The sequence below is a fragment of the Enterovibrio qingdaonensis genome, assembly GCF_028683135.1.
Classification (GTDB): domain Bacteria; phylum Pseudomonadota; class Gammaproteobacteria; order Enterobacterales; family Vibrionaceae; genus Enterovibrio; species Enterovibrio qingdaonensis.
The window spans coordinates 173,015-288,357 of sequence record NZ_JAJUBB010000003.1 but is presented as its reverse complement, the minus strand read 5'-3'; the positions used below and the strand labels follow the sequence as shown (position 1 = coordinate 288,357).

General features: G+C 46.4%; 105 protein-coding genes (1 of these 105 cut by a window edge). 58 read left to right on the top strand and 47 right to left on the bottom strand.

The genetic code is table 11. The annotated features are described in order from the left end of the window. Positions 1-53: 53 nt before the first annotated feature. From LRP49_RS06165 to LRP49_RS06150, 4 genes are all read right to left on the bottom strand, one after another. Positions 54-1,091: a Tle-like phospholipase domain-containing protein gene (locus tag LRP49_RS06165; protein WP_274140957.1), complete on the bottom strand. Its 1,038-nt coding sequence runs from the start codon at positions 1,089-1,091 to the stop codon at positions 54-56. Between the two features lie 306 nt (positions 1,092-1,397). Then, on the bottom strand, positions 1,398-1,760 hold the full coding sequence (locus LRP49_RS06160; RefSeq protein ID WP_274140955.1) for a diacylglycerol kinase: 363 nt from the start codon (positions 1,758-1,760) through the stop codon (positions 1,398-1,400). Positions 1,761-1,771: 11 nt separating this feature from the next. Next, entirely contained in the window at positions 1,772-3,472 is a 1,701-nt protein-coding gene (gene eptA / locus LRP49_RS06155) for a phosphoethanolamine transferase EptA (RefSeq protein ID WP_274140953.1), read from the bottom strand. Between the two features lie 323 nt (positions 3,473-3,795). Then, positions 3,796-4,152: a YibL family ribosome-associated protein gene (locus LRP49_RS06150; protein WP_274140952.1), complete on the bottom strand. Its 357-nt coding sequence runs from the start codon at positions 4,150-4,152 to the stop codon at positions 3,796-3,798. Between the two features lie 300 nt (positions 4,153-4,452). Here LRP49_RS06150 and hrpA point away from each other — a divergent pair, with 300 nt between their 5' ends. The 4 genes from hrpA to LRP49_RS06130 all read left to right on the top strand — a co-directional run bounded on the left by hrpA (position 4,453) and on the right by LRP49_RS06130 (position 11,446). Then, entirely contained in the window at positions 4,453-8,355 is a 3,903-nt protein-coding gene (gene hrpA, locus LRP49_RS06145; protein ID WP_274141197.1) for an ATP-dependent RNA helicase HrpA, read from the top strand. A gap of 324 nt (positions 8,356-8,679) precedes the next feature. Then, entirely contained in the window at positions 8,680-9,291 is a 612-nt protein-coding gene (locus LRP49_RS06140; RefSeq protein WP_274140950.1) for a murein L,D-transpeptidase catalytic domain family protein, read from the top strand. A 172-nt stretch (positions 9,292-9,463) separates the two neighbouring features. Then, a complete protein-coding gene (locus tag LRP49_RS06135) occupies positions 9,464-10,324 on the top strand; it encodes a DNA ligase (RefSeq protein ID WP_274140948.1) in 861 nt (286 codons plus the stop codon). A gap of 99 nt (positions 10,325-10,423) precedes the next feature. Then, positions 10,424-11,446 (top strand): LacI family DNA-binding transcriptional regulator, encoded by a 1,023-nt coding sequence (locus LRP49_RS06130; protein WP_274140946.1) that lies wholly within the window; start codon positions 10,424-10,426, stop codon positions 11,444-11,446. A 15-nt stretch (positions 11,447-11,461) separates the two neighbouring features. On the opposite strand, the gene LRP49_RS06125 is transcribed toward LRP49_RS06130, so the two are convergent. The 6 genes from LRP49_RS06125 to LRP49_RS06100 form a co-directional block, all read right to left on the bottom strand. Then, a complete protein-coding gene (locus tag LRP49_RS06125; protein ID WP_274140944.1) occupies positions 11,462-12,487 on the bottom strand; it encodes a LacI family DNA-binding transcriptional regulator in 1,026 nt (341 codons plus the stop codon). A 52-nt stretch (positions 12,488-12,539) separates the two neighbouring features. Further along, on the bottom strand, positions 12,540-13,733 hold the full coding sequence (locus tag LRP49_RS06120; RefSeq protein ID WP_274140942.1) for a Gfo/Idh/MocA family protein: 1,194 nt from the start codon (positions 13,731-13,733) through the stop codon (positions 12,540-12,542). Positions 13,734-13,766: 33 nt separating this feature from the next. Beyond that, complete coding sequence (locus LRP49_RS06115) at positions 13,767-14,423, bottom strand: hypothetical protein (protein ID WP_274140940.1); 657 nt, start codon at positions 14,421-14,423, stop codon at positions 13,767-13,769. Further along, a complete protein-coding gene (locus LRP49_RS06110) occupies positions 14,420-15,601 on the bottom strand; it encodes a Gfo/Idh/MocA family protein (RefSeq protein ID WP_274140938.1) in 1,182 nt (393 codons plus the stop codon). The genes LRP49_RS06115 and LRP49_RS06110 overlap by 4 nt, the downstream gene beginning before the upstream one ends. Before the next feature lie 173 nt (positions 15,602-15,774). Further along, positions 15,775-16,779, bottom strand: a complete 1,005-nt coding sequence (locus tag LRP49_RS06105) for a sialic acid TRAP transporter substrate-binding protein SiaP (protein ID WP_274140936.1) — start codon at positions 16,777-16,779, stop codon at positions 15,775-15,777. Positions 16,780-17,099: 320 nt separating this feature from the next. Further along, a complete protein-coding gene (locus tag LRP49_RS06100) occupies positions 17,100-17,987 on the bottom strand; it encodes a helix-turn-helix domain-containing protein (protein WP_274140934.1) in 888 nt (295 codons plus the stop codon). Between the two features lie 120 nt (positions 17,988-18,107). On the opposite strand from LRP49_RS06100, the gene LRP49_RS06095 reads away from it, so the two are divergent. The 9 genes from LRP49_RS06095 (at position 18,108) to LRP49_RS06055 (ending at position 25,627) form a co-directional block, all read left to right on the top strand. Continuing rightward, positions 18,108-19,169, top strand: coding sequence for a 4-oxalomesaconate tautomerase (locus LRP49_RS06095; protein WP_274140932.1), 1,062 nt, complete (start codon positions 18,108-18,110; stop codon positions 19,167-19,169). Positions 19,170-19,189: 20 nt separating this feature from the next. After that, positions 19,190-20,062 carry an amidohydrolase family protein gene (locus LRP49_RS06090; protein WP_274140930.1) on the top strand — a complete coding sequence of 291 codons (873 nt, stop codon included), beginning with the start codon at positions 19,190-19,192 and terminating at the stop codon, positions 20,060-20,062. 18 nt (positions 20,063-20,080) lie between these two features. Further along, positions 20,081-20,791, top strand: coding sequence for a 4-carboxy-4-hydroxy-2-oxoadipate aldolase/oxaloacetate decarboxylase (locus tag LRP49_RS06085; RefSeq protein ID WP_274140928.1), 711 nt, complete (start codon positions 20,081-20,083; stop codon positions 20,789-20,791). Next, entirely contained in the window at positions 20,788-21,837 is a 1,050-nt protein-coding gene (locus LRP49_RS06080; protein ID WP_274140926.1) for an amidohydrolase family protein, read from the top strand. The genes LRP49_RS06085 and LRP49_RS06080 overlap by 4 nt, the downstream gene beginning before the upstream one ends. 13 nt (positions 21,838-21,850) lie before the next feature. Then, positions 21,851-22,288, top strand: a complete 438-nt coding sequence (gene ligA, locus LRP49_RS06075) for a protocatechuate 4,5-dioxygenase subunit alpha (RefSeq protein ID WP_274140924.1) — start codon at positions 21,851-21,853, stop codon at positions 22,286-22,288. Continuing rightward, a complete protein-coding gene (locus LRP49_RS06070) occupies positions 22,281-23,165 on the top strand; it encodes a class III extradiol dioxygenase subunit beta (protein WP_274140922.1) in 885 nt (294 codons plus the stop codon). Before ligA ends, LRP49_RS06070 begins: the two co-directional genes overlap by 8 nt. A gap of 10 nt (positions 23,166-23,175) precedes the next feature. Next, entirely contained in the window at positions 23,176-24,120 is a 945-nt protein-coding gene (locus tag LRP49_RS06065) for a Gfo/Idh/MocA family oxidoreductase (protein WP_274140919.1), read from the top strand. A 40-nt stretch (positions 24,121-24,160) separates the two neighbouring features. Next, entirely contained in the window at positions 24,161-25,171 is a 1,011-nt protein-coding gene (locus LRP49_RS06060; protein ID WP_274140917.1) for an aldo/keto reductase, read from the top strand. 147 nt (positions 25,172-25,318) lie between these two features. Beyond that, entirely contained in the window at positions 25,319-25,627 is a 309-nt protein-coding gene (locus LRP49_RS06055) for a hypothetical protein (protein WP_274140915.1), read from the top strand. A 38-nt stretch (positions 25,628-25,665) separates the two neighbouring features. On the opposite strand, the gene modF is transcribed toward LRP49_RS06055, so the two are convergent. Beyond that, a complete protein-coding gene (gene modF, locus LRP49_RS06050; RefSeq protein ID WP_274140913.1) occupies positions 25,666-27,117 on the bottom strand; it encodes a molybdate ABC transporter ATP-binding protein ModF in 1,452 nt (483 codons plus the stop codon). Between the two features lie 310 nt (positions 27,118-27,427). On the opposite strand from modF, the gene LRP49_RS06045 reads away from it, so the two are divergent. The 3 genes from LRP49_RS06045 (at position 27,428) to LRP49_RS06035 (ending at position 28,626) form a co-directional block, all read left to right on the top strand. Next, a complete protein-coding gene (locus tag LRP49_RS06045; RefSeq protein WP_274140911.1) occupies positions 27,428-27,736 on the top strand; it encodes a hypothetical protein in 309 nt (102 codons plus the stop codon). A gap of 14 nt (positions 27,737-27,750) precedes the next feature. Beyond that, a complete protein-coding gene (locus LRP49_RS06040; protein ID WP_274140909.1) occupies positions 27,751-28,314 on the top strand; it encodes a pyridoxamine 5'-phosphate oxidase family protein in 564 nt (187 codons plus the stop codon). An 81-nt stretch (positions 28,315-28,395) separates the two neighbouring features. Then, positions 28,396-28,626 carry a hypothetical protein gene (locus LRP49_RS06035; RefSeq protein WP_274140907.1) on the top strand — a complete coding sequence of 77 codons (231 nt, stop codon included), beginning with the start codon at positions 28,396-28,398 and terminating at the stop codon, positions 28,624-28,626. Between the two features lie 109 nt (positions 28,627-28,735). Here LRP49_RS06035 and LRP49_RS06030 read toward each other — a convergent pair whose 3' ends face one another. Genes LRP49_RS06030 through LRP49_RS06015 form a run of 4 tightly spaced genes read right to left on the bottom strand, consistent with a single transcriptional unit; the run spans position 28,736 to position 32,816 of the window. Further along, positions 28,736-30,589: a bifunctional sugar phosphate isomerase/epimerase/4-hydroxyphenylpyruvate dioxygenase family protein gene (locus LRP49_RS06030; protein ID WP_274140905.1), complete on the bottom strand. Its 1,854-nt coding sequence runs from the start codon at positions 30,587-30,589 to the stop codon at positions 28,736-28,738. 3 nt (positions 30,590-30,592) lie between these two features. Continuing rightward, on the bottom strand, positions 30,593-31,048 hold the full coding sequence (aroQ, locus tag LRP49_RS06025; protein WP_274140903.1) for a type II 3-dehydroquinate dehydratase: 456 nt from the start codon (positions 31,046-31,048) through the stop codon (positions 30,593-30,595). A gap of 9 nt (positions 31,049-31,057) precedes the next feature. Next, positions 31,058-32,122, bottom strand: a complete 1,065-nt coding sequence (locus LRP49_RS06020) for a Gfo/Idh/MocA family protein (protein ID WP_274140901.1) — start codon at positions 32,120-32,122, stop codon at positions 31,058-31,060. A gap of 43 nt (positions 32,123-32,165) precedes the next feature. Continuing rightward, positions 32,166-32,816 (bottom strand): GntR family transcriptional regulator, encoded by a 651-nt coding sequence (locus LRP49_RS06015; protein WP_274140899.1) that lies wholly within the window; start codon positions 32,814-32,816, stop codon positions 32,166-32,168. Between the two features lie 454 nt (positions 32,817-33,270). Between LRP49_RS06015 and LRP49_RS06010 the strand changes: the two genes are divergently transcribed. The 3 genes from LRP49_RS06010 to LRP49_RS06000 all read left to right on the top strand — a co-directional run bounded on the left by LRP49_RS06010 (position 33,271) and on the right by LRP49_RS06000 (position 35,878). Further along, complete coding sequence (locus tag LRP49_RS06010) at positions 33,271-33,774, top strand: TRAP transporter small permease (protein WP_274140897.1); 504 nt, start codon at positions 33,271-33,273, stop codon at positions 33,772-33,774. Further along, the gene (locus LRP49_RS06005) at positions 33,771-35,063 is read left to right on the top strand and encodes a TRAP transporter large permease (RefSeq protein ID WP_274140895.1); all 1,293 of its coding nucleotides are present in this window, start codon (positions 33,771-33,773) and stop codon (positions 35,061-35,063) included. Before LRP49_RS06010 ends, LRP49_RS06005 begins: the two co-directional genes overlap by 4 nt. 119 nt (positions 35,064-35,182) lie before the next feature. Then, positions 35,183-35,878: a glutathione S-transferase gene (locus LRP49_RS06000; RefSeq protein WP_274140893.1), complete on the top strand. Its 696-nt coding sequence runs from the start codon at positions 35,183-35,185 to the stop codon at positions 35,876-35,878. 96 nt (positions 35,879-35,974) lie between these two features. Here LRP49_RS06000 and LRP49_RS05995 read toward each other — a convergent pair whose 3' ends face one another. The 5 genes from LRP49_RS05995 to LRP49_RS05975 all read right to left on the bottom strand — a co-directional run bounded on the left by LRP49_RS05995 (position 35,975) and on the right by LRP49_RS05975 (position 43,057). Beyond that, a complete protein-coding gene (locus tag LRP49_RS05995) occupies positions 35,975-37,105 on the bottom strand; it encodes a DUF5666 domain-containing protein (RefSeq protein ID WP_274140890.1) in 1,131 nt (376 codons plus the stop codon). Positions 37,106-37,304: 199 nt separating this feature from the next. Beyond that, the gene (locus LRP49_RS05990; RefSeq protein WP_274140889.1) at positions 37,305-40,184 is read right to left on the bottom strand and encodes an FAD-binding and (Fe-S)-binding domain-containing protein; all 2,880 of its coding nucleotides are present in this window, start codon (positions 40,182-40,184) and stop codon (positions 37,305-37,307) included. 4 nt (positions 40,185-40,188) lie between these two features. Next, complete coding sequence (locus tag LRP49_RS05985) at positions 40,189-40,863, bottom strand: LutC/YkgG family protein (RefSeq protein WP_274140888.1); 675 nt, start codon at positions 40,861-40,863, stop codon at positions 40,189-40,191. After that, entirely contained in the window at positions 40,860-42,287 is a 1,428-nt protein-coding gene (locus LRP49_RS05980) for a LutB/LldF family L-lactate oxidation iron-sulfur protein (RefSeq protein ID WP_274140887.1), read from the bottom strand. Before LRP49_RS05980 ends, LRP49_RS05985 begins: the two co-directional genes overlap by 4 nt. Continuing rightward, the gene (locus LRP49_RS05975) at positions 42,284-43,057 is read right to left on the bottom strand and encodes a (Fe-S)-binding protein (protein ID WP_274140886.1); all 774 of its coding nucleotides are present in this window, start codon (positions 43,055-43,057) and stop codon (positions 42,284-42,286) included. The genes LRP49_RS05980 and LRP49_RS05975 overlap by 4 nt, the downstream gene beginning before the upstream one ends. A 152-nt stretch (positions 43,058-43,209) precedes the next feature. On the opposite strand from LRP49_RS05975, the gene LRP49_RS05970 reads away from it, so the two are divergent. Further along, positions 43,210-44,115 (top strand): LysR family transcriptional regulator, encoded by a 906-nt coding sequence (locus LRP49_RS05970; protein WP_274140885.1) that lies wholly within the window; start codon positions 43,210-43,212, stop codon positions 44,113-44,115. A 51-nt stretch (positions 44,116-44,166) separates the two neighbouring features. Here LRP49_RS05970 and LRP49_RS05965 read toward each other — a convergent pair whose 3' ends face one another. The 6 genes from LRP49_RS05965 to LRP49_RS05940 form a co-directional block, all read right to left on the bottom strand. Beyond that, positions 44,167-44,991 (bottom strand): HDOD domain-containing protein, encoded by an 825-nt coding sequence (locus LRP49_RS05965; protein WP_274140884.1) that lies wholly within the window; start codon positions 44,989-44,991, stop codon positions 44,167-44,169. Positions 44,992-45,126: 135 nt separating this feature from the next. After that, a complete protein-coding gene (locus LRP49_RS05960) occupies positions 45,127-45,846 on the bottom strand; it encodes a DUF3581 family protein (RefSeq protein WP_274140883.1) in 720 nt (239 codons plus the stop codon). Positions 45,847-45,940: 94 nt separating this feature from the next. Further along, entirely contained in the window at positions 45,941-46,390 is a 450-nt protein-coding gene (locus tag LRP49_RS05955; protein WP_274140882.1) for an NUDIX domain-containing protein, read from the bottom strand. Positions 46,391-46,470: 80 nt separating this feature from the next. Continuing rightward, positions 46,471-48,117 (bottom strand): sensor domain-containing diguanylate cyclase, encoded by a 1,647-nt coding sequence (locus LRP49_RS05950; protein ID WP_274140881.1) that lies wholly within the window; start codon positions 48,115-48,117, stop codon positions 46,471-46,473. Then, complete coding sequence (locus tag LRP49_RS05945) at positions 48,104-48,535, bottom strand: type 2 periplasmic-binding domain-containing protein (RefSeq protein ID WP_274140880.1); 432 nt, start codon at positions 48,533-48,535, stop codon at positions 48,104-48,106. Before LRP49_RS05945 ends, LRP49_RS05950 begins: the two co-directional genes overlap by 14 nt. 1 nt (position 48,536) lies before the next feature. After that, complete coding sequence (locus tag LRP49_RS05940) at positions 48,537-49,796, bottom strand: porin (protein WP_274140879.1); 1,260 nt, start codon at positions 49,794-49,796, stop codon at positions 48,537-48,539. 170 nt (positions 49,797-49,966) lie between these two features. Between LRP49_RS05940 and cobB the strand changes: the two genes are divergently transcribed. Then, positions 49,967-50,683, top strand: a complete 717-nt coding sequence (cobB, locus tag LRP49_RS05935) for a Sir2 family NAD+-dependent deacetylase (protein WP_274140878.1) — start codon at positions 49,967-49,969, stop codon at positions 50,681-50,683. Between the two features lie 79 nt (positions 50,684-50,762). On the opposite strand, the gene LRP49_RS05930 is transcribed toward cobB, so the two are convergent. From LRP49_RS05930 to potA, 4 genes are all read right to left on the bottom strand, one after another. Next, entirely contained in the window at positions 50,763-51,806 is a 1,044-nt protein-coding gene (locus tag LRP49_RS05930; RefSeq protein WP_274140877.1) for an extracellular solute-binding protein, read from the bottom strand. 117 nt (positions 51,807-51,923) lie between these two features. Further along, a complete protein-coding gene (gene potC / locus LRP49_RS05925; RefSeq protein ID WP_274140876.1) occupies positions 51,924-52,694 on the bottom strand; it encodes a spermidine/putrescine ABC transporter permease PotC in 771 nt (256 codons plus the stop codon). Then, a complete protein-coding gene (potB, locus tag LRP49_RS05920) occupies positions 52,691-53,548 on the bottom strand; it encodes a spermidine/putrescine ABC transporter permease PotB (RefSeq protein ID WP_274141195.1) in 858 nt (285 codons plus the stop codon). The genes potC and potB overlap by 4 nt, the downstream gene beginning before the upstream one ends. Then, positions 53,532-54,629: a spermidine/putrescine ABC transporter ATP-binding protein PotA gene (gene potA, locus LRP49_RS05915; RefSeq protein ID WP_420791527.1), complete on the bottom strand. Its 1,098-nt coding sequence runs from the start codon at positions 54,627-54,629 to the stop codon at positions 53,532-53,534. The genes potB and potA overlap by 17 nt, the downstream gene beginning before the upstream one ends. Positions 54,630-54,988: 359 nt before the next feature. Between potA and LRP49_RS05910 the strand changes: the two genes are divergently transcribed. The 4 genes from LRP49_RS05910 (at position 54,989) to ttcA (ending at position 58,287) form a co-directional block, all read left to right on the top strand. Continuing rightward, positions 54,989-55,798, top strand: a complete 810-nt coding sequence (locus LRP49_RS05910) for a DUF2189 domain-containing protein (protein ID WP_274140874.1) — start codon at positions 54,989-54,991, stop codon at positions 55,796-55,798. After that, on the top strand, positions 55,799-56,575 hold the full coding sequence (locus LRP49_RS05905) for a glucosaminidase domain-containing protein (RefSeq protein WP_274140873.1): 777 nt from the start codon (positions 55,799-55,801) through the stop codon (positions 56,573-56,575). Continuing rightward, a complete protein-coding gene (locus LRP49_RS05900) occupies positions 56,572-57,216 on the top strand; it encodes a DUF2987 domain-containing protein (RefSeq protein WP_274140872.1) in 645 nt (214 codons plus the stop codon). The genes LRP49_RS05905 and LRP49_RS05900 overlap by 4 nt, the downstream gene beginning before the upstream one ends. A gap of 177 nt (positions 57,217-57,393) precedes the next feature. Beyond that, positions 57,394-58,287 (top strand): tRNA 2-thiocytidine(32) synthetase TtcA, encoded by an 894-nt coding sequence (gene ttcA, locus LRP49_RS05895; protein ID WP_274140871.1) that lies wholly within the window; start codon positions 57,394-57,396, stop codon positions 58,285-58,287. Between the two features lie 110 nt (positions 58,288-58,397). Here ttcA and uspE read toward each other — a convergent pair whose 3' ends face one another. The 10 genes from uspE to ccoN all read right to left on the bottom strand — a co-directional run bounded on the left by uspE (position 58,398) and on the right by ccoN (position 67,330). Further along, a complete protein-coding gene (gene uspE / locus LRP49_RS05890; protein ID WP_274140870.1) occupies positions 58,398-59,348 on the bottom strand; it encodes a universal stress protein UspE in 951 nt (316 codons plus the stop codon). A 143-nt stretch (positions 59,349-59,491) separates the two neighbouring features. Further along, positions 59,492-60,238, bottom strand: coding sequence for an FNR family transcription factor (locus LRP49_RS05885; RefSeq protein WP_274140869.1), 747 nt, complete (start codon positions 60,236-60,238; stop codon positions 59,492-59,494). Positions 60,239-60,301: 63 nt separating this feature from the next. After that, positions 60,302-60,976 (bottom strand): sulfite exporter TauE/SafE family protein, encoded by a 675-nt coding sequence (locus LRP49_RS05880; protein ID WP_274140868.1) that lies wholly within the window; start codon positions 60,974-60,976, stop codon positions 60,302-60,304. 3 nt (positions 60,977-60,979) lie between these two features. Beyond that, complete coding sequence (ccoS, locus tag LRP49_RS05875; protein ID WP_274140867.1) at positions 60,980-61,165, bottom strand: cbb3-type cytochrome oxidase assembly protein CcoS; 186 nt, start codon at positions 61,163-61,165, stop codon at positions 60,980-60,982. Then, positions 61,165-63,561, bottom strand: coding sequence for a heavy metal translocating P-type ATPase (locus LRP49_RS05870; RefSeq protein WP_274140866.1), 2,397 nt, complete (start codon positions 63,559-63,561; stop codon positions 61,165-61,167). The genes ccoS and LRP49_RS05870 overlap by 1 nt, the downstream gene beginning before the upstream one ends. Next, a complete protein-coding gene (locus LRP49_RS05865; RefSeq protein WP_274140865.1) occupies positions 63,558-64,049 on the bottom strand; it encodes a FixH family protein in 492 nt (163 codons plus the stop codon). Before LRP49_RS05865 ends, LRP49_RS05870 begins: the two co-directional genes overlap by 4 nt. 74 nt (positions 64,050-64,123) lie before the next feature. Continuing rightward, positions 64,124-65,098 carry a cytochrome-c oxidase, cbb3-type subunit III gene (gene ccoP, locus LRP49_RS05860; protein WP_274140864.1) on the bottom strand — a complete coding sequence of 325 codons (975 nt, stop codon included), beginning with the start codon at positions 65,096-65,098 and terminating at the stop codon, positions 64,124-64,126. Beyond that, positions 65,095-65,268 carry a cbb3-type cytochrome oxidase subunit 3 gene (locus tag LRP49_RS05855; protein WP_274140863.1) on the bottom strand — a complete coding sequence of 58 codons (174 nt, stop codon included), beginning with the start codon at positions 65,266-65,268 and terminating at the stop codon, positions 65,095-65,097. Before LRP49_RS05855 ends, ccoP begins: the two co-directional genes overlap by 4 nt. Before the next feature lie 10 nt (positions 65,269-65,278). Continuing rightward, positions 65,279-65,890, bottom strand: a complete 612-nt coding sequence (gene ccoO, locus LRP49_RS05850) for a cytochrome-c oxidase, cbb3-type subunit II (RefSeq protein WP_274140862.1) — start codon at positions 65,888-65,890, stop codon at positions 65,279-65,281. A gap of 12 nt (positions 65,891-65,902) precedes the next feature. Then, the gene (gene ccoN, locus LRP49_RS05845; RefSeq protein WP_274140861.1) at positions 65,903-67,330 is read right to left on the bottom strand and encodes a cytochrome-c oxidase, cbb3-type subunit I; all 1,428 of its coding nucleotides are present in this window, start codon (positions 67,328-67,330) and stop codon (positions 65,903-65,905) included. Between the two features lie 272 nt (positions 67,331-67,602). On the opposite strand from ccoN, the gene LRP49_RS05840 reads away from it, so the two are divergent. Beyond that, positions 67,603-68,013, top strand: a complete 411-nt coding sequence (locus tag LRP49_RS05840; protein ID WP_274140860.1) for a hypothetical protein — start codon at positions 67,603-67,605, stop codon at positions 68,011-68,013. Positions 68,014-68,116: 103 nt separating this feature from the next. Here LRP49_RS05840 and LRP49_RS05835 read toward each other — a convergent pair whose 3' ends face one another. Next, positions 68,117-68,746 carry a hypothetical protein gene (locus LRP49_RS05835; protein WP_274140859.1) on the bottom strand — a complete coding sequence of 210 codons (630 nt, stop codon included), beginning with the start codon at positions 68,744-68,746 and terminating at the stop codon, positions 68,117-68,119. A 153-nt stretch (positions 68,747-68,899) separates the two neighbouring features. Here LRP49_RS05835 and LRP49_RS05830 point away from each other — a divergent pair, with 153 nt between their 5' ends. After that, positions 68,900-70,093 carry an FIST signal transduction protein gene (locus tag LRP49_RS05830; RefSeq protein WP_274140858.1) on the top strand — a complete coding sequence of 398 codons (1,194 nt, stop codon included), beginning with the start codon at positions 68,900-68,902 and terminating at the stop codon, positions 70,091-70,093. Then, positions 70,090-72,165 (top strand): ATP-binding protein, encoded by a 2,076-nt coding sequence (locus LRP49_RS05825; RefSeq protein ID WP_274140857.1) that lies wholly within the window; start codon positions 70,090-70,092, stop codon positions 72,163-72,165. The genes LRP49_RS05830 and LRP49_RS05825 overlap by 4 nt, the downstream gene beginning before the upstream one ends. Positions 72,166-72,182: 17 nt before the next feature. Here LRP49_RS05825 and LRP49_RS05820 read toward each other — a convergent pair whose 3' ends face one another. Both LRP49_RS05820 and LRP49_RS05815 read right to left on the bottom strand, forming a co-directional pair. After that, positions 72,183-73,073 carry a LysR family transcriptional regulator gene (locus LRP49_RS05820; protein ID WP_274140856.1) on the bottom strand — a complete coding sequence of 297 codons (891 nt, stop codon included), beginning with the start codon at positions 73,071-73,073 and terminating at the stop codon, positions 72,183-72,185. 63 nt (positions 73,074-73,136) lie between these two features. Further along, the gene (locus tag LRP49_RS05815) at positions 73,137-75,539 is read right to left on the bottom strand and encodes a nitric oxide reductase activation protein NorD (protein ID WP_274140855.1); all 2,403 of its coding nucleotides are present in this window, start codon (positions 75,537-75,539) and stop codon (positions 73,137-73,139) included. Between the two features lie 454 nt (positions 75,540-75,993). Between LRP49_RS05815 and tkt the strand changes: the two genes are divergently transcribed. The 20 genes from tkt to LRP49_RS05715 all read left to right on the top strand — a co-directional run bounded on the left by tkt (position 75,994) and on the right by LRP49_RS05715 (position 99,348). After that, positions 75,994-78,078 carry a transketolase gene (tkt, locus tag LRP49_RS05810; RefSeq protein ID WP_274140854.1) on the top strand — a complete coding sequence of 695 codons (2,085 nt, stop codon included), beginning with the start codon at positions 75,994-75,996 and terminating at the stop codon, positions 78,076-78,078. 485 nt (positions 78,079-78,563) lie between these two features. Further along, positions 78,564-80,396 (top strand): NAD(P)H-dependent oxidoreductase subunit E, encoded by a 1,833-nt coding sequence (locus LRP49_RS05805; protein WP_274140853.1) that lies wholly within the window; start codon positions 78,564-78,566, stop codon positions 80,394-80,396. Further along, positions 80,393-81,097, top strand: coding sequence for a 2Fe-2S iron-sulfur cluster-binding protein (locus tag LRP49_RS05800; protein ID WP_274140852.1), 705 nt, complete (start codon positions 80,393-80,395; stop codon positions 81,095-81,097). The genes LRP49_RS05805 and LRP49_RS05800 overlap by 4 nt, the downstream gene beginning before the upstream one ends. Then, a complete protein-coding gene (locus tag LRP49_RS05795; protein ID WP_274140851.1) occupies positions 81,094-81,726 on the top strand; it encodes an NADH-quinone oxidoreductase subunit B family protein in 633 nt (210 codons plus the stop codon). Before LRP49_RS05800 ends, LRP49_RS05795 begins: the two co-directional genes overlap by 4 nt. A 13-nt stretch (positions 81,727-81,739) precedes the next feature. Further along, complete coding sequence (locus LRP49_RS05790) at positions 81,740-83,206, top strand: Ni/Fe hydrogenase subunit alpha (protein WP_274140850.1); 1,467 nt, start codon at positions 81,740-81,742, stop codon at positions 83,204-83,206. After that, positions 83,190-83,741 carry a hydrogenase maturation protease gene (locus LRP49_RS05785; RefSeq protein WP_274140849.1) on the top strand — a complete coding sequence of 184 codons (552 nt, stop codon included), beginning with the start codon at positions 83,190-83,192 and terminating at the stop codon, positions 83,739-83,741. The genes LRP49_RS05790 and LRP49_RS05785 overlap by 17 nt, the downstream gene beginning before the upstream one ends. Further along, on the top strand, positions 83,738-84,241 hold the full coding sequence (locus tag LRP49_RS05780) for a Crp/Fnr family transcriptional regulator (RefSeq protein ID WP_274140848.1): 504 nt from the start codon (positions 83,738-83,740) through the stop codon (positions 84,239-84,241). The genes LRP49_RS05785 and LRP49_RS05780 overlap by 4 nt, the downstream gene beginning before the upstream one ends. A gap of 355 nt (positions 84,242-84,596) precedes the next feature. Beyond that, the gene (hypA, locus tag LRP49_RS05775; RefSeq protein ID WP_274140847.1) at positions 84,597-84,938 is read left to right on the top strand and encodes a hydrogenase maturation nickel metallochaperone HypA; all 342 of its coding nucleotides are present in this window, start codon (positions 84,597-84,599) and stop codon (positions 84,936-84,938) included. Continuing rightward, a complete protein-coding gene (gene hypB / locus LRP49_RS05770; RefSeq protein ID WP_274140846.1) occupies positions 84,938-85,819 on the top strand; it encodes a hydrogenase nickel incorporation protein HypB in 882 nt (293 codons plus the stop codon). The genes hypA and hypB overlap by 1 nt, the downstream gene beginning before the upstream one ends. A gap of 16 nt (positions 85,820-85,835) precedes the next feature. Then, positions 85,836-87,296, top strand: a complete 1,461-nt coding sequence (locus LRP49_RS05765; RefSeq protein ID WP_274140845.1) for a sigma-54-dependent transcriptional regulator — start codon at positions 85,836-85,838, stop codon at positions 87,294-87,296. Positions 87,297-87,307: 11 nt separating this feature from the next. Continuing rightward, positions 87,308-87,619 carry a HypC/HybG/HupF family hydrogenase formation chaperone gene (locus LRP49_RS05760; RefSeq protein ID WP_274140844.1) on the top strand — a complete coding sequence of 104 codons (312 nt, stop codon included), beginning with the start codon at positions 87,308-87,310 and terminating at the stop codon, positions 87,617-87,619. Beyond that, the gene (gene hypD / locus LRP49_RS05755) at positions 87,606-88,793 is read left to right on the top strand and encodes a hydrogenase formation protein HypD (RefSeq protein WP_274140843.1); all 1,188 of its coding nucleotides are present in this window, start codon (positions 87,606-87,608) and stop codon (positions 88,791-88,793) included. Before LRP49_RS05760 ends, hypD begins: the two co-directional genes overlap by 14 nt. Positions 88,794-88,807: 14 nt before the next feature. Then, complete coding sequence (gene hypE, locus LRP49_RS05750) at positions 88,808-89,872, top strand: hydrogenase expression/formation protein HypE (protein WP_274140842.1); 1,065 nt, start codon at positions 88,808-88,810, stop codon at positions 89,870-89,872. A 60-nt stretch (positions 89,873-89,932) separates the two neighbouring features. After that, positions 89,933-90,526, top strand: coding sequence for a HupE/UreJ family protein (locus LRP49_RS05745; RefSeq protein ID WP_274140841.1), 594 nt, complete (start codon positions 89,933-89,935; stop codon positions 90,524-90,526). A gap of 8 nt (positions 90,527-90,534) precedes the next feature. Continuing rightward, positions 90,535-92,910, top strand: a complete 2,376-nt coding sequence (gene hypF, locus LRP49_RS05740; RefSeq protein ID WP_274140840.1) for a carbamoyltransferase HypF — start codon at positions 90,535-90,537, stop codon at positions 92,908-92,910. A 48-nt stretch (positions 92,911-92,958) separates the two neighbouring features. Then, complete coding sequence (locus tag LRP49_RS05735) at positions 92,959-93,912, top strand: NADH-quinone oxidoreductase subunit B family protein (RefSeq protein WP_274140839.1); 954 nt, start codon at positions 92,959-92,961, stop codon at positions 93,910-93,912. After that, positions 93,912-95,420 carry a nickel-dependent hydrogenase large subunit gene (locus tag LRP49_RS05730; protein ID WP_274140838.1) on the top strand — a complete coding sequence of 503 codons (1,509 nt, stop codon included), beginning with the start codon at positions 93,912-93,914 and terminating at the stop codon, positions 95,418-95,420. The genes LRP49_RS05735 and LRP49_RS05730 overlap by 1 nt, the downstream gene beginning before the upstream one ends. A gap of 4 nt (positions 95,421-95,424) precedes the next feature. After that, positions 95,425-95,913 carry a hydrogenase maturation protease gene (locus LRP49_RS05725; protein ID WP_274140837.1) on the top strand — a complete coding sequence of 163 codons (489 nt, stop codon included), beginning with the start codon at positions 95,425-95,427 and terminating at the stop codon, positions 95,911-95,913. Then, on the top strand, positions 95,910-98,081 hold the full coding sequence (locus LRP49_RS05720) for a PAS domain-containing hybrid sensor histidine kinase/response regulator (protein ID WP_274140836.1): 2,172 nt from the start codon (positions 95,910-95,912) through the stop codon (positions 98,079-98,081). The genes LRP49_RS05725 and LRP49_RS05720 overlap by 4 nt, the downstream gene beginning before the upstream one ends. Before the next feature lie 19 nt (positions 98,082-98,100). Then, complete coding sequence (locus tag LRP49_RS05715; protein ID WP_274140835.1) at positions 98,101-99,348, top strand: response regulator; 1,248 nt, start codon at positions 98,101-98,103, stop codon at positions 99,346-99,348. A 48-nt stretch (positions 99,349-99,396) separates the two neighbouring features. Here LRP49_RS05715 and LRP49_RS05710 read toward each other — a convergent pair whose 3' ends face one another. The 3 genes from LRP49_RS05710 to LRP49_RS05700 all read right to left on the bottom strand — a co-directional run bounded on the left by LRP49_RS05710 (position 99,397) and on the right by LRP49_RS05700 (position 102,122). Beyond that, on the bottom strand, positions 99,397-100,218 hold the full coding sequence (locus LRP49_RS05710) for a CbbQ/NirQ/NorQ/GpvN family protein (RefSeq protein WP_274140834.1): 822 nt from the start codon (positions 100,216-100,218) through the stop codon (positions 99,397-99,399). Positions 100,219-100,319: 101 nt separating this feature from the next. Then, entirely contained in the window at positions 100,320-100,679 is a 360-nt protein-coding gene (locus tag LRP49_RS05705) for a ribulose bisphosphate carboxylase small subunit (RefSeq protein WP_274140833.1), read from the bottom strand. A gap of 24 nt (positions 100,680-100,703) precedes the next feature. Continuing rightward, positions 100,704-102,122 carry a form I ribulose bisphosphate carboxylase large subunit gene (locus tag LRP49_RS05700; RefSeq protein WP_274140832.1) on the bottom strand — a complete coding sequence of 473 codons (1,419 nt, stop codon included), beginning with the start codon at positions 102,120-102,122 and terminating at the stop codon, positions 100,704-100,706. 519 nt (positions 102,123-102,641) lie between these two features. Between LRP49_RS05700 and fba the strand changes: the two genes are divergently transcribed. From fba to LRP49_RS05675, 5 genes are read left to right on the top strand one after another with little or no spacing between them, the layout of a single operon-like run. Then, a complete protein-coding gene (gene fba, locus LRP49_RS05695) occupies positions 102,642-103,706 on the top strand; it encodes a class II fructose-bisphosphate aldolase (protein ID WP_274140831.1) in 1,065 nt (354 codons plus the stop codon). Positions 103,707-103,742: 36 nt separating this feature from the next. Further along, a complete protein-coding gene (locus tag LRP49_RS05690) occupies positions 103,743-104,672 on the top strand; it encodes a phosphoribulokinase (RefSeq protein ID WP_274140830.1) in 930 nt (309 codons plus the stop codon). 14 nt (positions 104,673-104,686) lie between these two features. Continuing rightward, entirely contained in the window at positions 104,687-105,736 is a 1,050-nt protein-coding gene (locus LRP49_RS05685) for a class 1 fructose-bisphosphatase (RefSeq protein WP_274140829.1), read from the top strand. A gap of 48 nt (positions 105,737-105,784) precedes the next feature. Further along, the gene (locus LRP49_RS05680; RefSeq protein WP_274140828.1) at positions 105,785-106,459 is read left to right on the top strand and encodes a phosphoglycolate phosphatase; all 675 of its coding nucleotides are present in this window, start codon (positions 105,785-105,787) and stop codon (positions 106,457-106,459) included. 17 nt (positions 106,460-106,476) lie between these two features. Beyond that, positions 106,477-107,355: an inositol monophosphatase family protein gene (locus LRP49_RS05675; RefSeq protein ID WP_274140827.1), complete on the top strand. Its 879-nt coding sequence runs from the start codon at positions 106,477-106,479 to the stop codon at positions 107,353-107,355. A 68-nt stretch (positions 107,356-107,423) separates the two neighbouring features. Here the strand turns inward: LRP49_RS05675 and LRP49_RS05670 are convergent, their stop codons facing one another. Continuing rightward, positions 107,424-108,956 (bottom strand): DEAD/DEAH box helicase, encoded by a 1,533-nt coding sequence (locus LRP49_RS05670; RefSeq protein WP_274140825.1) that lies wholly within the window; start codon positions 108,954-108,956, stop codon positions 107,424-107,426. Between the two features lie 272 nt (positions 108,957-109,228). Between LRP49_RS05670 and LRP49_RS05665 the strand changes: the two genes are divergently transcribed. The 5 genes from LRP49_RS05665 to LRP49_RS05645 all read left to right on the top strand — a co-directional run. Beyond that, a complete protein-coding gene (locus tag LRP49_RS05665; protein WP_274140824.1) occupies positions 109,229-110,548 on the top strand; it encodes a paraquat-inducible protein A in 1,320 nt (439 codons plus the stop codon). 8 nt (positions 110,549-110,556) lie between these two features. After that, the gene (gene pqiB / locus LRP49_RS05660; RefSeq protein WP_274140823.1) at positions 110,557-112,230 is read left to right on the top strand and encodes an intermembrane transport protein PqiB; all 1,674 of its coding nucleotides are present in this window, start codon (positions 110,557-110,559) and stop codon (positions 112,228-112,230) included. After that, complete coding sequence (locus LRP49_RS05655) at positions 112,227-112,805, top strand: PqiC family protein (RefSeq protein ID WP_274140821.1); 579 nt, start codon at positions 112,227-112,229, stop codon at positions 112,803-112,805. The genes pqiB and LRP49_RS05655 overlap by 4 nt, the downstream gene beginning before the upstream one ends. A gap of 205 nt (positions 112,806-113,010) precedes the next feature. Then, positions 113,011-114,519: a hypothetical protein gene (locus tag LRP49_RS05650; RefSeq protein WP_274140820.1), complete on the top strand. Its 1,509-nt coding sequence runs from the start codon at positions 113,011-113,013 to the stop codon at positions 114,517-114,519. A gap of 406 nt (positions 114,520-114,925) precedes the next feature. Further along, on the top strand, positions 114,926-115,343 hold the 5' end (the start) of the coding sequence (locus LRP49_RS05645) for an ISNCY family transposase (RefSeq protein WP_274141194.1). 914 nt of this gene lie beyond the right edge of the window; 418 of the gene's 1,332 nt are visible here — the first part of the coding sequence; its start codon is at positions 114,926-114,928; the stop codon falls past the right edge of the window.

Below are 115,343 nucleotides of genomic sequence, written 5' to 3'. Positions count from 1 at the left end.
CGCACGTATAGTGCGCCAAAAAGGACAAGGTAAATACTGTTGTTGTTAGCCAGTTATTTTCCCTTCAGTACATCAGCGATGAAGCTCGGGAAAGAGTTGATGGCATATTGGAGTTGCCACAGAAGGATATCCACGGTGTCATCAGTCCAATCGATGTAAAACAGCGAACGGATGCCATCAACATCGTTATCTATGCTGTTGTGATCCCATATATTACGGCGGTAGAACGGCTCAGAAAGGAATTGAAGTTCTTCTTTAAGAGGAACGGTAAAGTGAAGCGTGAGCGGATTCTTGGCGATAGGTAGGGGAAGAAAGCGCGCAGAGGACAAGTAAAAAATCGTGCCAAATTGCTGAGCGTCAACACCTGCAGTATCGGCATCTTGCTGCAAGTCCATATCAGACACAAATTCACCTTCGAGGTTGTAGTTGGTAATGCCTTTCGCGTTTTCTTTCCAGGTTCGGCGTTGGTTACCGTCAGCATAAATCGCGGATTTTATTTCCTGAAGTACAGCTTTGTTTATGCCCGTTGCATCGAAAACAATCGCAGGCTTTCCTGTTCGAATGGCCGCGGCTGTCGCTAATCCACCCCCCAAAGAATGCCCTGTAAAACTCACGTCGTAACCGTTGTACTTATTCGCTAAATAGGCTGACTCGCGAATGACGGTTTCATATTGAGGAGGCACAGCCCCAGCAGAAAGGAGCCCATCATTTACCCAGTCTGAGGTTCCAAGCTCACTGCCTCGAAAAGAGATAACGGCTGTATTTCCTTGCGTATAAACCGCGCCGTGAAAGCCAATGCTTGTATTTTGTACGGTTTCTTGTAAATGCCAACCGTTTGGCGCACCAGAGGCACGGTAGACGTACTCGGAAAGTTCTAAATAGGGAAGTGCTGCTTTGGCGAGATTAATCGAAGGAGGCTTATCGACGGAATAAATCGTACTGGAAACATTCGTCGTATATGTGTAGTTAGGTTTCAAAACAGCGTTAAGGAAGTCTCCAATACTGCCAAGTTCTTCTGCAGTCGTTGCCGACGCAAGAGGAGCGGCGATCCCTAAGTAGAGCGCGATGGTATAAGCAATACGCTTTTTCATCTCGTTAAGTCCTTTGCTCAAGTATTGATAAAATCCAAACTGACGGTTTCACGACATAGCTTTTATTGTGATGCGGAAATGTTATTGGCTGGGTGTGACCGTGGATGTCTTATCTTTGTGACATTATCCTAAAGTCGTACGAATGTCGTGTTTGTGTGTTGATAGGTAATGCTTATATAACAATGCATTAAGCGATAAATGGAGCTAATGGTAAGTTTGGAGGGCAGCAGACATCATTAAAAAGTACTGTAAGAATATGCTAACAGATGCATGGTTGGGCCATACACCTGTTAGCGTTAGTTACCACTAGAGCAATAGAATGCTTCCCCAAGTAATGACCACGAGAACAAGGGCGACGAAGACAGCCGCCGAGCCAATATCTTTCGCTCGACCGCTTAGCACGTGGTGCTCTGGGCCAATGCGATCCACAACGGCTTCAATAGCCGAGTTGAGCAGCTCTACAATGACAACTAAAAAAAGGCTGGCCACCATAACTAGCTGTTCTAAATGAGAAACAGGAAGTAAGAAAGTAACCGCAGACATGATGATCAAGAGAACGGACTCTTGTCTAAATGCCGCTTCGTTCTGCCATGCAGCTTTCAGGCCTTTCAGTGAATACTTGGACGCATTGATTATTCTGGTTAGCCCCTTAGGCTGTGTTTTCTTCATCCTAGACTCTTTCAGTTGGCAAGGTTAGACGATGGTTGTTGCTGTGCATCTGAATGCTTTTCGCAGTGATACAGCATGTCCAGAGAAGGTTGATAGACTTTTGTCGATACCGACGCCATGCCAAGAAGGGTATGGAACAGGTTATCTTGTGAATATTGGTTTTCTTTCGCGTTTTGCTCCAAACACGTAAGGTCGACTTTATGATCCTCTTTGAATAGGGGAGACATCCATAAAATCATAGGGACAGACTTTTGCTCTTTAGGGGCGATGCCATAAGGAAGACCGTGCAGATAAATACCGTCCTCGCCAAGTGATTCGCCATGATCTGATAGATACAACATTGCAGTTTGGTGTGACTGATCTGCCCCTTTTAGAATGTCGATGACCTGACTAAGAATGTAATCGGTATATACAATCGTGTTGTCGTAGGTATTCAATACTTCTTGGCGGCTACAGTTTTGAATATCCGCCGTATCACAACTAGGTGTGAAAATGCGGAACTCCGGTGGGTATCTTTCGAAATAAGTAGGGCCGTGGCTACCCATCAGGTGCAATATGATCACGGTGTCTTGCTTGGCGTTGCGCACGCGATCGGCCAAACCATTCAAGAGCACATCGTCATAACAGGTACCATTGCTACATGATTTTGGAAATGCACTGGCATCAATATTCATATGTTCTACACGGTCACAAACACCTTTGCAGCCGCCGTCATTGTCAATCCAGCTAACATCAACATTGGCGTGCTTCAAAACATCCAAAACACCTTCCTGATGTCTTGCGGTTGTTGCGTTATAACTATCGTGAGTCATGATTGAAAACATGCAGGGTACAGATACCGCGGTTGCTGTACCGCAAGAGGTAACATGCTGAAAACTCACTACGCCTTGTTTAGAAAGGTGCGGGTTTGTGTCTCTGTCATAACCATTCAATGAATAGTTCATCGCGCGAGAGGTTTCGCCTACAACGAGCACAATGACATTTGGCGCGCCGCTGGTATTCATATCTTTTGCGTCGGTACCAATTGTTTTGAACGGAATATTCTTTTCGTAAAGACGGTACTTGGCATACCTAAACGACGCACTCAGATAGTTTGTTGGATTTATCAATGCTTTGATTTCACTGTTATTTCTTACCAAAGAGGCATAATCCTTGTAGTAAACAGACGCTATGGCCCCAACGACAGCGACAGACACGATTAACATCACCAATTTTTGGGCCAACAACCCGCGAAATGTTGAAGGGAAGCGCACCTTCGTTAGCAAGACAAAGACGCTTGGAATGAAAAACAAGAACAAGAGCCACAGAAAGACAGACACAGAAAGGTAGCTGGTGGCTTCGCTGGAATTGGTCTCGAAGATATTAACGATCATGCCGTAGTTAAAGTATTGCCCGTAGGAGACCATGGCATAGGTGGCGAGCGTCGAGCATGCAAGCAAAGCAATAACAATCGGTTTATAGATAATCGGCCATACGAGCAGTGTAAAAATGGCAAAGCACAAGGCCAAGATCAGCACAGGAATTGTTGCCAAAAAAGCAATGTCAAAATGCTGAGAGGCCGTGAGAATTTGCCAAAGATGCTGCCACAATGCTGTGTTTTGCACGGAGGCAAAAAACAAGGCAATACAGAAAATGAAAAAAGCGGAAGAGAGTTGACGCTTCATAGGGGAAACCAAACCTTGGGTTACATCACAGGCGGCGTATTCTTGCATACCACCCTCAAGAATGTAACTAAATGTAAATGGGTAAAATAAGTTACCAAATTCGTCGAGGTGCTCACGGCGAGTTTCTGAGAATTACCAAGCGATGAAATGTGATTTCTTTTATAGCGTAGATGGTCTATTGGACGTGAAGGCTCTTAGTGGTTGAAAGATCCCAACTATGAGAGAAGGTGATTGTTTAAACGAGCGAGCGACGTGAAAGACAGAGCAAGGAGGATAATTTGGACTAAGTGTTTATAAACCAGAAGGAAAGAGGGCGTTTAACGCCATTCTTCATCGAAGAAAGACAAAGAATGGCGCAAGTAACGAGTCGCTTAGAATGCTTTTGGTGCGAAGCCAGTTACAACGTCTAGTTTTAGCTCTTTACCAATCTTGGTAAGCGGGTGAACAACAACCAAGCCCTTTACAGACTTCTTCAGTTTGCCCATGTCAGCTTGCTCTTGCTTGGTAATTTCGCGTGAAAATGGCATATCAAGCAGAGTTTTACGTTCTTTATTCAGCTCAAAGCTTTGCTTGTGCGTCAGTTGGCTGATTTTCTTGTTGATATCTTCGATATCGTTGGTGAATTTAGTCACCATTGCGTCGTCGCCACGAGACTTAGCGGCATCCAATTTAATTTGGCTTTTATTCAGACGGTTTTTTTGTTGTTGTAGCTCTTGTTTCATGCTCATGGCGATCGAATACTCTGATTTGTAAAGGCGGCGAGTATATCACAAGCTAGTTGTGATTATCATCACATTGAAGAGGTTGAGCCTTCAAGATGGACGTCAATGTGCTTGAGTTCTGCACTTTTTTTGGAAACACCTTCAGGGCATCGCTTTTCTCGTGAGTGAATTCACCGTCTCCCTGAATCACATACGCATTATTGTGGTAGAATCGTCGCAATTTTTCAGACGTTACTGAGCTACACCAAGGAGTGAGCACGTAACGTGAATGGATTTTCACCAATAAAAGCATTTCCGGATACAGAATTGACCGCTTCAATCCATCAAAATAACGCAAAAACACTTTTCGGTGCACTTGATGACTGCATGCTGAAAGACAAATTCCGTCTCAGCAAACGCATTAAGGGCGCGCAGCGCATTAAGAAAGACGAAGCCCGACAGGCTGTCTTTGATGAAATCGCCATGGATATTGCTAAGTCCATGCAAGTGCGTATGCAACGCCTCAGCGCAACGCCAAATATCACATACCCTGAACTTCTCCCTGTTAGTCAGAAAAAAGACGATATCGCAGAAGCGATTGCCAATAATCAGGTAGTTATTGTCGCGGGTGAAACCGGTTCGGGTAAGACGACACAGCTTCCGAAAATTTGTATGGAGCTGGGTCTTGGTGTGTCAGGCGTGATTGGCCATACTCAGCCACGCCGTTTGGCGGCACGCACTGTTGCGACACGTATTGCTGAAGAACTTGAAACCGAGCTAGGTAAAACTGTTGGTTACAAAGTTCGATTTAACGATCAGGTATCAGCGGAGTCTCGCGTTAAGCTGATGACTGACGGTATCTTGTTGGCAGAGATCCAGCATGACCGCTATTTAAATCAGTATGACTGCATCATCATCGATGAGGCACACGAACGCAGCCTGAATATCGATTTTATCCTTGGCTATTTGAAACAACTCCTGCCGAAGCGTCCTGATCTGAAATTGATCATTACGTCTGCGACCATCGATCCAGAGCGTTTTTCAAATCACTTCCGTGGTGCACCAATCATCGAAGTGTCAGGCCGCACCTATCCTGTTGAAGTGCGTTATCGTCCGCTAGTCGAAGACAGTGATGACACGGATCGTGATCAGCTACAGGCGATTTTCGATGCAGTGGATGAGCTGCACGATGAAGGTCCGGGCGACATTCTGATCTTTATGAACGGTGAGCGAGAAATTCGTGATACTGCAGATGCGCTTAATAAACGTAATTTGCGTGATACCGAGATCTTGCCGCTCTACGCGCGTCTGTCGTCTTCCGAGCAAAACCGCGTATTCCAGTCGCACACTGGTCGTCGTATTGTGTTGGCAACCAACGTGGCCGAAACCTCGTTGACCGTGCCTGGCATCAAGTATGTTATTGACCCAGGTACAGCGCGGATTTCTCGTTATAGCTACCGAACAAAAGTACAGCGACTGCCGATTGAACCTGTTTCTCAGGCGAGTGCAAATCAGCGTAAAGGTCGCTGTGGTCGTGTATCTGACGGTATCTGTATTCGCTTGTATTCGGAAGATGACTTCTTGTCTCGTCCGGAGTTTACCGACCCAGAGATCCTGCGTACCAATTTAGCCTCTGTAATTTTGCAAATGACGGCAATTGGTTTGGGCGATATCGCTGCGTTCCCATTTGTTCAGCCGCCTGATAGCCGCAACATCTCAGATGGTGTTCGCTTGCTTGAAGAGCTGGGCGCAATGAAAGAGGGCAAAGCGAAGGACGATCCTAAACATCTAACGGATGTTGGTCGTGCATTAGCGCGTCTTCCTATCGATCCTCGTCTTGCGCGTATGGTGTTGGAATCCGCCAAGCTTGGAGCGCTACACGAAGTGATGGTTATAGCCTCTGCGCTGTCAATCCAAGATCCGCGTGAGCGTCCTTCTGACAAACAACAGCAATCGGATGAGAAACATCGCCGCTTTGCGGACAAAGAGTCTGACTTCCTGTCCTATGTAAACCTGTGGGAATACATTAAAGAACAACAAAAAGAATTGTCAGGTAATCAGTTCCGTAAGCAGTGTAAAAAGGAATACCTGAACTACTTGCGTGTGCGTGAGTGGCAGGACGTTCACTTCCAAATTCGTCAGGTTGTTCACGAATTAGGCTATAAAATCAATCAGGAACCGGCGGATTACCAATCTGTCCATATGGCCTTGTTGGCGGGTTTGCTTTCTCACATTGGCCTGAAAGACCAAGAGAAAAATGAATACCAAGGTGCACGTAACGCGCGTTTTGGCATTTTCCCTGGCTCCGGCATTTTCAAGAAACAGCCTAAATGGGTAATGGTTGCAGAGCTTGTTGAAACCGCCAAACTTTGGGGGCGTGTGGCCGCCAAAATACAACCAGAGTGGGTTGAGCCGTTAGCAAAACATCTGATTAAACGTAGCTATAGCGAACCGCACTGGGAGAAGAAGCAAGCCGCTGTCTTTGCCTATGAAAAAATCATGCTTTATGGGATCCCGATTGTTCCTAAACGTAAGGTGAATTACGGTAACATCGACCCAGTCATTAGCCGTGAAATCTTCGTACGCTCTGCGCTGGTGGAAGGCGATTGGGATACCAAACACAAGTTCTATCACCAAAACCGCAAGCTATTGGCGGAAGTGGAGGAGCTTGAGAAGAAATCACGTCGCCGTGACATTCTCGTTGATGATGACACGCTCTATGAATTCTACGATCAGCGTATCGATCATACCGTTGTTTCTGGTCGTCATTTTGATACGTGGTGGAAGAAAGTAAGTCGCGAAACGCCGGATATTCTGAACTTTGAAAAAGCCATGTTGTTGGCGGGTGATGCCAGCCACGTCACAGAGTTGGATTACCCGAACTTCTGGTATCAAGGCAACCTGAAGCTCAAATTGAGCTATCAATTTGAGCCGGGCGAAGACCACGATGGCGTAACCGTGCACGTGCCATTGCCGGTGCTTAACCAAGTAGAGCCAGACGGCTTTGATTGGCAGATCCCGGGATTGCGTCATGAACTGATTGTGGCATTGATTAAATCACTGCCTAAAACGATACGACGTAACTTTGTGCCTGCGCCAAACTATGCGACCGCTTTCCTTCAACGTGTCAAACCAATGGAAATGCCATTGTTGGATGCGCTTGAGAAAGAACTTAAGCGTATGACGGGAACAACGGTGTTGCGTGAAAACTGGCAATTGGATCAGTTGCCGGAGCACTTGAAAATAACCTATCGCGCCGTCGATCATAAGAATCGTAAGCTGAATGAATGCTTCGATTTGTACGAGCTGAAAGACGGTTTGAAAGAGAAGGTGCAAGAAACGCTTTCTCAGGTGGCTGATGACGATATTGAGCAACAAGGCCTGACGACGTGGAGCTTTGGTTCATTGCCCCAAATGTATCAGCAAAAACGTGGTGGCTTTGAAGTTCGTGCTTTCCCTGCAATTATCGACAACAAAGATTCGGTAGGGATAAAGCTGTTTGAAACGGAAGAAGAGCAGCACCAAGCGATGCAGCAAGGTCAGCGCCGATTGATTTTGTTAAACGTGCCGTCTCCGATCAAATACCTGCACGACAATTTGCCGAATAAATCTAAGCTGGGCTTGTACTTCAACCCGTATGGACGCGTCCTGGATCTCATCGATGATTGTATCGCGTGTGGTGTTGATAAACTTATTGAGTCTCAAGGTGGACTGAAGTGGCAACCTGAAGAGTTTGAAGCGTTGAAAGAGTACGTTCGTGCTGAGCTTGGCGATACCGTGGTAGACATTGCTAAGCAAGTGGAACAAATTTTGACGACCGCTTTTAACATCAATAAGAAGCTGAAAGGCAAAATTGACTTCACGATGGCATTTGCGCTCTCAGACATTAAAGCGCAGGTGGAAGGGCTTATCTTTAAAGGATTTGCGACAGAGTGTGGCTACAAACGACTGCCTGATATTCAGCGTTACTTGGTGGCGGTTGAGCGTCGTTTGGAAAAACTGCCGATTGATCCAAACAAAGATCGTTTGCACATGCTGAAGATCGAATCGATCACCAATGACTATAAAGAGTTGCTGAATAAAATCCCGAAAGGGCAGAAAGTCCCTGTTTCAGTGAAAGAAATTCGCTGGATGATCGAAGAACTTCGCGTCAGCTATTTTGCTCAGCAATTGGGGACGCCATATCCGATTTCAGATAAGCGAATTAAGAACGCCATCGACGCCATTTAAGGCCTTTACAGTGGCGTTTCATAATCGATGCACATCCGATTAAAAACCTAAAGCCAGCCTCAGTGCTGGCTTTTTATTTTCTAAACCTATGGCAACATACCCCGAAAGCGGCAAATTAAAGCCGCTTATTTTGCGCTCAATCTTCGGTGAAACAGGGTTACAACTGTTAAACGTGGATTCACAAAAACCAACTTATTGAATCAGAACAACTCTTCGTGGCAGCAAGCCTACTGGCACGAATTTTGGTACACGGAACAACAAAGCGACGTTTTTATTGAGCAGTTTACCGTTTTGTTTAAATTTGTACCTTGTTAGGGGAACACCATGTTTAAGGCGTTTAAAGCCATCATTGCGCTGGTATTGCTTTGTATTTCTAGCATGGCCTTTGCTGCGGATTTGCCGAACGCACATGCCATGTATCGTGAACTTGGACTGACGCATCAGTTGGAATATAACAAGTTTGCAGAGGCCTATAACCACTTCAAATCTCACCCAACGAAAAAGCCCATTTTTACCTTGATAGACTATGGAAAACCGTCTTCCCAAAAGCGATTTTGGGTGATTGATGCGCATAAAGGCAAAGTGTTGTATTCGTCATACGTCTCACACGGTAAGAACAGTGGCAGCCTCTATGCAACGAAGTTTTCTAACCGAATCAGCTCCCACAAAACATCTGTTGGTGTGTTCCGTGCAGCGGAAACCTACTATGGGAAACATGGCTACTCGTTGCGTTTAGATGGGTTATCGAAAGGTGTGAATGATAATGCGCGTAAGCGCGCCATCGTTATCCATGGTGCATCGTATGCAAACCCAAAAGTGATTTCGAAAACAGGGCAGCTTGGCAGAAGTTGGGGTTGTCCTGCATTGCCGACATACCTTTCCAAGAAAGTGATTAATACGATAAAAGACGGTACTTATATTTACGCATTTGCTTAGTTGTCAGTAAACGTATTAGAAAAGCGCGTATCGAGAGAACGCGCTTTTTTATTGAATGTTATTTCGGTCATTTACACCTAACTTAAAAATGCTTCTTATCCTGACCTTTGAAACTAGACGAACAGAACGCTTCACGTTAACTCTCAATGTCAGTTAACGTCAGGATATAACAATGAAATCGTCAATAATCATCTCAACGACTTTGGCTTTATCGCTGCCAAATGCGATGGCTTCCCCGAGTGCAATCCCATCAACCTTTCAGCCTCAACTTGCTAAGGAGTTTCAAGAAGGTATCCATACGGATTGGAGCAACTATCTATACAGCGAAAAGCTGGATGGGATCAGAGCGATTTGGGACGGAGAAAAATTGCTGACCCGAGCAGGGAATTTGATTGCCGCGCCAACGTGGTTTACCCAACGCCTCCCAAATGTGGCTTTGGAAGGAGAGTTATGGGCAGGGCGTGGCTTGTTTGAGCACACGATGTCCGTTGTGATGGATGACTATCCGGAGGATGAAGCTTGGCGTTCTATTCGCTTTATGGTGTTTGATCTTCCTTATCATGTTGGTGAATTCGAATCTCGGTATCAGGCGTTACGCGCATTGGTGATTGATCTAAACGCAGATCAGCTTGGGTATATTCCGCATTATCCCGCTATCAGTGAAAACCGCATCTATGCTTTATTACAAGAAACCGATCGAAACGGCGGAGAAGGCCTAATGCTGCGGCATCGAAAGCAGGTTTATCTTCAGGGTCGGTCTGATGCAATGATAAAAATGAAGATATCGCAGGACGCCGAAGCCGAGGTGATTGGCTACGTAAATGGAAAAGGCAAGCACCGTGGCCGTATGGGCTCTCTCATAGTGAAATTGGCGGACGGAAAGACGTTTAAGATTGGCACTGGTTTTTCCGATCAGCAAAGAGAGAATCCACCGCCTTTAGGGGCAATGGTGACTTATCGACACAACGGATTTACAAAAAATGGCATTCCCAAATTTGCTCGGTTTGTCAGAGTGGACATTACCAAACAATAAAACCCCTATAAGCTCACACTTTGGCACTTACTGTTGGCGAAAAAGAACTTCTGTTCAGAAACTTATGTAATACCTTCTTCTTTGCCATGGTAGGTTCCAATGCAGAAACCACGTCGTCCAACATTGCAAGATGTCGCATCCCTTGTGGGCGTGACAAAAATGACAGTGAGTCGATATCTGCGTAACCGAAATCGTGTGGCAAAGGTAACGGGGGAGCGAATTCAAATTGCGTTGGATGAGTTAGGTTATATACCCAACAGAGTGCCTGATATCTTATCCAACCGCGCAAGTCGCACCCTTGGCGTCGTTTTACCTTCATTAAAGCATCCGGTTTTTCAGCAGGTTATCGAAGGTATAGAAAAGTCGGCTGCAGTGTCTGGTTATGAAGTAATGGTCGCACACAGTGGGTTTGAAGCTGAGTCAGAAGAGATGCGTATACAAACTTTGTTGTCGTTCAATGTTGATGGACTCATTCTCGCTGAAAGTGAACACTCTGAACGCACGTTAAAAATGATAGAAACGGCGGGTATCCCGTACGTGGATATCTTGGATGCGGAAGAAGGTGAGCATCGAGCAAGAGTCGGCATTGATAATGAACTGGCGGCACTGTCCATGGTTTCGTTGATGATTGAGAGGGGATATAAAAAAATCATCTGTTTAAGTGCAAAGAAAGGAATTCAAACGCAAAGTAAGGTTCAAGGCTACATTATGGCGATGGAAGAGGCGGGGTTTGAACCCAAGAGCCTTTCTGCAAAATCAGAGGTTTCCGTATCGCTAGCAAAAAAAATGACGCGAAAAGTATTGGACCGCTATCCAGAAACGGATGCCTTCTTCTGTACAGATGACGAACTCGCAGCGGGTGTTCTGCTGGAATGTCAAAACTTGAATATCTCCATACCGGACGAAATCGGTATTGCAGGTGTTCATGCGTTGGATATTGGCCAATCTCTTATGCCACGCCTTGCAAGCATCATTACTCCTGACAGAGAAACAGGCGAGAAAGCTGTGCTTTCCCTTCTGGCCATGCTTCAAGGAGAAACGTTGAAGAGTGAGCCGCTTGAATTTGAACTAGATGAGGGTGAAACGCTTCTACAGGTTAACGACGATCTATCTATGTTTTAAAGGTTACTTTTGCATTTATATATTCTCGCTGGTGTAGATATAAAACGGTAGGACCTTGTTTTTTTTCTCAGTGAATCTTTCTTGTTTCACATCAATCATCATTTGGATTGCTTCTTCTGCAATCTGTCCAAAATCGCCAGATAAAATAACGTCAATCCCCCCTTGTAATAGGTCGATGCGAGATTGTGGCGCAAGCTCTAGGGATACGTAAAAAGGAGGTTGGTCACGGCCGAACTCTTGAATGGCTTTACGTGTGCCGCTACTGCCTCCACCCGCGCTGAAAATACCGACTAAATCGGGATATTCTCGAAGTAGCTTCTTCGTTGCCTCATACGTCATCTGCTCGTCATCTAATGTGGGTATTGACTCTAGCAACCTGAACGCAGGGGCCTTTTCGCGGAAGTAACTACGAAAGCTTATCTCGCGGTCTTCTTGACTTAAATAGCGGTGGCTACCGATAAGTACCCCGATGGAACCTCTGTCACGACAAAATCTGTGCATTGCCCATGCCGCCGTGCGACCTCGCATACGGTTATTGGTGCCAACATAGCCTGCGACATTGGGAGAGGTGAGGTCAGAAAGAAGGGCAATAACAGGTACGTTGTTGCTTTTTAGTTTGTCGATGGCCGCCGAGATGAAAGGGTGGTCAACAGCCGTGACGACGATGACATCATGCTTTTTCCCCAATTTGATCATGCGGGTGGCAATGACTTCAGGGTCGAGGTCGTCAATCACATCGACCGATATACTGCTTGCCGGATCCAGAATCGACTGGGCACTGTTTTCAAAGGCTGCAGCACATAATGGGGAGATATTTTTCTGCAGCAACACAACACCGTTGATTGGGCGGATTACATTAGATTCCTGCATAGCAGCTTCAAATACTGCAGGCGGTCGCCAGCCTAGTTCTTTCGCTGACTCCATAATGCGTTTGGTTGTTGCGCTTTTTACAGGCGCACGTTGATTAATCACCCGATCAACCGTGGCAACACTGACTTTCGCTTTTTCCGCGATTTGCTTTATTGTGATTCGCTTTGCCAATCGCACCTCCCTAGGCTAAATGCTTGGCGGAAAGGTCCCGCTACTGCTTCTTTCATTGGCAATTCACCCAAGAGCCGCCTGAAGTATTTGATTCAACGGATGCTTCAATGAATATTACACCTTTTGCTCCGTCTTCAACTGTCGGATAATTGAGCCAGCCTTCTGGTGTGGGAATGCCGTCTTTTCTAGCAGCTACTGCCATGGAAAATTCGGTGTAGAGGTTTGCCCATGCTTCGATTAATCCTTCTGGGAAGCCGCGACCAGTGCGAACAAATCGTTCAACGGAAGGGTAGATACCATGTCCCTGGCCGCGGCTTAATACGCTGTCAGGCTGACCATATTTGTTGTACTTGAGCTGTTCTGCATTTTCCATATCCCACTCGATGCCCCCTTCGCTACCAAAAACACGTAAGCGCAGTCCTCCGCGGTTACCGGAAGCGATACGTGTTGCCATTAAAGTTCCCGGTACATTACCTTCGTAGCGGGTCATCATAAAAACCGTGTCTTCAAGCGGTTTTGGCGCGCCACAGACATGCATTTCTGCACGAAGGTCAGTCATATCTAGCCCTGATACGAAAGTGGCAAGTTGGGCTGCGTGAGTGCCGATATCGCCGGTACAGCTGGTGGAGCCAGATTTCTTTGGGTCTAAGCGCCATTTCACATGTGCGGCTTCACCGACATCATCGGGGATCATCCAATCCTGCATAAACTCCACGTGGATTTGCACTACCTTGCCAATTGCGCCGTTTTTCACCATTTCACGTGCCTGACGAATCATGGGGAAGCAGGACATGGCATAACAAACACCGAACACTTGTCCCGTAGACTTTGTAAGTTTGATTAAGTCGGCAGCTTCTGAATACACATTGGTGAGCGGTTTATCGCAGAGCACATCAATACCCACATTCAGAAAAGCTTCTGCTGCTTCAAAGTGAACATGGTTGGGTGTGGTTATCATCACGGCATCAATGCCATCTTCACGCTGGGATTCTTTCTCCGCCATTTCTTGATATGACGAATAACACCTGTCTTCTTGTAGAAACCATTGTGCCCCACGGGATTTTGCTTGCTCAGGGTTAGAGGACAAAGCACCAGCCACGATCTCCCAACGGTCACTTAGTCTTGCTGCCATCGCTTGTGTCACGGCGATTCTTCCGCCGCCCACGATGCCAATCCTAAGGCGACGTGATAGGGCGGGGAAAGCTCCCTCAAAATCTATGTTTTCTGGTAGTAATCGTGTTGCCATTTTGAATCCTTTATTCTGGGCTTAACGTCGGATTTACCTTGGGATGGGATTGCCGGACGTTAGAATTTCAATCGCCATAAATATGCCTGGCGTAATGGTTTCATATTGGTGCCACGGATAGCTCAGTTCAGCATCAAACATGGGCTTGTGCGTGCAACCCGGCGCCATGGTTTCTTCAAGAAACAGGGTTGATATGTCTTTCTCGCGGCACTGCTGCATTTTCCCGAACCCAACGATTTGTGTATGCACTTCCTGAGGTTCCTCACCGCCTAAATGCACATGGTTCTTGTGTAACCCTACATTCAGAGGAACGGTTGAGGCGTGATACATGCTGAATTGAACATTACCGACTGCATTTTTCGGCGACATGTAATGCCCAACGCCTTTAAGGCGTTCTTCACGACGAACTTCATAAGCCAGAGGCCAAGTGTTTCGTACTTTTTCCAACAGTGTGTTTTCATCGTCGAAATCATCGAAACGCTCAACAAGAACACATTTTTCGACGTTGTATAGCGTGACGTCGGTGGAGATGATGGACTGAAACGGTGCCAACCACATACCCGCTACATAAAGCGGAGATTCAGCGATATTCAGCACGATGGTTTTGTCTGAAATAATGATTTCAGGCTCATCAATGATGTATTTCACAGTGAAAAAGGGTTCTGCAAAATTAAGTGTTTCAAGGCTCATAATGCTCTGGCTCCATCTTCACTACCGGAGTCTGTTACCCTTGGGAAATCTTCAGGTAAAGCACTTGGCGACTCGCAACGGCTTTTAACTTGATAGTACTGGCCTGTTTTTGCGGATTCGAGAATGCCAAACATCACTTCACAGACGTGCTGTGCAAGCTTTCCATTGGCACGAGCAGGACGCTGGTTCTTCACGGCATAAGCAAGATCAAGCAACCCGAGTCCACGCGCTTCTTGATTAAAACCGTGTGTATTTTCAGCGACAGACCAAAATTCGAGATTGGGTGTCCGTGGGCGATAAACCCAACGAGCCGTTTCACGTGTTTTATAAAGCACTTGGCCGCCGAAGATGTTGAAGCCGTCAGTCGGGTCAGGGTCGTTGATGCAAAGCGTCCCGTTTTCGCCGTAAATTTCCATGCGGGGCGTTTGGGAGTCCCACACATCAAAACTTGCCATCAAGGAGCCCTGAACGCCGGATTCGAATTCAAGAAGCGCATTGATGTGAGTATCGACATTCACTGGAATTTTCTCGCCAACTCGGGGCTTGGATTCAATTAAGCGTTCATCTAGCGTCTTTTTAGCTAAACCGCATACACGGGTGATCGGGCCAAGAAGTGCAACCATTGCTGTCAGGTAATAAGGCCCCAAATCCAGCAAAGGGCCGCCACCGTTTTGGTAGTAAAAATCTGGGTTAGGGTGGTGACGTTCTACTCCGCGGGTTGGTACACAGGCCATCACACCGGTTGGCTGACCTATCACGCCCTGATCAATGAGTTTCTTGCAGGTTTGAAGTCGACCTCCAAGAAAGGTATCGGGGGCGTTACCCACATAAAGGCCTTTTGCCTTTGCAAGGGCGAGAATTTCTTCTCCATCCGCTAAGTCAGTCACGAACGGCTTTTCAGAGTAAACGTGTTTCCCTGCATTAAGTGCGGCGATGGAGATCTGCGCATGAACTTCGGGAATAGTGAGGTTCAATACACAATCAATAGAAGGGTCATTGATGATTTCATCCGGCGCACATACACGCGGGATGTTGTAGGCGTCGGCTTTTTGTTGTGATTCTTCGATATTCAGGCTGGCACAAGCGACAATATCGAGCAAGTCGAACTGTTGGCAAGTCGTTAGATACTTGTCACTGATAACGCCACATCCGATTAAGCCGATTCGAAACTTTTCCATGTTTGTACTCAGAGCTGTCTTGGGATTGCTGATTGTGTGATGTTCACTTTCCTCACGATGAGCGCACCCAAAGCACAGCCACGGCTCTCGTTTTACTTGGGTAGGGAAAGTGAAGAAGAGGCACCGCAGCGATACTGCTGCCACGATGCCAGTTGACTTAGTGTCGGTTTACATTAAAGCGCGTTGATCTTCTCCAGAAGACCGTCTGGCCATTGCTCAGAATAATCAGAGTTTAGGTAGGCACCTTGAACTGTCTCTTGGAAAGCTTCCAGATTTGGTTCGTAAACCTTTAAGCCATGATCTTTGAAGAACTGAACCAGTTCTGCTTCAAGTGCAAGCTGCTTTTGGCGAGCAGATTCTGCTGCGTCATCAGAGGCTTTTTGTAGCACCGCTTGTTGCTCTGGCGTGAACTTATCCCACACTTTTTTAGAGATAGCGATGTAGTTCAGGTCAACCAGGTGACCGGTCAGAACGATTTGTTTGGTGACTTCGTAGAACTTGGCATCTTTATCCGTTGGTAGCGGGTTGTCTTGACCGTCAACCGCGCCAGTTTGCAGCGCGGTGTAAACCTCTGCGAAAGCCATTGGCGTTGGGTTTGCACCGAGTGCTTTACCCAAAAACTGCCATGCATCGGTACCTGGCATACGCAGTTTCACGCCTTTCAGGTCTGCAGGCGTTGCTACTTCAAAATCTTCGCGAAGGTTAACGTGGCGGCGGCCGAGATACATCACGCTCAACAGTTTCACGTTGAGTAGATCTTCAGCTTCTTCTTTCAGATCGTCCATGAAGTCTGCTGCGAATACGCGCTTCTGGTGCTCTGCATCTCGGTGAACGTAACCTGCTGAGAAGATGGAGAATGCAGGAATAAACTCAGCAAGCTCCTGCGCGGATGTGATGGTCATGTCCAAGTTGCCACGTGCAATAGCTTCTAGGTCAGTACCTTGTTTGAACAGTGAGCTGTTCCAGTGTCCTTCGAACTCAGCAAAGTCGGAAACGGCTGGACCGAATACTTCGGTCATCGCAACTGCGCGTTGGTCAGTCGCCGACGCTGAAGCAGACATTCTCAGTTTGGTGTCTGCCGCGTGAGCGAACGAGGTTGCGCCCATTGCAACGACCATCGCTGCCGCTGTAAACACTTGCTTCAGTTTTGGTCGTGCCAATAGTGCTGTCGATCTCATGCTTATTACCCCTGCATTGTGTTGTTGGTTTGCATTCCATTCCACTTCATTATTGGTCTTGTTATTTTTGGTTAGCAAGATGTTAACAGTATTTTAAATGAGACAAATCAATCATCAGAAATGATGGAAAAACATCATAACTTGATGGGTGTAAGAAAAAATCGACAAGAAGCTATTCAGCTATTGGATTGATTTTTAATGAGATGAATAGAAAGTTAGGCGGTATCTGAATGATGTGAAAGTTGTCTGTGAATTCAGAAGATCTTTTTCCCGCAAAGGTTAGAAAAACCTTTTTAATGAGTTTTATCGCATAGCGAATGTTAAATTTGACGCTGACTTTCCGTTACCCGCGTTTTGAATTGCTTGGGGGCTTGTCCGGTATGTCGCTGAAAAAATCGGGAAAAGTAGCCAGGATCTTTGAATCCAAGCTGGTAGCCAATCTCTTTGGCAGACAATTGAGTGAAAACTAGCAAGCGTTTTGCCTCATCCAATAAATGCTCATGAACAATTGCCAACGCTTGTTGACCTGCCGCTCGTTGGCAGATGCGGTTGAGTTGCCCCTGACTCAATCCCAACGCCTCAGCATATTGGCTAACTTGCCAATGTTCGGTGGCATGGGTATCTACCAAACGGACGAAACGTTCAAATAATGCGGTTTTGCCATCGCTGCTTTCCTGAATGTCACCGCGCTGCCTGTGCCGCGCTAGCATCACAAACACAATCTTCAAGTAAGCGCCAATGATCGAAGCCTGGCCGATCTTAGGCGTATGAAACTCTTCGAGTAGCCGCTCGCCCATTCTTGTGATTTCTCCCTCGTCCGTTTCGTCATCCAAGTGCACGACCATTGGCTCCCGAAAAAGTTGGGCGAGGCCTTGTCTTTCTGCATCGTTAAATAGACTCATCATAAAAGGGTGGCTGACAGAAACAATAAACCCTGTCACACCTGGCTGGTGGGCAAAACCGTGGACTTCCTTGGCGGGAATGGAAAGTACACAGCGGCCATGGTGTTCGGCACTTTTATCGCGAATATGCGCATGCATGGAGCCAGATTCGAGAATCATCAGCTGGTGGAGGTTGTCATGGCGGTGTGGATGGATTTCCCAATTGTGCTTGGGCAGCGATTGCTCTAAACGCGCAATGTGCATGTAGTCCGGCGCGGTTTCAGGAAGCTCTTCACCATAGAGAAAGTAGTGGGGAATATCAGCCATTCAATACAACCTCAAGAATGTGGGATGTTAAAAATGTACAACAAAATGTAAATAAGTTGAATTTATTGCGAGCGATATCATGCCTATGCTGTTTCCTAAAGCACACAAGGAAGGTGAGAGATGCTGTCAGTTCCCTACATGCAAATGCGCGGTGGTAGTTCTAAAGGGCTATATTTTTTGGCCTCTAATCTACCGAGAAACGAAGCATTACGCGATCAGGTTATTCTCGATGCTGTTGGTCGTGATGCCCGTCAGATAGACGGTCTCGGTGGCGGTCATCCACTGACAAGTAAGGTCGCTGTCGTCTCTCCATCATCATTGCCTGATTGTGATGTCGACTATCTGTTTGTGCAGGTGGTGGTGGGCGAGAACCGCGTTGATACCTCTCCAAACTGTGGGAATATTCTCGCTGGCGTTGGCGCATTTGCAATCGAAAACGGATTGGTCGATGCCGAAGAAGGCGTGACGACTGTACACGTGAATATGCTGAACAGCGGCAACCGTTGCGACCTCGACGTACAAACGCCGAATCAAAAAGTGCAATACGAAGGTAACGCGGCTATCGATGGCGTGCCCGGAACGTCAGCACCTGTTATTTGCAACTACAAGAACATTGCGGGCTCCATAACAGGCAGCCTGCTTCCTACCGGAAATATCAAAGATACCTTCGATGGCGTTGAGGTCACCTGTATTGATAACGGTATGCCAGTTGTGTTGATGCGCGCGTCCGACCTTGGTGCTTCTGGCTATGAATCGGCCGATGAACTTAACGCTAACGAAACACTGAAAGCCAGAATTGAATCAATTCGCTTGCAGGCGGGTGAGGCAATGGGTCTGGGAGATGTGACTGACAAAGTCGTTCCTAAGATGGGCCTTATTTCGCCACCTGTAGACGGTGGGCACATCTGCTCACGCACCTTTATCCCAAGAGTCTGCCACACCGCAATCGGTGTTCTCGGTGCGGTATCTGTCGCGACCGCAGCTGCCATGCCCGGAAACGTGGCAGAAGGCATTGTCGAGATCCCCGATGGGGACGTGAAGACCATCTCTGTAGAGCACCCGTCCGGAGAGTTTTCAATGGAACTGACATTTGACGATCAAGGAAATGTCACCAAAGCCGGGCTGCTGAGAACCGCAAGACTGCTCGCCAGAGGCGAACTCTTCGTCCCAATTAATACATAAAAAACATCAGGAGTCATGGAATGACCAAACCAAGCTGTATGCCACCAGATAACAACACGCGCACGCCGCGTTTCGTGGCTCCACCTAAGTCGTGTGATGCCCACTGTCATGTGTTCGGTCCTCATGCACAGTTTCCCTATGCGGAAACCGCGACCTACTGGCCGCCAGATGCGGGTAAAGATGCGCTAAAGCGTGTTCACGATACGCTGGGTATTGAGCGGGCAGTGCTGGTACAGGCGAGCTGCCATGGTCGAGATAACCGCGCCATGATGGATGCGATTGCTTCGAGTAATGGGGCTTACCGCGGTGTTTGTATGGCGGATGACACCTTTACCGACAACGATTTTCAAGATCTGCATGAAGGTGGCGTTCGCGGTATTCGCTTTAACTTTGTTACCCATCTTGGCGGTGCGCCAAACCTGGAAATGATGGCCAGAGTGCTCGAGCGTGTGAAGCAATACGGCTGGCACTTGGTCATTCACGTGAATGCGGAAGACATCATTAAGTATGAAGACTTCTTTAACCGTATCGACATGACCATTGTGGTTGACCATATGGGGCGTGTACCGACTTCCGAAGGTGTCGGTCAACAGGCATATCAGATCCTGCTGGAGTTTATGCGCCGCGAAAGCTGGTGGGTAAAAGTGTGTGGTTCTGAGCGTATCGCGCTTGCTCCTCCTTTCTACGATGCAGTGCCTTACGCACAAGGTTTGGTGGAAGTGGCACCAGAGCGAGTGCTTTGGGGCACTGACTATCCGCATCCTAATATCAAAAAACACATGCCTAACGATGCGGATTTGTTGGATCTCGTGCCTTTGATTGCACGTGATGAGACCACCCAGAAAAAGATTCTGGTGGATAACCCAGCAAGACTTTACGGATTTGATGACTAAAGACGCAAGGACAGAAGTATGTCTATGAGAACCATTCAAGGCGTAGCGGTAAAACACATAGAACGCGCCGACGCTCAAGTGATTGAAGGCCTCGCTGCTTGTGGCAGTGCGACCGTGCATGAAGCACAACAACGCACGGGTAACCTTAACCACGAACTGCGCCCGATTTACAAAGGCGCGCAAATCGCGGGCAGTGCAGTCACTGTATTAGCGCAGCCGGGTGATAACTGGATGGTGCATGTCGCTATCGAGCTTTGCCAGCCAGGTGATGTACTGGTGATTGCGACCACATCGCCATGTACCGATGGCTATTTCGGGGATTTGCTAGCGACCTCAGCACAAGCAAGAGGCGTGCAAGGACTGATCATTGATGCCGGCGTGCGTGATACCAAAGATCTGACGGAAATGAAATTCCCGGTGTGGTCTAAAGCTGTGTCCATCAAGGGGACGGTGAAAGCCACATTGGGCTCGGTTAATGTCCCTGTGATTTGTGGCGACCAGCCTATCTATGCTGGAGATGTGATTGTCGCAGATGATGATGGTGTGTGTGTTGTGCCTCGCGCAACGGCAGAACCCGTGTTGGCTTCTGCGCAAATGCGAATGGAAAACGAAGAAACAAAACGCGGCATGCTGGCACAAGGCATTCTTGGTCTGGATATGTACAACATGCGCCCGAAATTGGAGCAAGCAGGATTTCTCTACGTGGATAAGCTGGAGGATTTGGAATGAGCACGGAACCGTTAATCATTGATTGTCACGGACACTACACCACAGCACCGGATGAGTTAGGTGAGTACCGCGAGCAGCAAAAGAAAGAACTGGCGATTGATCCTTTATTCGACCATGTCAAAGGAATAGTAAATATATCGGATGACCAAATCCGCGACAGTCTGGAAGGCGCGCAACTGAAGCTTCAAAATGAACGCGGCACAGATGTCACCATATTCTCGCCACGTGCAAGCTGGATGGGGCACCATATCGGTAATCAAACCACCAGTAAGTATTGGACAGAACACTGTAACGAGCTTATCTACCGCATTACTGAACTGTATCCACAAAACTTTATTGGCGCGGCGCAATTGCCGCAGTCGCCAAATGCAGATATGGCTGCAAGTGCTGCGGAGCTAGAGCGCACCGTCAAAGAACTCGGCTTTGTCGGCTGTAATCTGAGCCCAGACCCTTCGGGGGGCTACTGGACGGCACCACCATTGGACGACAAGTTCTATTACCCAATCTATGAAAAAATGTGTGAGTTAAACGTGCCCGCGATGATACACGTGAGTGGCTGTTGTCATCGCTGTTTCCACACCACGGGCTCACATTACTTGGGGGCAGACACCACGGCATTCCAACAGTTGATGATGTCGAAAACCTTGTTTAAAGACTTCCCTGACCTGAAATTCATCATTCCACATGGCGGCGGCGCAGTGCCTTACCACTGGGGGCGTTTCCGCGGTTTGTGTGACATGTTCAATCTGTCATCGCTAACAGAGATCATTGAGAACAACATCTACTTTGATACCTGTGTTTACCATCAGGAAGGTATTGATTTGCTGCTGGAAGTGGTGCCGATTGAAAACATCCTGTTTGCCTCTGAAATGATTGGTGCGGTTCGTGGCATTGACCCAATGACTGGGCATTACTTTGACGATACCAAACGTTACATCGATGGTTCTAAGCTTAACGTTGAAGACAAAGCGAAAGTCTTCAACGGCAACACCCGAGATGTGTTTGCTCGCATGGATGCCAGATTGAAAAAAGTAGGGTTGATCTGAGAAGGAAGCAGTAATGCGTGAGCGCAGAGATTATGACGATATTCCCGGTACTTATGTTTTCGATGGTGAGAAATCGAGGGCAGGGTATCACCTCAACATGTTTTGTATGTCGCTAAATAAATCGGAAAACCGAGATCAATTCCGCGAAAGTGAAGAAGCTTATATCGACAAGTTTCCCATGACGAAAGAGCAGCGCGATGCAGTATTAAAACGCGATTGGTTAGGCATGCTCCGTTTAGGCGGCAACATCTACTACACCTTCAAGATCGCTATATTCGACGGCATGACCATGCAACACGCAGGTGCTGCCATGTCAGGTAATGGCATGACGTTCGAAGACTTCAAGCAAATGATGCTGAACGGTGGTCGCCCGATTGAAGGCAACCGCAGCAAAGCGGAATGGGCAGAGTATTACGCCAAACCTGAGAACAAGGAGCAGTACGATGGGTAAGATTGTTGGCGGAATAGGGACGTCGCATATCCCATCGATAGGTGCTGCGATGGATAATGGCACCATGGTAGGCGAATACTGGCAGCGTTTCGTGAACGGGATTCAGCCAGTGCGTGATTGGATGGAAGCGGTGAAGCCAGACGTATGCTTGATTGTTTACAACGATCACGCGTCGGCATTTTCGCTGGAATCCATTGCGACTTTCTCCATCGGCGTTGCACCGCAGTTTAACCCTGCAGATGAAGGCTATGGTCCCCGTCAGGTACCTGCTTGTGAGGGAAATAGTCAACTGGCATGGCACATAGCGGAATCCCTGATTCTGGATGAGTTCGACATGACCATTGTGAATGAAATGGATGTCGACCATGGCCTGACCGTCCCACTTTCCGTTGTTTACGGTCAACCGAAGGCGTGGCCTTGTCAGGTGATCCCTCTGGCTGTCAACGTGGTTCAGTACCCCCAGCCAACCGGAAACCGTTGCTACAACCTGGGCAAAGCCATTCGCAAAGCGGTCGATAGTTTCCCCGACGACACCAAAGTGGCCATCTTTGGCACAGGTGGTTTATCTCACCAATTACAGGGTGAGCGTGCAGGGCTAATTAACGTCGAGTATGACTGTAACTGGCTCGATCTTATGGTCAATGATCCTGATGCCGCGAAGAAAGTTTCCCACACTGAATACCTGCGTGAAACGGGTTCAGAAGGCATTGAAGCGATTATGTGGTTGGTGATGCGCGGGGCGCTTGATGACAAGGTGGATGAAGTATACCGATTCACCCATGCTCCGGTGTCAAACTCGCATTATGGCTTGACGATTTTAGAGAATGCGAGTGACAGGGTCACGGAAGGTGCTATATCAAAAGAGCCAAACAGTTAAGGAATAGACAATGAAAATCATTATGGTGGGTGAAGGGGCTTTCGGTCACAAGCACCTGGATGCGCTGAAGAATATCGATGATGTGGAGGTGGTGTCGGTTGCAGGAGGTGTCGAAGACAGCACCAAGGCAACGGCTGAAAAATATGGGATCGCGCATTGGACACTGGACTTACAGGAAGCGTTGGCTCAACCGGGCGTTGAAGCGGCAATTATTACGTCGCCGACACCTATTCACGCCAAACAAGCCATTGAAGTGATGAAAGCGGGCAAGCATGTCATGGTAGAAATCCCGATGGCGGATTCTCTGGCAGATGCACAAGCTGTGTGTGATGCCCAGGAAGAAACCGGATTGGTTGCCATGGCAGGGCATACCCGCCGTTTCAACCCAAGCCACCAGTACTTGAACAAGAAGTTCCGCGCGGGTGAACTGAACATTCAACAAATGGATGTTCAGACCTACTTCTTCCGTCGGAAAAACCTCAATGCTTTAGGTCAGCCACGCAGCTGGACTGATCATCTGTTGTGGCACCACGCATGCCACACGGTAGACCTGTTTGCTTATCAAACGGGCGAAGAGATTGTCGATGTAATGGCGATGCAAGGACCAAAACACCCAGAACTGGGTATTGCGATGGACATGAGTATCGGCATGAAAACCACCTCTGGCGCGCTGTGTACCTTGTCGTTGTCGTTCAATAATGATGGCCCGCTAGGTACTTTCTTCCGTTATATCTGCGACAATGGCACTTACATCGCGAGATACGACGACTTGGTTGACGGTAAAGAAAACCCGATTGATGTCAGCAAGGTCGATGTATCCATGAACGGTATCGAACTTCAAGATCGCGAGTTTATCGCTGCTATCCGCGAAGGAAGGGAGCCAAATGCCAGTGTCAATCAAGCGTTGATTGCCATGAAGGTATTGGATCGCATCGAGAAAGCATTGGGTGAGTAACTCACGCAAAGAATAAGAAAAAGCAGAAGGAATGACACCTATGGAAAAACGCAACATTGGATCACTGGTGGTATCACCGATTGGACTTGGTTGTATGAGCATGTCTCACGGCTATGGCCCAAGTGATGAACCGACCTCCATCCAGTTACTCAATGAAGCACTCGACGTGGGTTATGATTTCCTCGATACCGCCACCATGTATGGCGGCGGTAAAAACGAAGAGCTGATCGCGAAGGCGGTGAAACACCGCCGAAGTGAGTATGTTCTTGCCAGCAAATGCGCGCTTTTCTCCAAAGACGGAAAACCGACCATAGATGGCAGACCGGAAACCATTCGCTTGCAATGTGAGGCCAGCCTAAAGCGACTGGAAACCGATGTCATCGACCTGTACTACCTGCACCGACTCGATCCTAATGTGCCTATCGAGGAGAGCGTTGGTGCATTGGCAGATTTGGTCAAGGAAGGGAAAATCCGCGAAATCGGCTTGTCTGAAGTCTCCAGCGATACATTACGACGCGCAAATTCGGTTCACCGAATAGCGGCCGTGCAGTCGGAGTATTCGCTTTGGACTCGATTGCCTGAATTGAAAATGCTCGATGTTTGCGAAGAGCTGGGCACAACGTTTGTGCCATTCTCGCCGTTAGGACGCCAGTTCCTGACGGGGAAAGCCCAAGAAGCTTCACGTCTCACTGACGGCGACATTCGTACGTCAAATGCGAGACCAAGATTTGAATCCGACGCTTTTGCAAGAAACAGCGAACTACTAAAGCCATTGGAAGAAGTCGCGAGAGAACTGAACTGTTCATTGGCGCAACTCGCGCTGGCATGGATAGTCAACCAACCAAACCACCAGGGCTTGAAAACCTTGGTGCCGATTCCTGGTACTAAGCATATTGATTACATGCGTGAAAATGCCGGTGCGATTGGCGTGACAATGTCACCTGAGCTATTGGCACATCTTTCTTCTCTTATGCATGATGATCTTGTCATTGGTGAGCGATACAGTGAAGGTCAGATGAAAGTGATGGACTCGGAAAGAGATAGACACTAAAAACCGCCCTGAAAATTCATCAATTAGTGCCCAGAGTGTTTCGTCATGATGCTCTGGGCGTTTTTGTTTTGGTTGCACTACGCTAAATGTTAAATATATAAATATGAGTGCATATAGATGGGAAGTGCGGCAATAGTACCAGAGGGCATGAAACTGAATGTTATTTGTAGGCTCGAACCAGGGTGTCTTGGTCCTCAGGGGAGCAGCAAAATTGACGATTTTTGCCAGTACATACTGGAAGAGATGAACGCGTTAAATACGGCATTTATTTCACTGGTTGTCGTTCCACGAAATGACAAGACACTGCCTGAAATGCAGTTTAATGTGCTCGGAAAAAAGATGAACCGAGATCAGGCAGGTAAGTACCTTCAAAAGTTTGATAAGAATCTTGACGACTTTGAAGGCGAACTGGAAGGTAAGCTGGAAATCTTGATTGATAAGTTTATGGGCTATTGAATGTCACAATAGACAAAGGCCGCTGGTGCGGCCTTGTTTTATCCTTTTTCTAATTGGGTTCGATAACACTGACGACACTCGTCGTACACAAACGTCAACGAATTTCGAATACTTTCCAATTCATCATCTTGATAGTGTGAAACATAAAGAAGCTGACTCAGATTCTCCCGCGCGATCAACTCTAAGGTATTTTTCATCAACCTACGCCCCAAGTAATCCAATCCCTGATAAGGCTCATCCAGAATCAAAAGCGTTGGTTGCTTTACAATCGCACGGGCAATGAGCAGTAGTCGTTGTTGTCCGTATTCTAGCTTTCTGAAAGGTGTTTTCACATATTGGCTCATGTGAAGGATATCCAACCATTCGCGTGCAATGGTTTGCTCTTGAATGCTTGGCTGGGAATACAAGCCGATCGAGTCGTAAAAGCCTGAGAGAATCACATCAAGTGCGGTGCAATTAACTCGATATTGTAAATGAAGCGCAGAGGACACCATGCCTATGTGCTTTTTAATCTCCCACACTGTTTCGCCAGAGCCGCGCTTTTTACCAAAGATGTGAATGTCATTACTGTAGCACTGGGGATGATCGCCGAAGATCATCCCGAGAATGGTGCTTTTCCCGCACCCATTCGGGCCTTTGACTTGCCAATGCTCGCCTTTATCAATTCGCCAGTTTACGTCGGTAAAAATGGTCTTTTCCGTGTATTCAACTTTGCCGTTTTTCAACTCAAAAATCGGGTTTTCAAACAGCGTATTGTGTTGATAGCGACGAATTAGCGCCATCATCTCTTCACTTTGTTGCTCAGACTGCGACGCGATTTGTTGAATAATAGGGTGGTTATCCCATCCAGCTTTGTCTATCAACTCAACCAATTTTCCACGTTCGAACATCGCCACATGATCAACCCAATTAGGTAAGTCTTCTTCCCGTGCGAAGACCACCAACATTTGAACGGATTCAGATAGCTTTTCAAGATAGTCAGCGAGCGATTGACGGTGGGCAATGTCCAAACCGGCGAAAGGGTTATCCAACACCAAAAAGTCAGGCTTTTCAGCCAACGCACGCGCTAACATTACGCGACGGGTTTCGCCGGTAGAAAGCACGCGAAAGCCGCTCTCTTCAAGGTCACGTAGATCAAGATCTTCAATCAACTGCTGTGTCAGTGCGGCGTCTTCGCATTGCTCAAAAACAAGATCGTAAACACGGGTGCCTGTATCAATGCGATCGAGGAAATCGGTGTCATCTTTTTCACGCTCTTGTTCAAGGAGTTTTTGCTGCTCAACTAACGACACTTGTGAGATTTTTAGGTCGCCTTTTACTAACTCGCCTTGAAACGTGATAGTGCCGCCGAAAACCCCACCAAGTAGAGAGCCAATGTCTCCCTCAGTGCTAAATACCGCCCAAGATTCAGCATGGGCAATGGTCCAGCTTTCTATGCTAAGCGTTGACGTTGCGCCTTCCGCGGCGAACCGATTGAAGTTGATATCCATATCTTTTGTTTGTTTTGTCAGCAAGTAAGTTGGTTATAGCAAGTTTGAAGGTAGGAGTCAGTAATTGGTTTTAGCTGTGAGTTACATCGCGATAAAACTTGGCTGGACATATTGATCTCAATGACATCCATTCTCATTAAATTATGCGTGTGAACGCACGTTGGACAATCTATCGCTCAGTGGTGAAGTTTTGCTAATGTCATTTTTATGTATCTAAGATGTTTTGGATGTGATGTGTTTTCTAGTGGTATACCGCTGAAAAGTAACGCTGAATTTTAGTTGTCACCCATAGCTAACCAAAGGATTGGTCATGAAAAAAGATGAGGACTTCTACGCCTGGAAGACTCGCAGGGCGAAGGGGCAATTTGATTATATCGTGGGTGATATTGTTAAAGACGCCATAATCTTGTCTATCATCCTGTCAGGCATATCTGTTTTCTTTGGTGTTGATGTCATCGTTTCATTGTTGATGGATAGCTACTATTGGATTGCCATTCTGCTCCTCGCGTATCCGATGTCTTTGCTAACGTGGCACTACAAGGAACATCAATTTAGAAAAGAGTGTGTGCGTAGAAACTTCGAATTTACGCCATCAACATTTTTTAAGGTAAAAGGATAAGGACGTATCCAGTTATGGGGAAACAGTTTTCAGCGTTATCCGAAAAGCACATCGCGTTTATTCAAAATCAAAAGATCTTCTTCGTTGGTTCTGCGGCTGATACGGGATGTGTCAATATTTCTCCCAAAGGTGGAGAGTCGTTAAGCGTTATTAGCCCTACGCAAATAGCGTGGCTAAATCTGACGGGAAGTGGGAACGAGTCGGCATCACATGTCATACGAGATCCTCGTATGACTATTATGTTCTGTGCCTTTGAAGGTGCACCATTGATACTTCGCGCCTATGGAAAAGCCAAAGTACTACATAACAAAGATGCAGAGTGGGACGAGTACTCTCGCCTGTTTCCCCAAAGTGTCGCCGCTCGCCAAATATTCTTACTTGATATCACTATGGTGCAAGCATCGTGTGGCATGTCTGTCCCTTATTTTTCTTATGAGGCAGACCGTGATGATCTGGCCAAATGGTCAGAGAAGCAAGGGCAAGAAGGGATTGAAAAGTATTGGTTGAAAAAGAACCAGACAAGTCTAGACGGCTTTGAAACTGAGATCGCAAAGCGTACGGGGTTGGACGAATCTTAGTTTTGTGAATAGGGCATTTGAACCTCAAACAGTGCTACTGATTTTTCGATGTACATTTTTAACCACTGATAGGGAATGCAAATGCTAGAAAGTAATTACATTAAACATCCGTTAAATTGTGAAAAATGTAATGCGCTGACACCTCATATCGAACTGCCACAAGAAGAATCGGCAAGCGTTGATGGTGATAAAAACAAGACGCAGTATATCATGTCTTTCTTTTCTTCCGACGAGACGTCACCCATCGCGAGTTATGACGACGATGTAGCGAAATACAAATGCGAGAAGTGCGGAACTGTTTCGCAGCAGTAGATTAAATCACACGGGAGCAGAAGGGCATTCCTCCATTGAGGTGTAAATCGGCCAGTAACTACGTGGCCGCATTTTCGATTCTTGGTTGATGCAAGAATCGAAATTGCTTTCACCCCACCAACTCCCTTGCCTGCATGGTCAATCTTATCTGGCTGTTCGCAGCACCAAATCCTTGATAACCATTTCGCTGTACGATTTCAAAGCAGAACCTACCTGCAAACATCGATGTGTACAGTTGATAGAAACTGCCGTTGTCGTCTTCATCGTAAAGGATGTTGTATCGCTTTAGCTTGTCGATCGTTTCATCGGAAAGGGCAAAGCGTGCGGCCAAATCATCATAATAGTTTGCGGTTACGGGCATGGTCGTTGTTTGTTGTTTCTCCATAAACTCAGCGGTGGCGAATATATCTTTCGTAGACAGCGCGATGTGGTTTACTCCCGTCCCCGCGTATTGGTCGAGAATTCTACTGGAAACGGTTCTGGAGGCTTGGCTGGAATTCAGTGTAAAACTGACACCTTTGTCCGGCGTTTGAAGAGCCTGGCTTTTTATAAGACCGCCGGGATCCGACACATCAACGGTTGGCATGGTTGTCATGTTAAACATAGAACGGTAAAGCAGCACAGAGTGAAGCATTTCTTCATAGCTCATTGTTATCGCGACGTGATCGACACCCTCCAAAAACGCGAATGTCATGGCGTCGTCATTCCAAACAAACTCGCGTTCCCAATGAGGTGGCTGTTCGGCATCATCGACCATGTAAAGCAGGCTTTCTCCAGGGCCATAAATGGCGGGAATACCATGAGTATCCGTCTCTGAGTTACCACAAACAGGACGAAATTCGAGTTTTTTAGCTCGCTCGATCATGTCACTGACTTTGTGACAAGTTAGCCCTACGGCACACACGGAAACGCCGTGTTGTTGGTGGAACTTCTGAGCGAAACTGTCAGGTTCCATGTTCATCACAAGGTTTATATTGCCTTGTCGCCAAAGCTCTACTTCCTTGCGTTTGTGCGTTGCGGCATGACTGAAACCAAGCTGTGAAAGTAACTTCGTTAGGGATAGTTTTTCATTCTCACTAACGGCGAACTCAATAAATTGTACTTCACTAGGTGCCGATACCTCAGGGATCTTGGCATTTTCTACGTCGTTACTTTTCTCTGCTGCTTGGTTTGCATAAACCAATGAGCGGTAGCCATCCCGTGCGGTCTTCTCTGTTGAGCCAGCGCGGAACTGGTCGTTGAAAATCTCTAATGAGAACGGGCCGTCATAGCCTGTAGCATGAAGGTTTTGCACAAATTGATTGAGTGGGAGATCACCTTGTCCCGGGAAGCAGCGATAATGCCTGCTCCAACTTAGATGGTCCATGGAAAGGCTAGGGGCATCAGCGACTTGTACTAGAAAAATTCTGTCTCCGGGAATATTGAGCATGGTGTCCAGCTCGGTTTGCCTTGAGAAAATATGGAAAGTATCCAAGCACAAACCGACATTCTGGTGGTTAGCGCGACGTACGATTTCCCACGAATCACGGTAATCATAAACGTATTTACCCCATCCCAACGCTTCGTAGGCAATCCGCATATTACGCTTTGCCGCGCGTTCGCCAAGCTCATGAAAATCATCTGCTGCGCGTTGAATGCCGCCTAACGCATTTGGCGATACGCTGCTGCATACCATCAGCAAATCCGTGCCTAACTGTTCCATCAAATCAAATTTACGCTCTGCGCGGTCAAACGCCTTTTGACGGTAAGGAGCCGGAAGGCCTTCAAAATCGCGAAATGGCTGGTAGGTCACGACTTCAAGGCCGTGGTCATCCAGCATACTGCGGATTTCATGCACGGAGCCATTGTGGGTGATTAAGTCATTTTCAAAGATTTCGATACCACGGAAGCCTGCTTTGGCAATCGCCTCAATTTTTTGTCTCAAAGTGCCTGAAAGACAAACCGTTGCGATGGAGTAAATCATAATTTATTGGCTCCCTAGTTTGGCAACCAATCCATCGATTGCAAGGGCATAGCCTTCGACACCAAAGCCCACGATTATGCCTTCGGCGACTGGCGAGAGGTAAGAATGATGACGGAAAGATTCGCGAGCATGAACATTAGAAATGTGCACTTCAATAACCGGGACTTCTGCGGCTTTAATGGCATCATAGATGGCAATTGACGTGTGGGTATAAGCACCAGCGTTGAACACAACGCCAATCATCTTGCCTTCTTTTACTGCTCGACCAGCACGGTGCAGCGCATCTATCAATTCGCCTTCATGGTTGCTTTGGAAGCATTCAACCGCGATGCCATGTTTATCACCTGTATCACGACAAAGTTGTTCGACATCTGCCAAAGTACTGTGACCATATAGCGCAGGCTCACGTTGCCCTAACATGTTCAGGTTTGGGCCGTTCATAACCAAAATAGATTTCATTTCGTCCCCTTAAGCGATGTCGTCTATGTATACAGTGCGACCAGTCTTAACCGCTTCAACCACGGCTTCGGTAACGCGGAGGTTTTGCAGACCGTCTCTTACCGTAACTAGCGGCTTTTCTTCTTTACGAATGACACGACAAAAATGATTTAACTGTTCAACCAGCGGGTCTTTGCGCGTTAGCGAAACATCCTCGCACTCGAAAGGCTTCCACCACGATCGGTCTTCTTCGTTTCTGTAAGTTTTAAGGCGCATTGTTGGCACAGAGATCGAGCCGTTTGTACCTGCAATGTGGTAGCAATCTTCATCGGGATAGCTTGCATAGGCTTTGTTTTCCTGTGACGTTTGTTCCCAGCTACGCCCCGACCCAGCAGTATCTGAGAGAAGGAAAGTGCCTAATGCACCGTTGGCAAAGCTCAAGCTAATCGCGACGGTATCTTCGACCTCAAATTGTCGTCGACGGTTAGACGCCATGGATTGAACGGCAACAATTTCACCGCAGAGATAGCGTAAGTTACCGATGTCGTGAATAAGGTTTATAAGAATAGGGCCGCCGCCTGTTTTAGTGCGCCAAGGCGCTGCGACGAAGTAATCCTCAGGCTTGTAGAACATAGCACTACCATGGGTTGCCACGATCTGGCCAATGGCTCCCGAATCTATGATTTCACGAGTGCGTTTAATAATAGGGCTATGCATACGGTGGTGACCGACCAGCAAGGTGTCCCAAATCCCTGGCTCTTTTGTGGCAATTTCCAGCAATGCGTTGCCTTCCGCAACGGTATGAGAAACTGGCTTTTCAATAAGCGCGGGAATACGGTACTCGACACAGAGTTTGGCCTGTTGAACATGCAAGTTGTTTGGTGTCGCGAGAATCACACCATCTGCCAATCCCGAATCCAATAGCTCTAATAGTGTTTCGAAATGTGGCACGCCATATTCTTTTGCTAGCGAGATGCTCGCTTCAAACGGATCGACAATCGCGGCTAAGTCGCACACTTTGCTCTCCGAGACGAGTCGAATATGATTTTTGCCGATCAATCCTGCGCCGACGACGGCAATTCTTGGTTTCTCCATTTACTGCAGACTTCCTTGTTATGGTTATGGTTCGGCAGATTTTTTACTGCCGTTTTTGGGTGCTGTTTTCTCTCATCCGCTTCAAGAATCCACCAAGGTGGGCCTCGAGTGCGTTGTTACACGCTGGGAGGTCACGGTTTAACGCAGCTTCCAGAACGCTATGGTGTTCATCGACAACGTATTTGCCGCGAAAACCTTCGGTACGTAGTTCCATCACGACAAACTGGCGGAACTGATCATAGACTTGTCGGTGATAGTGCATATGCAGCTCTGACTGGCAGGCCCCAATCAATGCAGCATGAAATTCGTAATCACATCGGTGCCACATCATGAAATATTCATCAACGTTCTCGCGCATTTTGCTCTCAACATGCTCGAGTTTGTGGTGTGCGGCGACGAGGTTGCTTTCCCATTCCATATCGCCGTTTTCAAAAGAAGCGCGAGCACCATCCATTTCGAGAAGGATGCGAAGGCGAGTGAGTTCTTCCATTTTCTGAATAGAAAAACTCGCGACGTGGAAGCCCTTCTGGCCTTCTGCGTTCACCAATCCTTCAGAAGAAAGCCTCGTTAGGCTTTCGCGTAAAAGGTTCACGCCACTGCCATAGCGTTCTTTGAGCGATTCCATTCTGAGCCGGCTCCCCGGCTCAAACTCACCTTTTAACAGATCCGTGCGAAGTGTTTCGTACAGCGTCATTTATCCATGCCTCAAAGAAACTGAGCGTGAAGAGAGAAATCCGCGTCGTGTAAATCACGGCACCTTTTTCAGTTTTACTCCCTAAATTTGCCCGCATCTGTCTCGTTTCTGTGAATGGGCTATAAATCTAAAAATATCCCCTTATTTGAAAAATAGGTGACGTTTTAACAAATGAGACACATTCGAGTAACAATCGATCAATCAGTTCGTCTAGGCTAGTTACAGGTCAACAAGCGCGAACTCAGCGAGATTTCGCCTAACAATTTCGTCTAACAGCAAAGGGGCAGTAAGTCTCTGACAAAAAGGAGTGATGTATGGAAGGACTCTGTGGCAGGGAAGACTGCTATCACGGAAAAAGAAAGGGAAGCGTTAGGGGAGTTCCCGCGTTTTCGGCACCATGCTTGGACAGCATTCATTTGAATGCCTGCGTGCACAACAACTATGGAGTCACGTTGTGAAAACGATTCTGCACTGGTTACAGCGAATAGCAGACGGCGTTGCAGTCACCATGTTGGCCGTAATGTTCCTTCTCTTTTGCGCGCAAATCTTTTCCCGCTATGTCTTGAATGATCCTATCGGTTGGTCGTCAGAAGTGCTTCTGACGCTTTGGTTGTGGGTGATTTTCTGGGCTGGCGCGTTTTGTCTGCGCCATAAAGATCATATTCGCTTTGATCTTCTCTTTTTAAGTGTGCCTGGGAAGGTACAACGTATATTTCTGATCTTGTCAGCATTGGGCATCATCATCGGTTTTGGTATTAGCTTTTTGCCGACGTGGGACTACATCACGTTCTACAAAATCAAGAAAAGCGCGATTTTGAAATGGCGCCTCGATTATGTATTCAGTATTTACGGGATTTTCCTTGGCGCGATTATTCTCCGCTACAGTCTTGCACTGATTCAGTTTCTGAATCCGAATTACAAAGTGCAAGAAGACAAGGATGAGCAGGTGGAAGAATGAGTTTAGCATTAACACTATGTTTGGTAACAGTGCTGTTGCTGGCGGCGTTTGGTACACCAGTATCTTTCTCCATGATTATTGGTGCCATTGTTTATTTGGCAGTCAGTGGTCAAGATTTAGCACTGGCAGGCGAGCAGATTATTCAGGGGTTCTATAACAGCTTTATTTTGCTGGCTGTGCCTCTTTTCATTGCTGCGGCGAACATTATGAACGCAGGCAGTATCACAGACAGACTACTCCAGTTTTGTGTCGCAATGGTCGGCCACTTCCGTGGCGGTTTAGGGCACGTTAACATCGTTTCCAGTCTGATCTTCTCCGGTATGTCGGGCTCAGCAGTGGCTGATGCAGCTGGTGTGGGCCGCGTTATCATCAATATGATGACCAAAGATGGTCGGTATCCACCGTCTTATGCGGCAGCGATTACAGCAGCATCGGCAACCATTGGTCCCATCATTCCGCCTTCAATACCCATGGTTATCTACGCATTGGTATCGGATACGTCGGTCGGTTATCTCTTCATTGCAGGCTTGGTGCCGGGTGTACTCATGGGTGTCGTTCTGATGGGTTTGAATGCCTACATGGCAACCAAGATGGATATCCCGAAAGAACCTAAAACCCCAATGAAGGATATTCCGCGCATCACTTTCCGTGCATTGCCAACGCTGATGATGCCAGGAATCCTGCTATTTGGTATTTATGGCGGTATCACTACACCAACTGAAGCGGCAGCCGTTGCAGCTGCGTATGCCTTAATTCTTGCTGTAGCTTATCGCTCAATTAGCTTTAAGCAGCTTTATCATGCATTGAAAGAAAGTGCGTACTCGTCAGCATCTGTCGGTTTGGTTATCGGTTCTGCACTGATCTTCAACTACATTGTGGCGACGGAAAATGTACCGACCGCGATTGCAGAAATGATCACGGCAGCAGACCTGTCACCATTACAGTTCTTGTTGATTGTTAACCTGATTTATCTCGGCCTTGGCTTCTTGCTGGATGCAACGACCGTGATTCTGGTAATCGTCCCGCTGTTTGTACCAGCCTGTCGTGAGCTGGGAATTGACCTTGTCCATTTTGGGGTCGTTACCATCGTAAACTTGATGATAGGGTTAATCACACCACCTTATGGAGTCCTTTTGTTCGTGATCAACGGAACGACCAAAATACCTCTTGCGGGTATTATCAAGCAGGTTATCCCGTTTATTGCGGTGCTTTTAATCGCACTCCTTATCATGATTCTGTTCCCAGACTTGATCTTGTCAATGCCAAGGTTCATGGGATATCAGGGATAGTCCTCGTTGGCACAGAAACAGTATTAATAAAGGCCGTTAAGGCCTTTTTTATTACAGTGCGAATGTCGTTTTCTGTCTATGGTTAGTATCTAGTGGTTTCTACTAAAGGGGAGAGGGAAATGTCTCAGCCTAAATTTAAACTCTACTATTGGCCTTTGCCATTTCGAGGAAGTTTCATTAGCTATCAGTTTGCATACAAGAGCGAACCATTAATGATGGAAACTGATCATTCGGAAATTCGGGCAATGATTTCAATGCCACCGGAACAACAAAGCATGACGCCTTTTACTGGGCCTCCATTGCTGGTGGAGCTCAATACCGGACGTTCAATAAGCCAAATGCCTGCCATAGTATTGTATGTTTCCGAGTTTTTAGGTTTGAACCCCAAGGACCCATTTGAGGCCGCAATGTGCATGAAGATCCTTATGGATTGTAATGACGTGCTGATGGAGTTTTGCCGCTACAACGGCGAAATGATGTGGGACCGTGACAGTTGGACATCATTCAGAATGGCGCGATTACCACGTTGGATGAAGATATTTGATGAGATGTTTGCTCGTGGATACTTAGGCAAAGAGCAAGTGAGCTACGCGGACATTTCGGTATATGCGCTATTTGGCAATATGGTGCGTTGCTTTCCCGAGTTAGAACCGGATCTTCAGAAATATGCTCCTAACGTTTATACCCATTGCAAGACGATCAGCAGGGAGCCTTCACTTGCGTCATTGGTCGATGAGCAAGAGCGAATGTATGGAAAGTTATATTGCGGTGGACAAATTGAAAATTCAATCCGCGATATGCTGGCTTTAGACTAAGCAGAATTGATAAATGCCCAATAGATTATTGGGCATTTTGGTATGGAAATGGGATAAAGGAAACTCGAGTTTCGAATTAAAGTCCGCTAGTTCCTATCACTCTTTTGAGATTTTTCGAGCGACATGCTTGTCACCAATGATGATACCCTCGGCTTCAATAGTCGACCCGATAAGAGCATCTAGGCTGAGGTTATCTTCGTATTCTGTATTAACATCAGTGAAGATTGTTTTGCCTTTTATTTGGAAAGATTTGGTGTCGTAATCAACATCACCGACATAACCTTCGATATCGAACTCGTAGTCATCCCAGTCAAAGTCGAAATCAAAATCATCTTCAAACTCGACTTCTTTCGCGATGGTGCGCTTGCTGTTTCCTGTGTATTCAACTTCAACATTGACGCCTGGACGCAGCTGCGACTTGTTACCATCTTCAAACTCAGTAGAAGGCAGCACGTTGAATAGTCCGCGGTAGTTCACTTCAAAGCTACTAAGGTCATTTGCAACCCAAGTCACAACACCTTCGATTTCACCTCTGCCATGGATGACGTTGAATGTTTTAAGTTTGATGGTTTCAGCCACCAATTGACCGGTAAATTCATTGTAGCTACCAAGAACTTCTGCCCACGCTCCGTTGCGAAGTTTCTTAATATTATTAATGAGTCTATCGTCGAAGAGAACGGTAAGCGAGTTTCCGATCTTAAATGTGTTGTTTTCAAGGTTGATGTTTGAAACACGACCTTCAGCTTCTGCCATGCCATTTGCGTCATATTCAAAATTAACGACCGAAAGCACTTTATAGCCCATATTCGCAGTAGGTAGTGCTGACACCATTACCCAGTCACCGTTTTGGATTTTTGGCGACAAGTTAAGGAATTTCAACGCAACGCCGCTAACCTTAAATGTGCCTTGAAGACGGTCAATATCAGTGATTTTTCCCGTAAAGGTAGGATCCAGTTCGACGGTTGCATTGTTGTTCATACGTGTGTTGGTGTTAAGCGCAACCATCATATTGGGAGCCAGCATGTCATGGGTTAATTGCTGCCCTTGATACGCAAGCGAAGCCACGCCGTAAGATTGCGTGTTTACAGTAATGCTTGAACCAGTTACTTGTTCAATTTTACCTTCTACAGACATCGCTGCAGTTGGTGAGGTAGTGCTGCTATCGCTGCCGCCGCCGCACGCTGTTAGAGCAAGTGTTAAAAATGGGAAAAGCGCGTAACGTTTCATTCAAAAGCCTTATAGAAATGGGGTGCAAAAAACGCGCGCGGAATGTAGCACGGGAATTGTCTGGAGATTTACGAGGAAATGTCAGCGTTCTGTAAACTTGATTATGTTGTGTGGATATATGAACCAATATCACATTTTACTGGTGTGAAACGCAGAGCAAAAAGAAAGCAAAGGTGCTGTAACCTTTGCTTTCAGTGGATTAACTGACGACTTCTTTGTTTGTATCTCTGGCATTTGGGGTCGCTTTTGAAGGCTTAGCCATGGAGACCTCGTCGAGTAAATACAAGATAGAGCGATAGGGGATGCCACTATGATGCGTTAAGCCAATTTCGCACGTCCGACTGTTGCTAAATCCTCTCGTGCAGTCCTGCGGTATTTGCTGTTTGAGTGGTGCGGTAGCCGCTGCATTTAGCTCGGGCGTGAAAAAGCCTTTGTCACCTGCAAAACCACAGCAGTCGATATGTTCAGGTACGACGACGCGTTTTGCGCATGCCTTTGTTAAGTTAAGTAAAGAATCAGCCAGACCCATCCGTCGTGTGCTGCAAGTAATATGCAACATCACTGTTTCGTCGACTTGCTGAATATCGAGATCATTCCACAGATACTTAATGACAAACTCTGAAGGTTCGTAGATACCTAGCGGAAAGGTAAACTGCTCTTTACTTATTTTCACGCAGGGACTGGTATCCATCAGTACGGGGAGTTTTCCAAGTTCGCTGGCTTGCCATAATGTAGCCTCCAGACGATAGCTTTTTTCTTTGCTAAGTTTTTTCATACCCTTACTGTCATAGGGCATACCGCAGCATTGTTCTTCAAGTTTTTTAGGGATGATGACCTGATAGCCCGCACGCTCTAGCAGTGACATTGTCACTTCTGTTAGTGTTTTAGTGTCTTCACTGTTCACCTCGTTACCCATATTTCGGCTGGCACAGGATGGATAATAAACAACACGTTTGGGCTTTCTGTTTTCTCCGGTTTTTGGCACGTGTTTATTTGCTTGAGGGAAGTCAGGGTGCCATTCCGGTGTCTTACCTTTAGAGAGGTTCCTAAGTCCATTCACGGTTTTACTCAGGGCCTTTTCGCCAAGCGTTTTTTGCATGGCTGCATTGGTTTTTAGTCCAAGTCTCGTTAGGGCTGTTGTTGCACCAAAATGGTTTGCACTCCATGTGGCAATTGGCGTAAACCGTTTGTATTTCTCTGTTCTAACCTGCTTGATCAGATCGCCAGTATTGATACCAACAGGGCACCGGTCTGCACACAGTCCTGTTGCAGCACAAGTGTCTACGCCTAAATAGTTAAATGTCTTTTCAAGCTCAGCGTATTTGTCACTTTCATTGTTGTGTTTAAGCCGCTGCATTTCACGGTACAGCACGATGCGTTGACGAGGAGAAAGCGACAGGGTTCTTGAAGGGCACACCGCTTCACAGAACCCGCACTCAATGCAGCGATCAATAATATCATCCGCTTTAGGCATGGGTTTTAAGTCGGTGATATGGGCGTCTGGATCGTCGTTAATAATAACGCCGGGGTTGAGTAAGCCATTTGGGTCAAACAAGGTTTTAATTTGACGCATCAACCTATAGGCATCGGAACCCCATTCAAGTTCGACGTAGGGTGCCATGTTTCGACCCGTTCCGTGTTCTGCCTTGAGAGAACCTTGATATTTTACAGCGACGAGATGTGCGACAGCGTCCATAAATGCGCCATAGCGTTTTACTTCTATCTGAGAGTCAAAGCCTTGCGTAAACACGAAGTGGAGATTGCCTTCCAACGCATGGCCGAAAATGATTGCTTCGTGATAGGCAAATTCGTCAAACAACGCTTGGAGCTCTCGAACGCCGGCTGCAAGCCTATCAACTGGAAAGGCAACATCTTCAATAATGACAGTGGTGCCCGCTTCACGAACTGCGCCTACAGCGGGGAACATACCTTTTCTGATACTCCAAAGTGTGTTTACCGTTGACGGGTCAGAGGTAAACATTACCTGGTGTGGGATATCAAAAGCAGAAATGGACGCCATAATCGTGCGACATTGATGATACAGCTCATCTTCACTCGCAGCGCGGCTTTCAACGAGCAATGCGCAATGCTCAAGAGTCAATGTGGGCATAAACTCGGGCATGCCAGCTTTTTCCGCTACCGAACGCAAGGCGCGGCCGTCCATCATTTCAACTGCCGAAACAGGCGTGTTTGCGAGGATAGAAACGGCGTTTGATGCGCTTTCAATGTCACTAAACACTAAAAGTGCAGAAGACTTATTCGGGTGCTCAATGACCGTGTTGTAAGTAATTTCTGCAATAAACCCCAGCGTACCTTCAGATCCGACCATTAAATGGGTAAGAACATCGATGGGATCGTCGAAATCAATTAAGGCATTTAGTGCATACCCAGTGGTGTTTTTGAGGCGATACTTATGTTGAATTCTCTCGAAAAGAACAGCATCGTTTTTTACTTCACTACAGAGCTGAAATATTCCCGCCAAAAGGGAATCATGAGAAACACGAAATTGCGCGACTGATTCGGGTTCAGCGGTATTGAGGATCGTCCCATCGTGAAGGACTAAGGTCATGGCGTCGACTGTCTTGTACGTGTTCTGAGCCGTTCCACAACACATTCCACTGGCGTTGTTCGCTGCTATACCACCGATTTTACAACTGTTAATTGATGCGGGATCCGGTCCAATTTTACGTTGATAGGGGGAGAGGTATTTGTTGGCATCAGCACCAATAACGCCGGGTTGGAGACGAATTTTAAGACCATCGCTGATGATTTCGTGGTCTCGCCAGTTGTCCGTCAGCGTAATAAGAACTGAGTCGGACACTGCTTGACCAGACAAGCTAGTACCCGCTGCTCGGAACGTAAAAGGGATGTTTTTATGTGAGCATGACTGGATGATGAATACCATTTCTTCCAAAGAATTGGCTTGAACGATCAACTTGGGAATCATCCGGTAGAAACTGGCGTCAGTGCCATAAGCCATGAGTTTTGCATCGTCACTGATTAATCGAGAGGCCGGAATCTGAACACTCAGTGTGTTAATCAGTTCCAAATAAATGTCGTTGCTTGGCATCCCTGCCATCAGTCTACTCCTTCACCAAAAATACGATAAGACGTTTGGGACCATGTGCGCCATAAGCCAAAGTCTGTTGAATATCTGCGGTTTTGGATGGGCCTGAAATAAGAAGAAGGTTGGTAGGTGGCGTGGTTCCCCAACCTGCGTTTGTCCAAAACGGCGTTGTCATTAACTCGCTGAAATTCGATACAATGTCAGATTCCCGTATGATAGCAATGTGAGTGGGTGGCACGAGTGATAAGGCTCGAGGTTCTGAACCTCCAGGAATGGTTGCAAGTGTTCCTGTATCCGCTATACCAGCTTGTGAGAAGGTAATGCCGACATCAATTTCATTAAACAGTGATGTTTTGAATGTTTCGATTGCTTGATCATAAATAGCAAAGTGTGACTGCTCACAGCCTGCGATGAGATCAGGCATCAGTGGGTTGTTATCGCCCACAAGTACGCGTTTAAACCCTTCTTGATTGATGAGGTCAGTTAAACAGTGAATAAGCGTCTCTTTACTTGTGCACTTAATCTCTGCATGACATGCAGACATTTTTTCTATAAACCGAGTAGTACGCTCATTTTGATCATCTGAGTGCCACGCCTGCCATTCAGGTAAGGGCTTAGCATCCGTGAGAGTTGGTGCCGATTTCAGTTTGGCAAAGATGGCAGCGCGGGCGTTTTGATTTTGAGTGTTCATTTACTGTCTCCACGGTTTGCCAATTTTTGCTTCAACGACGTTTTTGCCAGTTTTGGTTTAACGCGGCATTGAGTCCACCCACCGAGATTGTTAGGTATAACACCGTTCATCTTACGCGCTGTGTCGAGCGCGGTATGGTAGAAAGAAGGGTGAGTTGCGGCATACGCGAAACCTTTCATTGCAGCTTTTTCGAGAACACTGTTTGCTGCGTCTTGCCCGTTTATAGGTGCGTGTTCTTGTTGCGCTTTGTTCTTGGACTCTTGGCGCAATCGTTGAAGAAGGGAGGGAATTGGGATTCTGACTGGGCAGACTTCTTCACACGCACCACATAGGCTGGACGCGGTAATGAGATCTTTGGTTTTGTCTAGGCCCATCAAATGAGGGGAAATTATTTTGCCTATTGGACCAGGGTAAACTGTACCATAAGCATGCCCCCCGATTCGGGTATAAACCGGGCAATGGTTCATGCATGCACCGCAACGGATGCATTGTAGTGTTTTACGAAGTTCGCTGTCGTGGTAAGCCTGAGAGCGTCCATTATCAAGCAAGATTATGTGAACTTCTTTAGGGCCATCAAGCTCACTTTCTTTTCTGGGACCCGAAATCATATTGAAGTAGGTAGTGATCAATTGCCCAGTGGCCGAACGGGTTAGTGCACTGAATAGCGGTGGCACGTCAGTGAGAAACTCAACCACTTTTTCAATGCCAGTGATGGCGATGTGTGTGTCAGGGATAGTGGTGCACATTCGCCCATTCCCTTCGTTTTCGACAAGACAAAGCGTGCCTGTTTCTGCAACGGCAAAGTTGACGCCGGATACACCAATTTGAGCGTCTTGATAGGCTTGTCGTAGCATTCGGCGGCCCGTTTGAATGAGTTCATCTACATCAGTGGTAGGAACAAACCCTTGGATATTGTGTTCAAAGGTGTCTGACACTTGCTGCTTATTTTTGTGAATCGCAGGCATGATGATGTGAGAGGGTGTGTCGCCGTCTAGCTGAACGATATATTCGCCCATATCGCTTTCCAGACAACGAATACCGCGCTTTTCCATATGGTGATTGAGTTCAATTTCTTCACTCACCATAGACTTACCTTTCACCATTAGCGTGGTTTGTTTGTCTGCTGCTAACTTAGAAAATATGGCATTTGCGTCTTCTGCGTGCTGTGCCCAGTGAACTTGGATGCCGTTCCTTAGACACTGAGTTTCAAATTTTTCCAACAACTCTGGTAGTTTACTCAAGCAACGTTGGCGGATGGCTTCCGCGCGATCACGAACCGCCTTTTCTTCATCTTTATCGGGGAATGCCTCTTTTCGTTTGGTTCTGAGGTAATCCATGGCACCGCGAAAATTTTGGCGAAGCTCTTTATCGGCAAGGGCTTCTTTGGCCTGTTGGTGTATATGCTCAGGGGAGTTATGGTTCATTGGTTTCCTCCTGATAAGCCTGTACGTTGCGCAATAAATCTCGCGATATGTCGTCCTTTAAAAGGCTGGCCTTTGTATTCTAGCGCGCCATTAATATTCAACATGCACCCCCAATCGGCACTGACATATTCCATTGCGCCAGTTTCTTGTAAATTCCGAGATTTATCATCAACCATTGCTTCACTGATATTAGGGTGTCTGACGGAGAAGGTTCCGCCAAATCCACAACATTCTTCTTCATACGCTGCGGGCCGAACTTCAACGGAAGAAAGCTGATTGAGTAGGTGTGCGCTGTGGGCGTGAACATTCATTTCTCGCCTTGCTGCACAGGAAGTGTGAAGAGCGATTTGTGTAGGTTCACCTGTGTCATTTAATGTTGCGTGACAAACGCAACTTAGAAACTCAGTAAACTCAAAAACGCGGGCTGCGAATGAAAGGGCTTGATTTTCTAATGTATGACCATGAAACATTTTGGGGTAATGGTGCACCATCATGCCACCGCAGGACCCAGAGAGAATCACGATAGGGTACGATTCTGGGAATAAGGCCATTTGAGATTCAGCGACCTGAATGGCTTCAATCGTGTAGCCAGATGAATAGGCAGGCTGTCCGCAGCATGTCTGCTTGGGAATGTATATAACTTCAATCCCTTGGTTCTCTAGAACGGCTATTGCGTCCACACCAGTATCTGGGTCAAATGCGTCGACCAAGCAAGTCGCATAAAGATAAACCTTGTCTGGTTTTGCCGGATAGATTCGAGGAGATGGCATACGGTGTCCTTGCTTAATGCGTGTGATAGTTCACACGCTTCAATCTATGTGCTTCTACCTAGGGTATAGCGTCTAAGAAAGAGCATAGGAGGTTGAGATTTGAGAATAAATAGCATTAAATGAAATGATTATTTCCAAAAAAGAGATAATGAATGAAATCAGATGACGCGATACTCTTTGCAGAAGTGGCTGAATTGGGATCGTTTAAGTTAGCAGCAGATAAACTAGGCTTAGCGAACTCAGTCGTGAGCAAGCGTATTCAGAGGCTTGAGAAAGATTTGAATGTGCAGCTATTGCATCGTACGACACGAAAGCTATCCCTAACAGAAGCGGGTATCTCGTTGTTACCTACAGCTAAACGGTTGGCTCAACTTAGTTTAGACGCTATCGAATCTGTGAATCAGCTCTCTTGTGAAATGAAAGGGCGGTTGTCAGTCTCTGTTCCCACAATTTCCGGTGACTTGCTACTTGCCGAGACAATCGCGGAATTTGCGAGTCGCTACGACGGTCTTCGCATTGATGTCACGCTTAGCAATCGCTTTGTGGATTTGATTGATGAGGGCTATGACCTTGCTATTCGCACAGGATACCTAGAGGACTCCAGTTTAGTTGCTCGCCATATCATCGACTCTCAATGGATTGTCTGTGCGTCGCCAGAATATGTTGCGAGGAATGGACGCCCTGATTCTCCGGATGCGCTCAAAAACCATAACTGTCTGCATTATACCTACCAAAGTACTGGTGCTGCTGATTGGGAGTTTTTTGCCACGAGAACGGAAGATAAGCGTATCGTCAAAGTAACGGGTAACTTTTCAACAAACAACGCTGCCGCTCTCCGTAAAGCGGCGTTGGCCGGGCACGGAATTGTCTATGTGCCTAGGTGTTTGGTATATCACGACTTGCAAGAAGGTAAATTGATGGATCTCTTGCCCAAACAGGTCGCTAAGAAGCTCGGCATTTACGCGGTTTATCCTTATACCAAACATCCATCAAAGAAGGTGAAAGCACTGATTGAGCATATTCGTGAACGCTATTTAGACATGGATTACTACTTTTAACGAAAAAACCGCCTCCACTTATAGAGACGGTCTGCTTCGATGTTTTTCCTGTTAAACGAGCTGTCTGGCCATTTCGCGTCCGTTGCCGCGATTAACTTCCAGTATGGTCAACAGATCTTCGTCTAAGCCAAGCATGCTGTACTCTAACTGATGGTTAAGCCATGTTTGCCTTGCTTCATCATTTGCCAATGTATCCCAGTTTTCATCAATCTTACGCGATAGGTTGATGATGGCTGCAAGCTGGGAAAATTCATCACCTTGTACTGCGGCGTATTGGTTTGCTATGGCATCAATTAGCTTGTCTGCAAACTTCCAATTTTTTGCCAAGGCTCCCCCGAGTTGCGCACAATCGGTATCAAGCACAATACGTTGGGCTTCATCTTTGGTTTTGCCCGTTTCTACATGCAATTCAATTTTCTGCGCTTTATCGGGATAGACGGTGTAGATCAGCAAATCTCCAATGTTGTGAAGCATGCCTGCGGTAAATGCTTCATTTGGATCTGCTTTTACTTCTTTGGCGATCACCTTACACAAGGTCGCAACCTCGAAGGTCGTCCCCCAAAACTCATTGAGATCGAACCCTTCAATTTCGGGAAATGAACTCATGAGTGCGGAAGCTGTTACCAGCGTCCTGATTGGGCCTAACCCTAATCGAATTACGGCTTCGTCGACAGATGCGACACTTCTGCCTCGTCCAAAGTGTGCAGAATTAGAAAGTCGAAGGACCCGAGCACTAATAACCTGATCTAAGCCAATCTTGTCAGAGATTTGGGTCATATCTGAGTGTTCGCTGTTAACCAAGTCCATCAATTCTTGAACGACTTTGGGTATTTTGGGGAGCTTGTCTACGTGAGAGAGTAATGCGTCAGTGGCCATATGCGACTCCAATGTGTATCCATAAATTAAATATAGAACAGAGTCTCAAATATGCGCTGGGATTTTCTTATGTAAGACATTGACGGGTATAAAAAACCCCGATGAAATCGGGGCTGTTATCACATTCATTTTTAGCTAAACGGCTTGCGCAGATAAAAACTCGGACTTTCTAGAATTAAATTTATCTACAAGTGCTTCTACCGCAGTCTGCTCGTATTCACGCAGTCCACTGCACACCATCGTTTTCTTGCCTTCACCAATCACTTCACCGTCTTCTTTGAAGCAGAAAGCGAGTGTTACGGTTCCGCGCTTACCTGATACATCCATGATGGAGTCAGTGAGTTCGACAGTCGGGCAGGTGAAATTTAGATGATGGAAATTGAGTTCCATGCTTTCGTAAATAACCAGTGGTCTTTCTGGGTTAATCATCATGCCGCTTTGTTCCATAAGAGGAACCATGATGTGAGGGAAGTTCATACCCGAAAATTTCACATAGTTTTCGGCTACGCAAGCGGCGAGACTTTCATTTACGAGATTCTTACCTTCTCGTTGCATCGTCAGATACAGCTTGCCATTGTTATCCGTTACTTCTAACGCACCGCCATCACAGTCACGAAGCTCTAGGCTAACGTTATCTGAAATCATGCCAGCAAAAGAAACGCACATTTTTTCGCTGATACCTGCTTTAGCAAGTAAGACAGAGAAGAGTAAATCACCCGGCACACAGAATCTTTTTGAGTCTTCATCGTGAATAGGGTTGAAATCGCCGGCGACTAACTTCGCAAAGTGGCTTGCTTGTTTACGCGTAAAAACTAACTGACCGTTGCTCTGATTGAAGTAATTGTTTAGCTGCATGTTCTTTTTCTGGTGGTTGGACACAGTTTAACTTGGCTCGCATTGTAACTGACTAAGTCGATTTTAATGGTCTAGCCAGTTAGGTCAGACAAAACTAGAGGATATGCCCTTGATAAATCCTATCAAATACCTTGTTTTGGAGACTAGGAACCATCGTTTTTGGGAAAAAGAGAAGGTTAGGTAGATGATGTAAGGGCATCCACACCATACCAATCTGATCTTTATCAGGTGCCATAGGCTGGGTAACCTGCTCGAAGTGTTTTGCTTCAACAAAGAGTTCGATTTGATGCAGATGTTCAGGAAGGTACGTCGTATCTAGGAGATCTGCGATGACTTCTCGCACAAACAGCACGTCTCCCATAACGGCTTTACCGCCAGTTTCTTCAAGTAGTTCACGGTCAAATGCCTGAGCCATCGTCTCGTTATGCTGAATGCCACCACCGGGCAATATATACCACAACCCGCGATCGTCCCGGTGCTCGGCGAGTAAAATCGCGTTATCTTTATAGCAAACAGCGCGGACAGATACTCGTAATGGGTGCATAGTGACTCCAATGTCCTTATGAATATTTGTCTATAGTACAAAGCTTGCTGTGCGGTGGGAACCCAGTCTAATTCAACTGACTATTTGTGCGTAGAAAGACTTTTGTTATCGATGGGTTTAGCCACATTTGCGTCATAAAACTTAAAGAAGTTCTTACCATTATTTTTGACGAAATACATGGCTTCATCGGCTTTTTCAATGAGAGAGCTGATGGAGTTGTCGTTGTCTGGATACAGACTAATACCTATGCTTGAGCCTACTGTTGCAGTCTGCTCGTGACCAATTTTAACAGGGAGAGAGATTTGATGCTGAAGGTCTGCGGCAATGTCAGTAACAGCGGTTTCATAGCTAGGGTTAAAAGAGAAACCAATTAAAAACTCATCGCCGCCCCAACGCGCAACCACATCTGAACCTCGAAAAAATTGCTTGATACGGTTTGCTACTTCAATAATGACCTTATCACCCGCATCATGACCATAAGTATCATTGACGTGCTTAAACCCATCGAGGTCTATCATTAAAATGGCAAAATTACGCTGCTTCTTTTCTGCATCAATGACAGAGTTTTCTAACTTACTCATGCCAGCTCTTCGATTTAAGAGCATAGTAATCGCATCATGTTCGGCTTCATAAATAATGTTTTGCTCGCGCTCAGCGCGCTCTGTAATGTCATAAACAACGACTTCTAGAAGGCTGTCATCTGGGTTGTTAATGTCTTCTACTTTAGAAAATAGACAGTGTACCCAGCGGTCTGCAGCCCTAACTTTGTGACGAAGTTGAACGTCCATTGAGCTGAACTGATTCCCGGGCTTTGCCCAGAAATCCTCGATAAATTCTTTAATTACAGAAGGATCAAAAAAGTATCCAGTAAAGTCCGTTTTAGTAAACCGCTCAGTATCCAAAATAAACGTTTGGCCAAGAAGACGAAGAAGAGCAGGGTTGGCAACGATAAGCTGATTGCTTGCATCCAACAAGCCAATACCCGCACTGGCGCGTTCAAAAATTAGACGGAATTTTTTGGAGAGGTTTTCTGTTTCAGCACGAAGCTCTCGCTCGTTATCTATCTGATTATTAACCGCACTTAAAAGACCATTGATATCCTTCACGAGTGCGCCAATTTCGTTATTTTGGTGGGCTAAGGGAACATCAATGCGCGTTGAATCGCCTGGCGCAATTAAATGAAATCGATTGGCGATATTTTTCATCGGTTCAGTCAGAATTTTATTCACGATAAACAGAGTCAGTAGTGCGATGGTGATCGAGTAGGTCACCAAGACAATGGCCTGCATCTTCGCTAACGAAACTGCATTGTTTTCAATGTATTGTTGGTTAGGGTAAACCAACAAGTCACCAACATATTCTGATTTATCGAACGGAGACAGGATCGGAAAAACGACCGCGGTTTCAGATTGATTAATCACATCACGATTTTCGAATGAAGCTGTCAACCCGTTTTGGCTGGTGAGTCGGGCTGCTGAAATGATGTCATTTGCTTCTAATCCACTCAGTACTTCTTCGGCCAACTCCTTATTACCTAAGTAAAGAGCGATGGACGCTGTTTGTTCGACGGTGGTGATAATCTGCTTAATCTGACTGCGTGAGCGGTCGACTTCTTGATGGTACGAAATATAGAACCATATTAACGAAGCGATGATAGAAAAGATGACCGCTCCGCCGGCAACACCACCGGCAACGCGAATATGGATTTTCTTATTAAGGATCTTCAAATCTAAATACCACTTTCAATCCGTCAGCGAGGTCTGACTCTCTGATGTATGCGATGGCGTGACGATTTTCGAGAACATAGTTCACGACTGCCTGCTCTGAAGGTTTTGCTTCGGGGGGCTCTGCTTTTCCTGTGAATAACAGCCTTGCCCAATACGCATTAATCTGCGCAACGGATTTTCCGACTAGCCTATTATAAAAATCTTCCCTTATCGGGCTGTTGTCAGGCAGATCAGTTGTATCGGCGGACGTACCATCTGGGTAAGCGGTAAAGCGTCCCATGTAGATATCCATAACCTGACGAGAGGAAAGAGACTCAACGGGGTTAGCTTGATTGACAACCACAACGAGCCCCGCTTGAGCCAATGAGGCCCAAGACAAGGTGATCGATGTGAGTAGTGCCAATACTATTCTTTTCATATCAGAACACGAAACTCAAGCTAACTGAGTAGGTATCAATATAACTGGGTACAGCTGCGCTCAAGCCGTTTATGCTTGTCAGCCAACCACCAATATGGTCATTCTTTAACCATGTTCGTTCAATTTGTCCTTTCAAAGAGATTTGAGGTGAAATATCTAACCTAACGCCCATCCCGAATGTTTCCTGATCAACAAATCGGGCGTTCAGATTACTACCGATCAACTGATAGGCATCAGCAATTTGTGATACTGATTGCCCCAATGCGCTGGGGGCAGAAAGCGCGTAGAGTGAACCGATAGTTTTAGATTTCGATGCGAAGCCATAAAAGGTATTGGAATTTAAGGTACGTCCGACACTTAGGTAGCCCGCTGCCAAATCAGTGAAAAATGGCCATTCGGCATCGGTGTAACTTAGTTCTGATTGTACGTTCCAATCCCCCGTTTCGTAGAGAGCCCCAAGCGAGTAATAAGAGATTCGTGTATCACTCAATTTGAAATCGTTAGAGAAACGAGAAGCACCAGGCCAAAGTAGCTCGAGGTTGGGTACTCCGGACAAACTTGAGGTTAGGCTCGCCGCAGGCTCGCCTTCTTTTGCCTTAGTGGTCGCGGCGACTGAAGAAAAAAGCCATTGTTCGAGTGAATAGGTCAACTTACCACCAATAATGGGTGACAGTGTAACATTGTGGGGTTCAAAGATGGTTTCTATCGTAACTTCTGAACTACCACCAAATAGTCTTGCTTCAAAAATACCATCACCAAGAGGTGCACTGTATGCAATGTCACCACCATCTATGTAGGTCACCGGAATCGCAGAGTAAAAATCGGTTATAGGTTTGGTCCAGAGGTACGCAAACCCAACGTCCCTGTATTCGGAAAGCATATAAATGGGGGTCGCTATTCGACCAGCGCGAACCGTGATGTTTTGAGTGGGTCTATAACGAAGAAAAGCCCAGGTAATTGTTTTATTGAGGTTATTATCGAGCCTGTCTTGAAGAACACCTTGGATGACCGCATCGAACTGGTCGTTGATATTGGCATTTAGTTGAAGGCCAAACGAAGAACCTGGCTTTAAACTCCATTCATCAAAAAGTGCTTCTTTAGAGAGGTCGTATTTGAATCCTAAATTTTCCGTTCCCGACTTAATGACGCTAACATTGCCAAAACCACTAACGCGCAGGTTATCGCTCGCTGAGGCAAAACTGCTCGCGAGTAAAGTAAGACAAACCGTTCCCATCACGCTAAGTCGTCGAGGCAATAGCATCTCTAAGTATCAAAGTTGGTACGTTAATTAAATATAAGACATTTTTTAGATTTCATTGGGTTATTCGTGTTGCAAGTACGAATTCGACCATGGTCTAGCATTGCTGGCCTGTCATGGACTTTCCAACAATGTTATAAAGGTTATTAAATTAACGAGATAGGACGCTCTAAATGCAATTTCCCCACCAAAATATCGTGATTCTTACTGGCGCAGGCATTTCCGCTGAATCAGGAATTAGAACATTTCGCGCTCAAGATGGTTTGTGGGAAGAGCACCATATCGAAGATGTCGCCACCCCAGAAGGTTTTGCGAGAAACCCTGCACTCGTCCAAACCTTTTACAATGCGCGTCGAAGACAGCTTCAATCGGGAGTAGAGCCAAACGCAGCACATGAAGCACTCGCAAAACTCGAAAAGGAGCTAGACGGTAAGGTCACAATCGTGACGCAAAATATTGATAATCTGCATGAACGAGCGGGCAGCGAAAACGTCATTCATATGCATGGGGAACTGCTAAAAGCCCGCTGCAGCACATCTAATCAGGTATTGGATTGGACGGATGACATCATGGTAGATGACCAGTGTCATTGTTGTCAGATCCCATCGCCGATGCGCCCACATGTGGTCTGGTTCGGTGAGATGCCCATAGCAATGGATAAAATCCACGATGCATTGATGGAAGCCGACTTATTTATTTCGATTGGTACCTCTGGTGCGGTTTACCCTGCAGCGGGATTTGTTCATGAAGCTTCCATAGGCGGAGCAAGAACGATTGAAGTAAATTTGGAGCCAAGTGCAGTCGAAAGTGAGTTCGATGAAAAGCGGTATGGGAAAGCAACCGTGCTGGTTCCGGAACTGGTCGAAGAATTGCTAAATATGGGTAAGTAGGACGGTTTGGCGAGACATAAAAAAAGCGGCACTGAATGCCGCTTTTTTGTATTTAAGGCGAGTTATTAACGCTTAACGATTATTGACCCGCTTTCAGCTTCTGGAAGTACTCTTCGTAAAGCACGTTTGCTTCACCGACAGAGCCTTGCCATTCGCCATTTTCCATCACATCTTGTGGTGGATAAACACTAGGATCATCTTTAAACGCTTTAGGCAGCAGCGGGTAGGCTGCTTTCACTGGCGTTGGGTAACCAATTTCAATGGCCAATTTCGCTGCATTTTCTGGACGAAGCAGGAAATCGATCATTTTATGCGCGGCATCGACGTTTTTCGCTGTTGCAGGGATAGCCAAGCTGTCCATCCAGAAAATCGCACCTTCTTTAGGCCATACGATGTCTACAGGTGCACCTTCGCTACGTGCGATGTATGCAGAGCCATTCCAAAGCATGCCTAGCGCAACTTCGCCAGCCATGTAAGGGTTTGCCGGGAAGTCTGAGTTGAATACCAGCACGTTTGGCATGATTTTCTTCAGTTCTTCATAAGCTGCTTTGATTTCGTCTGGATTTTGCGTGTTTGCAGAGTAACCCAGTTTGCGCAGTGCGATATGGAAGAACTCACGCGCATCATCCATCATCAGCAATTGACCTTCGTATTCTGGATTCCAAAGGTCGGCCCAAGAATGCACGCTGTCTTTTTCGATGATGTCAGTATTAACACCAATACCTGTCGCACCCCAAATGTAGGGTACAGAGTATTCATTGTTTGGGTCGAACGGCTTGTTAAGCTGATTCGGATCCAGGCCATCAAAATGGGTCAGCTTCGATTTGTCGAGCTTTTGCAGCATGCCTTCGTCACGCATCTTTTGAACGTAGTACGTCGAAGGAACAACCAAGTCATAACCTTCTGGATGCGTCTTCAGTTTCGCATACATACTTTCGTTAGATTCGTACGTTGAGTAGATAACCTTGATGCCGGTTTCTTCAGTAAACTCTTCCAGTACTTCCGTAGGGATGTACTCAGACCAGTTATAGAAATAAAGCTCATTATCAGCAGCAAGTGCTGTGTTTGAGAAAAGAGAGACGGCCAGAGAACTGCCTAGCACAAACTTAGACCAGGGTTTCATCGACAACTCCTGCAGTTTTATATTGGTATTGATAGGTTAGGATAACGGCTACACAACGCTAGCCGTGACTGAATAATGCGAAATTAGAAAAGGGCAGGCGAGGCCTGCCCTAAACAGTTATCGCACCTTATCGCGCGCCAGTAATTGAGAGCAAATTACCAGTACGAGAGAGACGATAAGCATTAGCGTTGCTAGTGCGTTTACTTCCGGTGATACGCCAACTTTAACCATTGAATAAATCTTCAAAGGTAAGATTTCGTAGCTTGGGCCTGTCACAAAGGAACTGACGATTACATCATCCAGCGACAGCGTAAAGCTGAGCAACCAGCCAGCAGCGACAGCAGGTGCTGCCAGCGGAAGAATAATCTTGGTTAGGATTACCCATTCACTTGCTGCTAAATCTTTCGCCGCTTCAAGCATGCGAAGATCGAAACCATTTAAGCGGCTGTAAACCGTCACGACCACAAACGGCAAACAGAAGGTAATGTGAGACAATAACAAGGTTAGGAAACCAAGTTGCGCGCCTAACAATACAAACAATGCCAGAAGTGATATCGCCATCACGATATCTGGCGACATCATGACCACGAACAGCATGCCGTTGACAAAGTTCTTTCCACGGAAGCGGTAACGGTAAAGTGCAACCGCTGTCAAACTACCGATAATTGCTGCTGCTGACGCAGACAAAACTGCGATTGTCAGCGAGTTACCAGCCGCTTGTACCAAGCTGTCATTGTTCAGAAGTTGGGTATACCACTTGGTGGTAAAACCCTTCCAATCCATCCCGAACTTACTTTCGTTAAACGAGTTAACGATAAGAATGATGATAGGGATGTAAAGAAACGCATAGACCAGCGACATAAAACTGGTTTTGAAAAAACGACTCATTCCAGCTCTACCTTCTTGTTCATTAGCTTGCCAACACGCCAGTAGGCGAGAAGCATCAGACCCATCAAGACAGTCAACGAGATACTTGCAGCTGAACCAAACGGCCAGTCACGTACGTTGAGAATTTGGCTCTTGATGACGTTACCAATCAACAGGTTCTTCGCGCCACCCAGCAGGTCAGACACATAGAACATGCCGAGCGCAGGGAGCAGAACCAGAAGACAGCCTGCAATAATGCCTGGCATTGTCAAAGGCAGGATAACCTTGATGAATGCCTGCAATTTACTTGCGCCTAGATCTTTCGCCGCTTCAAGATAGCTGTTGTCCAACTTCTCAATACTTGAGTAAAGCGGCAGAATCATAAACGGCAGCAGGATATAGACTAAACCAATCATTACGGCATATTCGGTGTACATAATACGCAATGGCTTGTCGATCAAACCAAGCGTTAGCAAACCTTCGTTAAGCAGGCCGCGGGTACCCAGAAATATTTTCAGGCCGTAAGTACGGATCAAGGAATTGGTCCAAAAAGGAACAATGACCATGAACAGCATGATTGGTCGCCATTTTTGCGGCATGCGCGCGATGACATAGGCAAACGGATAGCCGATCATCAAACACAACATGGTAGCAATGGCAGCCATATAGAAAGAATGCCAGACAACCTTTGCGTAAAGAGGATCCATCAACTTGGCATAATTGCTCAAGGTGAAAGTCATCTCGATCAGGTTTGCGTCGTCGCGGGTCAGGAAACTGGTGATGATAATCATCATGTTCGGAATAAATACGAACAGCAGTAACCAACCTACAATTACACCGATAATGGCGTTCTGGAGATTAATCTTCTTCATCAGGCAGTACCACTTCCCAGCTTTCAACCCAGGTAATTGCAACTTTCTGATCCAATGAGTGGTCAACATCTGGATCGTCTTCGTTGAAGAACTCGCTAACCATCACCGACATGCCTGATTCCAGTTCAAGAACCGAATCCAGCGTCATACCTTTGTAGTTACGTTCACGAACGTAGCCGACGATACCGTTACCTGATTCAGTTGCGCTGATTTCTTCAATGCGCAAATCTTCAGGACGCAGCAGTACCTTCACTTTATCGCCAACCGAAACGTCCAGCTTACAATAAACCTGACATTCACGGCCTTCGACAGTTGCGGTGATACGCTCTTCGTCAATACGTGCAATTACATGTGCGTCAAATACGTTGATCTCACCGATAAAGCGCGCGACAAACAAGTTTGCTGGCTCTTCGTAGATCTCACGTGGTGTACCATCCTGAACAACCTTACCGGCTTTCATTACGATGATACGATCTGACATTGAAAGGGCTTCTTCTTGATCGTGCGTGACGAAAATGAAGGTGATACCCAGCTTACGCTGAAGTTGCTTGAGTTCCATTTGCATCTGCTTACGCAGTTTGTAGTCCAACGCAGACAGGGATTCATCAAGCAGGAGTACTTTTGGCTTGTTAACAACCGCGCGTGCAATCGCAACACGTTGTTGTTGACCGCCAGAAAGCTGATGAGGTTTGCGAGGCGCAAATTTCTCAAGCTGAACCATGCGAAGAGCTTCCATTACACGCGGTTCGATTTCACGTTCGGCAACTTTCTGCATGCGCAGACCGAAAGCGACGTTTTCGAACACAGTCATGTGTGGGAAAAGCGCATAGCTCTGAAAGACGGTATTGACGTGGCGTTGTTCCGCGGGGATAGCGGTTACGTCTTGTTCGTCAAGGATAATGTGGCCATCGTCTGCATCTTCAAGACCTGCAATCAAACGAAGAACTGTGGTCTTGCCACAACCTGACGGACCTAGGATTGTCAAAAACTCGCCGTTGTTAATCTCGAGATCAAAAGATGAAATGATCTCCTTGCCATCAAAACTCTTACAAAGCCCTTTAAGCTGAACAACGGGTTTTTTCATTGGTTGTGTTGCGTTCAATTCTACTCTCTCTCCTTACACCACGGGCGATTAGCTAGTAAAAATTCCCCTAAAAAGTAGACGGCGCATGATAGACGTGCAAACCATGAAGTTAAAGCGTTTTTTTTTGTTTTAACAGTAAAACTTTGCCCAAAAAATCCAATGCCGCAATGATGTGGAGAAACATCGACCAATTCGGCGCGTTGTGAAGCATATCTCAAATTGCGGCGCGTAAGCGTCGATTAGTATAGCCGCAATACTGTCTGGCTAAAAATGCACCTGCGTGAGACGCGTTTAAAAAAATCACCTATAACTTTATAAGTGGGGAACTTTCTTAGGCTAAAGACAAAAGTTACTTTGCTATGAATAAACAACAATTGAGCAACGCATTACATGTTGGTGGCACGCTTGAAAATGCTTTGACGGGTAATTACAAACTTAGTGCGTCGAGTGTGGTTCAAGAAGCCGTTAAGCTGACACAAAAACACTTCTGGCGATTTTTACCTGCAACTGTTGTATTGGCAGGTGCGAATCTCGCCATTTTTCTTGTCGTCCTTTCTTTGATGGTTGATTCACCAATGCACGTGGTTACCGCGTTCATCGGTCAACGTCAAATGACACCGGATATGCTAGCGGCAGGTAGGATTGCGCTATTTGCATCGACAGTGTTTAGTGCGCCACTTTATGCTGGGGCGAGTTTGATGGGACTCAGTCACGCGATTGGGTTTAGAACAAAACCTCGTCATATCGTAAAAGGGTTGGCGTATGCCGTGGCCGTGATTCTCGCTATGGGATTTATTTCCGCGCTACAGAGTTTTGGTAATCAAATTTTACCCTTGTTAGGCATATTTCTAGGAATTGCCTTCTCCATGACAATCCTTCTTATCTGTGAGAAGCGATTACGTCCTGTTGAGGCAATGATCGTTTCTTTTAGAGCGATCACAAAAAAAATGATACCATTGACACTTGTTTACATCGTCATCGCTGTGCTTTTTCTATTTTCCTATGCCACAGCAGGTATAGCTCTCGTCTGGGCATTGCCATTCATGTTCAATGTTAAAGGCGTACTATATCGCGAGATGTTCGGTGTTGGTATAGAAGTGACCGTGTCACAAGAGGGTGATGATGATTCATCTTCTGGGGACGGTAATAAAGAGGTTTTCAACGCTTAAATGAAGCTTTCGTTTGCTGTTTTGGCTTCGGCTCTACTGCTGTCTGCGTGTAGCGAAGCACCACATACCCCCGTTACTAATATCAACCAACTTCAACCGGCTTCACCTCCACCAGAAATGGTGCAGAAGCCGGATTTCGCGTCATACAAAATAGTGACGGAAAAGAAACAAGCTTTTGCAGATTTTCTTAAGCCGGGTGTTAACTATATTAACGGGCTGATTGAAAACGCACGCACTAGGCTTACTACCTTGTCGACGGCGAAGAGCCTGTCAACAAGCGACAATGAGTTTCTTAGCAATGTTGCAGAACTCTTCAGCCTACCTTTACCAGAGACTGGTGCTGATCAAGCATGGTTTAAAGAAGCCCTGAAACGGGTCGATGTTATTCCTATGGATTTGGTATTGAGTCAGGCGGCGATCGAATCAGGGTGGGGTACATCACGATTCGCTCGAGAAGGTAACAATTACTTCGGTCAGTGGTGTTACACTCAGGGTTGTGGCATGGTGCCAAGTGCACGTAGCTCGGGCAAATTTCACGAAGTCGCTACATATAAAGACCCACTCCAATCTATTCGCGCCTATTTTTTAAACGTGAACCGCAACCGTGCATATTCGCAGTTGCGTGATATTCGCGCTGAACTTAGAAAAGAGCATGAACCTATTTCAGGTACAGCACTTGCGAATGGATTGTTGAGTTACTCCTCGCGTGGTCAGGCTTATGTGAACGAAGTTCAAGGCATGATAAGCCATAATCAGCAGTATTGGAGCCAAGGATGATTAAAGGACTTACGGCTGCCTTAGTGGCAGCTGTAATTTCAGTACCTGTTGCCGCAGCACAGGTTGAATTGAGATACAGCAAGTTATACTCCCAACTAAAACATAATTATGGTGAAAACCATCCTGATGTAAAAATTGGTTACTTTCTCATTTCCCCAGAAACAGGGAACGTATGTGAAATAACGAAAGCATGGATGATTAAAAAAGAACATTCTGAAGTTTTTACCATTCCGCCTTCTCAAGAATTACCACTTCCTATCGATAATCACCTACGGCAGGTTAACCCTGATGTGTTTATTGAAACTGCAGGGGATGGTGTATGCGATGTGTCATATCAAGTCATGGCGAACACAGCGTTTGACGAGGCAATAAGTGCAGAAGACATTCAGAGCCTTGTTCCCCAAATGACCGCGATGATGAAAGATTTGGGCGGTATGTTTGCTTCTTGGTTTATGCCTGATGTCGAAGGGGTAATGGTGCACTTTGCTGAACCTGTTTCTTCGCTCTCGACATCTAACGGACGAAGCATTGAGGTTAACGGCAAGGTAGCGGTAATCCGCCTTGACGAGCTTAAGCAAGGTGAGACAATCGCATTTTCTCAGCCTCCGCTGAAAGTTACGCCGTGGATTCCACAGACCTAAACTCTCCTTCGCCGCCTCAGCGTAAGATTTTTTGCTGGGGCGGCGCATCTTCGGCAGCACTTCTTTTATAACTGCATTGATTTTTCATCAAAGCATTTCAACGACTCCAAAAGATACGTATAATCGCCCGCCTGTTAAAATCTACCGTCGGTTCAATCGACAATTTGAGAACAACAAATGAATCAGAAAGATACAAGAAAAGAGACACTTGAATTCAACAAACTCCAAAAACGCTTAAGGAGAAATGTTGGTAGTGCTATCGCTGACTACAATATGATCGAAGAGAATGATGTCGTCATGGCGTGTATCAGTGGTGGTAAAGATTCATTTGCGATGCTTGATATCTTGCTGAACCTGCAGGCTGCGGCACCGATCAAGTTCGATGTTGTTGCTGTAAATCTAGATCAAAAACAGCCGGGTTTTCCTGAGCATATTTTGCCAGAGTACTTCGAAAGCCTGAACATCCCGTATTACATCGTTGATAAAGATACTTACTCGGTAGTAAAAGAGAAAGTCCCAGAAGGTAAAACAACCTGTGGTTTGTGTTCGCGTCTTCGTCGCGGCACCCTTTACTCTTTTGCAGAGAAGATTGGTGCAACTAAGTTAGCGTTAGGCCACCACATGGACGATATCGTTGAAACCATGTTCTTGAACATGTTCCACGGGTCACGCTTGAAAGCCATGCCGCCTAAGCTTCGTTCAGATGATGGACGTAATGTTGTGATTCGTCCTCTTACATACTGCCGTGAGAAAGATCTGATCAAATATGCTGAGCATAAAGACTTCCCGATTATTCCTTGTAACCTTTGTGGTTCACAGGAAAATCTGCAACGCCAATCGATTAAGGCGATGCTTACTGAGTGGGATAAAAAGACACCAGGTCGCGTCGAAAGCATTTTCAAGTCGATTCAGAACGTAAGCCCAAGTCAGTTGGCGGATCGTGAATTGTTTGATTTTGTGAATTTGCCACTAGACCGTGAAGGTGACCGTGGTGAATACGAATTTAGTGAAGCGGTCGTTTCTTCGTCAAACATTGATGAGTCACTGTTCATCGATGTCACTAACGTATAATCCAACGTACGTTTATTGAACATAAGAAAGGGGGAACAACACGTTGTTCCCCCTTTTTGTTTGTCTGTAGCGTTTATTTATCGTGATATTTTCTCGTTATGTTTTCGTTTTCATCCCAAGCTTACATTTGGTGCGAGCGGGCTGACATAACCGTCCGGCTTAATCGCGAGAACATCACAGTCTAATTGGTCAATAGTGTGCTCTGCTGTGTTTCCGATAAAAATGGCAGAGAGACCAATGCGTCCGGTTGTACCTAATATGACGAGTTCTGCATCCAATTCTTTGGCGACGGCAGGAATAACATCTTCAGGTAGACCTTCTTGGCAATGTGTTTGTGCTTCATCAATGCAGTGCTTTTGGCGTAACGCTTTCATTTGTAGTAGATGATGACCGCGAACCGCATCGGTATATGACGCAGGATCAAATTCCGGCAGTTCGATGGTGACGTTGACGGGCGTTGCCGGATACGCATTGACGAGATTTACTTCAGCTTCAAGCAATTTACTCATTGCATTAGCTTCATTAATCAGCTTGTCATTAAGTGGAATGTGCGCTTCATTTTCAGAGGCTACATTGACGGCGGCGAGAACTTTTCCGTTAGCTGGCCAGCCATGTTCTTTTACAAGCAGTACGGGGCAGGGGCATTTGCGCAGTAAGTGCCAATCGGTTGGTGTAAAGATAACCGAACCGAGTTTGTCATGCTTGTGAGTTGCTTTCACTAAAAGATCGTGTTCGCCATCAAAGACCTGCGCAATCATGCTTTCGTAGGGGCGATTATGCCAAACAACATGGTTTACAACGGACACGTCAGACGTATCGTGTTGTTCAACGAGAGATGTCACCCATTCTTCACGCTGACGCAGAACACCAGCACGCATCGCTTGGCGCTCCTCTGCGGAGAGCATGGATGTCATTTCATATGAAAAATCGTAGATAGCAAGGAAAAGCGTCAGTTTAACTGGCGCAGATGATTTGTTTGCTATGTCCAGAGCGCGCGAAAGGGCGGGTTGTTCTTCGTGGTCGGGATCGATAGCGACAAGCAAGTTGGTATATCTGTTCATAACAACCTCCAGCTGTGTGATGCCGATACTTTAATGTAACGCAAACTCAGCCAATGTTGCGACAAATTCAGATAAATATAAGTTAAAAAAGAGAAATGGCACCAAAAGTGCCATTTCTAAAAGTTACGATGATGAGTGAAGAGTTAGCCGCGAGTAATGCCTGCGAGGCGGCTCAGTTCATCGTGGTCAAGAATGGTGATGTACTTGCCTTTAACGCTTAGCATGCCACTTTTTTGGAATCGACCCAGAAGGCGGCTGATGGTCTCAACAGTCAAACCGAGATAGTTACCAATATCACCACGCGTCATGGTTAAACGGAACTCTTTCGCAGAAAAACCGCGCTGAGAGAAACGCGTTGATAGGCTATGTAAGAATGCCGCTAAACGTTCTTCTGCATTCTTTTTAGAAAGAAGCAGAATCATTTCCTGATCACCTTTAATTTCGCTACTCATAAGACGCATGATTTGTTGGCGAAGCTTAGGCATTTTGCCAGACAGGTCATCAAGAATTTCGAATGGGATCTCACAGACCATTGATGTTTCTAAAGCTTGCGCAAAGCTTGGGTGAGACATGTGGTTGATTGCGTCAAATCCGACTAAATCACCGGCGAGGTGGAACGCTGTAATTTGTTCGTCACCTTGCTCAGTTATGGTGTAGCTTTTGATTGTGCCAGAGCGGATAGCATAGAGAGAGCGCAGTTGGTCACCTGCTTGGAAAAGCGGCTGTCCTTTCTGAATTGGCTTTTTGCGTTCAATGATTTGGTCAAGCTGATTTAGCTCACTTTCGCTTAATGTAAATGGAATACAAAGCTGACTGATACTGCAGTCTTGGCAGTGAATTGCGCATCCGCCAGATTGAACACGTTTGGTGATGATTTTTTCTTGAATCATGAGCCTGCTTAGCCAAATTGATTTGAGTCAATATTTTACCATTTCTACGTGCAAAAGCGAGAGCTACTGAAACTGATTGTACACATTATGAGCGGTAATTATTCCGTACATTAGGAGTATCAAAGATGAGAAACGTCGAAATATCAAATTATTAAGTAGTCCCTTCATGTATTCAGCCGCACTTCCAACTAAAATCATTGCGGGTAGAGTTCCGATCCCAAATGCGAGCATTATCAATAATCCGTGAGTTGCATTTCCTGCGACAGCCGCCCAACTGAGAGCCGAATAGACTAAACCACAAGGCAGCCAGCCCCAGACCATCCCAAAGGGTAGAGCGGAAACGGAATGCTTCAATGGCAACAATTTTGACGCGAGCGGTGATATTCGCTTCCAAAGATGCTGGCCTAACTTTTCGATATGGGAAAGGCCATTCCAAAATCTTCCGATATACAATGCCAATAAAATTAACATGATTGCGGCGAGAAGACGCAACCATAGAAGGCCTTGTGAAAACGAAGAAACGCCGACAACCCCAGATACAATGCCTCCTGCAATCGCGCCAATCGCGCAGTAGGAAATCAATCGACCAGAGTTGTAGTAAAGAAGGTAAGGTAATTTGCTCTTGTTGTTTGGTGTCCCAATGGTCACTGCGGCTGCAACGCCCCCGCACATACCTAGGCAATGACCCGCACCGAGTAACCCGACCATGAAGGCTGCTAAAAAATCGGATACTGGCATGCGTTATTTTTCCTGATGTTCCGTTGATACCTTATCAGTAGGGCGTTTATCGTCATCGTCCAGCAATATATTCATTCCCTGACGTTCTAGATCTTCAAATTGCTCGGATTTAACCGCCCAAATAAAAACACCGACTGCGACGCAAACGAGCAGGATGGCTATGGGTATGAGAATGTACAAGCTTTCCATTACGGGGCATCCTTGAGCTTTTCAATGATATCTTTTTTAAATAGTCGCAGTGAGTTAGTAACAACAATGACCGAACTAGCGGACATGCCCGCAACGGCAACGTAAGGTGCGACAAAGCCTGCCATTGCAAGAGGAAGGATCACTACGTTGTATCCTAAAGCCCATGCAAGGTTCTGACGAATGATTTTTTGCGTAAACGCGGCGAGTTTACGTGCGTCGAGCAGCTTAGTGAGATCGTCACCGAGCAAAACCATGTCAGCGGACGCCTTGGCGACATCAGTCCCGCCCCCCATAGCGACAGATAAATGCGCCCCAGCGAGAACAGGAGCATCATTCACGCCATCTCCAATCATCATCGTTATTTGGTTATTGGGTAATGACTGCAGGTATTCGAGTTTTCCTTGTGGAGAGACATCAGCAACCACTTCATCAATGCCGAGTGCGTTTGCTACGGTGGTTGCGGTTTGGACGTTATCGCCCGTAAGCATGGTGACGCGGATGCCGGCATTATGGAATTGTTCAATCAGTGCCTTGCTGCTAGCGCGGACAGGATCAACAAGCTTAAACGATGCGATTGGTTGACCGTCACATGATAACCAAACTTGAGATGGACTATTTAGGGCAACCTCTGGTGCATTTAGTGCAAACGCGGGTTTACCGATTCGCCACTCTTGTCCGTCCAAATAACCTTTAAGTCCTTCGCCAATGACATTTTCTACGTCGGTGACACCTTCGGCTTGTGGATATCGATGAAAAGCAACAGCGATAGGGTGGTTAGCATAACTTTCTAACGCAGAAGCGATTGATAGTGCGGTGTCTTTGGTTACGTCGCTAAAAACGTCCGTTTCTGAAATGGAAATATTACCTTCAGTTAACGTGCCCGTTTTATCGATCACGACCCGATTAATCTTGGTTAGCGTTTCAAATACATGCCCGCGACGTAGCAAAATACCTAGCTTACCAAACGTTGAGGTTGAGCATGTGAGTGCTGTGGGCGTTGCCAACGAAAGGGCGCATGGGCATGTCGCAACGAGAACCGAAAGCATAATCCAAAATGCGTCATCTGGGCGATGGCCTTGCCAATACCACCAAGTACTCGCTGATATAATGAGAATCACAGCGACAAAATAGCGTGCGACGATATCAGCGATTTCGGCAAGCCTCGGTTTGGCAAGCTGTGCTTCGTCTTGCAACTGGACAATGTGTGCAATAAGGGAGTCTTTTTTCTCCGCCGTTACTTCAACATCGACATTGCCATCAATGTTCATTGTTCCTGCAAAAACAACATCTCCAAGATGTTTTGACTGAGGCAAGGATTCTCCGGTTAACATTGCTTCGTCCACCGTTGTTACACCACTTACGATGGTGCCATCAGCGGGGTAAGGTTCACCAGGAAGAACGCGTACAATATGCCCAAGTTTTAATGATTTAGCGGGAATTTGCTCACCAGATTGGAGCAAAGCAAGCTTGGGTACTAATTTGAGCAGGTTTGCACTGGCAGCTGCCGCTGTTCGTCTTGCACGCATTTCCAAAAATCTTCCTATCAAAAGGAAGAAAGTAAACATAGCGATAGATTCAAAAAAGACTTCGCCTTTCTCGGTGACAGTTGCATAGAGGCTGGCAAAATACGCAAATAACAATGCTATGGATACAGGTACATCCATCCCGAGTGTTCGCGCTTTAAGATTTCGCCATGCATTGACATAAAACGGCATCGCTGAGTAGAGCAGGACAGGGGTGGCAAAAATCAGGCTGACCCATCGAAAGTAGTTTCTGAATGTTTCATCCATGTCACCAAACACTTCGAAATACATGGCGACCGCCAGCATCATTACTTGCATGGTGGCCAAGCCAGCAACACCTAAGCGGTAAAGATACTGTTTCATTGTGTGGTGATATTGCGCTTCCTGATTATCTGCTTCGAACGGCGCAGCCTTGTATCCTAGCGCATGTATTTTTGCTAAAAGATCACTGAGTTTTGTTTTGGTAGGGTCCCAGCGTAAGGTTGCGCGATGTGTGGTTGTATTAACTTGAATACGTGACACACCGATCTGAGAGCTGAGCTGCTTTTCAATTAGCCATGCGCAGGCAGCACAAGACACACCATCTACAGACAGAACAACTTCGTCAATGCCGTTTTCGTGACGTACAAACTCTTGTTGGACATCTTCATTATCGTAAAGGCTGAGAGATTGTAATTCTTGAGGAACTAAATTGGCTTTTTCTGCCGGTTCTGTTCTGTATTCGTAATATGAAGTTAATCCGCTGGCAACAATGGTGGTTGCAACTGCTTGACAGCCAGGGCAACACATAATTTGCTTAATGCCGAGGATCTCGACTTGATAGGAGTCGCCAGTAAGCACCGGCTCTCCACAGTGGTAACAGTCTTTCGTCATTCCTTGCTCGAACCATACAACTTAATTGGGTCTGATGAAGGGAAGTTGGCGCGTCCATTGAGTGCCCAAGTTCCATCAAATGCATTAAGTTCAATATACCATGGTCCTTGGAGCGGTTCGTTGAGCGCGATTCGATAATTGCCAGTCGCGTCTGCATTTACCATTTGTTCAATGTCTTTGTTTGCCAATGTACGATGCTGAAACGTAACGCGAAGCGTTGGATACTGAGTTAGCTCGCCTTTGTCTAAAGCAAAGATTACTCTTTCTTGTTCGGTGGACAGAAATGCAGAGATATTGAGCTCATCGGCTTTGCGCAAACGAGTGAGATCCTGATTAATCCCTTTCCCTTCTTTATAGTAATCTTCTGCGACGAGAGAAACCTGATTTTTACTAAATAACGTAAACGTGAAGAGGCTGGCAACGACTACTGTGCCGGGAAGGGCAATCAGGAACCAAGGCCAAAACTGCTTATACCAAGGTTTGTTCATAACGCTTTCCTGTTTTTACACTGATCTTGGGTAAAAAGCCCCTGCAAGCAGGGGCTTAAAGGTGTTGCTGTTACTTATTTTTTGTTGTCAGCATTGCTGACGTCCCAAACATAGGCAGAGAGCAGTTGGATCTTATCTTCGTCCAAAATATTCTCCCATGCTGGCATTACACCTTGGCGGCCATAACGAATAGTTTCTTCAACGGCTTTGCGAGAGCCGCCGAATAGCCATACATTGTCCGTCAAATCAGGTGCACCAAATGCTGGGTTACCTTTACCATCAGTACCGTGACAAGCTGCACACACAACAAAACGTGTCTTACCTTTTGCTGCTTCTTGTGCATCAACTTTACGTCCTGAGAGGCTAAGGGTGTACGCTGCAACTTCTTTAACGCCGTCTGGGCCTAACGCATCCAGCCAAGCTGGCATGTTGCCGATACGGCCTTGTTGAATCGTTGCTTTAATGGTTTGAGGTTCACCACCATACAACCAAGCGTGGTCGGTAAGGTTAGGGAAGCCTGCTTGACCACGCGCATCCGAACCATGGCACTGCGCACAGTTTTGGATGAATAGGCGTTGGCCTACCTTAATTGCCTCTGGATTTTCTGCAATTTTGGTAATGTCTTGAAGCTCATCTGAACCTGGCTTGTATGCCAATTTCCGATACGTTTCACCAAAGATCGCATTCGCGGTAGACAATTCACGAGCGTATTGGTCAATACCTTCGCTGTTTGCCATCAACTGACGAGACTCTTCAATATTGTTTACGTCTTGTGCAGAGCTTTGCCAGTTAAACAACCCTTTGAAATTTCCCAACCCTGGGTAAAGTGCAAAATACACGATGCCAAAGACTAAGGTCGCCCAGAACATATAGGACCACCACTTCGGGAGTGGGTTGTTAAGCTCACGAATACCATCGTATTCATGGCCCATATCTTCACCTTCGGCGATACCGTCTAGGTCTTTGCTACACCAAATGATCAGTGCTGCACACCCAGCGATAGTGCCAAGGGTAATGACAGTGATAAATAGACTCCAAAATGTCGTCATTTGTTATCTTCTCCTGTCTTTTTGGGGCTCTCTTCCTCGTCAGCGAAGACAAGGTTTGCAGCTTCGTCAAATTCCTTTTTACGACGGCTGCTGTAAGCCCAGAGTACAATCCCAACAAATGCCAAAAAGATGACCAGTGTCCAGATACTATGGAATGATGCAATTTCCATAAAAGACCCCTTATTTCATCGCGTGGCCGAGAGATTGAAGGTAAGCAATGATTGCATCCATTTCTGTTTTGCCTTCGACATCCGCTTTCGCGTTAGCAATTTGCTCGTCGGTGTAAGGAACACCAAACATGTCTTTGAAAACAGTAAGCTTCTCTTGGGTATGTTCGCCGGTCAATACATTCTCAGCTAACCAAGGGAAGCCAGGCATGTTTGATTCAGGAACAACAGCCCTTGGATCAATCAGGTGAACACGGTGCCACTCGTCAGAGTAACGACCGCCAACACGTGCTAAGTCTGGGCCAGTACGTTTAGAACCCCATAAGAAAGGGTGTTCCCATACACTTTCGCCCGCGACAGAGTAGTGACCATAACGCTCAGTTTCTGCACGGAAAGGTCGGATCATTTGGCTATGACAAACGTTACAACCTTCACGGATGTAAATATCTCGTCCTTCCATTTCAAGCGCAGTATAAGGGCGTAGATTATCAACAGGCTCTGTCGTTTGTTTCTGGAACAAAAGAGGCGTGATCTCTACCAACGCACCAAAACTGATTGCAATGATGGTGAGAATGGCAAAAAGACCAACGTTCTTTTCAACTAATTCATGACGGCTAGAACTCATTCGTCAGTCTCCTTATGCTGCTTGCTCGACGGCTTTCAGACTGGCTTTTGGTGCGTTGATGGTTTTGTACGTGTTGTACGCCATCAAGAACATGCCAGACAAGAAGATCGCTCCGCCAACGAAACGTACGAAGTAGAACGGATAAGACGCTTCCAGTGACTCAACGAAACTGTAAGTCAGGGTGCCGTCAGTGTTTACTGCACGCCACATCAGGCCTTGCATTACACCAGAAATCCACATAGCTACGATGTAAAGTACGGTACCTACGGTTGCTAACCAGAAGTGAACGTTGATTAGGCTCAGAGAGTACATGCGTTCTTGACCAAACAGTTTTGGTATCAAGTGATAAACCGCACCAATGGAAACCATTGCTACCCAACCTAGCGCACCCGAGTGAACGTGGCCTATGGTCCAGTCCGTGTAATGGGAGAGAGCATTAACCGTCTTAATTGCCATCATCGGACCTTCAAACGTGGACATGCCGTAGAAAGACAGAGAAACAATCAGGAAGCGGAGTATTGGGTCATAGCGCAGTTTATGCCAAGCACCTGATAGCGTCATGATACCGTTGATCATTCCCCCCCAAGACGGTGCAAATAGGATCACTGACATCACCATACCCAGAGACTGTGTCCAGTCAGGGAGTGCAGTGTAGTGCAGGTGGTGAGGGCCAGCCCAAATGTAAAGAGAAACCAGTGCCCAGAAGTGGACAATGGACAAACGGTAGGAATAAACCGGACGACCCGCTTGTTTCGGTACGAAGTAATACATCATACCCAAGAAACCTGCGGTCAAAAGGAAGCCTACAGCATTGTGACCATACCACCATTGGATCATTGCATCGATTGCACCAGCGTAGATTGAATATGACTTCATTCCCGAGACCGGGATAGCCATACTGTTCACGATATGCAACACAGCAACGGTTAAAATAAATGCGCCAAAGAACCAGTTCGCAACGTAAATATGGGATGTTTTACGTTTAATCATGGTTCCAAAGAACACGACGGCATACGATACCCACACGACGGCGATAGCGATATCGATTGGCCACTCCAGCTCAGCGTACTCTTTACCGCTGGTATAACCCAGGGGTAGAGTGATCGCCGCAGACAGGATAATTGCTTGCCAACCCCAGAAGGTAAATTCAGCTAGCTTTCCTCCGAACAGGCGTGTCTGACAGGTGCGTTGAACAACATAATAGGATGTTGCAAATAGCGCACTGGTGCCGAATGCAAAGATAACTGCATTAGTATGCAGAGGTCTTAAACGGCTATAGGTCAGATACGGTACGTCGAAGTTTAGCGCAGGCCATACCAACTGAGCGGCAATAAGAACACCAACACCCATGCCCACAATGCCCCACAAAATCGTTACGAGGGTAAATTGACGGACAACGCGGTAGTTGTATTCCAGTTCAAGCTGCTTTTCTTGGCTCATATTGCATGCTTCCACTTTTTGATTACTACACTCACGTATACAAGTGACTCTATGGTCACAATGCCACCCAGAAGCAATGCAATGCGAATAGTGATTGAATTATGTCCACTTAATGCATTCCATTGCTATTTTGTTGTAAAAGTGGCATTTTCGGCAAAGATGATACTTCACTTAAGCAGTTAAATACAGGGTCATGCCCACACTTGGTTTACTCTTGGGTAACATTTCTATTAAAACTTTGAGCTCTGTAACACGGGAATAGCATAAATCTTATGGCAGCAGAAAAATTAACCACAGCTAGGCTTGTCCAAATATTGGTCGTTTTAAGCATATTGATCGGTGCTTTTGTTTGGCGAACTATCGAATATTCACCACAAACCAATAAGTTGGCATGTGAATTGGTTGCTCAAACTTGTTCTGTGTCTGTTAATGGCGAAACGGTAATAATAGTTGTTAATAAACAGGGTGATAGCTTGAGTGGGCTAGAGATCACGGCAAATAGAAAACCGACGTCATTAACATTGACGAATGCCGGTAAGAAAATTGAACTGAGTGACATTACGTCGGACGAAAATTCAGCAAACTCACATTATATTTACGCGGTGAATAATTCGAATGACAGCCCGTTAAGCGCAAACCTCATTTTAATCATTGATCAGGATCAAATTGAAATTAACTTTTAACCGCAAATTAATATATATGCGAATTGTATTAACAATTGCACGTTAGCCTTCAAAAAAATCTTGAAATGCCTAATAACTAAAAAGAATGGCTTGGAGCCTGCATTTATATTGGTGTCTGGTTTCGATTATTTCCAAAATAGAACGCTTGGCTTTGCAAGGATTGTGAGGTCGTCGAAGTAAGGTAGTGTATTAGTTCGGATGTCTCATTAGCTAAGTCAGCGTCACTTTCCGTATCACCCGCAGCGATATCAGACAATATAACGTGGTTAACTCTAGGCGTATCAGCTCGCTTATCAGCATTATGCGCGCGTTTACAAAGCTCTAAGTGAAGCGATTTTAACGTCAAACTCTCATCGTCTTGTTCAGGGAAAACAACGTAAGTAATGGACAGCGATGAATCTCGGTTCGTCGACTGATATCCGCAATCTGAGAGAAGAGCCTGGCAATAATCGTCATCAAGAAGGAGGGATTCTTTGATCGGCACCATAATGACTATGCCATGAACAGCCGAAATACAACGTTCTGACCAGTGATACTCAGCCGCCACTTCTTTGCTATTTAGTGATGTACAACGGCGAAACCTTACTCTGGGTTCTTCCGCCGCTAAAGCATACCCTAACTGCTCGTCATTGCTTAAAAAAACAACGTTGTTGCCGCGTTGCGCCAAACGCATGCTTAGCGATTGGCCGAGAGTTTGCTTTGCGTTAATTACGATATAGAGCTTGCTTTCCATAGCGGGCTATAAAATTCCGGACTGATTCGCTTATTCTATCGTCTATTGTCCGCATTTTCAGTGATTAAACGTAAAGAATGGTGTCTAACACTGGAGTTATCAGAACGAGGAGCGTTATTATTACCGCATTGATTAAAGCCAAAATCTGACCTTATGAGAATTGCCACATCTTCATCTTCACATGCGAATGCTGATATAGCTGTGCAGGAGATTTCGGAAGAGATCTTTCGCTCATTCGCTGCGCCGGACTTGGTGCTAGCGTATTACACCGAAACCCAAGATGTTAATACACTCATGTCAGCGTTGACGTCGACATTTCCTCACGCGCAAATAGTTGGCTGTTCATCCTGCCAAGGAACGATGACAGATAAAGGCTACCTCAGTGGGCACACCTTATCTGTGTTGGCAATTAAAGATCCACAAGGGACATACGGTTCCGCTGTCGTAGAGTTGGATGCGTCTATTGATGTCCACACTCAAGCACAAGAAGTCTTGAGAACAGCATTGGATAACAGTGGCAGACCCGGCGAGCTCCCAGCACTCATTACACTGCACACGACGCCTGGCCTTGAAGAGGTAGTGTTGCATGCGATTCGAAGCGAGTTAGGTGTCAACATACCTATCATTGGTGGCACAGCAGCAGACAACGCAATAGCAGGTTCTTGGTCACTTTTCGACAACGACACCATCACTGACAATGGCATATCGATGACCGTGTTTTTCCCTACTGCGCGCATTAGCTATGCGTTTCACAGTGGCTATGCGGCAACAGGAAAAAGTGCAGTTGCTACGCGCGTTGCGGGTAGAACATTACTAGAACTTGATGGTAAGCCCGCAGCATTGGTATATGCAGATTGGTATCGAGAAGAGACAGGACTTGTTATCGACAACAACGCGCTGTTTGCGGAATCAACCCTTTTTCCTCTTGGGCGGCAGACGGGTGAAATTCACAGTATGCCTTATTATACTTTGTCCCATCCTGCCGTAGTGTCAAAGGACAACGGAATAGAGATGTTCAGTACTATCCAAGAAGGGGAAACGGTTCATCTTATGTCTGGAACCACCGAAATGTTGGTGTCACGGGCAGGCAGGGTGGTGGACTCCGCAAATGAACATGATAGTCTCAAAAGAACGCCTATTGGCGGTATCGCAATATACTGCGCAGGCTGCATGCTACATGTAAAAGATGCTTTGCATGATGTTGCGGCTAATATGAGTCTGTCTATGCACGAAGCTCCCTTTATTTGCCCATTTACGTTTGGTGAGCAAGGGCAATTTCTAGGGGGTGAAATTGCGCATGGCAACTTAATGATTTCTGCGGTTTTATTTCATAAGGACGAGCTATGACAGGCGCCGTTTCAGAGAAGCTTCAGGAAACCTTGTTCGAGCTTAACCGAGTAGAAGAGCGCGAGCAGAAATTTCGAGAAGAAAACCGCGCGATTTTGTCTGCAATTTCAGCGATGTCAGGCGCAAGTAACAAAATTGAAGTCTTCAATACACTGCTTAAAGTGATTGAGCGTTACGTCGCGTTCGATAACGCACTGGTGCTGACAAGAAATAAAGATACTGAAGACCAATATTCCTGCTTAGTATCAACCTCTCCAGATGTCGAACGATTTTCATGGTGGGACGGCAATACATTTGCTCGTTGTGTAAATGGTCAAACCGTCATCCTCTACGCACCCGAACGTGTTAACGAGTTTTGTGTACTTTCTGACAGCGATTTTAAGCTATGCCGTTCAGCCCTAATTACGGGGATGGCAGTTAATGCTAGTGAATCGATCCTTTTGCTGTTTTCTTCAGAGCGGGGAGGTTTCGATCCGAAAGCCCAACAAGTTATTGAACGTTTTCGACCGCTTATTGAAAGGACGATAATCGATATTGATTATCGCGAACGTTTGCAGTGCTTGGTTTCAGTAAAGACGCAAGAACTGACTGCCAGTCGACAGCGCTTTAGAGATTTTGCAAAAACGGCAGGTGATTGGTTTTGGGAGATCAATAATAACCTTCAATTTACCTATTTATCTTCTCCGTCAAATGAGTCGTATACTGCCGAGCCACAAACCATCATGGCGCAGCTTAACCGCCAGCCAGAAGTAAAGCACAAATTACTTGATTTGATCCGTATGGAAAAACCTTTCTCTGAAGTTGAGTGGATGGTCTCTCAGCACAACAAAGAGCAATGGATAAGTCTTTCTGGTCGCCCATATTATGATAATCGAGGGCAGTGTCTCGGATTTCGTGGCACAGCGAAAGATATTACCGCCCGCAAGCAGCGGTTGCAGGAGTTACAACTTGCGCGCCGCCAAGCAGAATCTGCGAATGCCGCAAAATCCCAATTTCTTGCCATGATGAGCCATGAAATACGAACGCCTCTTAATGCGGTAATGGGATTACTTGATGCGTTAGAGCAATCGCCATTGCAAGAAGATCAAATCACGTGGATTAAACAAATGGACAGATCAGCGCAACTGCTGCTGACCATTATCAACGATGTACTCGATCTTTCGCGCATAGAGTCAGAACGCTTTTCCCTTCATCCGGAAAATATAAACCCACGTGACAGTGTCACCGTTGTATTTAGTCAATTGCAAGATAGCTGTGATGCAAAAGGTATATCGTTGGAGTCTTCCATCGATAACTCAGTACCCAAAACCATCTTCCAAGATGGCAATCGTTTCGCACAGATATTACTTAACCTTGTCGGAAATGCTGTTAAGTTTACCGATGAAGGTAAGGTGAAAGTGATGATGCGTTCCGATAATGACCGTTTGATTTTGTCCGTTGAAGACACGGGTATTGGCATATCTTCAGACAGAAAAAATGCGATATTTCAGCCATTTATTCAAGCAGATGGCAGTATTACCCGTAAGTACGGTGGCACAGGATTAGGGCTTTCCATCTGTAAAAAGCTTGTAGCTATGATGAACGGAAGTATCGAATTTGAGAGTGAACCTGGGGTCGGAACAACGTTTAATATAAATATCCCTTTGGTTAAACCTTCTCAGGTTGAGCAAATGAAAAATGAATCTCACAAAGAAGAGGCGATGGATTCTCTAAATATACTGGTCGCTGAAGACAGTAAAGCGAACCAAATGGTTGTAAAATTAATGCTTGAAAAGGCAGGACATAAGGTTGTTGTAGCCAATAACGGCCAAGAAGCCATTGATATTTTAGAAAACCAAGCGGCACATTTCGATATGGTGTTGATGGACATGTCTATGCCTGTGCTTTGTGGGATCCAAGCAACCAAGCAACTTCGTGAGCGTGGCTATCAACTGCCAATTATTGCGCTTACCGCTAACGCTATGAATGAAGATAAAGAAAAATGCTTGGGGGCAGGAATGGATGATTTTATTACAAAACCCATACGCTCCGTGGTATTAAAGCAAGCACTTCAGCGTAATATCATTCGATAAGTGACAATGTAACATTTCTATTTGTGCTTGTTTCCTAACAGAAAAGTTTGGAACGCCTCAGCAATTGGCGATAGGCGTTTCTCTTTTCTGTGTACCAAATACCAATGCCGTAAAATAGGGAAATGTTCCACGTCTAAAATGCACAAGCGATTCGATTCAATTTCTAAGTCGATTGTGTGCCTCGAAACAATGCCCAAGCTCAATCCCGCAGATACTGCTTGTTTGATCGCCTCACTGGCTGTCATTTCCGCCGCGATGTTCAGTGAAAGACCTTGGTTGTGGAAAAACTTCTCTATTGAAAAACGGGTGCCCGATCCTTGTTCTCTGACAACCATTGGCTCTTTTGCTATGGCCTCAAGGGGGATTTTTGATGCGTTACAAAAAGGGTGATTAATCGGGGCAATAACGACAAGCGGATTTTCCATAAATACCGTGGTAACGAGATCTAGCTCTGCTGGCGGTTTGCCCATGATGGCTAAGTCACAATGGTTGAACTTGAGATCCTTAAGAAGGTTCTCTCTATTCGTGACGTTGAGTCTTATTGTAATGTCAGGATGTTGTTGCGAAAACATGGCGAGAAGATTTGCAGCAAAGTAATTGGCTGTACTTGCGACAGTGATACTGAGCTTACCGCTTGATAATGATTTCATGTTTTCAAACGCATCTTCCGCATCTCTAAGTTGTTGAGATATGCGTTCGCAGTAACCTATCAATTCTTCTCCTGCGGCTGTCAAAAACAGTGTCTTACCCAATTGCTCAAATAATGGCAGCCCAATGTTGTCTTCAAGTTGTTTTATTTGCATCGAGACAGCAGGTTGCGTGAGGTGAAGCTCTTCAGCCGCTCTTGTGTAGCTGGAATGAGTAGCAACCGCCTGAAAAATATTTAGCTGTCTTAATGTCAAATGCATAGCATGTCCTTAACCAAAATCGAGATGAGTGAAGCAAGAGTTTCGCTGCTTCAAAAAGCACCATTAGTGCGCACCTCTAGTTAGAGAAGCAAAGAGCGATGGTAATATTTCCGGTAGTCGCTCGACACTTTCTAAAACAGAAAAGTGTCCTTTACCAAAGACTTGGGATACATAGGCATCCGCATCTGGGTCAATCGTCAAACAAAATGGAATGATGCCTTCGGTATTTAATTCGTCCACCGCCTTTTTAGTATCAGCATGAAGATATTGCGGATCCCTGACATCTACATCAGACGGTTCTCCATCACTTACTAGCAACAGTAGCTTTTTGCGTTGAGGTTGTTGAGACAAAAATGTTTTTGCATGTCGCAACGCCGGCCCCATTCGTGTCGATAAACCGGCCTTTAATCCGATCAATCTTGCTTTCGCGTCGTTGTCATAGTCATCCTCAAAATCTTTGACTCTGTGATATTGGACATCACTCCTGCCATTTGACGAAAACCCATGTATCGCGAAAGGGTCTCCGATTTCATCGACGGCACCTGCCAGTATCGCTGTTGCTTCTTTTGCGACGTCCAAGATAGAAAGATCATCGTCTCGACCGGAAATGGTGTCCAATGTTGATTGTGATAAATCGAGTAAAACGAGGACAGACAAGCTTCTGTCTTGACGAATTAGGCGTTGGTCAATGTTCATATCGGGAAGGGCACCACGCCGAATTTCCTTTATCGCATCTATCGCAGCATCCAAATCCAAGCTGTCACCTTCGTATTGTTTTCGTAGGCGAATCAGTCCTTTTGGTTGCAGGGCTTCAATCATTGCACGTAGTTTTCGTTGAAGCGTTTTTCGTTTGGCAATCAGAGATTCAAGATCATGGTGACTGGATTTTGTCACGGAGCGTTCAGTGAGTGTCACCCAGTTCGGTTTATAACTGTTTGCTGTGTAATCCCATTCAGAATAGTAAAAGGGGGCAGAGATCTGATGACGTCCCTCCAGTGTGTTTAAACTGATGTTTTCCGGATCGCCATCTCTGAAAAATTCTGATTCTAGTCGCCAAATCTCCTGGGCATCATCATCTGCAAGTTCACAGTCAATTTCATTCACCATCTCCATAACATTAACCGTACGCAGTGTTTGTTCATCCATGGTGGAAATCCATTCATCAAACTCGTCCACTTCATCAACCCACATAAACTGATTGTCGTCTCGATACGTAAATATATCAGTAATTTGAAGTGTTACAGTGTCACCTATTTCGAAGTTGTTTTTTATGCTGGTGGCCAACCAGCACCCTAGGGATTCGACCGATCTTTTTTGTTCAAATGACTTCGGCAATAAGATGAGTTGGCTAAAGCGATTTTGGCATTCCACGATAATCGGATTATCAGTACAACGTGTTTCCGGCTTTAAGAGCGTTATTGCAAGTTTTTGCAAAAAGCACTCAAAAGAAGAAGATGCCAGTTTTCCTTGGTTGGATAACAGGGGCAGCCATAAGTTTTGTAATCCCTTGAAATCTGCCACTGCTAAGAATTCAATTCGAGCATCTTCGATCAATTCAACACAGAATCGTTGAAAATCTGTGAAGCCTGATGGAGAACGACGGTGCCCAAATTTTAATTGCGCCGCGCAATGCGCTGCAGCAGCCCGATAACACGTTTTCGCATCAATGGTTTTATGCCCTGTTTGCAGGTGATCCAGTGCATCGGGTAGGAAAATTGTCATCCCTTTTATCGTTGGGGATTGCATGAATTGATGGGCCTCAGCGTCCTCTTTCTCTCCATGGGCGTGAGTAAGACGGGGACGAATGAAGAAATCCTGATCCCAAATAGCGCGCAAATAAAATTGAAGATGTCGTTGAACATCTATCAACAGGACACCGGGTCGTTGGTGCTGAAAAATGGTTTGGCTTTCTGTAGAGGCGAGAGAAAAGTACGCATTGAGGGCAGCATTATCATGGGCATGTGACTTTGCGCCAATAAAGGCCCAATATCTCAAGCCTCTAATATTCACAGAGGCCAGGCATTTATCAGCACGTAAGAAAAACAGATTTAAACATCGTGGCGCTGTAGAGGCCAAAAACTCGACTGTTTCCAAATAGATGATTAAAGACTCACGTGTTCGTAATCGCTCCGCAACCATTGGAAGCGAGTTAAGGAATTGGCATAGACGCTCAGTTCCCATCCATTCTAGGAGGTTCTTTATACTACTTGTTATTAATCGTGTTACGTCATCATATATATGAATGTGGACAGCTGGCACCATCAATATAAATGCGGCGAGTGATTTATCTGATTGCTTTGAACTTAATGACTCTGAAATATATGATAAATAGTCATCTAATTCTTGGCCTTGCATCAAAGGCTCAGATTCAAGAAGCCCAACTTGTACTGCATGCTTTAGTTCATCGCTTCGTAATGCTACTTGATGCTCAATTCTTTTTAGTTGGGTTCTTTGTTTTGTATCCATTATATTCGCCTCTGTATTTTTACCACTCCATAATAACGTCATATTTTTACAGTATTTTCTTTGGTTTTTGGCGTTGAGGGATGTTCTTAATATCTAGCACAAGGCTTATACCATCTCAGCAAGTTGCTCTAAATACAACTGTGTTTTCTTATGGCAATAATAAGCAAAAATATTGAAGCACGCTCCGGAGATAAGTGTACATCGAAGCCGGAGTGTCTAAATCCTCAATAAAACATGATGATAAGTTCAATTTTTTGGTGATCGCTGAGCGTCGGATAAGAATGATTGATTAGATCGTAAAGGAAAACTGATTGGCTTGTTCTAAGCGTGGTGATTAGCGTGTTGCTATTCAATTATCTATTAAAAATATATCAATAACGAACTATCAATGACTGAATACGAATTTAACTTCATATTTATTAGCGTTTTAGATGCTTAAAAAGGATATTTATACATGAATAGTAATACGCATGTCGCTCACGAACTTTTACCTCAGGAAGAAACTCATCGTTTAAATGAATCATCAAATGAAATTCACAATGATTGTTCAAATGCATTAAGAATTCTTGCCGTTGATATGGTACAGAACGCCAATTCTGGTCATCCCGGTGCGCCAATGGGAATGGCTGATATTGCGACTGTACTTTGGCGTGAGTTTTTAAAACACAATCCATCAAATCCATCTTGGGCCAACAGAGACCGATTTGTACTTTCGAATGGCCATGCTTCTTGTTTGTTATATAGCTTGTTACACCTGACCGGTTACGAGGTGTCGGTTGATGATTTAAAACGTTTTAGACAATTGGGCGCGAACACGCCGGGCCATCCCGAAGTAGGAGTAACGCCGGGCGTTGAAACAACAACAGGCCCATTGGGACAAGGGTTAGCGAATGCGGTTGGCATGGCATTGGCTGAAAAAACGCTGGCTGCGCAATTCAATCGACCAGGTTTTGATATTGTCGATCACTACACCTACGTCTTCTTTGGTGACGGATGCTTGATGGAAGGGATATCCCATGAAGTATGCTCTTTAGCAGGGACGTGGAAGCTATCAAAGCTCATTGCTTTTTATGACGATAACGGTATTTCGATAGATGGCAATGTTGAGGGATGGCTAACGGACAACACGCCAGAGCGTTTCCGGTCATACGGCTGGAATGTTATTGAAGAGGTCGATGGGCACGATCATCACGCTATCAGAGAAGCCATTCGGAATGCGCAGGCTGAAGCCGATAAGCCAACATTAATCTGTTGTAAAACCGTTATAGGAAAAGGCTCACCAACCAAAGAAGGCACACATGGGATCCATGGTTCTCCGCTAGGAGAAGTGGACATTAGAGAAACAAGAAATGCGTTGCGTTGGCGTGACGGTCCATTTGAAATTCCATTGAAAACAAAAACATATTGGGATGATAAAGAGCAGGGGGAGCTTAGGGAAAATCTTTGGCATTCAACATTTTCTACCTATAGCGAACAGCATCCCGAGCTTGCCAACGAGTTTCTTCGTCGGCTCGACTCACAATTACCAGCGTCGTGGTCTGCGAATACTGAGTCTCTGATTACAGACACTGCGCTTGCTGCAGAAAGTCTGGCAACCCGACAATCTTCACAACAGGTTTTGAACGCTATCGGCCCTCCGTTACCTGAAATTATTGGCGGTTCTGCTGATTTAAGCCCCTCTAACAATACCTTTTGGCAGGGCGCATTGGATAACACTCCACTCACTCCTGAAGGAAACTACATTCGCTTTGGTGTCAGAGAGTTTGGGATGGGGGCAATTGCCAATGGCCTCGCACTTCATGGCGGGTTTATCCCTTACTGCGCAACGTTTTTGGTTTTTTCTGACTATATGCGGAACGCGATTCGGATTGCGGCACTATCAAAAATTCACGCTGTATTCGTGTTTACACATGATTCGATAGGACTCGGTGAAGATGGACCAACCCACCAGCCAATTGAGCACCTTACTAGCTTTAGGGCAATGCCAAGCGTTAAGGTTTGGCGTCCATGCGATAGTGTAGAAACCGCGGTGGCATGGAAGGCGTCAATAGAAGATAACAGTGGTCCTCATATCCTCGTTTTGTCTCGCCAAAGTTTGCCATATCAATTACGACGTGCAGATCAATTGCCTTTGATTCATCGAGGTGGATACATTTTGAGGGAACATGAAGGAGCGTTACATGAAGATCCTGACGTCATTCTTCTCGCCACCGGTTCAGAAGTTACTTTAGCGGTTGAAGCGGCCATATTACTAAACAGAAAGTCCATCCGAGCCAGAGTCGTGTCTTTCATCTGTAATGACGTGTTTGATTGCCAGGATGACCAGTACAAAGAAGAAGTCCTTCCATCACATGTCGATTGCCGGGTGTCAATCGAAGCGGGATCGACTTTATGCTGGCACAAATACCTCGGTAACAAAGGTGTAGCTATTGGTATTGACTCATTTGGTGAGTCGGCCCCCGCCGATCAGCTTTACGCACACTTTGGACTAACGATTGAAAACATTGTTAATAAAGCCGAACAGCGTTTCAATTCATAGTGTAACGCGAAGGTATCTTTCAATGGGGGGGAGAGCGAAACGTCCGCGTTTCTGCTCTCCGCTTGTTTCCTCTGTCTATTAAATTTCTCCTCGGTTTACCAAATTTCTCTCCATCGAGATCAATCCCTCTTCCCCTTAAAGACTTTTGCCGTGAGCTTCATTTAACAGCCAAGTTGCTGGAAAACAACTAACCACTCTTAGTGATAACTGGAAACTTACTTAAGATCAGTCGCAATAACTTTTTTTACGCCACATATGTAATTTATTGTATTTTAAAGCAAAAAAAATCACTCACAGTTGGCATCATCATTGCTGTTACAAAAAAGCACGATTCAAATCCAAAAAGTACGCACACAAAACAATAAATATAAATCTATCCAGAAAAGCCTCCCATTACGGGGAAGGCGCAGCTTTACCAAAATCCGCTCACGCTGACGTTGTATACCTTACGCACAGCATCAGGAAGAAGCAGAAAGGAGTAAGCAATGAGCAATAACGTAGAAGCACTCTTGTCGCGCTATTTATACCGCCGAGAAAGGCTAATAGACATGCTAATAGCGATACAAGAGACGGAAGGATTTATCTCAGATAGCTCGGTGAATGCACTGGCGTCGGGGTTAAATCTTTCTCCTTTAGACGTAAGAGAAACACTTTCTTTTTATCACTTCCTGCACGACTCGCCAGCTGGGAAAAACACGATTTATCTGGCTGATACGGTCATCGCGAGGATGAAAGGCTATGACGATGTCAAAGCGGCACTGGAAGACGCGACGGGATGTCAGTTTGGCGAAGTGAGTGAAGATGGTGCGTTTGGGCTTTACGATACGCAATGCATCGGATTGTCTGACCAAGAGCCTGCTATGTTGGTTAACGGCATACCTTTTACCGATTTAACACCGGACAAAATTAAAATGCTCATTGCGGCGTTTAAATCTGGCGTTTCCCCTGAAGCGTTAGCCAATCCTGATGACCATCCAGAACATTCTCTAGCGTATATAGATGGTCTGATTGATGCGAATATTCGCCAATCCGGCCCCATATTTTTCGGCGAACCGTTAGACATAGATAGCGTGATACGTGACGCTGTCACACTATTGCCCATGGAAGTCATTGACGCCACAAGCACGTCCAAGCTTAGAGGCCGAGGCGGGGCGGGGTTTTCTGCGGGGCTAAAATGGCGACTTTGCCATGACGCTGTAGGAGAAACGAAATACGTTATCTGTAACGCCGATGAAGGTGAACCAGGCACATTTAAAGATCGCGTGATATTGACGAAGTGTCCTGAACAAGTATTTGCCGGAATGATCATCGCAGGGCATGCCATCGGCGCACGAGAAGGTATTCTCTACCTTCGCTATGAATATCGCTATCTCGTGCCTTATCTCGAAACCACCTTATTGTCTCTTAGAGAGCGTGGCCTTCTTGGCACTGGGGTCGGTGGAAATCCGAATTACCACTTCGATATCAGAATCCAGCTAGGCGCAGGTGCGTACATCTGCGGCGATGAATCTGCCTTGATCGAATCGTGTGAAGGAAAGCGCGGAACGCCTCGCGTGAAACCTCCGTTTCCCGTTCATCAAGGATTTAAAGGATGCCCAACGGCTGTCAATAATGTGGAAACACTGGCCAATGTCGCGCGCATATTTGAGCAAGGTGCTCGATGGTATGAAGCGATGGGAACCGCAGAATCAGCAGGTACGCGATTAATCAGTGTTTCAGGTGATGTGGAGAAACCCGGCGTCTATGAAATCGAGTGGGGAGTCACGCTAAAAGATGTCTTGGAGTTGGTCGGCGCAAAAAATCCGCGTGTTGCGCAGATTAGTGGTCCTTCAGGTGAGTGCGTCTCGGTAGCGAAAGATGAAAACCGCGTCTTTTCTTACAACGACCTTTCCTGTAACGGTTCTCTTATGGTGTTTAGTTATGAGCGAAACCTTCTCGATATTGTCAGGCAGTTTATCCATTTCTTTGTCGAAGAGTCGTGCGGTATATGTACGCCTTGTCGAGCAGGTAATGTTGAACTCTATAACAAAGTCTCACTGATCATCGAGGGTCGGGCCGTTGAACAGGATCTTGATGAGATCTTTGAATGGTCAAAGATCATTCGTGGCGCAAGCCGCTGTGGTCTGGGAACGACCTCGCCCAAGCCAATTCTTACCTCGCTGCAGGCCTTCCCTGAAGAATATAAGCAAAAACTGGTTGAGCAGAATGGGCCGCTTTTAGCCTCTTTCGACCTCAATGCTGCGTTACATGAATTTACCGTGGCGACAGACACGCTTCAGGGAACTGAAACCACCCAGACTGTGGAGGTATCGAAATGAAGATCACGTTAACGATCGACGGAAAAAGCATCACCGCAGAAGAGAATCAAATGCTGGTCGATGTGGCGGCTGACAACGACGTTTATATCCCAACTCTATGCTATCAACGCGGTAAACCTTGTCTCGGTACCTGTCGAGTGTGCACCTGCAAAGTCAACGGCAATAACGCCGCCTCATGCACAGTCCCGGTAACTGATGGGATGGTGGCGGAAGTGAATGAACCTGAAACACGGGATATTCGCAAGGCTCTGATAGAAATGTTGTTTGTTGAAGGTAAGCACAACTGCCCAAGTTGTGAAAAAAGCGGGCGTTGCGATTTACAAGCGGTCGGGTATGAGACTGGCATGATGGTGTCTCGATTTCCTTACCGTTTTCCTGTCACACAAGCTGATTTTCAATCGAAAAAAATATGGCTTGAGCGTGACAGGTGCATTTTTTGCCAGCGATGTGTTGAGTTTGTTCGCGATAGAGAAAGCGGGCAGAAAATATTCAATATTCATGGGCGAGGAGCAGATGCGCGGATTGATATCGACATCATGCTGGCTGACAAAATGCCAGATGAACAAGTGGTTGAGGCAATGGAGCTCTGCCCAGTTGGTTGCATTTTGAAGAAAGGCGTGGGTTTTGACGCCCCAATTGGTAGACGCAAATTTGAAATTGCATCTGTACGTGACCGTGTAACAGGGAGTGATGGAAAATGAGCATGGAACAAACTGATTCAAATACAATCTTTTCTCATGAATTGCCTTGCACCCCGTTAGATAAAGAAAGTGAGCAACTTCGTGAAGGAAAAATCAAGGTCGCGATGATAGGGCTCTGCGGCTGTTGGGGCTGCACGCTTTCTTTTCTGGATATGGACGAACGTATCCTAGGACTACTCGATAAAGTGACCATCACCCGTTCATCAATTACAGACGTGAAGCGGATTCCCGAACGTTGCACGATCGGATTCATTGAAGGCGGTGTCGCGAACGACGAGAACATCGAAACGCTCGAACATTTTCGTGAAAATTGCGACATCCTGATTTCCGTCGGTGCTTGTGCCGTGTGGGGGGGCGTACCCGCTATGCGCAATCAGGTATCGCTGACGGAATGTTTGGATGAAGCTTATATTTCCTCCCCGACACGGGTAGTTGGTTCAGAGAATGTGATTCCCCATGTCGACGTGCCGAAAATCACCACCAAAGTATATCCCGCCCATGAAGTTGTGAAGATGGACTACTTCATTCCAGGGTGCCCGCCAGACGGCGATGCAATCTACAAAGTGCTGGATGATTTGGTCAATGGACGTGAGGTGGATTTGCCTACCTCAGTGAATCGATACGATTAAAGGGAGAAAGGACATGAGCAAAACATTGGTCATTGACCCAGTCACACGAATAGAAGGGCACGGCAAAGTCACCCTGCAGTTGGATGACAACAACCAAGTGACGGATGCTCGACTACAAGTGATCGAGTTTCGTGGTTTTGAAAAATTCATTCAGGGCCATCCGTATTGGGAAGCCCCAATGCTGTTGCAACGCATCTGTGGCATTTGCTTCGTTAGTCACCATCTGTGTGGTGCTAAAGCGTTAGATGACATGGTCGGTGTGGGATTGAAAGATGGCATATCTATGTTGCCAACACCTGAAAAGGTGCGACGACTGGGTCACTATGCACAGCAGTTGCAGTCTCACGTTACCGCCTATTTCTATCTAATAGCACCAGAGATGGTATTTGGTATTGAATCGGCACCCGAGAAACGAAATGTTTTGGGCTTGGCAGAGGCCAATCCTGAGCTGGTGAAGCGAGTCATTCAATTGCGAAAATGGGGACAAGAACTGATTGTGTCTGTTCTCGGTAAGCGCATGCACGGAATCAGTTCAATTCCGGGAGGTGTGAACAGTAACCTTAGCATTGAAGAGCGAGACAAGTTCCTGAAGGGGAATGACGACTTGCTTTCTATCGATGAAGTGATTGATTACGCCCAAGATGCCTTAAGGCTGTTTTATCAGTACCACGAAAGTCATCGAGAAGAGATCGATAATTTCGGTGTGGTGAAAGCCTTGGACATGTGCCTTGTCGATGACAACGGTGACGTGGACTACTATCACGGCAAAATGCGGGTGGTCGATGAGAACAAACAAGTTGTCCTTGAGATAGATTATCACGACTATCTCGATCACTTTGCTGAAGCCACAGAGTCTTGGAGCTACATGAAATTCCCTTACCTCAAAGCGTTGGGGAGAGAGGCAGGCTCAGTCCGAGTAGGTCCGTTGGCCAGATTGAACGTGACGCGCCGCTACAACACGCCGTTGGCACAGGAAGCTCTGGAGCGTTTTCACGCTTACACCAACGGCAAGTCCAACAATATGACCTTGCACACCAATTGGGCGCGAGCCATTGAAATTCTCCATTCTGCCGAATTAATAAAAGAATTGCTGAACGACCCAGAGTTGCAAGGTGACGATTTAATTATCACGCCTCCTCAGGGCGGTTGGACTGGTGAAGGCGTGGGCGTCGTAGAAGCACCTCGCGGCACTTTACTTCACCATTATCGGGCTGATGAAGCGGGCAACATGACCTTTGCGAACCTGATTGTTTCGACGACGCAAAACAACAAGGTTATCAATCGAACCGTACAATCTGTCGCGCAAGACTGGATTTCAGGAAAGCCTGAAATTACCGAAGGAATGATGAACGCGATTGAAGTAGGGATTCGAGCATACGATCCCTGCCTTAGCTGCGCTACGCATGCCATGGGGCAGATGCCGCTTCATATTTCGCTTGTCGATGCAGAAGGATGCCTACTTGATGAAAAGTTCAGATAACGTGATTAACGTGAACGATTTCGACGTGATCTACGGCATTGGAAATATTGGTCGACAAGACGATGGGCTAGGCTGGGCCTTTATCGATGCTATTGAGCCAGATGCCGCCTCTCATCAGAAATTGGTGCGTCACTATCAGCTGTTTTTTGAAGACGTAGACTTGATTCGTCGCCATAAGCGTATCTTGTTTGTCGATGCCACCAAGGATGTGACAACGTCACAGTATAGAATGGAACGTGTTCTACCCAAGCTTGATGATAGCTTTACGTCCCACGCAATCTCTGTTCAGTCAATTCTTGCGATGTGCCATCAGTGCTATCAAGCACATCCTGACGTGTGGCTATTAACCATCCGAGGTAATAGCTGGGAATTGTCCCTCGGTTTAACCCCAATGGCGACTCAAAACCTGGCTTTAGCATTGGAAGCGGTGAGATCTCATGGCGTTTACGACACAGAAAGTGCAGCCGAAGCTCTCCACAAACGACCAAATCAAATCAGAACTCAACATATCGATTGCACAAGGATTTCAACATGAATATACCCAATGAAACGAATGTAGTTCGCCTTATTTTGGATGCACCGATTGGGCGATATATCGGCGAGGACGGTGCAAAAGTGTTGGCTCAGCAAGCAGCAACCGAGATAAGTTTGACCGATGGCGACTTCCTCTATCGCGCTGGCGATGTGGCAAATAGCTTTTACATCGTTACCTCTGGTCGCTTGGCGTTTTGTCGGGAAAACAAAAGCACCGGAAAAGTCAGTTTACTTCACACCTTGAACCAAGGTGACCTGATTGGCGAGTTGAGCTTTATCGATGGCGAACCAAGAACGATTTCCGTTCAGGCGTTAGGTGAGGCGAGCGTGCTTTGTTTTAATCGCGAAGACATCGATCCGCTGATCACAACACACCCTAAATTGGTCTTTGATTTTATGCGAGCGGTCGTCAAACGTGTCCACCATACCGTGGCGGCGATAGGTCAGCAGCAAGCAGAACTGGCAGACTACATCGCCACTGGCGGTAAAGGGCGGTACTGACGAGTTAGTAACAAAGATTTTTGAGTTAAAAACCCCATAAATCCACCTTTCCGGTTTTCCCCTCTAAGAGCAATCGACGAGGGGATTTTTTTAACCATTCGCTGGCTGCTAAGTTTCCAATTATCGAGAAAACTGGAAAGTAATCTTCCATTCAGTAAGCGTTCTGTTAAATCCTCCCTTATACCTAAAATTGTTGTGGGTATTGCGAAGCCCTTATATATAGATGCTTTTCATGAAATACCGAACGTCATTCCTAACTTGGCACGTAACGTGCTGAAGACTACAGAGCATAACGTACACACCGTCATAAGGCTGAGTTTGACATGAAAGTCTGACGGAAAGAGGGAGTTGCCGTATGCACGAGTTATCAATCTGCCAAAGCATAGTGAACACACTGAAGTCCCATGCTGAAGATCATCAGTTTTCACGGGTTTTGTGTCTGCGCTTGGACATCGGGCAGTTTGCTGGAGTTGAAGTGGAGGCGTTGCGGTTTTGTTTCCCTGTCGTTGCGTTAGGTACCTTGGCTGAAGAAGCGGAATTAAAAATTAACATCGTACCGGCTCAGGGTTGGTGTGATAACTGTCAACGCACAATGACTATGCAAGCGCGCTATTCCCCCTGTATGAACTGCGGAAGTCACGGACTGACGTTATCAGCAGGAGAGGATATGCGAATCGCGGAAGTGGAGGTTGAGTAATGTGTACCGTCTGTGGCTGTAACGACAGCAGTATTGAAAATCATCACCATCATCACCATCATCACGATGATCACGCTCGTCACGACCACCATTATGGTGAAGGTATTGCTGGGGCCCATGTACCTGGGCTCAGTCAGTCTCGTATGGTGAGTATTGAACAGAACATTTTGGCTCACAATGATCAATATGCTGCTGAAAATAGGGAACTATTTATCGCCAATGGGCAATTGGTTCTTAACCTTGTTTCAAGTCCGGGCTCTGGTAAAACCACGTTACTGGTTAATACCCTCACCATACTTAAAACCACCCAGTCAGTTGCAGTCATAGAGGGGGACCAACAAACCACGAATGATGCCGAGCGCATTCGAGCGACTGGGGTTCCCGCCATTCAAGTCAATACAGGGAAAGGTTGTCATCTGGATGCACACATGGTCGGTCATGCCGCTCATGATCTCCAATTAAAAGCGAATACCTTACTGTTTATAGAGAACGTTGGAAATCTAGTCTGTCCCGCGGCGTTTGATCTCGGAGAGTACTGCAAAGTAGCAATTCTTTCGGTGACGGAAGGCGAAGACAAACCGCTCAAATACCCCAACATGTTTGCTGCTTCTGATCTGGTGATCTTGAACAAGATCGACCTACTGCCTTATGTGTCATTTGATATGGCTGCGTGTCGGGAAAACATCCTTCAGGTTAATCCTAACGCCGTGATTATTGAGCTGTCATCGACGACAGGTGAGGGTATGGCAGTTTGGCTTGATTGGCTAAAAGAGCAGCATGTAATCGCGTTAGAACGCCAGAACAAAGCTTCTGACATGGATGTGGTCCAATTCTTTGATCCACGCGAAAACTCGAAAAACAGCGACCCACGTTGTCTTTAAAAGAAGTGGTGCAATTATGCAACGCACGCGATTACCGATAGTACTGATCGTAGATGACGAACCCATGTCACTACAGGCATTGCGACGTGTTTTGGAGGAGGACTTTAGTGTTCTTACCGCTGACAATGTTGCAGATGCACAAAAGGTGCTGTCGGAGATCCCCGTCCAAGTTGTGGTATCAGACCAGAAAATGCCGGACATGAGCGGCACTGATTTTCTCGCCAATGTGCGCAAGCAGTGGCCTGATGTGATACGCATTATCCTCTCTGCATACACGGATCCAAACGATCTGATTCACGGGATTAATGAAGCTGGGATCTATAACTTTATTCCCAAGCCATGGCAGCCGGAACACCTCACTCTTACGTTAAAAAATGCCGTTCGTCTCCATACACTTCAGCAAGAAAATGAACAGCTTAATATCGAACTAAAGCTCACTGCACCTTCGTGGGACAGCAAACTTCAGCAAAAACGTGCTGAGCTCAAACATCGTCACCATTTCGACAACATTATTTGTGCTGACGATAGTCCAATGACAGCACTGTGCCAACAGGTTGCGCGAATTGCGCCTTATGACATTCCTGTATTGGTCACTGGCGATTCAGGAACGGGGAAAGAACTAATTACCCGAGCAATCCATTACAGCAGCCATCGCGCAGATAAGCCATTTGTCACCGAAAACTGTGGAGCGATGCCAGTTCAGCTGTTGGAAAGCGAGCTATTTGGCCATGCGAGAGGTGCTTTTACGGGGGCGACAACAGAACGGATAGGCCTTCTTGAGCAAGCCGACGGTGGGACGGTGTTTCTCGACGAAATTGGCGATACATCTCTGGAGTTTCAGGTAAAGCTACTGCGATTCCTCCAAGAAGGGGAAATGCGTCCTCTTGGTAGTAATCGAAGTCGGAAGGTCAATGTTCGGATTATCTCCGCCACGAATCGAAACTTAGAGAAGGAAGTGCTGGCGGGGCGGTTTCGTGAAGATCTTTACTATCGTCTCGCTGCTGTGCCTATTCATGTGCCGCCGCTTAGGGAGCGCAGCATGGATATTGCCGTTATCGCGGAAAGTATCCTGAAACATCATGTTCTTGCATACAGCAAGCCCGTTGAAGGGTTTAGCGATGAAGCTCTTGAGTGCATGTCAGCCTATCACTGGCCAGGGAATGTCAGAGAGTTAGAAAACGAAGTTAGGCGAATGCTCGTTATGACGGATTCAACTGTGCTCGGTGCGGATTTACTTTCCGCCAAAGTGTTGCAAGAAACGTGTGGCGAACTCCCTGCTTTAGACCAAGAGAAAACGGATGAAGGAAGCCTTAAGGATCGCGTGGAACGATTGGAAGCACGAATACTCAAGCAGACGCTCATTCGTCAAAAGTGGAATAAAAGCAAAGCCGCACTAGAGCTTGGACTATCCAGAGTGGGGTTAAGAGCGAAGCTCGAACGTTACGGGCTCGAGCAAGACAAAGTGAAAAACGAATAAGGAAGCGATCCATGTGCCTAGGAATACCCGGAACAATAATTGGCATTGAAGATGAAGCAAACTGCATTGCAATGGTTGAAATATCTGGTGTTCGCCGTCCTGTGAACATTGCATGTGTGTTGAATGGTGAGTCACCGCATCAATGCGTTGGCGAGTGGGTACTCGTACATGTCGGCTTCGCCATGAGCCGAATAGACAGTGAAGAAGCCCATAAAACGCTGACGTTATTAGCCGAAATTGGTGAGTTACAGGAAGAGCTAGATGCGATGGAATCGATATCTCGCTCTCCAAACAGTGAGGACCGAAGCAATGAAGTACGTTGATGAATTTCGTAATCCTGACGTTGTTAAAGCGGTTTTAGACGCTATAAATCACAAACTGGATGTGATTGAGAAAAAACGCGAAGACGACACAAACACCCCGATGAGACCTTTGCAATTGATGGAGTTTTGCGGCGGTCACACGCATACATTGTTTAAATATGGCATTGAAAATCTGCTGCCAGATCGCATTGAAATGGTGCATGGCCCGGGTTGTCCGGTTTGTGTTCTTCCCATGGGAAGGGTGGACGATTGTATTGAAATTGCCTCTAAACCGAATGTGATACTGACGACATTTGGCGATGCCATGCGTGTGCCGGGAAAACATGGCAGTTTGCTTGACGCCAAAGCTGGTGGTTGCGATATCCGCATGGTCTATTCTCCGTTAGATGCATTGGAGCTGGCGCGAAGACACCCGGATAAAGAAATTGTTTTCTTTGCGCTGGGTTTTGAAACCACCATGCCGAGCACGGCATTGACCGTCCTTCAAGCTGAGAAAGAACAACGCAATAACTTCTCATTGTTCTGTAATCACATAACAACAGCACCCACCATCGAAGCCATTCTGAATGAACCTGATTTGAAGCTTGATGGATTTCTCGCTCCCGGCCACGTAAGCATGGTCATTGGGTTGGGCCCATTTCAGTTTATTGCTAAGGATTATCACAAACCGATTGTGATTACGGGCTTTGAACCTCTCGATATTCTTCAATCCATTTTGATGCTGGTGACACAAATTGCTGACGAGCGCAGTGAGGTCGAAAATCAATATCGACGCGTTGTAGAAAAAGAAGGCAACGATCCTGGGCTCACTGCTATCCAGCGCGTGTATCAGACGTATCCTGTGACCGAACTAAGAGGGTTTGGCGAAATTGGTGATGCAGGTGTGAGGCTTCGCCCTGAATATGCGGCTTGGGACGCCGAGGCAAAATTCAGCATATCTCGTCACGCTACCCAAGAGCCAGACACCTGCCAATGTGGTGAGGTATTGAAAGGGCTGATTAAGCCTTGGCAATGCGCAAGATATGGCAAAGATTGCACGCCACAAGATCCACTCGGTGCTTTGATGGTGTCTTCTGAGGGGGCGTGTGCTGCCTATTACAATCATGGATATCGCTCGCCAGAAAAGGGGCGCGGTCGAATTGCGGTGATTGATACGTCTTCTCAATCGGTTTAACAAGGAATGCAGTTATGTCCTTACAGCAGAAAGTCGATATCTCCAGAGAAATCCAACGTATTACTTTGGCACATGGTAGCGGAGGTGTCGCTATGCGGGATCTCGTTGAAAATGAGATCGTTACCGCCTTTTCCAATCCACACCTCGATGCTTTGGAAGATCAAGCTCGCATTGATTTACGCGAACTGACTGCATTTGGTGATCAGCTTGCGATGACAACAGATTCGTTTGTTGTTGATCCACTTGAATTTCCCGGTGGTGATATCGGTACGTTGGCCGTCAATGGAACCGTCAATGACCTTGCGATGTGCGGTGCGAAACCTCGTCATCTCACCTGCGGGTTGATCATTGAAGAAGGGCTTTCACTCGATACGCTTCGTCGCATTCTTTCAAGCATGAAAAAAGCCGCTGACATTGCGGGTGTCACTATCGTGTCAGGGGATACCAAGGTGGTTCATAAGGGCGCGGCAGATAAGCTATTTATCAACACATCTGGCATTGGCGTTATTCCGGAGCAAACTGATATCAGTGCAAGTGGTGCACAAGTCGGTGACGTCGTCATTGTAAATGGATGGGTGGGGGATCACGGTGCAACGATCATGGCATCAAGAGAAGATTTGTCACTGGATACTCAACTCCAATCGGACTGCAGGCCTTTGTATTCAGAAGTTAACGCCTTGCTAAAAAGCAGTGCGGTTCATTGTCTTCGTGATGCGACGCGCGGCGGAATAGCAACGGTTCTCAATGAATTTGCTGATAGCAGCGATGTGAGGATCGTATTGGATCAATCCGCGATACCTGTCAGAGACGAAGTGCGCGGAGTATGCGAATTATTAGGCTTAGATCCGCTTTATCTCGCGAATGAAGGCAAGTTTGTTGCCGTTGTTCCGGCAAGTGATGCTGAAAATGCGTTGCGGGCTCTGAAGCAATGCCCAGGAGCAGAAAACGCCTGTGTAATAGGTCGCGTAGAGGCTGTGACCGAGTTGAGATCCTACGCCGGTGTTTCAATGAAAACAACATTTGGCAGTGAGCGAATGATAGACATGCTGACGGGTGATCAGCTACCTCGCATTTGCTAAACGCCCTCAAATTAACCGAAATGAGCAGCCTATTGGCTGATAGAAATAGGAAGGATGAAGATGAAACGTAAAGGACTTCAATTCGCAACGATCTTGTTATCTTCGATGCCGCTTGCCGCATTCGCGCATACTGGTCATGGGGAGAGTGGACTTCTCGCTGGCCTCTTGCACCCAATCACAGGTCTTGATCATTTTCTCGCGCTCCTAGCGATAGGCATATGGGCGGTATTGCTCAAAAATGGTGGCAGAAAAAACGCGGCACTTCAGGTTCCCGTCGCCTTTTTACTCGCGCTATTGTTCGGTGCCTCAATGGCGTTGTGGGGGGCAAGCATACCGATGGTCGAAACTGGCATCGCCACGTCCGTGCTATTGCTCGGGCTCTTGCTGGTGGCCGGTAAATCTCTCCCCTTATTAGCAACGCTGCCAATCACGGTATCTTTCGCCTTGGTACATGGCTTTGCGCACGGTACGGAAATGCCGCTTTCCGTCAACATCGCGGCCTATCTGTTCGGTTTTCTCCTCTCGTCAGCCATGCTGATTTTATGTGGAAGCGTGTTTGCCACTGTAATGCTGAAGGCAAAGCAAACAAAAGCCGTCGTTCCGATTTCTGGTGGTGCAATAGCACTTAGCGGAATGATGCTGTTAGTTGTGTAACACTCCATATGATTGGATTTAGGTATCGAATCCGCGGTGTCGTTCAGGGGGTAGGTTTTCGGCCTACCGTCTGGCGAGTCGCGCAACAACTAGAACTGAAGGGACACGTTTTTAATGATGGCGAAGGCGTCATTGTTGAACTTTGGTGCGACTTGCCTCTTGCAACACGGTTTATCGATACGATCCATCAGGAATGTCCACCGCTGGCCTCGATCTCGGCGGTTGAGACAAAAACCCTAGACTTAGGTCCCTGTCCAGACGGATTTACCATCGCTGAAAGTGATGAAACTGAGGCGATCAATGCCGGCATTCCCGTTGATGCTGTGGTGTGTTCTGAGTGTGCAGAAGAGACGCTGGATCCAAACAGCCGTCGATATCGCTATCCCTTCACAAACTGCACGCACTGTGGGCCAAGGCTGACTATTATCAGCGCACTGCCATACGACCGACCAAAAACCAGTATGGCGACGTTTCCACTTTGTGAGCAATGCGAGCGCGAATACCTCAATCCTGCAAATCGCCGTTTTCATGCGCAACCCATCGCTTGCCCTGAATGTGGACCTCGTGTTTGGCTCAGTAATGCCGATGGCGATGAGGTCACGTCTAACGGAGTCGATTCTCTTGACGTAATTCAACGTGCAGCACGCTATATCCAGCAAGGTAAAATTGTTGCAGTAAAAGGGCTGGGTGGCTTCCATTTGGTTTGTGATGCGACAAACGAACATGCAGTGACGACCCTGAGAAATCGGAAATTACGACCACATAAGCCTTTCGCAGTGATGATGAAAGATTCGGAACAGGTTCTCCGTTACTGTGAACCGTCGCAAATGGCAATTGATGCACTCAAAAAAGCCAGCAGCCCAGTAGTTATCATGCCTCAAAGGGATGTGACGGTGTCACATTGTGGTATTGGTTTACGTGAGATAGTGCCTTCGGTAGCACCTAATCTCAGAGAGCTTGGCGTTATGTTACCCACGACACCGCTGCACCTTTTGCTGTGTCGAGATGTTGATGTGCCACTAGTCATGACCTCGGCAAATCGTAGCGGGAATCCCCAGTGTTTTGACAATCAAGAAGCCATTAATGAACTCTCTGGTATTGCTGATATTTGGCTTCTTCATGATCGTGATATCGTGATTCGTGCCGATGATTCGGTGCTCAAACAGACAGCGTTAGGCATGCAGGTTTTGCGAAGGGCAAGGGGATTAGCCCCATCGCCAATCTCTTTGCCGAAAGGGTTTGAGCAAACAACTCAGGTGCTGGCATTAGGCGGAGAAGTAAAAAACGCATTCTGTTTGCTGTCAAAACATGGCGCAATCTTGAGTCAGTATATCGGCGACTTGGAAAGCCTAAGGGTGTGGGAAGATTTTCAACGAATACTGCACCATTACCAATCCTTGTATCGCTTTACACCCGAACGGGTTGCCGTCGATTGTCATCCCGAATACATAGCGACAAAGTTTGCAAAGAATACCTATCCCAGTGAAACCCAAATAAACGTTCAACACCATCACGCGCACGTTGCAGCGTGTATGGGGGATAATCAATTGCCCATTGATCATGATGCAGTGCTTGGTGTCGTGCTGGATGGCTTAGGTTTCGGCGTGGATGGTTCACTTTGGGGCGGCGAGTTTCTTCTAGCAGATTATCGCGGGTTTACGCGCGTTGGCCATTTCTCTGAGGCGGCATTACCGGGTGGCTCTAAAGCCATTACACAACCTTGGCGAAACCTGATTGCGCGATTGAAAAGCATAACGTTGGAACCGCATGAAAAAGAAGCATTGTTTACTGCGCTAGGCCTAGATAGAGACGCAATAAAAACAATCGATTCTATGATTGTTCACAACACTAATTCTCCTTTGTCGTCATCAGCTGGGCGATTGTTTGATGCAGTATCCGCGTTACTGTCAGTGTGTGTTTATGAGCAAAGCTACGAAGGGCAAGCGGCGATTGAATTGGAAGCTCTGGCGAATCTTGGCATGTCAGACCCGACGGACCGATACCCATTTTTTATTGAAGATGGCGAGCCCGCCAAACTGAACCCATCGCCCATGTGGCCACGTTTAATGGCGGACATGCAAAACGGCGTCGAAGCGAGCACGATCGCACGCAAGTTTCACTTGAGTGTTGCTGATGCAATTTGCCAAATGGTTTTACACCTTTTCGATACTCATACTATTTGGCCCAAAGTCGCGCTGAGTGGTGGTGTATTTCAAAACCGGATCTTATTGGAAGCGACCGTTCAACGTCTGAAACAACACCGAATCGAGGTTATCATCCATCAACAGATTCCCGCCAACGATGGCGGGTTGGCTTTCGGACAAGCTCTCGTTGCCGCTGCTGTTTCTTTATCTGGAAACACGCAAGTTGTACGTGGGCCATAATTAACCCTAACTCTTATAAAAACCCCGTTTTTTGCAGGGAAAGCAGTCATGGCAAAAGACAAAATGACATTGCTCTGGTTTCAGACAGGAAGTTGTGGTGGTGACACCATGGCACTGCTGAGTGCTGATCGACCTTCACTTTCTGATCTATTGAACGATTATCCCATCTCCTTGCTTTGGCAGCCCTCGCTGTCGGTTCAGAGCACATATGATCTTCATGACTTGATGATGCAGATTATCGAAGGGTCACTCTCTCTCGATATCCTTTGTGTTGAAGGAAGCATTATCACCGCGCCCAATGGATCGGGGATGTTTGATACCTATAGAAAAACCGCAAAAAAAGATTGGGTGCTCAAACTGTCGGAAAAAGCACGGTACGTGCTCGCGATGGGTACTTGCGCTGCATTTGGTGGCGTGCACGCTGCACCACCCAATCCTTCAGACTGTGTCGGATTGCAAATGGAAGGAGAGCAACCTGGCGGATTGTTAGACCCAGAGTGGCGCAGCGCAGCAGGGTATCCCGTCATCAATATCGCGGGTTGTCCGGCGCACCCCAATACCATGACGAAAACCCTCGCCATGATCGCCAGCGGTATCATTTTGCAATTGGATGGGCTCAATCGTCCCAAAGAGTTTTTCAGCACGCTGGTTCACCAGGGCTGCACCCGAAACGAGTATCACGAGTATGACGTGGAAGAGTCTGAATTTGCTACCAACGGGTGCATGTTCTTTAACCTTGGGTGTAAAGGGCCATATACCCAAGCAACATGCAACACCGACCTATGGAATGGACGAAGCAGCAAGACCCGCGCGGGCGTTCCTTGCTTTGGATGTACATCGCCAAGCTTTCCCCAAGACGAAGATCTATTCAAAACAGAAAAACTTGGTCCGATACCGTCGAAACTGCCGGTAGGTGTCGAGAGGGCCAATTACATCGCGTATAAAAACCTGGCGAAAGCGGCTGCACCGGAACGCGTTAAAAAGCGCAAAATGGAGCCTTGATGGTTAAGAAAACGCTGAACATCGATCTTAACCGCGTCGAAGGTGATCTCGAGTTCGAGTTGGACGTGGAGGACGGTGTTGTGGTCGACGCGCGCTGCATCGGAGTGATGTATCGCGGTTTTGAACAGATAATGATAGGGCGTACGCCAAGGGATGCTGCGGTGATCACGCCTCGAGTTTGCGGCATTTGTGGCACTGCACATCTTTATGCTGCCACCTTAGCGTTAGAACAGATCTGGGGCGTAGAGCCACCGCCCAATGCCACAACAATCCGAAACCTTTGTTTACTCACAGAAAGCATACAAAACGACATTCGACAGAGCTTTTTAATGTTTTTGGTCGATTTCTGTCATCCGGCTTATCGTGCGCATCCACTCTATAACGAGATCATGGCGGCATTTGAACCCTTCAAAGGGCGACATCATTTAGGTGCCTTAGAACAAAGCTCGGATGCCGTCGGTATTGTGGCCTTGTTTGGCGGTCAATGGCCGCACTCGTCTTACATGCTACCTGGTGGCGTGGTTGGGAAGCCCAGTATTCGCAAGATTATCGAAACCAACAGCATAATCAGCAAGCTTACGCGATGGTACGAAAGCGCGGTGATTGGGGATTCACTCGATAACTGGCTTTCACAGAGTCAGTGCGATGGTTTTTTCAACGATTTACAACGAGACAGTGCAAAAGCCAATAGTGCACTGGGCCTTTTTACCCGATTTTCTCGTTCGATTGGTCTGCATGAGATAGGGTTCGGAACCGAAAATATGTTGAGTTTCGGAGCGCATGGCGAAGGCCAAGACCTTATTCCGTCTGGCGTTTATGACGCCGACACTTGCACTATTAATACACTGGATCAGTCACAGATTGTCGAGCATGTGAGGTACTCCTACTTTCGGCAATATCAAGGGGGGCGTCATCCTTATCAGGGCGAAACCATTCCTGACTATCAATCAGAGTCAGATCGCTATACATGGGCAAAAGCACCTCGTTATGGTGGCAAGGTAATGCAAACGGGGCCCATGGCCGAATTGATCATTGGGGGAGACCCCTTGGTGACACAGTTTCACAGAAAAGAAGGCCCTTCCACATGGCTACGTCAATTCTCACGACTTCGTCGAATTGGTTTTAGCTTACATCTGATGAAGCACGCAGTGCAGGCTCTGAGCAACAATCTTGATGGGGAGATATTCTTGCCGCCTAAGCCACAAGATGAATGTGATGGCAAAGGTATGGGGTTGGTGCAGGCCGCAAGAGGAGGACTCGGGCATTGGGTGAGCATCAAAGATGGTGTGATAGATAAATACCAAATCATAACCCCAACGGCATGGAATGCTTCCCCCAGAGATTCAGACGGACAGCATGGCCATTGGGAACAAAGTGTTATCGGCTTGCCGGTGGAGGATTTAGATAACCCTTTGATGCTCGGTCATGTTATTCGCTCTCACGATCCGTGTCTGGTATGCACGGTTCATATGCTGCCCACCGGAAAGAAACTGCGCTATGGGATTTGATTGAATGATCGGACTCAGGATCCTTTGCTTTGGTAACACCCTCCACAGTGATGACGGCATTGGAGCTGCTGTTGCACTCAGGCTTCGAGAGCAAATGTTACCCAAAGAGGTCGAGGTGCATGACGTGGGTCTGTTAGGTCTCAACGCATTGCCATTGTTTAAACAAACAATGTCGGTACTGGTTGTCGATGCCGCAGACGTGGGTTTGTCACCTGGCCATTTTAAGTTCTTGTCACCCGAGCAGCTAAATCACGTTGATGTCGCGGATCATATGGGGGGCGTGGGCTATCTACTGCAAGCGGTGAATGCGTTAATTACACCTTTACCGCAACTTGATGTATTCGCCATTCAACCCGCAGTTTGTAAAAGCTTTTCACCGGTATTGTCAAAAGAGGCTGAATCGTCATTAGATGCAGTGGTTGAGGCGATCATTGACTATGCAAACAACAAAATTCTTCGGCAAAATGTGTCGACGCATAGGCAGGTGTTATGACGACATCTTCCAGAAAGCTCAGTCCTGCTTTGCATTCCACTGAGCAAGAAAACGCTCAGCTTCGTAAGGAAATCGATGCCCTCTATGCTGCTGCTGAAGCAAGAGAGCAACAGCTTCTTGCAGCCACCCATGCAATGGATGACATCCTGCTTGAGGTGGAATCGCAGCGTAATGCGCTTAAAAAGAAAAATAAGCAGCTACTCGAACTGAATGCCTACATTCGAAGTATAAATGATGCAATGAACAGTATTCTGATCGTTGTGGGTATTGATGGACAAATTGCACAGGCGAATCGGGTATTTTCTGAAGACCTGAATTGGACAGAAGAAGAGCTGCCGCACATTCACGTCGATTCTTTATTTCCCAAAGAACTGCTTTCAAGTCTACAAGCTCTGACCAAACCGACGTCAAGTTCGCGGGTTGTTTCTTATATTACTCAGCATGGCCATCTTGAACGAGAAATGCCTTTGCATCAGAGCGATGGTTTATTCACAGACGCTGTCTATCTGGTAAAAGGTGAGCAATTCTACAGTCACCAAGGAAAGTTGCAGGGAATATTGCTGACAGCGACGGATATTTCGGAACTTCGACAACGGGAAACGGCGTTGAAGCAAAGCGAGATTGCCCTGCAGAAAGCCAAGGCGGAAGCAGAAGCAGCGAATCAAGCAAAAGGCGATTTTCTGGCTAACATGAGCCATGAAATTCGAACACCACTTAATGCCATTATTGGGTTTACTAAGCTATGTTTGCAGTCTGATTTGACACTCAAGCAACGCGATTACCTCAACAACGTCGATGTCGCCTCACACTCACTTTCTCACCTGATCAATGATGTGTTGGATCTGTCAAAGATCGAAGCAGGTAAGTTAGAAATGGAGTGCGTTCCGTTCAATCTTAATCAAGTGCTTAGCAACGTTCGCCATGTGGTGTGGTTGGACGTCGCCAAGCGAGGATTATCGTTATCCATTCACATTGAACCTACGCTTCCCGTCAACCTGAAAGGGGATCCTCAGCGTCTGCAGCAGGTATTAGTCAATCTGGTCGGCAACGCGATTAAGTTTACTGAGAAAGGGAGCGTGTCTATCTCCGTCACACCTAAACGCTCTCGAGCGAAAAAGAGCACTACGCTGATATTCCGGGTGACGGATACGGGTATAGGCATGACAGACGCACAGTTAAATGGCCTTTTTCATCAGTATCATCAAGCAGACCCATCCACGAGTCGTCGATTTGGTGGTACAGGGCTGGGACTTACCATCAGCCAAAAGCTCGTCAATCTCATGCAGGGTGATATTCAAATTCGAAGCGACTATGGGAAGGGAACGGAGTGTGAATTCTTCGCGAAGTTTACGCTTCTTGAAAAGGCAGAGCAGAGTCGTTCAATGCACGCCGAAACCCATGAAGAATTCAGCTTCCCACAAGTTCCAATACTAAAAGACCATCACGTGTTAGTGGTTGATGACAACACGATAAATCGAGAAATGATTCGTGAATTGCTGTCTTCTTTTGAAATGAGCGTGGAGCAAGTTAGCTCGGGTGAGGATGCGGTTGAAGCCGTCAAACGCGGGCATTTTTCGATAATTCTTATGGATTTACGGATGACAGGCATAGATGGTATTGAAGCAACAAAAGTGATTAGAACCCTACCAAACGGTGGCGATGTTCCAATTATTGCACTGTCTGCCAATACGTCGGCCAGCATGGCAGAAACGTGTATCTATGCTGGCATGAATGACTATCTGCCCAAGCCAATAGACTTAAAGCGTTTGATTCAGGTAATTGCACACCATTTGATAACGGCACCTACACCGAATGTCCAAAAAATCGAAGAGTCAGTGCTATTTTGCCCCGATAGCGCGTTACTTCGATTGGGCTCAAACAAAAACGTTTACCTGAAAATGCTGACAAATTTCCTCGCTGAGCCTGAATCGCGCATGGAGGAACTTCAACGCCTCTACCAAGCTAAAGATAGAGACGCACAAAAACACGCTTTTCACGAATTGAAAGGCATTGCATCAACGTTGGGGGCAGAGCGGCTCAGTGTATTGTGCGACAAGCTCGAAAGGCAATGCAGTGAGAAGGCAATAGACCATGAGAGCCTGACTTCGGTCTCATTGGAGTTTACTAAACTGACGAGTGCAATAACGCGCTACTTAGCAGACAGTTAACAAGCATCTAGGACATGAAATGACACAAGCAGATCGCACTAATCAAGCTGTCACCGGATCGGTTATCGCTGTTGTCGATGACTCTGCGACGCTGTGCGAAATGTTGTGCGATCTTCTCAATGATGAAGGCTATATTACGCAACCTTATTTATGCGGTGAAGACGCATTGAACGGGATGGCAATGACGCCGCCTGATTTGATCCTGCTAGATATTGATATGCCAGGAATGGACGGATATGAGGTCTGTGCGAAGATAAAGTCCCACGCAATCTTGTCAGCAACGCCCGTTCTTTTTATCAGTAGTTACAGTGCGCTGGATGACAAGTTAAAAGCTTTTGATTTCGGTGCGTTAGACTATGTCACGAAGCCAATTCACTTTGCTGAAGTTAAAGCTCGGATAAAAACACATCTTTCACTGCGTTACTACCAACAAGCTCTGCAGTCTCAAAACGATACCCTAGAAGCGACATTAACCGCGCTGAAAGCCACGCAACAGCAATTGGTTCAGGCTGAAAAGCTGGCGTCATTAGGTCAACTAGTAGCGGGTGTTGCGCATGAAATTAATAATCCCATCAGTTTTATTGTCGGCAACGGTCATGCCTTGAAAAAAAATGTTGAGCGATTGGAAAAATATCTAGATTGCGTTCATGCACATGCACAGGAAAACGAGATTAACGCACTCCGAGAAACGTTGCGTATCGATGCAATCACCCAAGAGCTTGGCCCTATGGTTGGAGATATTTTGGAGTCGGCGGGGCGCGTAACATCTATTGTGGATGATTTAAGTCACTCGTCTGCTCAGCAGCAGGCAGAAAAGGAACCTATTGATTTGAAAGATGCCGTGTCACTTGCCGTTAAATGGGTAACGACACATCGGCATCCTTCACCCATCATTCAAACCGAAAATGTCGTGAGTACGCCGGTTATTGCGCATAAAGGTCAATTGATTCAGGTGATGGTTAACGTGTTGAATAATGCTATGGATGCGCTCAAAGGAACCAATACACCGGTTATTTCTATTGAGTCGCATGTACTTGATGCCTTTGTATGGGTAAGCATCAGCGACAATGGTGCTGGTATTGATGAAAACAAATTTAGCCAACTCTTTGATCCTTTTTTTACCACGAAGAAAGTGGGAGAAGGCAGCGGCTTGGGGCTCGCTATCAGTTACCGACTTATCACCGAACATGGCGGAGAATTCAAAGCGGAAAACCGTCCTGAAGGAGGGGCACGATTTTCCTTTTCAATTCCGCTTTCTACGACTTAACCTGAACCTAAGCCTTAATCCACGCTAAGCCTCGTTTTGAGGGACAGATTAAAAACTGCCGAGCACCGTCGCTTCTAATGTTTCTCTGATATCCATGTCGTCGCTTAAAGGACGAACCAACGCCATTTGGCAAGCGGTCACCGCAGGGATACCTTTTTGAATCAGTTGGGCGGTATAGACTAATAAGCGCGTCGAAATACCTTCATTTAATCCATGACCCACAAGATTCCTTGCGTGTTTCGCTACTTGGATCAGTCTGTCAGCCGTTTCCCGAGGCAAGCCTGTCTCGTGGCATACAATGGTTGCTTCGGTTTCTGCGTCCGGGTATGAGAACTCCAATGCCGCAAACCGTTGTTTGGTCGATGTTTTAAGATCTTTCATTAAGGTTTGATAGCCAGGGTTATAGGAAATAACCAATTGGAAGTCTTCATGTGCATGCAGCAATTCGCCTTTCTTTTCTAAAGATAGCGTTCGTCGGTAGTCAGTGAGAGAGTGTATCGCCACGGTGGTATCCTGACGGGCTTCAACGACTTCGTCGAGATAACAAATCGCGCCAATTCTGGCTGCTGTCGTCAATGGTCCGTCTTGCCAATAGGTACCATTGGCATCGAGAAGGTAGCGGCCAATCAAATCTGACGCTGTCATGTCTTCGTGGCACGAAATGGTAATCAGTGGGCGGGCAAGTCGCCAAGCCATGTGCTCAATGAATCGCGTTTTACCACAACCGGTCGGTCCCTTGAGCATCATAGGAATGCGCGAGTCATACGCCGCCTTGTACAGGGATATTTCATCGCCTGCTTCTTGATAATACGGCTCGTTAATAATCAGATACTGACTATCTGGGTTTTCGGTCTTTACTGCTTGAGACATAGGATCCTCCTTGTGTCCGAACACGTTTGAAAAAAGACTGGGGGAGCTAGGACTTACGGTGCAACCCCCAGTCAAAGCCCTACCGTGATAAGACAGAGAGGTTATTCGAAGCCAGGAGCACGGTAGATCACCATGGACGCGCCTTGGCTTTGCTTAAAGTTGTCATATCCGACCAAACGCACGTGGTGATTTTGGTTTTGGTTATGACAAAGCTGTGCTTCTGACAAAATGGTGTCGACATCGGTCTCACCAAACATGGGCAGTTTCCACATGTACCAGAAAGAGCCACTGGCTTCTTCTGGCTCAGAGTGTTCAATCGCCGGGTTCCATCCCTTGCTGACGATGTACTCCACCTGACGGCGAATTTGTTCGGCCGTCATCCTTGGGAGATAAGAAAAGGTTTCAAATTTTCGGCTATGTTTGTCGGTTAAACGCGACGCATAATCCATCACTTCACTCATGGTGTTTCTCCTTAATTCCCTAGGTTAGGCGTGTACTACGTCAAGCTTGTCGACAGTATCAAATTCAAATTTGACCTCTTTCCATGTTTCCATTGCCGCTTTCAGTTCAGGACTGTGCTTCGCGGCAGCGGTGAGAATGTCTTTGCCTTCACGTTCGAGGTTTCGACCTTCATTTCGCGCTTGTGTACATGCTTCGAGAGCGACGCGGTTCGCGGCTGCACCTGCAGCGTTGCCCCATGGGTGTCCCAAGGTACCGCCACCGAATTGGAAGATGGCGTCATCGCCAAAGATTGAGACGAGTGCAGGCATGTGCCATACGTGAATACCACCAGACGCAACAGGGAGTACGCCAGGCATAGAGCCAAAGTCTTGTTCAAAGAATATGCCGCGAGACCTGTCTTCTTTAATTACTCGGTCACGCATGATATCGATCCAACCAAGCGTGGCTTCTCTGTCACCTTCTAGCTTCCCAACAACGGTGCCTGAATGCAGGTGGTCACCACCGGAAAGACGTAGGCACTTAGCAAGCACGCGGAAGTGAATACCATGACGAGGATTTCGATCGAGAACTGCGTGCATTGCACGGTGAATATGAAGCAGCATGCCATTTTCTCGGCACCAATTAGCAAGACCTGTGTTTGCGGTAAAACCTGCTGTCAGGAAGTCATGCATGATGATTGGCATATCGAGTTCTTTAGCAAATTCCGCACGGCGGTACATTTCTTCCGGGGTAGGAGCTGTCACATTGAGATAGTGTCCTTTGCGTTCACCCGTTTCACGCTCGGCACGATGAATAGCTTCGGCAACATACTCGAAGCGATCACGCCAGCGCATGAAAGGTTGAGAATTCACATTCTCATCATCTTTAGTGAAGTCCAACCCGCCACGAAGACCTTCATAACACGCGCGGCCGTAGTTCTTCGCTGAAAGTCCGAGCTTCGGCTTGATCGTACAGCCCAGCAGCGCGCGGCCGTATTTGTTCATTTTGTCGCGTTCAACCTGAATACCGTTTGGCGGTCCGCCACAGGTTTTTACGTACGCAATTGGGAAACGGACATCTTCGAGTCGAAGACCGCGAATTGCTTTGAAGCCGAATACATTACCGACCAAAGACGTCAATACGTTTACCACAGAGCCTTCTTCAAATAGGTCGATGGGATAGGCAACAAAGGCATAGAACGTGGAGTCATCACCCGGGACGTCTTCAATCGCATAGGCTCTGCCTTTGTAGTAATCAAGATCTGTTAGGAGATCTGTCCATACCGTGGTCCAGGTACCTGTTGATGATTCAGCGGCGACTGCAGCTGCTGCTTCTTCCCGAGGTACGCCGGGTTGAGGTTCTATTTTGAAACACGCGAGAATATCAGTATCTGCGGGAATATAGTCAGGCTCCCAGTAAGTATCACGATACTCCTTAACACCTGCTTGATAACTCTTGGCCATAGTCTTGTCCTTTTGATTCGAGGAATGCTTGTCGTCAGCCATCCTGTTGTTGGCTTAGACACAGTGTTAAGGGGAATAGGGAATAAGTGAAATTGCTTATATTTATGCTGATGATAAGAAATCATTTTTGATTGGTTATTTTTACGAGAAATACGTTATTAATGAGATTTAAGAATTTGAATAATAGACAAATATAAACATTATTAGTTATAGGGGTAATAAAATTAAGAAAATCATCAATTTATTCTATCTAATTGTTTTTAAACAACATGGTTATTAAAGGCTTACGAATATAAGTTTTACTTATGCTTTCTCTTTCTTTTCCTGATTGGTGACACCTTCACTTTGCCCGTAATGTGAATCGAAAGGGCTGCGGTGATGCGCCTTGTAAATCGTTGACTTTTAATTCGCCGTAGCAAGCCCGCTGATTATTTATCTCATTGATGCTCGTGAACATTTAATAACGGCAGCAGTGAGAGCTTGGATTTGAAAATACAGCGATTGCAAGGAGAAAGCGTTATGGCTTTGATAAGTTTACGGCAATTACTCGATCACGCAGCCGAACACAGTTACGGCGTTCCCGCTTTTAACGTGAATAACATGGAGCAAGTGCAAGCCATCATGGGGGCGGCAAGTGCGACCGATAGCCCGGTGATCCTTCAAGCCTCCGCAGGGGCGAGAACATACGCCGGAGCGGGCTTTCTTCGTCACTTAATGATTGCGTCTGTCGAAGAATGGCCAGATATTCCGGTGGTGGTGCATCAAGACCATGGAGCATCACCGGGAATATGTCTTCAATCTATTCAACAGGGTTTTACGTCCGTTATGATGGATGGCTCTTTGTTAGAAGACATGAAGACACCTTCGAGCTATGAATACAACACTAACGTCACTCGACAAGTTGTTGAAATGGCGCATGCTGGTGGTGTATCCGTTGAAGGTGAACTTGGGTGTCTGGGTTCATTAGAAACGGGAACCGCAGGTGAAGAAGATGGCTCGGGTGCGGAAGGTATACTGAGCCATGATCAACTGCTTACCGACCCTGAAGAAGCCGCTGATTTTGTTCGTAGGACAGGGGTTGATGCGCTTGCAATTGCTATTGGAACGAGTCACGGTGCCTACAAATTCACGCGTCCTCCTACAGGCGACATTCTCGCTATCGACCGCATTAAAGCGATTCATGCAAGGATCCCTGATACTCACCTTGTAATGCACGGTTCCTCTTCCGTACCCCAAGATTGGCTACAAATTATCAATGAATATGGCGGTGACATGGGAGAAACCTATGGCGTGCCTGTTTCAGAAATTGTTGAAGGCATTAAACACGGGGTAAGAAAAGTAAATATTGATACCGATTTACGGATGGCTAGTACTGGTGCTGTTCGTCGTTTCCTTGCTGAAAACCCCAGTAACTTTGATCCTCGAAAATTCCTTATCGCAGCGACAAACGCAATGAAAGACCTTTGTACGGAAAGGTATGAAGCCTTTGGTTGTGCTGGAAACGCTTCAAAAATCAAATCTCTTAACCTTGAAGTCATGTCTGCCAGATATGCCCGTGGAGAACTGGACCCTTCGGTTCGTTGAAATGGATTCGAAAAGTGATTATCGAAGGAGAAAACTATGTCAATTAAACATCCCATCGTGGCTGTAACGGGTTCATCTGGAGCTGGCACGTCGACCGTAAAAAATGCCATGGAGCAAATTTTCCGTCGTAGCCAGTTTAATGCTGCTGTGATTGAAGGCGACAGTTACCACAAATACGATCGTGTAGAAATGCGCGAACGTTTAAGACGCGCTTATGAGAAAGGGAAGAATCTCAGTCATTTTGGTCCAGAAGGAAACGACTTCGCAGAGCTGGAAAAAACGTTTTCAGCCTATGCAGAAACGGGAACCGCACTTAGACGTTATTACATTCATAATGAGGAAGAAGCGGCTCTACACGGAGCTAAAACCGGCACATTTACTGATTGGAAGCCTATTCCCGAAGGGTCAGACCTTCTATTTTACGAGGGTTTACACGGCGGCGTAGTTACCCCGCAAAGTAACGTTGCGAAATTCGTGGATTTACTGATAGGCGTTGTGCCCATTGTAAATTTAGAGTGGATCCAAAAAATCCATCGCGATACCCATGTTCGAGGCTATAGTCGTGACGCAGTAACGGATACGATTCTACGAAGAATGCATGATTACGTGCATTTCATTACGCCACAGTTTTCTCTCACCGACGTTAACTTTCAACGCGTTCCCATGGTTGATACGTCTAATCCCTTTATCGCCCGAGATATTCCGACGCTGGATGAAAGTATGGTGGTGATTCGATTCCGAGATCCCAAAAAGACCGGTGTCGACTTCCAATACCTTCTTAACATGATTGATGGTTCGTTCATGTCTCGTCGAAACAATATCGTTGTTCCCGGCGGGAAAATGGGGCTGGCGATGGAGCTGATCATGCAACCTCTTATTGAAGAGTTGGTATTCAACGGGTCGAATCGCGTGAGTGTTGCGACCACACATGACAGATTCGCCAAAAAGCGTGAAATGCCAGTATAAGGAGGTTTAGCATCATGAGAAAGGGAACCACATTTACACGATTTATCATCGAAGAGCAGCGACGTATTCCTGAATCAACCGGAGAATTTACCTTGTTGCTAAGTTCCATTGTTACTGCCTGTAAAGAGATTTCGGACGATGTGAATCGCGGGCAACTTATCAATGTTCTCGGCAGTGCCGAAACGGAGAATGTACAAGGCGAAACCCAGAAGAAACTCGATATCATTTCCAACGAGGTCATGATACGTGCGATGGAGTGGTCCGGACATTTGGCAGGAATGGCGTCTGAAGAAATGGAAAACATGTATTCCATACCTAGCCGATTTCCTAAAGGAAAGTACTTATTGGTCTTTGATCCGCTCGATGGCTCTTCTAATACGGAAGTTAACGTGTCTATTGGCACCATATTTTCCATTCTTCGCTGCCCAGATGGCATTGCCGAACCGACAGAAGATGACTTCTACCAACCCGGAACGCGTCAGGTTTGTGCTGGGTATGTCCTATATGGACCGGCAACAAACCTTGTATTGACGACGGGTCAAGGGGTCAATGGATTTACGCTTGATCAGGATATCGGCGAATTCATTTTGACCCATCCAAAGCTCACCATTCCAGAGCGAACCAATGAATTTGCTATCAATATGTCGAACCAGAGACACTGGGAACCCGCAATAAGACGCTACATTGATGAGGTAGTCGCAGGAGAAGACGGCGTAAGAGGGAGAAATTTCAATACGCGCTGGGTCGCATCCATGGTTGCTGAAGTGCATAGGATATTGATGCGTGGAGGAATATTTCTCTATCCACGAGATAATCGTGACAACGTCACAGAAGGTAGATTGCGATTACTCTATGAGGCCAACCCAATGAGTTTCATCATCGAGCAGGCTGGTGGATCGGCATCAACAGGAAGAGAGCGGATCCTCTCTGTACAGCCTGAACATCTGCATCAACGAATCCCCGTGGTAATTGGCGCGAAGGAAGAAGTAGAGCGAGTCCATCGCTATCACATCGAAATGGACAAGGAGCTGACAGGCTCGCCGCCGCACCGACAAGTTAATTAGTTGTTCTCGTCTGTGTTGTTTTCATCCCACATGGAGAAGGAGCAACCCATGCTGAAACTCGAAAATATTCACGCAATTTGTTTTGACCTCGACGGTACGCTGGTGGATACAGCGAATGACTTGGCATTTGCTGCCGAGGAAATGATGGAAGAGCTTGGGCTTCCTTTTGGTGGAGTTGATGAAATTCGGAGCTGGGTGGGTGATGGTCACGAACGATTGATCCACAGGATCATCACTCGTCATCTCGATGGTGAAGTATCAGAAAACGTCTACAACATCGCGAATCCGATTTTCCATCGAGCATTAAGGAGTCGCCAGTATAGAAGCACACAGCTTTATCCTGATGCTGCAGATTGTCTAAGAAAGCTCGAAAGCATGGCCATTCCAAGGGCGTGTGTGACGAACAAGAATACAGCGCAAGCTTACGAGGTTCTCGACCACCTTGGTATTCGTCACTATTTTACCGTTGTGCTGGGGCAAGACTCAGTCGCTGAACCGAAACCATCACCAGATGGCATCTTTGAAGCAGCTGAGCATATGCGGGTTGATGCGATAAACGTGCTGATGGTAGGAGATTCGGTCAACGATGTGAGAGCGGCCAGAGCCGCAGGCAGCGCCGTTGTTGCCGTTTCTTACGGATATAACTACGGCATCGACATTAGCAGTGCAAATCCAGACTCTGTGATAAATAACTTGAATGCAATTCCAAAGATGATTGCGTAGCATCCAAGGTGAGCCTTATGTTGATGAAAAATGGAAATCAAGAGCTTGTCTCGATTTTATCAATGCCTGTCGAGTTGTGTGCGTTATACGTTGAAAATGTCATTCGTGATACGGCTAAGACGTGTATTTTGAACCGCTTTATGTCGAAGAGTGAAGGGGCATTACATGTACAACACAAAGAAGACTTGTCGGTTGTCACGTTAGCGGATAAGGAAGCCGAAACAGAAATTACCAATAAGTTGCTAGATCGCTGGCCTGATATTCCGGTATTAAGTGAAGAGCTCACCCTTGAAGAGCAGCAAGCGGTTTTAAACGACCATTCGGATACAATGTGGGTTCTCGATCCGCTCGATGGAACCAGTAATTTTGCCGCAGGCATTCCGTATTTTTGTACCTCTCTGGCCCTTATTCTTAACGGTCAGGTTGTGCTGGGGCTTGTTTATGATCCTTGTCGTGACGAAGCCTTTTTTGCCGCAAAAGGCAGTGGGGCTTTCCTTAATAACGAAGTGATTGATGAGTGGCAGGACAAAAACGCGTTGAGTCAGACCATGGCGTTGATCGACTTTAAGCGCTTGTCCTCGCCCTTGGCGATGGCCATTGCCGAAGCTCCGCCTTATCGTTCACAGCGGAGTTTTGGTGCAAGCGCGCTAGATTGGTGTTGGATCGCTGCAAATCGTTGTCAAATCTATCTTCATGGCAGTCAAAAACTGTGGGACTATGCGGCTGGGTCTTTGATTCTATCCGAAGCAGGCGGCGTGTCTTCGACGTTTCAAGGCGAAGCTGTGCTTGATTGCAGTCTGACACCTCGAAGTGTGATGGCAGGGGCGACGCCTCACTACTTTGAGGTATGGGATGAATGGTTAGAAAACAAGATTCCTGACACAGCGGACACCTGAACGCGTGCAAATGTCAGAGACAAAAAAGCCAGCAATATGCTGGCTTTCTTTTTTATCTATGCGTGGGATCAGTAATTGCCCCAGCTCACTTTTGCGTTGTCACCAGAAGGGCGCTTAGCCGCAGGCTTGCGTGACTGTCCATTTTTCGCTTGGTTAGGACGGTTACCTTGTGGCTTACGCGCAGGCTGTGCACCTGATTTATCACCTTGAGCTGGCTTATTTGTTTGCTCGCGGCGCGGTTTGTTTTCTGCCTGGTTACCGTCTTTCTGCTCAAAACGGTTTGGATTACGTGGCTTACCCTTTGCAAAGTTTGGCTTACGCTTTGGTGCGCCAGACTTATTACCTTCTTTCCCGTCACCAGAACGAGACTGCGAATTTGAGTTACCGTTTGCAGAATAAGGCTTCTTCGGTTTTTTTGGTTTCTTTGGCTTGATAGGGCGCGTATCCAGCCTTGACTCTGGAAGAGTGTTAGTCGCTTTAAAGCCTTCTAGTTCAAGACGTGGCAACACTTGTTGAATCAAACGCTCAATACCGAACAAGTCGTCGACTTCATCCGCACAAACCAGTGAAATTGCTTTACCTGCCTCACCTGCGCGGCCAGTACGACCGATGCGGTGCACGTAGTCTTCTGAAACATGCGGAATTTCGAAGTTAACCACTTGCGGCAATTGTGGAATATCGATACCACGCGCTGCAATGTCGGTTGCTACCAGTACACGCACATCGCCGGTTTTGAAATCAGCCAGTGCTTTAGTACGTGCGCTTTGGCTCTTGTTTCCATGGATTGGCGCGGCGGTAATACCTTCGTCATTCAGGAAATGCGATAGCTTATTTGCGCCATGTTTGGTGCGAGTAAATACCAGTACCTGTTTCCAGTTGCCATCTTTGATCAACTTAGAAAGCATCTCAGGTTTCTTTTTCTTGTCAGCAGGGTAAATACACTGCTCAACAGTACGCGCCGTTGAGTTAGCTGGCGTCACTGAAATTTCAACTGGGTTGTTAACCAAGCCTTTCGCTAATGCACGAATTTCGTCAGAGAAGGTTGCTGAGAACAGCAGGTTTTGACGGCTTTTTGGCAGCAGGTCTAGGATCTTTTTAATGTCGCGGAAGAAACCCATGTCCAGCATGCGGTCAGCTTCATCCAGTACAAGCACTTCTAACTGAGAAAACTTCACCGCATTTTGTTGATACAAATCCAACAAACGTCCCGGTGTGGCTACCAAAATGTCAGTGCCTTTACGAAGATTCATAAGCTGAGGATTAATTTTAACGCCCCCGAATACAACGCTAGAGCGCAAACGAAGGTGGCTGCTGTAACCAATCGCATTTTCATGGATTTGAGCCGCCAGTTCGCGAGTCGGCGTTAGGATCAACGCACGCACGTGGTTGCCTTTAACGCGAGGGCCATTACTCAAACGCTCGAGAATTGGCAGGACAAAGCCTGCTGTTTTACCTGTACCCGTCTGTGCTGCGGCCATCACGTCTTTGCCTTCCAGCACCGCGGGGATCGCTTGCGCCTGAATAGGAGACGGCGTGTCGTAACCTTTTTCTTGAATGGCACGAAGAATTGGAGCAGAGAGACCGAGTGAGGTAAAACTCATATATTTATTTCTCAACAAGATGACGCTCTTTTGTGAGCGTTGGCCGATGATTCGGCGCGTTTAGGAACAAAGGGGCGCTATTCTGCGCTTTTAGATCCACTAGAGCAATGAATATCTGGCGTTGAAGGCCGAAAACACGGGCTGAAAGGGGGCTAGGTGACATTTGATAGTGATGAAACGGTCTATTTTGTTAAGACTGATTCAGGGATAAGACGCATCAATAGGTTGTGCTTCATATAATTACCTGAGCTGATACCGTCACGAGTGTCCCTATGACGAAAGTGGAACCCTCCTTAATTGCTTGCCATGAATGTGGACTTGTTTCCGTGCTTCCAGCTTTGGAAAACGGCACAAAGGCGTCATGTCCGCGTTGTGGCCATACACTTGTCAGGCGAGTGGGGAATTGCACGGCGAAGGTTTCGGCATTCGGAATATCTTGTCTTGTGATGTTAGTGCTGAGTTGCGCATTTCCCTTTATGTCTTTTAGCGCAGGCGGGATCAGCCACCAGATTTCATTGATTGACGCACTTCAAGTGTTTCGCCATTTCGATAACAACACGCTCGCGGCGTTGCTGCTCTCAACGGTTATTTTCTTGCCGGCACTTTATATCATCATTGTGATTTACTTATTTGTGCTCGCCGAAAAGCAATCGCAGGGAAAGAAAACGTTCACTTCAGCGACTTGGGCAAAGCGACTTTGTCGCTTGGTCTTTCGCGTGGAGATTTGGCTGCTAGTCGATATTTTTCTTATTGGCGTTATTGTCAGTCTGGTAAAAATTGCAGCACTGGCAGATGTGAAGCTGGGCAGCGCATTTTGGAGTTATACTGCGTACAGCGCATTGGTCGTCTTGTTCTCTCGCGCCATAGATAAAGCATGGCTGTGGGACAACCTGTTTCCGTCATACTCGACAGGCAGTGTGAAATCAGGTGACACGCACTTATCTTTGAACCATACAGCATGCAGCCTGTGCCATCAGATCAACCCACATGATTCAGATGTCATTCCAACCCATTGTGGTCGTTGTAGTACCAAGCTCCATCATTTCGACCCCAATGTTAATGACAGTTGGGGTTGGTCGTTTCTGATCAGTGCCATCATTTTTTATATTCCCGCCAATTTGTACCCGATGATGTATACCGTCAGCTTTGGCAGTACAGAACGGTCGACCATTATGGATGGGGTTATTCTGCTGTGGCAGTTAGGCTCTTACCCCGTTGCCTCGATCATTTTTATCGCCAGTGTTTTCGTACCTATGACGAAGATGTTCATTATGATTTGGCTTCTTCGATCTTCACGAGCAAATATCTATGAAGACGACGCCAGCGCACTTAAAAAACTCAAATATTACCGATTTACCGAGTTAGTAGGGCGCTGGTCAATGATCGACGTCTTTGTGGTCGCTTTGCTGTCTGCATTGGTCAATTTGAAAGGGCTAATGAGCATTAGCCCTGGGCCAGCTGCCTTATATTTTGCCTTGGTGGTCTTTTTTACTATGTGCGCAGCGTTGGTGTTCGACCCACGCACATTCTGGGGGCCGTATCAAAAAGCAATGCCAAATAATGATCAGCGTTTGATTGTTCAACCTACGTGAGTTGATAGATGAGTGAACAAGAAGAAATAACAGCGAAAATCAAAAAAGGGCATTCATTTTCTGCCGTATGGATCTTGCCTATCGTATCGTTAGCGATTGGTATTTGGATGTTTTATCAATACCAAAGCAACCAAGGAACACTGATTACCTTGTATGTAAAAACGGCGGAAGGTATCGAAGCGGGCAAAACAGAGATCCGGGCCCTGAGCGTGAAGGTTGGTGAAGTCACAGAGGTGTCCCTTAACGACGACTATTCAGCGATCGTGCTAAAAGCAAGGATGGATAAAGATGCGAACCGAATGCTGTTGCAAGATTCAACCTTTTGGGTCGTTAAACCTCGTATTGGTAAAGAAGGCGTGTCCGGCCTACAAACTTTACTTTCAGGCGCATATATCGCATTGCGGCCGGGTCAGTCTGAGGAAACGGAAGATACGTTCACCGTTTTAGAAGTGCCTCCTGTGGCTCCTCCTGATGCCAAAGGGTTGAGAGTGGTATTGTCAGCACAAAAGGCGGGCAAGCTTTCCGTTGGCGACCCGGTGTTGTTTGACGGTTTCACGGTTGGCCGTGTGGAAAACGTCAGTTTTGATATCGAAAAACAAAAAGCGGCTTACCAACTGTTTGTGTTCGAACCTTATGATTCGCTGATACGAAGCGAAACACGGTTTTGGTTAACGTCAGGCTTAAACATTAAGCTTAATGCGCAAGGATTTGACGTTGAAGTCGCCTCATTGGAATCGCTCATCAGTGGCGGAGTGACATTCGCTGTGCCTAACGGTCAACCTTCTGGCCATCCTGTTACAGAACAGATGACAAGCTTCAGGCTGTTTGATGACATCAAGCAAGTTCAAGAACAGATGTACGATAACTATTTAGAGTACGCGCTCTTGTTTGGAGAATCTGTTAGGGGGTTGAACCATGGCGCACCCGTAGAGTATCGAGGCATACGAATAGGGACCGTTGAGAAAGTGCCGCTGCATTTGAACGATAAAAAGCATGGATTCGCATCAAAACAGATCCCCGTGCTTATTCATATCGAAATAGAGCGAATATTGGAGCCGACACTGACCATTACCGCAGAAGAGTTGATTGAGGATTTTGACAACGAGTTTAAGAATGGCCTTCGTGCGACATTAAAAACAGGGAACTTACTCACCGGTGCGCTATATATTGACACCGACTTCTATAAAGATGAAGTCGACAAAAACTATGAAAAAAGCTATCGCGGCTATCGGAATTTCCCAACGGTTTCAGGCGATTTTGTGCAATTCCAACGTCAAATAGGCAGCATTCTTAATAAGCTGAATAACCTACCTGTAGAAAACGTGCTGACATCTTTGGACGGCACGCTAAAAACGACACAGCAAACAATAGGTACGGTCAATGACGCAGCAAAAGAGCTCGATTCGCTGCTAAAACGTCTTGATAACTTAGCCAAAAAAGACGAAACGCAGAAGTTACCCAAAGAAATACGCGAAACGCTTCAGCAACTACAAATAACGTTGAAAGGGTTTAGTCCTGATTCGGCTTCTTATCAACAACTTCAAGACACCATGAAGAGCTTCAATGACGCGATGGATGAATTCGGACCATTAATGAAAAAACTCAACCAAAAACCTGATGCATTGATCTTTGGTGAAAATCCGGAAGGGGATCCGGTTCCAGTAAAAGGGAGTCACAAATGAAGCGTATCGCCGCACTGAGTCTTTTGGCCATGCTTACTGTCGCTTGCAGCAGCACAGATGTACCTAAGACTACCAATTACCTGTTGCCAGCAGTGGATACAACCACCATTAAATACAATAAAGACATGCCCATCTTAATTGTTCAGCCAGTCAACGTCGCCGAATACCTCACATCAAGCAATGGCATCGCGTATCGTACCGCTAAAAATGAAGTGGTGATTGGGCAATACAACCTATGGGGTGAAGACATTGCCAATCAGATTTCGGAACGACTAACAGCAGAATTAAAAAAGCAGCACTTAGACAAGTGGCCAGCACTCCCAACACCGGCATTGAATGGGTTAGGCCGAATGACATTAGAGGTGAATGTGAGTCGGTTCGATGGTAATTATGAAGGTGACGCAACCTTTGCCGGAGATTGGTCTATTCTCAATAATGAAGGTGACATTGTCACTTCTCAAGGGTTTGAAATTAATGAACCTTTATCTCAGGAAGGATATCCTGCGCTGGTCGCTGCGTTGGGGCGAGCGTTAACGGGTTTGTCGGTTGAAATAGCCGATGTTTTAAGAAAATAAGCGTAGGCCTTAGTGAGCTAGCCGAATGTTGTAGCTTCATTCATTAGTGACGGATTTCAAAGCGGCCTGAATACACATTCAGGCCGCTTTTTTTTGAATTAAATTTGAAATTAATTTGCGTAATTTGAACGTCGAAGCGTCAATTAAAATCAATAGGGGAGTCAGCCATAATCCGCTCGCATTAACAAATCCAAGAGTGGTAAAAATGGAATTCAAGAAAACGATGATGATTGCTAAGTCAACAATTGCAGCGGGCTTTGCACTTGCTTTAACAGGCTGTGGTTCAGATACGAAAGTGAATTTGGGTAAAGATTTTGACTATGAAGATTCAACGCTTTATGTATTTTCCAACGCAAAAGACACCATGTTCGACCCAGAGCATTTCCAAAAAGTCGCGCAAACGTTAACAACGAAGAAAGACTTTATGCTGTCACACAGTGTCGAAGAGTCACAGAAAGCGATTGAGCAGTTGAACGCAATGAAAGCGGGCATCGAAACACTCGCTCTTACCAGTGAAGAAAAATCATCGTATTTGACTGCAATTGAAGACGCCACGAAAACACACAATCAGTTCATTGGGTTTTATACATCGCTCTATGACACGAAATTAGACCAATACGCAGCAGAGAAATACCCTGAAGTTATCAAAGGGATCAGTGAGGCGGAGTCACAGTTACAACAATATAAAGACGCCGTTGCGCCGTCGAAAACTAAACTAGTTAACGCAAACAAGCACGTGACTAAGAGTGTCGAGAATTTCCGAACTCAGTACGCCATTTTGGAAGCGGAAGCTAAGCAGTTTGTCATCGACAATGAAATTGTATTGCCACTAAAAGAAGTGCGCTTCTTTACATCTTACAGAGAAAGCGAACCGGAAAAGGATGGTTCTTGTGAAAAAATCGAGGGTTCAAAGTACGCTGACTACGGTGTTTACTTCGAAAGCACAAAACAGTGTCACTACGTAAAAACAAACAACAGTACTGATGACATGTATCGTTTCTCTGAGTCGCAGGCTTCTGCATATGAGGCTATTCTAACTAAACACCAGAAAGCGATGGACGACGTAGCACTTAAACTAAGCGAAGCGCGCGAACTGGTCACCATTGCGAAGCGTGAACTAAAGAAATCTGAGCTTCTTGCTTCAAACAAGTACGGTGGAAATGAGCGTAAATTGACGTCAGCGGTATATAACGCACACAACAGACTAGACCATCAAACAAACGGCGCGTATGACGCTAGCGACAAAGAGTGGCAGCCTATTAGGAGCAACATTCTCAGCCGAGCTCAATCCAAGCTTTACGATATTATCAACGAGCTAAAGGAGAAAGACGGTTTACCGCAGTTCTCATTTGAAAAAGAATACCATGTCTTTAGCGCAGAAAAGGCGTTGCCAGTACTAGCGAATCTCGCGCGTAAAGACCTTGAGAAGGCAACGCAGTTCAGCGATATCGATGACGAAGGGAATCTAAGCACAGATGGAATGATCACTGACGATACACTGCAAATCGTTGTCCTTGATACAAAAGATGCCAAACTCGTGGCAAATCTATCTAACTTTCTGAATAAAGATGATATTCAAATGCTGACGCAGCGCGAGTCGTTCGATGAGACGGCAGAGCCGATCACCGTGGCCACGAAGATTGCCGAGGAAAAATACTACAACCATTTCAACGAGATCAAACAAGCTCTCGCAGAAAAGTTTAATTACTACTGATTGCCCGCATAAAACCAAAAGCCTCGGAAGTCCGGGGCTTTTTTCAAATCACGCAAAACACGCCAAGTGCTAAGTCGCCGCCAATCCAAATAATTGTCAGTAGATAAATAAGCAGACAGGAAACCATGTTTAGTGGCTGCTTATTGATAAGCTGGTAATTATATACTTTATGGTAAATAGAAATTACGTTTAATAGACTGATTTTAAAGAAGAAAGAAGGGTCATCGCAGGCAGTAGAGAGCCACATTTCACGTACCGGCATATCCCATTTAACATAAGATAGATAATGCGCACTGAGAGTGTAATCCCAAAGCGATAACGTCCTAATTTTCCCAAGTAAAAATGTCCTTGTTGCCTACAGTTTGTAGACACCATTTTTCTTGGAGATGTTGGGATGTTTATCACTATGAGTCGTCTCGAACTTGATCGATTAGCCATTGTGCGTGACGCCAGCGAAAAACGATTAAGACGTCAAGACGCCGCCGAGATGCTTTCCTTAAGTTATCGCCAGCTACAACGCCTAATAACTGCCTATCGGCAGCACGGTCCTTCAGCTTTAGCTCACGGTAATCGTGGCAAGCCATCATCAAATCGTATTGATGATAACGTTCGTGTTCGCGCACTTTCTCTAATACGTCGCTTATACCCAGATTTTGGCCCAAGCCTGGCACATGAAAAACTGTTAGAGAAGCATCAGTTATCGGTATCTTTAGAGACGCTTAGGCAATGGATGATTTCTGACGGCCTTTGGGTGCCGCATGCTCAGCGACAACCTAGAGTTTACCAGCCCCGCCAACGTCGTGATTGCCTTGGCGAATTAGTCC

Excerpts from the sequence above, each read along its gene's own strand:
- LRP49_RS05960 (WP_274140883.1), bottom strand. The coding sequence starts at position 45,846 with ATGCAGCTAAACAATTACTTCAATCAGAGCAACGGTCAGTTAGTTTTT.
- aroQ (WP_274140903.1), bottom strand. The coding sequence starts at position 31,048 with ATGAAATCTATTTTGGTTATGAACGGCCCAAACCTGAACATGTTAGGG.
- modF (WP_274140913.1), bottom strand. The coding sequence starts at position 27,117 with ATGGATATCAACTTCAATCGGTTCGCCGCGGAAGGCGCAACGTCAACG.
- ttcA (WP_274140871.1), top strand. The coding sequence starts at position 57,394 with ATGAATCAGAAAGATACAAGAAAAGAGACACTTGAATTCAACAAACTC.
- cobB (WP_274140878.1), top strand. The coding sequence starts at position 49,967 with ATGCAATTTCCCCACCAAAATATCGTGATTCTTACTGGCGCAGGCATT.
- LRP49_RS05680 (WP_274140828.1), top strand. The coding sequence starts at position 105,785 with ATGCTGAAACTCGAAAATATTCACGCAATTTGTTTTGACCTCGACGGT.
- LRP49_RS05940 (WP_274140879.1), bottom strand. The coding sequence starts at position 49,796 with ATGCTATTGCCTCGACGACTTAGCGTGATGGGAACGGTTTGTCTTACT.
- LRP49_RS05930 (WP_274140877.1), bottom strand. The coding sequence starts at position 51,806 with ATGAAACCCTGGTCTAAGTTTGTGCTAGGCAGTTCTCTGGCCGTCTCT.
- LRP49_RS05700 (WP_274140832.1), bottom strand. The coding sequence starts at position 102,122 with ATGGCCAAGAGTTATCAAGCAGGTGTTAAGGAGTATCGTGATACTTAC.
- LRP49_RS05745 (WP_274140841.1), top strand. The coding sequence starts at position 89,933 with ATGAAACGTAAAGGACTTCAATTCGCAACGATCTTGTTATCTTCGATG.
- LRP49_RS05710 (WP_274140834.1), bottom strand. The coding sequence starts at position 100,218 with ATGTCTCAAGCAGTAAAGACCGAAAACCCAGATAGTCAGTATCTGATT.
- LRP49_RS05715 (WP_274140835.1), top strand. The coding sequence starts at position 98,101 with ATGACACAAGCAGATCGCACTAATCAAGCTGTCACCGGATCGGTTATC.
- LRP49_RS06095 (WP_274140932.1), top strand. The coding sequence starts at position 18,108 with ATGCTGTCAGTTCCCTACATGCAAATGCGCGGTGGTAGTTCTAAAGGG.
- ccoP (WP_274140864.1), bottom strand. The coding sequence starts at position 65,098 with ATGACGACATTTTGGAGTCTATTTATCACTGTCATTACCCTTGGCACT.
- LRP49_RS05780 (WP_274140848.1), top strand. The coding sequence starts at position 83,738 with ATGAATATACCCAATGAAACGAATGTAGTTCGCCTTATTTTGGATGCA.
- ccoS (WP_274140867.1), bottom strand. The coding sequence starts at position 61,165 with ATGGAAAGCTTGTACATTCTCATACCCATAGCCATCCTGCTCGTTTGC.
- LRP49_RS05840 (WP_274140860.1), top strand. The coding sequence starts at position 67,603 with ATGGCAGCAGAAAAATTAACCACAGCTAGGCTTGTCCAAATATTGGTC.
- LRP49_RS06020 (WP_274140901.1), bottom strand. The coding sequence starts at position 32,122 with ATGGAGAAACCAAGAATTGCCGTCGTCGGCGCAGGATTGATCGGCAAA.
- eptA (WP_274140953.1), bottom strand. The coding sequence starts at position 3,472 with ATGCAAGAATACGCCGCCTGTGATGTAACCCAAGGTTTGGTTTCCCCT.
- LRP49_RS05805 (WP_274140853.1), top strand. The coding sequence starts at position 78,564 with ATGAGCAATAACGTAGAAGCACTCTTGTCGCGCTATTTATACCGCCGA.
- LRP49_RS05790 (WP_274140850.1), top strand. The coding sequence starts at position 81,740 with ATGAGCAAAACATTGGTCATTGACCCAGTCACACGAATAGAAGGGCAC.
- LRP49_RS05985 (WP_274140888.1), bottom strand. The coding sequence starts at position 40,863 with ATGAACACTCAAAATCAAAACGCCCGCGCTGCCATCTTTGCCAAACTG.
- LRP49_RS05830 (WP_274140858.1), top strand. The coding sequence starts at position 68,900 with ATGAGAATTGCCACATCTTCATCTTCACATGCGAATGCTGATATAGCT.
- tkt (WP_274140854.1), top strand. The coding sequence starts at position 75,994 with ATGAATAGTAATACGCATGTCGCTCACGAACTTTTACCTCAGGAAGAA.
- LRP49_RS05955 (WP_274140882.1), bottom strand. The coding sequence starts at position 46,390 with ATGCACCCATTACGAGTATCTGTCCGCGCTGTTTGCTATAAAGATAAC.
- LRP49_RS05900 (WP_274140872.1), top strand. The coding sequence starts at position 56,572 with ATGATTAAAGGACTTACGGCTGCCTTAGTGGCAGCTGTAATTTCAGTA.
- LRP49_RS05990 (WP_274140889.1), bottom strand. The coding sequence starts at position 40,184 with ATGGCAGGGATGCCAAGCAACGACATTTATTTGGAACTGATTAACACA.
- LRP49_RS05725 (WP_274140837.1), top strand. The coding sequence starts at position 95,425 with ATGATCGGACTCAGGATCCTTTGCTTTGGTAACACCCTCCACAGTGAT.
- LRP49_RS05675 (WP_274140827.1), top strand. The coding sequence starts at position 106,477 with ATGTTGATGAAAAATGGAAATCAAGAGCTTGTCTCGATTTTATCAATG.
- LRP49_RS06060 (WP_274140917.1), top strand. The coding sequence starts at position 24,161 with ATGGAAAAACGCAACATTGGATCACTGGTGGTATCACCGATTGGACTT.
- LRP49_RS05820 (WP_274140856.1), bottom strand. The coding sequence starts at position 73,073 with ATGCATTTGACATTAAGACAGCTAAATATTTTTCAGGCGGTTGCTACT.
- LRP49_RS05945 (WP_274140880.1), bottom strand. The coding sequence starts at position 48,535 with ATGAAAAGAATAGTATTGGCACTACTCACATCGATCACCTTGTCTTGG.
- LRP49_RS05655 (WP_274140821.1), top strand. The coding sequence starts at position 112,227 with ATGAAGCGTATCGCCGCACTGAGTCTTTTGGCCATGCTTACTGTCGCT.
- LRP49_RS06135 (WP_274140948.1), top strand. The coding sequence starts at position 9,464 with ATGAAATCGTCAATAATCATCTCAACGACTTTGGCTTTATCGCTGCCA.
- hypD (WP_274140843.1), top strand. The coding sequence starts at position 87,606 with ATGAAGTACGTTGATGAATTTCGTAATCCTGACGTTGTTAAAGCGGTT.
- LRP49_RS05720 (WP_274140836.1), top strand. The coding sequence starts at position 95,910 with ATGACGACATCTTCCAGAAAGCTCAGTCCTGCTTTGCATTCCACTGAG.
- LRP49_RS05835 (WP_274140859.1), bottom strand. The coding sequence starts at position 68,746 with ATGGAAAGCAAGCTCTATATCGTAATTAACGCAAAGCAAACTCTCGGC.
- LRP49_RS06100 (WP_274140934.1), bottom strand. The coding sequence starts at position 17,987 with ATGGCTGATATTCCCCACTACTTTCTCTATGGTGAAGAGCTTCCTGAA.
- hypE (WP_274140842.1), top strand. The coding sequence starts at position 88,808 with ATGTCCTTACAGCAGAAAGTCGATATCTCCAGAGAAATCCAACGTATT.
- potA (WP_420791527.1), bottom strand. The coding sequence starts at position 54,629 with ATGAAAAAACCCGTTGTTCAGCTTAAAGGGCTTTGTAAGAGTTTTGAT.
- LRP49_RS05735 (WP_274140839.1), top strand. The coding sequence starts at position 92,959 with ATGGCAAAAGACAAAATGACATTGCTCTGGTTTCAGACAGGAAGTTGT.
- LRP49_RS06015 (WP_274140899.1), bottom strand. The coding sequence starts at position 32,816 with ATGACGCTGTACGAAACACTTCGCACGGATCTGTTAAAAGGTGAGTTT.
- hypB (WP_274140846.1), top strand. The coding sequence starts at position 84,938 with ATGTGTACCGTCTGTGGCTGTAACGACAGCAGTATTGAAAATCATCAC.
- LRP49_RS06035 (WP_274140907.1), top strand. The coding sequence starts at position 28,396 with ATGCTAGAAAGTAATTACATTAAACATCCGTTAAATTGTGAAAAATGT.
- ccoN (WP_274140861.1), bottom strand. The coding sequence starts at position 67,330 with ATGAGCCAAGAAAAGCAGCTTGAACTGGAATACAACTACCGCGTTGTC.
- LRP49_RS05905 (WP_274140873.1), top strand. The coding sequence starts at position 55,799 with ATGAAGCTTTCGTTTGCTGTTTTGGCTTCGGCTCTACTGCTGTCTGCG.
- LRP49_RS06070 (WP_274140922.1), top strand. The coding sequence starts at position 22,281 with ATGGGTAAGATTGTTGGCGGAATAGGGACGTCGCATATCCCATCGATA.
- LRP49_RS05995 (WP_274140890.1), bottom strand. The coding sequence starts at position 37,105 with ATGAAACGTTACGCGCTTTTCCCATTTTTAACACTTGCTCTAACAGCG.
- LRP49_RS05880 (WP_274140868.1), bottom strand. The coding sequence starts at position 60,976 with ATGCCAGTATCCGATTTTTTAGCAGCCTTCATGGTCGGGTTACTCGGT.
- LRP49_RS06115 (WP_274140940.1), bottom strand. The coding sequence starts at position 14,423 with ATGAGCCTTGAAACACTTAATTTTGCAGAACCCTTTTTCACTGTGAAA.
- LRP49_RS05785 (WP_274140849.1), top strand. The coding sequence starts at position 83,190 with ATGAAAAGTTCAGATAACGTGATTAACGTGAACGATTTCGACGTGATC.
- LRP49_RS06120 (WP_274140942.1), bottom strand. The coding sequence starts at position 13,733 with ATGGCAACACGATTACTACCAGAAAACATAGATTTTGAGGGAGCTTTC.
- LRP49_RS05765 (WP_274140845.1), top strand. The coding sequence starts at position 85,836 with ATGCAACGCACGCGATTACCGATAGTACTGATCGTAGATGACGAACCC.
- LRP49_RS05975 (WP_274140886.1), bottom strand. The coding sequence starts at position 43,057 with ATGCCATCTCCTCGAATCTATCCGGCAAAACCAGACAAGGTTTATCTT.
- LRP49_RS05760 (WP_274140844.1), top strand. The coding sequence starts at position 87,308 with ATGTGCCTAGGAATACCCGGAACAATAATTGGCATTGAAGATGAAGCA.
- LRP49_RS06085 (WP_274140928.1), top strand. The coding sequence starts at position 20,081 with ATGTCTATGAGAACCATTCAAGGCGTAGCGGTAAAACACATAGAACGC.
- potC (WP_274140876.1), bottom strand. The coding sequence starts at position 52,694 with ATGAGTCGTTTTTTCAAAACCAGTTTTATGTCGCTGGTCTATGCGTTT.
- LRP49_RS06030 (WP_274140905.1), bottom strand. The coding sequence starts at position 30,589 with ATGATTTACTCCATCGCAACGGTTTGTCTTTCAGGCACTTTGAGACAA.
- LRP49_RS05815 (WP_274140855.1), bottom strand. The coding sequence starts at position 75,539 with ATGGATACAAAACAAAGAACCCAACTAAAAAGAATTGAGCATCAAGTA.
- LRP49_RS05855 (WP_274140863.1), bottom strand. The coding sequence starts at position 65,268 with ATGGAAATTGCATCATTCCATAGTATCTGGACACTGGTCATCTTTTTG.
- LRP49_RS06055 (WP_274140915.1), top strand. The coding sequence starts at position 25,319 with ATGAAACTGAATGTTATTTGTAGGCTCGAACCAGGGTGTCTTGGTCCT.
- LRP49_RS05650 (WP_274140820.1), top strand. The coding sequence starts at position 113,011 with ATGGAATTCAAGAAAACGATGATGATTGCTAAGTCAACAATTGCAGCG.
- LRP49_RS06040 (WP_274140909.1), top strand. The coding sequence starts at position 27,751 with ATGGGGAAACAGTTTTCAGCGTTATCCGAAAAGCACATCGCGTTTATT.
- LRP49_RS05885 (WP_274140869.1), bottom strand. The coding sequence starts at position 60,238 with ATGATTCAAGAAAAAATCATCACCAAACGTGTTCAATCTGGCGGATGC.
- LRP49_RS06130 (WP_274140946.1), top strand. The coding sequence starts at position 10,424 with ATGCAGAAACCACGTCGTCCAACATTGCAAGATGTCGCATCCCTTGTG.
- LRP49_RS05690 (WP_274140830.1), top strand. The coding sequence starts at position 103,743 with ATGTCAATTAAACATCCCATCGTGGCTGTAACGGGTTCATCTGGAGCT.
- ccoO (WP_274140862.1), bottom strand. The coding sequence starts at position 65,890 with ATGAGTTCTAGCCGTCATGAATTAGTTGAAAAGAACGTTGGTCTTTTT.
- LRP49_RS05970 (WP_274140885.1), top strand. The coding sequence starts at position 43,210 with ATGAAATCAGATGACGCGATACTCTTTGCAGAAGTGGCTGAATTGGGA.
- LRP49_RS06150 (WP_274140952.1), bottom strand. The coding sequence starts at position 4,152 with ATGAGCATGAAACAAGAGCTACAACAACAAAAAAACCGTCTGAATAAA.
- LRP49_RS05965 (WP_274140884.1), bottom strand. The coding sequence starts at position 44,991 with ATGGCCACTGACGCATTACTCTCTCACGTAGACAAGCTCCCCAAAATA.
- LRP49_RS05825 (WP_274140857.1), top strand. The coding sequence starts at position 70,090 with ATGACAGGCGCCGTTTCAGAGAAGCTTCAGGAAACCTTGTTCGAGCTT.
- LRP49_RS05800 (WP_274140852.1), top strand. The coding sequence starts at position 80,393 with ATGAAGATCACGTTAACGATCGACGGAAAAAGCATCACCGCAGAAGAG.
- hypF (WP_274140840.1), top strand. The coding sequence starts at position 90,535 with ATGATTGGATTTAGGTATCGAATCCGCGGTGTCGTTCAGGGGGTAGGT.
- LRP49_RS05685 (WP_274140829.1), top strand. The coding sequence starts at position 104,687 with ATGAGAAAGGGAACCACATTTACACGATTTATCATCGAAGAGCAGCGA.
- LRP49_RS06005 (WP_274140895.1), top strand. The coding sequence starts at position 33,771 with ATGAGTTTAGCATTAACACTATGTTTGGTAACAGTGCTGTTGCTGGCG.
- LRP49_RS05705 (WP_274140833.1), bottom strand. The coding sequence starts at position 100,679 with ATGAGTGAAGTGATGGATTATGCGTCGCGTTTAACCGACAAACATAGC.
- LRP49_RS06045 (WP_274140911.1), top strand. The coding sequence starts at position 27,428 with ATGAAAAAAGATGAGGACTTCTACGCCTGGAAGACTCGCAGGGCGAAG.
- LRP49_RS06065 (WP_274140919.1), top strand. The coding sequence starts at position 23,176 with ATGAAAATCATTATGGTGGGTGAAGGGGCTTTCGGTCACAAGCACCTG.
- LRP49_RS06160 (WP_274140955.1), bottom strand. The coding sequence starts at position 1,760 with ATGAAGAAAACACAGCCTAAGGGGCTAACCAGAATAATCAATGCGTCC.
- fba (WP_274140831.1), top strand. The coding sequence starts at position 102,642 with ATGGCTTTGATAAGTTTACGGCAATTACTCGATCACGCAGCCGAACAC.
- LRP49_RS06080 (WP_274140926.1), top strand. The coding sequence starts at position 20,788 with ATGAGCACGGAACCGTTAATCATTGATTGTCACGGACACTACACCACA.
- LRP49_RS06090 (WP_274140930.1), top strand. The coding sequence starts at position 19,190 with ATGACCAAACCAAGCTGTATGCCACCAGATAACAACACGCGCACGCCG.
- hypA (WP_274140847.1), top strand. The coding sequence starts at position 84,597 with ATGCACGAGTTATCAATCTGCCAAAGCATAGTGAACACACTGAAGTCC.
- LRP49_RS05795 (WP_274140851.1), top strand. The coding sequence starts at position 81,094 with ATGAGCATGGAACAAACTGATTCAAATACAATCTTTTCTCATGAATTG.
- LRP49_RS06105 (WP_274140936.1), bottom strand. The coding sequence starts at position 16,779 with ATGAGATCGACAGCACTATTGGCACGACCAAAACTGAAGCAAGTGTTT.
- LRP49_RS05910 (WP_274140874.1), top strand. The coding sequence starts at position 54,989 with ATGAATAAACAACAATTGAGCAACGCATTACATGTTGGTGGCACGCTT.
- LRP49_RS05730 (WP_274140838.1), top strand. The coding sequence starts at position 93,912 with ATGGTTAAGAAAACGCTGAACATCGATCTTAACCGCGTCGAAGGTGAT.
- uspE (WP_274140870.1), bottom strand. The coding sequence starts at position 59,348 with ATGAACAGATATACCAACTTGCTTGTCGCTATCGATCCCGACCACGAA.
- LRP49_RS06110 (WP_274140938.1), bottom strand. The coding sequence starts at position 15,601 with ATGGAAAAGTTTCGAATCGGCTTAATCGGATGTGGCGTTATCAGTGAC.
- LRP49_RS05870 (WP_274140866.1), bottom strand. The coding sequence starts at position 63,561 with ATGACGAAAGACTGTTACCACTGTGGAGAGCCGGTGCTTACTGGCGAC.
- LRP49_RS06165 (WP_274140957.1), bottom strand. The coding sequence starts at position 1,091 with ATGAAAAAGCGTATTGCTTATACCATCGCGCTCTACTTAGGGATCGCC.
- LRP49_RS05670 (WP_274140825.1), bottom strand. The coding sequence starts at position 108,956 with ATGAGTTTTACCTCACTCGGTCTCTCTGCTCCAATTCTTCGTGCCATT.
- LRP49_RS05865 (WP_274140865.1), bottom strand. The coding sequence starts at position 64,049 with ATGAACAAACCTTGGTATAAGCAGTTTTGGCCTTGGTTCCTGATTGCC.
- ligA (WP_274140924.1), top strand. The coding sequence starts at position 21,851 with ATGCGTGAGCGCAGAGATTATGACGATATTCCCGGTACTTATGTTTTC.
- pqiB (WP_274140823.1), top strand. The coding sequence starts at position 110,557 with ATGAGTGAACAAGAAGAAATAACAGCGAAAATCAAAAAAGGGCATTCA.
- LRP49_RS05980 (WP_274140887.1), bottom strand. The coding sequence starts at position 42,287 with ATGAACCATAACTCCCCTGAGCATATACACCAACAGGCCAAAGAAGCC.
- LRP49_RS05665 (WP_274140824.1), top strand. The coding sequence starts at position 109,229 with ATGACGAAAGTGGAACCCTCCTTAATTGCTTGCCATGAATGTGGACTT.
- LRP49_RS06000 (WP_274140893.1), top strand. The coding sequence starts at position 35,183 with ATGTCTCAGCCTAAATTTAAACTCTACTATTGGCCTTTGCCATTTCGA.
- LRP49_RS06140 (WP_274140950.1), top strand. The coding sequence starts at position 8,680 with ATGTTTAAGGCGTTTAAAGCCATCATTGCGCTGGTATTGCTTTGTATT.